At 60.4% G+C, this 115,343-nt stretch carries 96 protein-coding genes and 3 pseudogenes (1 of these 99 running past the window's edge); 55 read left to right on the top strand and 44 right to left on the bottom strand.

The features are described 5' to 3' along the window. Positions 1-484, top strand: partial view of a hypothetical protein gene (locus HU806_RS00485; protein WP_186609002.1) — the 3' end only. 2,612 nt of this gene lie to the left of the window's left edge; 484 of the gene's 3,096 nt are visible here — the last part of the coding sequence; its start codon lies beyond the left edge, outside the window; the stop codon is at positions 482-484. A gap of 32 nt (positions 485-516) precedes the next feature. Beyond that, positions 517-2,664 (top strand): TonB-dependent receptor, encoded by a 2,148-nt coding sequence (locus HU806_RS00480; RefSeq protein WP_186609000.1) that lies wholly within the window; start codon positions 517-519, stop codon positions 2,662-2,664. A gap of 24 nt (positions 2,665-2,688) precedes the next feature. Here the strand turns inward: HU806_RS00480 and HU806_RS00475 are convergent, their stop codons facing one another. After that, a complete protein-coding gene (locus HU806_RS00475) occupies positions 2,689-4,659 on the bottom strand; it encodes a TonB-dependent receptor (protein WP_238350087.1) in 1,971 nt (656 codons plus the stop codon). Between the two features lie 310 nt (positions 4,660-4,969). On the opposite strand from HU806_RS00475, the gene HU806_RS00470 reads away from it, so the two are divergent. The 3 genes from HU806_RS00470 to HU806_RS00460 all read left to right on the top strand — a co-directional run bounded on the left by HU806_RS00470 (position 4,970) and on the right by HU806_RS00460 (position 7,905). After that, positions 4,970-5,956, top strand: a complete 987-nt coding sequence (locus HU806_RS00470) for a helix-turn-helix transcriptional regulator (RefSeq protein WP_238350086.1) — start codon at positions 4,970-4,972, stop codon at positions 5,954-5,956. A gap of 287 nt (positions 5,957-6,243) precedes the next feature. Then, positions 6,244-7,353: a serine hydrolase domain-containing protein gene (locus HU806_RS00465; protein ID WP_346657136.1), complete on the top strand. Its 1,110-nt coding sequence runs from the start codon at positions 6,244-6,246 to the stop codon at positions 7,351-7,353. A 48-nt stretch (positions 7,354-7,401) separates the two neighbouring features. Further along, positions 7,402-7,905, top strand: coding sequence for a MarR family winged helix-turn-helix transcriptional regulator (locus HU806_RS00460; RefSeq protein ID WP_202884423.1), 504 nt, complete (start codon positions 7,402-7,404; stop codon positions 7,903-7,905). Positions 7,906-7,955: 50 nt separating this feature from the next. Here the strand turns inward: HU806_RS00460 and HU806_RS00455 are convergent, their stop codons facing one another. Continuing rightward, a complete protein-coding gene (locus tag HU806_RS00455) occupies positions 7,956-8,474 on the bottom strand; it encodes a YkgB family protein (protein WP_186608994.1) in 519 nt (172 codons plus the stop codon). 220 nt (positions 8,475-8,694) lie between these two features. On the opposite strand from HU806_RS00455, the gene HU806_RS00450 reads away from it, so the two are divergent. Both HU806_RS00450 and HU806_RS00445 read left to right on the top strand, forming a co-directional pair. Then, the gene (locus HU806_RS00450; RefSeq protein WP_186608992.1) at positions 8,695-9,684 is read left to right on the top strand and encodes an MBL fold metallo-hydrolase; all 990 of its coding nucleotides are present in this window, start codon (positions 8,695-8,697) and stop codon (positions 9,682-9,684) included. Between the two features lie 201 nt (positions 9,685-9,885). Next, a complete protein-coding gene (locus HU806_RS00445; protein ID WP_186608990.1) occupies positions 9,886-11,526 on the top strand; it encodes a RopAA-2 in 1,641 nt (546 codons plus the stop codon). Positions 11,527-11,641: 115 nt separating this feature from the next. On the opposite strand, the gene HU806_RS00440 is transcribed toward HU806_RS00445, so the two are convergent. Further along, positions 11,642-12,493, bottom strand: a complete 852-nt coding sequence (locus HU806_RS00440) for an AraC family transcriptional regulator (RefSeq protein WP_186608988.1) — start codon at positions 12,491-12,493, stop codon at positions 11,642-11,644. Positions 12,494-12,610: 117 nt separating this feature from the next. Between HU806_RS00440 and HU806_RS00435 the strand changes: the two genes are divergently transcribed. Both HU806_RS00435 and HU806_RS00430 read left to right on the top strand, forming a co-directional pair. Next, entirely contained in the window at positions 12,611-13,414 is an 804-nt protein-coding gene (locus HU806_RS00435) for an alpha/beta fold hydrolase (RefSeq protein WP_186608986.1), read from the top strand. A gap of 289 nt (positions 13,415-13,703) precedes the next feature. After that, positions 13,704-15,026 (top strand): APC family permease, encoded by a 1,323-nt coding sequence (locus HU806_RS00430; protein WP_238350085.1) that lies wholly within the window; start codon positions 13,704-13,706, stop codon positions 15,024-15,026. Here the strand turns inward: HU806_RS00430 and HU806_RS00425 are convergent. The 3 genes from HU806_RS00425 to HU806_RS00415 form a co-directional block, all read right to left on the bottom strand. Then, positions 15,023-16,063, bottom strand: coding sequence for a DUF2955 domain-containing protein (locus HU806_RS00425; protein WP_186608985.1), 1,041 nt, complete (start codon positions 16,061-16,063; stop codon positions 15,023-15,025). The genes HU806_RS00430 and HU806_RS00425 overlap by 4 nt on opposite strands. Further along, complete coding sequence (locus HU806_RS00420) at positions 16,053-17,174, bottom strand: HlyD family secretion protein (RefSeq protein ID WP_186608983.1); 1,122 nt, start codon at positions 17,172-17,174, stop codon at positions 16,053-16,055. The genes HU806_RS00425 and HU806_RS00420 overlap by 11 nt, the downstream gene beginning before the upstream one ends. Before the next feature lie 70 nt (positions 17,175-17,244). Next, positions 17,245-17,769: a transporter suffix domain-containing protein gene (locus HU806_RS00415; RefSeq protein ID WP_186608981.1), complete on the bottom strand. Its 525-nt coding sequence runs from the start codon at positions 17,767-17,769 to the stop codon at positions 17,245-17,247. A gap of 222 nt (positions 17,770-17,991) precedes the next feature. Between HU806_RS00415 and HU806_RS00410 the strand changes: the two genes are divergently transcribed. The 3 genes from HU806_RS00410 (at position 17,992) to HU806_RS00400 (ending at position 24,006) form a co-directional block, all read left to right on the top strand. Further along, positions 17,992-19,068: an ABC transporter substrate-binding protein gene (locus tag HU806_RS00410; protein ID WP_186608980.1), complete on the top strand. Its 1,077-nt coding sequence runs from the start codon at positions 17,992-17,994 to the stop codon at positions 19,066-19,068. A 23-nt stretch (positions 19,069-19,091) separates the two neighbouring features. After that, a complete protein-coding gene (locus tag HU806_RS00405) occupies positions 19,092-22,811 on the top strand; it encodes an ATP-binding protein (protein ID WP_186608978.1) in 3,720 nt (1,239 codons plus the stop codon). 184 nt (positions 22,812-22,995) lie between these two features. Next, positions 22,996-24,006, top strand: a complete 1,011-nt coding sequence (locus tag HU806_RS00400) for a chemotaxis protein CheB (protein WP_186608976.1) — start codon at positions 22,996-22,998, stop codon at positions 24,004-24,006. A 17-nt stretch (positions 24,007-24,023) separates the two neighbouring features. Here HU806_RS00400 and HU806_RS00395 read toward each other — a convergent pair whose 3' ends face one another. The 3 genes from HU806_RS00395 to HU806_RS00385 all read right to left on the bottom strand — a co-directional run bounded on the left by HU806_RS00395 (position 24,024) and on the right by HU806_RS00385 (position 27,257). Then, positions 24,024-25,412: a tripartite tricarboxylate transporter permease gene (locus HU806_RS00395; RefSeq protein WP_186608974.1), complete on the bottom strand. Its 1,389-nt coding sequence runs from the start codon at positions 25,410-25,412 to the stop codon at positions 24,024-24,026. Beyond that, complete coding sequence (locus HU806_RS00390; protein ID WP_186608964.1) at positions 25,409-25,879, bottom strand: hypothetical protein; 471 nt, start codon at positions 25,877-25,879, stop codon at positions 25,409-25,411. The genes HU806_RS00395 and HU806_RS00390 overlap by 4 nt, the downstream gene beginning before the upstream one ends. A gap of 88 nt (positions 25,880-25,967) precedes the next feature. Then, complete coding sequence (locus HU806_RS00385; RefSeq protein WP_186608962.1) at positions 25,968-27,257, bottom strand: hydroxymethylglutaryl-CoA reductase; 1,290 nt, start codon at positions 27,255-27,257, stop codon at positions 25,968-25,970. Between the two features lie 137 nt (positions 27,258-27,394). Between HU806_RS00385 and HU806_RS00380 the strand changes: the two genes are divergently transcribed. Then, positions 27,395-28,771 carry an aminotransferase-like domain-containing protein gene (locus HU806_RS00380; protein WP_186608960.1) on the top strand — a complete coding sequence of 459 codons (1,377 nt, stop codon included), beginning with the start codon at positions 27,395-27,397 and terminating at the stop codon, positions 28,769-28,771. A gap of 117 nt (positions 28,772-28,888) precedes the next feature. Here HU806_RS00380 and HU806_RS00375 read toward each other — a convergent pair whose 3' ends face one another. The 3 genes and pseudogenes from HU806_RS00375 to HU806_RS00365 form a co-directional block, all read right to left on the bottom strand. Beyond that, positions 28,889-29,821, bottom strand: a complete 933-nt coding sequence (locus tag HU806_RS00375) for an AraC family transcriptional regulator (protein ID WP_238350084.1) — start codon at positions 29,819-29,821, stop codon at positions 28,889-28,891. Beyond that, a pseudogene (locus HU806_RS00370) lies at positions 29,808-30,032 on the bottom strand (LysR substrate-binding domain-containing protein); the annotation flags it as partial. The gene HU806_RS00375 and the pseudogene HU806_RS00370, both read right to left, overlap by 14 nt. A 100-nt stretch (positions 30,033-30,132) precedes the next feature. After that, positions 30,133-30,984: a LysR substrate-binding domain-containing protein gene (locus tag HU806_RS00365; protein WP_527251126.1), complete on the bottom strand. Its 852-nt coding sequence runs from the start codon at positions 30,982-30,984 to the stop codon at positions 30,133-30,135. A 241-nt stretch (positions 30,985-31,225) separates the two neighbouring features. Between HU806_RS00365 and HU806_RS00360 the strand changes: the two genes are divergently transcribed. Genes HU806_RS00360 through metC form a run of 9 tightly spaced genes read left to right on the top strand, consistent with a single transcriptional unit; the run spans position 31,226 to position 41,347 of the window. Beyond that, a complete protein-coding gene (locus tag HU806_RS00360) occupies positions 31,226-32,068 on the top strand; it encodes a transporter substrate-binding domain-containing protein (protein WP_186608951.1) in 843 nt (280 codons plus the stop codon). Positions 32,069-32,121: 53 nt separating this feature from the next. After that, positions 32,122-32,973, top strand: a complete 852-nt coding sequence (locus HU806_RS00355; protein ID WP_186608949.1) for a transporter substrate-binding domain-containing protein — start codon at positions 32,122-32,124, stop codon at positions 32,971-32,973. Next, positions 32,970-34,394 carry an FAD-binding oxidoreductase gene (locus HU806_RS00350; protein WP_186608947.1) on the top strand — a complete coding sequence of 475 codons (1,425 nt, stop codon included), beginning with the start codon at positions 32,970-32,972 and terminating at the stop codon, positions 34,392-34,394. Before HU806_RS00355 ends, HU806_RS00350 begins: the two co-directional genes overlap by 4 nt. Further along, complete coding sequence (locus tag HU806_RS00345) at positions 34,391-35,602, top strand: aminotransferase class I/II-fold pyridoxal phosphate-dependent enzyme (RefSeq protein WP_186608945.1); 1,212 nt, start codon at positions 34,391-34,393, stop codon at positions 35,600-35,602. Before HU806_RS00350 ends, HU806_RS00345 begins: the two co-directional genes overlap by 4 nt. Beyond that, a complete protein-coding gene (locus HU806_RS00340) occupies positions 35,599-36,333 on the top strand; it encodes an amino acid ABC transporter permease (RefSeq protein ID WP_186608944.1) in 735 nt (244 codons plus the stop codon). The genes HU806_RS00345 and HU806_RS00340 overlap by 4 nt, the downstream gene beginning before the upstream one ends. Further along, complete coding sequence (locus HU806_RS00335; protein WP_186608943.1) at positions 36,323-37,111, top strand: amino acid ABC transporter permease; 789 nt, start codon at positions 36,323-36,325, stop codon at positions 37,109-37,111. The genes HU806_RS00340 and HU806_RS00335 overlap by 11 nt, the downstream gene beginning before the upstream one ends. Beyond that, positions 37,098-37,934, top strand: coding sequence for an amino acid ABC transporter ATP-binding protein (locus tag HU806_RS00330; protein ID WP_186608941.1), 837 nt, complete (start codon positions 37,098-37,100; stop codon positions 37,932-37,934). Before HU806_RS00335 ends, HU806_RS00330 begins: the two co-directional genes overlap by 14 nt. Positions 37,935-37,955: 21 nt before the next feature. Then, a complete protein-coding gene (locus tag HU806_RS00325) occupies positions 37,956-38,555 on the top strand; it encodes a cysteine dioxygenase family protein (protein WP_186608939.1) in 600 nt (199 codons plus the stop codon). A 44-nt stretch (positions 38,556-38,599) separates the two neighbouring features. Next, positions 38,600-41,347 carry a cystathionine beta-lyase gene (metC, locus tag HU806_RS00320; protein WP_186608937.1) on the top strand — a complete coding sequence of 916 codons (2,748 nt, stop codon included), beginning with the start codon at positions 38,600-38,602 and terminating at the stop codon, positions 41,345-41,347. Position 41,348: 1 nt separating this feature from the next. Here metC and HU806_RS00315 read toward each other — a convergent pair whose 3' ends face one another. The 10 genes from HU806_RS00315 to HU806_RS00270 form a co-directional block, all read right to left on the bottom strand. Further along, positions 41,349-42,470, bottom strand: a complete 1,122-nt coding sequence (locus tag HU806_RS00315) for a glycosyltransferase family protein (protein ID WP_238350083.1) — start codon at positions 42,468-42,470, stop codon at positions 41,349-41,351. After that, on the bottom strand, positions 42,467-43,576 hold the full coding sequence (gene wecB / locus HU806_RS00310) for a non-hydrolyzing UDP-N-acetylglucosamine 2-epimerase (protein WP_186608933.1): 1,110 nt from the start codon (positions 43,574-43,576) through the stop codon (positions 42,467-42,469). The genes HU806_RS00315 and wecB overlap by 4 nt, the downstream gene beginning before the upstream one ends. Further along, positions 43,573-45,159, bottom strand: a complete 1,587-nt coding sequence (locus HU806_RS00305; RefSeq protein ID WP_186608931.1) for an FAD-dependent oxidoreductase — start codon at positions 45,157-45,159, stop codon at positions 43,573-43,575. Before HU806_RS00305 ends, wecB begins: the two co-directional genes overlap by 4 nt. Further along, positions 45,149-46,432, bottom strand: a complete 1,284-nt coding sequence (locus HU806_RS00300) for an NAD-dependent epimerase/dehydratase family protein (protein WP_186608929.1) — start codon at positions 46,430-46,432, stop codon at positions 45,149-45,151. The genes HU806_RS00305 and HU806_RS00300 overlap by 11 nt, the downstream gene beginning before the upstream one ends. Before the next feature lie 2 nt (positions 46,433-46,434). Beyond that, a complete protein-coding gene (locus HU806_RS00295; protein WP_186608921.1) occupies positions 46,435-46,842 on the bottom strand; it encodes a GtrA family protein in 408 nt (135 codons plus the stop codon). Further along, positions 46,839-47,417, bottom strand: coding sequence for a class I SAM-dependent methyltransferase (locus tag HU806_RS00290; RefSeq protein ID WP_238350082.1), 579 nt, complete (start codon positions 47,415-47,417; stop codon positions 46,839-46,841). Before HU806_RS00290 ends, HU806_RS00295 begins: the two co-directional genes overlap by 4 nt. A 200-nt stretch (positions 47,418-47,617) precedes the next feature. Next, positions 47,618-48,640, bottom strand: coding sequence for a glycosyltransferase family 2 protein (locus tag HU806_RS00285; protein WP_186608918.1), 1,023 nt, complete (start codon positions 48,638-48,640; stop codon positions 47,618-47,620). 15 nt (positions 48,641-48,655) lie between these two features. Beyond that, positions 48,656-51,061, bottom strand: coding sequence for a phospholipid carrier-dependent glycosyltransferase (locus tag HU806_RS00280; RefSeq protein ID WP_189672330.1), 2,406 nt, complete (start codon positions 51,059-51,061; stop codon positions 48,656-48,658). A 27-nt stretch (positions 51,062-51,088) separates the two neighbouring features. Next, positions 51,089-53,530 carry a glycosyltransferase gene (locus HU806_RS00275; protein ID WP_186608916.1) on the bottom strand — a complete coding sequence of 814 codons (2,442 nt, stop codon included), beginning with the start codon at positions 53,528-53,530 and terminating at the stop codon, positions 51,089-51,091. 52 nt (positions 53,531-53,582) lie between these two features. Beyond that, complete coding sequence (locus HU806_RS00270) at positions 53,583-54,401, bottom strand: ABC transporter permease (protein ID WP_186608914.1); 819 nt, start codon at positions 54,399-54,401, stop codon at positions 53,583-53,585. 182 nt (positions 54,402-54,583) lie between these two features. Between HU806_RS00270 and HU806_RS26405 the strand changes: the two are divergent. The 4 genes and pseudogenes from HU806_RS26405 to HU806_RS00255 form a co-directional block, all read left to right on the top strand. Beyond that, positions 54,584-55,807: pseudogene (locus tag HU806_RS26405) on the top strand (ABC transporter ATP-binding protein); the annotation flags it as partial. Next, a complete protein-coding gene (locus HU806_RS26400; RefSeq protein ID WP_238350095.1) occupies positions 55,787-57,292 on the top strand; it encodes a polysaccharide pyruvyl transferase family protein in 1,506 nt (501 codons plus the stop codon). The pseudogene HU806_RS26405 and the gene HU806_RS26400, both read left to right, overlap by 21 nt. Continuing rightward, a complete protein-coding gene (locus tag HU806_RS00260; RefSeq protein WP_186608905.1) occupies positions 57,286-57,972 on the top strand; it encodes a 2OG-Fe(II) oxygenase in 687 nt (228 codons plus the stop codon). The genes HU806_RS26400 and HU806_RS00260 overlap by 7 nt, the downstream gene beginning before the upstream one ends. Beyond that, positions 57,965-60,124, top strand: coding sequence for a glycosyltransferase (locus HU806_RS00255; RefSeq protein ID WP_186608903.1), 2,160 nt, complete (start codon positions 57,965-57,967; stop codon positions 60,122-60,124). The genes HU806_RS00260 and HU806_RS00255 overlap by 8 nt, the downstream gene beginning before the upstream one ends. A gap of 24 nt (positions 60,125-60,148) precedes the next feature. Here the strand turns inward: HU806_RS00255 and HU806_RS00250 are convergent, their stop codons facing one another. From HU806_RS00250 to HU806_RS00240, 3 genes are all read right to left on the bottom strand, one after another. Next, positions 60,149-61,051: an NAD-dependent epimerase/dehydratase family protein gene (locus HU806_RS00250; protein ID WP_186608901.1), complete on the bottom strand. Its 903-nt coding sequence runs from the start codon at positions 61,049-61,051 to the stop codon at positions 60,149-60,151. Beyond that, on the bottom strand, positions 61,011-61,946 hold the full coding sequence (locus HU806_RS00245; RefSeq protein ID WP_346657139.1) for a glycosyltransferase family 2 protein: 936 nt from the start codon (positions 61,944-61,946) through the stop codon (positions 61,011-61,013). Before HU806_RS00245 ends, HU806_RS00250 begins: the two co-directional genes overlap by 41 nt. Positions 61,947-62,091: 145 nt before the next feature. Further along, a complete protein-coding gene (locus tag HU806_RS00240) occupies positions 62,092-63,198 on the bottom strand; it encodes an FAD-dependent oxidoreductase (protein WP_186608897.1) in 1,107 nt (368 codons plus the stop codon). 179 nt (positions 63,199-63,377) lie between these two features. On the opposite strand from HU806_RS00240, the gene HU806_RS00235 reads away from it, so the two are divergent. Then, complete coding sequence (locus HU806_RS00235; RefSeq protein ID WP_186608895.1) at positions 63,378-63,803, top strand: VOC family protein; 426 nt, start codon at positions 63,378-63,380, stop codon at positions 63,801-63,803. A gap of 48 nt (positions 63,804-63,851) precedes the next feature. Here the strand turns inward: HU806_RS00235 and HU806_RS00230 are convergent, their stop codons facing one another. The 6 genes from HU806_RS00230 to HU806_RS00205 form a co-directional block, all read right to left on the bottom strand. Beyond that, the gene (locus HU806_RS00230) at positions 63,852-64,727 is read right to left on the bottom strand and encodes a LysR family transcriptional regulator (RefSeq protein ID WP_186608886.1); all 876 of its coding nucleotides are present in this window, start codon (positions 64,725-64,727) and stop codon (positions 63,852-63,854) included. 97 nt (positions 64,728-64,824) lie between these two features. Next, positions 64,825-65,463 carry a TetR/AcrR family transcriptional regulator gene (locus tag HU806_RS00225; RefSeq protein ID WP_186608884.1) on the bottom strand — a complete coding sequence of 213 codons (639 nt, stop codon included), beginning with the start codon at positions 65,461-65,463 and terminating at the stop codon, positions 64,825-64,827. Between the two features lie 303 nt (positions 65,464-65,766). Then, a complete protein-coding gene (locus HU806_RS00220; RefSeq protein WP_186608882.1) occupies positions 65,767-66,870 on the bottom strand; it encodes an alkene reductase in 1,104 nt (367 codons plus the stop codon). Between the two features lie 124 nt (positions 66,871-66,994). Continuing rightward, complete coding sequence (locus HU806_RS00215) at positions 66,995-67,378, bottom strand: nuclear transport factor 2 family protein (protein WP_186608880.1); 384 nt, start codon at positions 67,376-67,378, stop codon at positions 66,995-66,997. 259 nt (positions 67,379-67,637) lie between these two features. Then, on the bottom strand, positions 67,638-68,945 hold the full coding sequence (locus HU806_RS00210) for a C4-dicarboxylate transporter DctA (protein ID WP_186608878.1): 1,308 nt from the start codon (positions 68,943-68,945) through the stop codon (positions 67,638-67,640). A gap of 102 nt (positions 68,946-69,047) precedes the next feature. Then, the gene (locus HU806_RS00205) at positions 69,048-70,217 is read right to left on the bottom strand and encodes a mandelate racemase/muconate lactonizing enzyme family protein (RefSeq protein WP_186608873.1); all 1,170 of its coding nucleotides are present in this window, start codon (positions 70,215-70,217) and stop codon (positions 69,048-69,050) included. A gap of 99 nt (positions 70,218-70,316) precedes the next feature. On the opposite strand from HU806_RS00205, the gene HU806_RS00200 reads away from it, so the two are divergent. Further along, entirely contained in the window at positions 70,317-71,192 is an 876-nt protein-coding gene (locus HU806_RS00200) for a LysR family transcriptional regulator (RefSeq protein WP_186608872.1), read from the top strand. A gap of 9 nt (positions 71,193-71,201) precedes the next feature. Here HU806_RS00200 and HU806_RS00195 read toward each other — a convergent pair whose 3' ends face one another. The 3 genes from HU806_RS00195 to HU806_RS00185 form a co-directional block, all read right to left on the bottom strand. Then, positions 71,202-72,128: a sugar ABC transporter substrate-binding protein gene (locus HU806_RS00195; RefSeq protein WP_186608871.1), complete on the bottom strand. Its 927-nt coding sequence runs from the start codon at positions 72,126-72,128 to the stop codon at positions 71,202-71,204. 80 nt (positions 72,129-72,208) lie between these two features. Next, positions 72,209-73,000: a TIM barrel protein gene (locus tag HU806_RS00190; RefSeq protein ID WP_186608869.1), complete on the bottom strand. Its 792-nt coding sequence runs from the start codon at positions 72,998-73,000 to the stop codon at positions 72,209-72,211. Further along, on the bottom strand, positions 72,997-74,019 hold the full coding sequence (locus tag HU806_RS00185; RefSeq protein WP_186608867.1) for a Gfo/Idh/MocA family oxidoreductase: 1,023 nt from the start codon (positions 74,017-74,019) through the stop codon (positions 72,997-72,999). The genes HU806_RS00190 and HU806_RS00185 overlap by 4 nt, the downstream gene beginning before the upstream one ends. 195 nt (positions 74,020-74,214) lie before the next feature. Between HU806_RS00185 and HU806_RS00180 the strand changes: the two are divergent. Next, positions 74,215-76,207 (top strand): annotated as a pseudogene (locus HU806_RS00180) (sigma-54 interaction domain-containing protein). A 51-nt stretch (positions 76,208-76,258) separates the two neighbouring features. On the opposite strand, the gene HU806_RS00175 reads toward HU806_RS00180, so the two are convergent. Beyond that, on the bottom strand, positions 76,259-77,155 hold the full coding sequence (locus HU806_RS00175) for an alpha/beta fold hydrolase (RefSeq protein WP_186608865.1): 897 nt from the start codon (positions 77,153-77,155) through the stop codon (positions 76,259-76,261). Between the two features lie 319 nt (positions 77,156-77,474). Here HU806_RS00175 and HU806_RS00170 point away from each other — a divergent pair, with 319 nt between their 5' ends. Continuing rightward, entirely contained in the window at positions 77,475-79,652 is a 2,178-nt protein-coding gene (locus HU806_RS00170; protein ID WP_186608863.1) for a PQQ-dependent dehydrogenase, methanol/ethanol family, read from the top strand. A gap of 65 nt (positions 79,653-79,717) precedes the next feature. Next, complete coding sequence (aldA, locus tag HU806_RS00165; protein WP_186608861.1) at positions 79,718-81,154, top strand: aldehyde dehydrogenase; 1,437 nt, start codon at positions 79,718-79,720, stop codon at positions 81,152-81,154. A gap of 225 nt (positions 81,155-81,379) precedes the next feature. Here aldA and HU806_RS00160 read toward each other — a convergent pair whose 3' ends face one another. Together HU806_RS00160 and HU806_RS00155 are read right to left on the bottom strand one after the other, a co-directional pair. Next, a complete protein-coding gene (locus HU806_RS00160) occupies positions 81,380-83,323 on the bottom strand; it encodes a sigma-54-dependent Fis family transcriptional regulator (RefSeq protein WP_186608859.1) in 1,944 nt (647 codons plus the stop codon). Between the two features lie 200 nt (positions 83,324-83,523). Next, complete coding sequence (locus HU806_RS00155) at positions 83,524-84,426, bottom strand: LysR substrate-binding domain-containing protein (protein ID WP_186608858.1); 903 nt, start codon at positions 84,424-84,426, stop codon at positions 83,524-83,526. A gap of 241 nt (positions 84,427-84,667) precedes the next feature. Between HU806_RS00155 and HU806_RS00150 the strand changes: the two genes are divergently transcribed. From HU806_RS00150 to HU806_RS26635, 6 genes are read left to right on the top strand one after another with little or no spacing between them, the layout of a single operon-like run. Further along, a complete protein-coding gene (locus HU806_RS00150; RefSeq protein WP_186608857.1) occupies positions 84,668-85,513 on the top strand; it encodes a transporter substrate-binding domain-containing protein in 846 nt (281 codons plus the stop codon). Between the two features lie 13 nt (positions 85,514-85,526). Further along, positions 85,527-86,189, top strand: a complete 663-nt coding sequence (locus tag HU806_RS00145; RefSeq protein WP_186608855.1) for an amino acid ABC transporter permease — start codon at positions 85,527-85,529, stop codon at positions 86,187-86,189. Between the two features lie 7 nt (positions 86,190-86,196). Continuing rightward, positions 86,197-86,916: an amino acid ABC transporter permease gene (locus HU806_RS00140; RefSeq protein WP_186608853.1), complete on the top strand. Its 720-nt coding sequence runs from the start codon at positions 86,197-86,199 to the stop codon at positions 86,914-86,916. Then, entirely contained in the window at positions 86,886-88,388 is a 1,503-nt protein-coding gene (gene argH / locus HU806_RS00135; RefSeq protein ID WP_186608851.1) for an argininosuccinate lyase, read from the top strand. Before HU806_RS00140 ends, argH begins: the two co-directional genes overlap by 31 nt. Next, entirely contained in the window at positions 88,385-89,125 is a 741-nt protein-coding gene (locus tag HU806_RS00130; protein ID WP_273018380.1) for an amino acid ABC transporter ATP-binding protein, read from the top strand. Before argH ends, HU806_RS00130 begins: the two co-directional genes overlap by 4 nt. A 6-nt stretch (positions 89,126-89,131) precedes the next feature. Beyond that, positions 89,132-89,260, top strand: coding sequence for a hypothetical protein (locus HU806_RS26635; RefSeq protein WP_273018379.1), 129 nt, complete (start codon positions 89,132-89,134; stop codon positions 89,258-89,260). Here the strand turns inward: HU806_RS26635 and HU806_RS00125 are convergent. After that, positions 89,242-89,634: an ester cyclase gene (locus tag HU806_RS00125; protein WP_186608848.1), complete on the bottom strand. Its 393-nt coding sequence runs from the start codon at positions 89,632-89,634 to the stop codon at positions 89,242-89,244. The two genes, HU806_RS26635 and HU806_RS00125, sit on opposite strands and share 19 nt — an antisense overlap. A gap of 399 nt (positions 89,635-90,033) precedes the next feature. Here HU806_RS00125 and HU806_RS00120 point away from each other — a divergent pair, with 399 nt between their 5' ends. The 4 genes from HU806_RS00120 (at position 90,034) to HU806_RS00105 (ending at position 93,069) form a co-directional block, all read left to right on the top strand. Next, entirely contained in the window at positions 90,034-91,035 is a 1,002-nt protein-coding gene (locus HU806_RS00120; protein ID WP_189672337.1) for a substrate-binding domain-containing protein, read from the top strand. A 165-nt stretch (positions 91,036-91,200) separates the two neighbouring features. Further along, positions 91,201-91,626 (top strand): YciI family protein, encoded by a 426-nt coding sequence (locus HU806_RS00115; RefSeq protein WP_186608847.1) that lies wholly within the window; start codon positions 91,201-91,203, stop codon positions 91,624-91,626. A gap of 23 nt (positions 91,627-91,649) precedes the next feature. Next, positions 91,650-92,057, top strand: coding sequence for a VOC family protein (locus HU806_RS00110; protein WP_186608845.1), 408 nt, complete (start codon positions 91,650-91,652; stop codon positions 92,055-92,057). A 91-nt stretch (positions 92,058-92,148) separates the two neighbouring features. After that, on the top strand, positions 92,149-93,069 hold the full coding sequence (locus tag HU806_RS00105; RefSeq protein WP_186609592.1) for a LysR substrate-binding domain-containing protein: 921 nt from the start codon (positions 92,149-92,151) through the stop codon (positions 93,067-93,069). Positions 93,070-93,083: 14 nt separating this feature from the next. Here HU806_RS00105 and HU806_RS00100 read toward each other — a convergent pair whose 3' ends face one another. Then, complete coding sequence (locus HU806_RS00100; RefSeq protein ID WP_186608843.1) at positions 93,084-93,950, bottom strand: SDR family oxidoreductase; 867 nt, start codon at positions 93,948-93,950, stop codon at positions 93,084-93,086. Positions 93,951-94,068: 118 nt separating this feature from the next. Here HU806_RS00100 and HU806_RS00095 point away from each other — a divergent pair, with 118 nt between their 5' ends. Beyond that, positions 94,069-94,944 carry a LysR family transcriptional regulator gene (locus HU806_RS00095; protein WP_186608839.1) on the top strand — a complete coding sequence of 292 codons (876 nt, stop codon included), beginning with the start codon at positions 94,069-94,071 and terminating at the stop codon, positions 94,942-94,944. Between the two features lie 22 nt (positions 94,945-94,966). Here the strand turns inward: HU806_RS00095 and HU806_RS00090 are convergent, their stop codons facing one another. Continuing rightward, the gene (locus tag HU806_RS00090) at positions 94,967-95,209 is read right to left on the bottom strand and encodes a hypothetical protein (protein WP_186608838.1); all 243 of its coding nucleotides are present in this window, start codon (positions 95,207-95,209) and stop codon (positions 94,967-94,969) included. A 498-nt stretch (positions 95,210-95,707) separates the two neighbouring features. Here HU806_RS00090 and HU806_RS00085 point away from each other — a divergent pair, with 498 nt between their 5' ends. The 3 genes from HU806_RS00085 to HU806_RS00075 all read left to right on the top strand — a co-directional run bounded on the left by HU806_RS00085 (position 95,708) and on the right by HU806_RS00075 (position 98,878). Further along, positions 95,708-97,123 (top strand): acyclic terpene utilization AtuA family protein, encoded by a 1,416-nt coding sequence (locus tag HU806_RS00085; RefSeq protein WP_186608836.1) that lies wholly within the window; start codon positions 95,708-95,710, stop codon positions 97,121-97,123. Then, the gene (locus HU806_RS00080; RefSeq protein WP_186608834.1) at positions 97,120-97,428 is read left to right on the top strand and encodes a DUF4387 family protein; all 309 of its coding nucleotides are present in this window, start codon (positions 97,120-97,122) and stop codon (positions 97,426-97,428) included. The genes HU806_RS00085 and HU806_RS00080 overlap by 4 nt, the downstream gene beginning before the upstream one ends. 76 nt (positions 97,429-97,504) lie before the next feature. After that, positions 97,505-98,878 carry an MmgE/PrpD family protein gene (locus HU806_RS00075; protein WP_186608833.1) on the top strand — a complete coding sequence of 458 codons (1,374 nt, stop codon included), beginning with the start codon at positions 97,505-97,507 and terminating at the stop codon, positions 98,876-98,878. A 50-nt stretch (positions 98,879-98,928) separates the two neighbouring features. Here the strand turns inward: HU806_RS00075 and HU806_RS00070 are convergent, their stop codons facing one another. After that, entirely contained in the window at positions 98,929-100,134 is a 1,206-nt protein-coding gene (locus HU806_RS00070; RefSeq protein ID WP_186608831.1) for a citrate synthase, read from the bottom strand. A 270-nt stretch (positions 100,135-100,404) separates the two neighbouring features. On the opposite strand from HU806_RS00070, the gene HU806_RS00065 reads away from it, so the two are divergent. The 10 genes from HU806_RS00065 to HU806_RS00020 all read left to right on the top strand — a co-directional run bounded on the left by HU806_RS00065 (position 100,405) and on the right by HU806_RS00020 (position 112,087). Beyond that, complete coding sequence (locus HU806_RS00065) at positions 100,405-101,694, top strand: CitMHS family transporter (RefSeq protein WP_186609589.1); 1,290 nt, start codon at positions 100,405-100,407, stop codon at positions 101,692-101,694. Between the two features lie 85 nt (positions 101,695-101,779). Next, on the top strand, positions 101,780-103,177 hold the full coding sequence (locus HU806_RS00060; protein ID WP_238350081.1) for an OprD family outer membrane porin: 1,398 nt from the start codon (positions 101,780-101,782) through the stop codon (positions 103,175-103,177). 30 nt (positions 103,178-103,207) lie between these two features. Next, entirely contained in the window at positions 103,208-104,224 is a 1,017-nt protein-coding gene (locus HU806_RS00055) for a phosphoglycerate dehydrogenase (protein WP_186608829.1), read from the top strand. After that, positions 104,221-105,588: an acyclic terpene utilization AtuA family protein gene (locus HU806_RS00050; RefSeq protein WP_186608828.1), complete on the top strand. Its 1,368-nt coding sequence runs from the start codon at positions 104,221-104,223 to the stop codon at positions 105,586-105,588. Before HU806_RS00055 ends, HU806_RS00050 begins: the two co-directional genes overlap by 4 nt. A gap of 1 nt (position 105,589) precedes the next feature. Then, positions 105,590-105,916 (top strand): DUF4387 family protein, encoded by a 327-nt coding sequence (locus tag HU806_RS00045; RefSeq protein WP_186608827.1) that lies wholly within the window; start codon positions 105,590-105,592, stop codon positions 105,914-105,916. After that, positions 105,913-106,896, top strand: a complete 984-nt coding sequence (locus HU806_RS00040) for an alpha/beta hydrolase fold domain-containing protein (protein ID WP_186608826.1) — start codon at positions 105,913-105,915, stop codon at positions 106,894-106,896. Before HU806_RS00045 ends, HU806_RS00040 begins: the two co-directional genes overlap by 4 nt. Then, positions 106,893-108,161 (top strand): alpha/beta fold hydrolase, encoded by a 1,269-nt coding sequence (locus tag HU806_RS00035; protein ID WP_186608825.1) that lies wholly within the window; start codon positions 106,893-106,895, stop codon positions 108,159-108,161. Before HU806_RS00040 ends, HU806_RS00035 begins: the two co-directional genes overlap by 4 nt. Positions 108,162-108,291: 130 nt before the next feature. Further along, a complete protein-coding gene (treS, locus tag HU806_RS00030; RefSeq protein WP_186608824.1) occupies positions 108,292-110,358 on the top strand; it encodes a maltose alpha-D-glucosyltransferase in 2,067 nt (688 codons plus the stop codon). A 128-nt stretch (positions 110,359-110,486) separates the two neighbouring features. Beyond that, on the top strand, positions 110,487-111,182 hold the full coding sequence (locus HU806_RS00025; protein ID WP_186608823.1) for a hypothetical protein: 696 nt from the start codon (positions 110,487-110,489) through the stop codon (positions 111,180-111,182). After that, a complete protein-coding gene (locus HU806_RS00020) occupies positions 111,179-112,087 on the top strand; it encodes a hypothetical protein (RefSeq protein ID WP_186608820.1) in 909 nt (302 codons plus the stop codon). The genes HU806_RS00025 and HU806_RS00020 overlap by 4 nt, the downstream gene beginning before the upstream one ends. A gap of 39 nt (positions 112,088-112,126) precedes the next feature. On the opposite strand, the gene HU806_RS00015 is transcribed toward HU806_RS00020, so the two are convergent. Genes HU806_RS00015 through HU806_RS00005 form a run of 3 tightly spaced genes read right to left on the bottom strand, consistent with a single transcriptional unit; the run spans position 112,127 to position 115,001 of the window. Continuing rightward, positions 112,127-112,861, bottom strand: a complete 735-nt coding sequence (locus HU806_RS00015) for a substrate-binding periplasmic protein (RefSeq protein ID WP_186608819.1) — start codon at positions 112,859-112,861, stop codon at positions 112,127-112,129. 24 nt (positions 112,862-112,885) lie between these two features. Next, positions 112,886-114,229, bottom strand: coding sequence for a GGDEF domain-containing protein (locus HU806_RS00010; protein WP_186608818.1), 1,344 nt, complete (start codon positions 114,227-114,229; stop codon positions 112,886-112,888). Between the two features lies 1 nt (position 114,230). Beyond that, positions 114,231-115,001 (bottom strand): substrate-binding periplasmic protein, encoded by a 771-nt coding sequence (locus tag HU806_RS00005; protein ID WP_186608817.1) that lies wholly within the window; start codon positions 114,999-115,001, stop codon positions 114,231-114,233. Positions 115,002-115,343: the final 342 nt, after the last annotated feature.

The raw sequence follows: 115,343 nt of genomic DNA, 5'->3' as shown, positions 1-115,343 counted from the left end.
GACGCCGGATTGGGACGTAGCGCCGGCGGGCGTCGGACGCTGGACGCGTCGCGCACATATCGCCGAACTGCTCGCGCGCCGAATGCTGATCGACGCCAGCGACCTGCGGCAAGCCCCGGGCTACCTCCTGCTGAGCCAGGGCGTGGCGGGCGCGATCGGGTTGTTGTGTGTCGGTGACGTCGACGGCGCCGACGCCCGTTCGGCGTTGGTGAAGTTGATGGGCGATGACTTGACCCGCGCCTTGGGCAATGACGGCGAGCCCATCGGCACCTTGGCCAATGCCCACGAACAGAGCTGGGTCGCGACGTATGCGCCGCTGGTGAGCCTTGATTGGGTGGCCGTGCAGAGCGCCGAACAACTGACGGCATTGACCGCAAATATCCGAAAAGGCCAGGGATGGCCCGCCGCGATCCACGACCTGCTGGGCGCGCCCTCCGATCAGGCAGTTACCGCGGCGCTCAAGCGCTGGGGGCCTGCGCAATGAATTCGAACCATCCCTTTTCCCCGGAGTTTTCCATGTCAGCACCGCTGTCTATCCAACCGCTACGCCGTCCGTTGGGCTGGCGTGAGAATGTCCTGACCCAAACCCTGGCGCTGGCCTTGTCCAGCCAGATATGTACGGCCTATGCCGCCGACTATAAGCCTGCCGCCAGCTCGGAGGTCATCGAGCTGGCCCCGCTGACGGTCAGTGCCCGGTTGAACGAAGAGAGCGCCAAGGACATTCCTTTCGGGCTTACGGTGATCGACGGACAAGCCCTCGAAACCCGGCGCTTGCGCAGCCTGGAGGACGCATTGCGGACCACGCCGGGCGTGGATGTGAACTCCTGGGGTGGCGCCAACGATGCCAATGTACGCATCCGTGGTGTCGGTTCGTTGAACCAGATGAGCATGGACGACGGCTCGGTGGTACTGAATGTGGACGGGGTGCCGATGTCGGTGCGCAACTCGGCGATGGCCACCCTCGATGTCGAGCGAGTGGAGGTGCTCAAGGGGCCTCAGGGCACGTTGTTCGGGCGTAACAGCGAGGCCGGCGCGATCAACGTGACCACCCGCAAACCGACCCGCGAACTGGAAGGTTATGTGCGCGGCGAAGTGGGCAACCAGGGCCAGTTCATGACTGAAGGCGCCGTTGGCGGGCCATTGACCGAATCCCTCGCGGGACGCATTGCTGTGCGCCGCAGCGGCTTTGATAACTGGGTCGACGACCAGCAGGACGGCGACCCGTTGACCAAGCCTCGCGACCTGGCCCTGCGTGGCAGCCTACTGTGGGATAACGACCAGGGCACGACCGGGCTGTTGATCGCCGAGCGCCAGCGCGCCGATCATTATGCCGGCCTGGAAATGCTTCGCCCGTTTGGCAACCGCCCCAGCCTGGACTACACGCCCGGTACGTTCGATGACAACCAGAAGACTAACGAGCGTTATTCTTTCGAACTCAATCATGACCTGGCGCAGGCACGGATCACCTCGATCAGCGCCTACACCAGCACCGATTTCAATGCGGTAAAAGGCTACGACCGCAACATCACCGAAGCGCTCTACGGCTCACCGTTCGAATACCTGATCGAAGATACCGCCAAGGAGCGCGTGTGGAGCCAGGACCTGCGCCTGGGTTCGCTGGCGGACGCCGATGTGTTCTGGGTGACCGGGGTAAATCTGTCACGCTCCGAGCGCAGCTTCGATTCCGAGGATTTCACCAACGGCGCCCGGCAGATGCGCGATTTCACCACCAACAGTTATGCGCTGTACGGTGAGATGACCTATCTGATCGCCGAAGACTGGAAGCTCACCACCGGCCTGCGCCACACCTGGGACCGCAAGACCTATGGTGCCGACTATTCCAGCGGTGGCACTACCACCGGCGACGACCGCCGCTTGCAGGATAACTACAGCACCGGACGCGTGGCGTTGAGCTATGCGCTCACGCCACAGACGAACCTGTATGCGGTGTTGTCGCGGGGCTATAAATCAGCGGGCTTTAACGACTACGCGACATCGGTCAGGGACAGCGAACCCTACAAGGCAGCCAAGGTGAATTCCGCCGAAGTCGGTTTCAAGCATGAAAGCGCCGAGGGCGCCTTGAGCCTTGAAGGAGCATTGTTCATGACCCGTGTGCAGGACGACCACCTGCTGGGGTACGACTTCAACACCCTGGCGGTCAGCGCCGTGAACGCCGATACCCGCAGCAAGGGCGCCGAGCTGTCGAGCACGTGGCATGTCACCGATGAACTGACCCTGGGCAGCGCCGTCAGCTACACCAATGCGGTGGTGACCTCTGATGCACCGGGCGTTTCCGGCGGTGATGTCACCGCGGGAAATCGTGTGCCGGATGTGCCGCTGTGGAGCGGCAACTTCAGCATTGCCTGGCAGAGGAACCTGGGCGAGTTCATGGGATTGCCGGCGCCGCGCCTGAACACGTTGCTCAACTATCGCGTGCAGAAAAATCGCCCGGCGGACCCGCAGAATCACTACGACCTCAAGGGCTACGCCAAGCTGGACCTGCACGTGGGCCTGGAGAGTGGCGGTTCGGAAGTCTATCTGTGGGGCGACAACTTGCTCGATGCGCGATACGACTTGTATGGATCGTACTCCACCGATCAGGTGATCACCGGCATGCCGGGCCGAGGGCGCTCGGCCGGCGTGGGGTACAGCTATTCGTTCTGAGTGCCCTTTGAATCAAAGGGCAGATTAGAACTGATAGGTGTAGCCGACCCCCAAGGTGCGCCGCCGTGCCGGCGCACCGTAGGCCACCGGGTCACTGTAGAAGCCATAGGTGTCGTAGGTCTGGTTCAGCAGGTTGTCGGCGAAGGCATAGACTTCGCCAAAGCGGCTTTCCAGGCCGGCGCGCAGGTCGAGTTTTTCGTAGTTGTCCAGGTTGAAGTGGTTCTGCGGATCGGCTGCGCGCTCGCCCACCAAGCGGTAGTTCAGGCTGGTGTTCAAGGTGGTTTCGCCAAGGCTGGCGAAGGTGCCCAACGGGTGCCGCCAGCCGATGTTGAGGTTGCCACTCCAGCGCGGAACATCCGGGGTACGGTTGCCCGCCGCGACATCACCGGCCTGGATGCCCTGCACGGCGCTGGTGATCTTGGCGTCGAGGTAGGTGACGCTGGCCGCAACGGTCAGGTCATGGTCGAAGTGCCAGGTGCCCTCCAGTTCGGCGCCGCGAGTGCGGGTATCGGCATTGAACGCGTTGGTGGCGAAGGTTGCGGCGTTGTAGCCCAACAGGTGGTCGTCGTGCACGCGGGTGTAGAACAGCGCACCGTTCAAGCTGCCGCGACGATCTTCGGTCTCACTTTTGAACCCCAGTTCGACGGCGCGGCTGACAGCGGCCTTGTAGGGCTCGCTGTCGCTGACCTGCGCCGCATAGTCATTGAAGCCGCCGGATTTATAGCCTCGCGCCAATTGCACGTAGACGTTGGTTTGCGCGGTAAGCGCATAGCTCAGGGCTACGCGGCCAGTGCCGTAGTGGTCGGTCAGCTTGCGTGAATCGTCCACGGCGCTGGCGCCAGCGAAGTATTGGCCGTCGTAGGTCTTGCGATCCCAGGAATGGCGATAGCCGGTGGTGAGCTTCAGCCGCTCGGTGAGCGGGAAGGTGATTTCGCCGTAGCCGGCGTACGTGGTGGTGGTGAAGTCGCGAAACCTGGCATCGGCGGTGCCATAGGTATTGCGCGGCGTGTCGTAGCTGCGCTCGTTGCGGCTGGCGGCAAGGCCGGCGATCCAGAACGTGTCGGCGTCGGGCAGCGAGCTCAAGTGCAGGTCCTGGCTCCAGCTGCGCTCGAAGGATTTGTCCACCGCCCAGTACTCGCTCGGGGTGCCATACAGGGCGCCCATCAATTTGCTGTCGTAGGCGACCAGGCCTTCGAAATCGGCGGTGGAGGTGGCGGTTGTCGACGTCAGGCGACTGTTGGCGAAGTCATGATCGAGCTTGACGGTGTAGCGCTCGGTGGTCTTGTAATTGTCATCGAACAGACCGGGCGACAGGTCCAGGCTGGGATCGCTGCCATAAGGACGCAGCACCAACGAGTTGGTGGCGCGTTCGGTTTTCTGGCGTTCGGCGCTGAACAGCACATGGGTGTCATCGTTGAGGTCCCAGAGCAGGCTGGCGCGATAAGCCTCGTTGCGCGGCTTGGTGATGGGATCGTTGGTCCGGTCGTTGTCGATCCAGCTGTCATAGCCGGCACGGCGCACGGCCAGGCGACCACTGAGGCTGTCGCTGATCGGCCCGCCGATGGCCCCTTCGCTGAGGAACTGGCCCTCCTGACCCACCTCGCCGCGTACATAACCTTCCGGTTCGCGGGTCGGCTGGCGAGTGGTGATGTTCACCGCGCCCGCCTGGCCAATCGCACCGGACATGGTGCCCTGGGGACCCTTGAGCACCTCGATGCGATCGATATCCAGGGTGCCGAAACCGAGGCTGCGTGACGCGACCGGAACACCGTCGATGTTGAATGCCACCGAGCTGTCATCCATCGACATCTGGTACAGCGAGCCGACGCCTCGGATCAGCACGTTGAAGTCATTCGGTCCGCCGGAGGAATTGACGTTGACCCCGGCCGTATTGCGCAGGGCGCTTTCCAGCGTGTCGAGCCGCTGGGTACGCAGTTGCTCGCCGCTGATCACGCTGAGGCTGATGGGCAGGTTTCGCGGGTCTTCCTGCTCCATGCGCGCGGTCACCGTCGAGACGGGTAATTCAAAGGTCTCGTCAGTGGCGGCGAGTACCGGACTGGCCAGTGTCCAAGTTAAAACTATTGTTATAGTATTACGTCTGTAGCAAGATCCACGGATAGCCGTCGTGTTGCGTCGTGCAGACATTGTAGGTCCTTGAGCGAGGATTCTGATCGATGCGCGTTACGTTGCCTGCAACGAATTGGCGCAGCTTGGGAAACGCGCCAGATGCTAATAATTATCAATTGCATAGATCTACCCCAATGTGATCTGATTCGAGCCGTATCCGGTCAACAGGAGATTCACGATGTCAGTCGTTCAAGGAGGCGCAGGAGAGCCGATGCCGGTCTCGCGAATCATCACGGGAGAATATGGAAGTGGTCTCGGACCTGGGGCGCACTGTCGGGTCACGCGCATGAACCTGCAGGACGGCCTCGACATCGTGCGTTGGCAAAGCAAATTCGAGCAACCGATCGAATTGCCTTTGCAGGACGACAGCGAATGTATCCATTTCAGTTTCACCAACCTGCTCAAGGGCAAGGCCGCCTGCAGCTTTCGTGAGGGGCGCCGGCAACGTCGCTACGTGATCGACGAAGGCGCCGGCTGCATCAGCTACGGCCGTCGTCGCCACGGCCTCTATCACCAGCATGGGGAGATCGACAACATCACGGTAATGATCCGTCCCGAGGTGTTGGCTCAGTGGGAGTTGAAGCTCGATCCGCTGCTGAACCAGGCACTGGCTTGCGAACATTGTTTTCTTGACGGCCACCGCAGTGGGGAGATGAGCGCGACCGCGCATCTGTTATGCACGGCAATGGATCACGGCCCTGGCTCACCGACAAGCCAACCCCGAAGCGGCCTTTGGTTGTATGGTCAAAGCGTGACCCTGGTCAGCCTTTTCCTGGAGGCGCGCCACAACGTCGATTGCACCTGCCGCGTCAGCCACATTGATCGCCAACGCTTGCTTCGTGCGCGTGAACGCTTGCTCGCCGATCTTGGCAAGGCGCCAAGTCTTTCAGAACTTGCTCGCGAGTCCGGGATGAGCCAACCAAAGCTCACGCGCGGGTTTCGCCAACTGTTCTTGAACAGCGTCTACGGCGTCTTCCAGCAAGCGCGGATGATCCAGGCCCGAAGTCGATTGTTGCACGGAGAAGAGTCGGTGATGAGAATCGCGTCGGACCTCGGGTATGCCAACGCGAGCCATTTCGCCACGGCTTTCCGCAAACAGTTCGGGATCAATCCCTCGCTTCTCAAACATGGCGGCAGAAGCAAGTTATCAATCTCGGCAAAGTAACCATGACCACCACGCCACCTGGCCTCTGTGCTTAAACGAGACGCAAACAGCAGCGTCCTGCAGCTCGGGCGTGATTCCAATGAGTAGGCTATGGTTCAAGCGGGCGCGTGTCTTAACGTGCGTGAATAGCAAGACAAAGTAAGGGATAGGTTATGCACTCATCCGCTATTCTTCATGCGGCTGCGCCTGGTCGTTCGCTGCTTCTCTCGCTTGGCCTGCTCGCTGCGGGTATCACCTCGGGCGCATGGGCTGAGGATTATCCCCACGCTCAGGAACCGATTGGCACCGTGGAGCAGATCTATGACGGCGCCATTCTCCCCGATCTGGCGGTCAGTACCTACCGCAACATCGACCGGCTGTTTCCCACCCACAGGATTAAAGCCAGCGATCACCCGCATGCGCTGCCGAAATCAGACAAACAGCTGCCCAACGTTCGCTTCACTGTCGGGGACAAAAAGTACGACCTGTACGACTTCGTCGCACTGGACAGCATCACGGCGATGCTCGTGCTCAAGGACGGCAAGATCGTGTTCGAGACCTACCAGCGAGGCAATACCGAGAAAACTCGATGGATGTCGATGTCGATAGCCAAGTCCATCACCTCGACGCTGGCGGCTGCGGCGATCAAAGACGGCCTCATCAAGGGCCTTGATGCGCAAGTGGTGGATTATGTTCCCGAGCTTAAGGGCAGCGCCTACGAAGGCGTGACCGTGCGCGACGTGCTGATGATGTCTTCGGGCGTGAAGTGGAACGAGACCTACACCGATCCGGCGTCCGATCGTCGTGCGTTACTCAAGGCGCAGATATCGCAGAAACCGCGTTCGGCGATGGCCTTGATGGCTGGTTTGCCGCGAGCGGCCGAGCCCGGCACGGCCAACACTTACAGCACTGGCGAAACGCAGGTACTCGGCGAAATCGTCCGTGGCGCTGTGAAAATGCCGCTGGCCGATTATCTATCGCAGAAGATCTGGCAGCCGTTCGGTATGGAGAGTGATGCCCGGTGGTGGCTCGATTCGCCTGACGGCGTGGAAATCGGTGGCAGCGGTATCAGCGCCACGCTGCGCGATTATGGACGCTTCGGGCTGTTTTTCATGAACGGTGGCAAGATCAATGGCACGTCGATTCTGCCTGAAGGCTGGATCAAGGAAGCGACGCTGCCGACCACCCTCAAGGGCGGCAAGTCGCTGGACTACGGTTACATGTGGTGGACGGCGTGGACCGAGCCGTCGGTGAAAGACGGCGCCTATGCGGCGGTCGGTATCCAGGGCCAGAATATCTACCTCAACCCTGCCAATAACGTGGTGATTGTCACCTTCGGGGCCCAGCCCAAGCCGGTTGACAAAGAGCCGATCGATCCGATGGTATTCTTCGATGCCGTGGTAGCGGCTTTGAAGTAAATCCGCAAATTTCTTGCGTTCTATGCGCGATGCACACATATTTGATTCATGAAAGATATCAAGCTCGAAAACATGGTTGGCGCGCTGTCGCTGGCGATTTCCGACTCTATTCATCAAGGCACTCAAGACGAGGCGCCTGAAGTCGGCCCGGCAGCTGCTGCTATTGCGTTGCTCAATCATGAACCCGGCCTGTCTATAGAGCGCTTGAGGCGAGCCTTGGGGTTGTCTCATCCTGGGGCTGTGCGTCTGGTCGATAGGCTTGTCACGCAGGGCGTTGTGGAACGTCGGCAAGCAGAATCTGATCGTCGCTCCGTTGCGCTCCACCTTACTGCCGCAGGAAATACGAATTGTGCTGCGGTGTTAGCTGTTCGCCATGAACGTATAGCTCGCGCTTTGGAGGTCCTTGACCCGGATGAACGTGAAATCCTGGGTCGGATAACTGAAAAGCTACTACGCAGTCTGGTGCATGATCTCGATCAAGCCTATTGCGTTTGCAGGCTGTGTGATCCCGCGGCTTGCAAAGACTGTCCGGTTGCGGATGCGGTGGGGTAGGCTCATTGAGTCCATTCGGGCCATGCTGTTTGTAATTGGCATAGCGCATTTTATTGACTGCCTTTCTTTTCGGATTGGACAAAGCGAGCTCGCTGCAAGCCGTCCGTGAGAATCATCAAGCTCACGCCTAACAACGCAATGTCTTTTATCAGGAACGTGCCGAGGAAGTTCAGCCATGGAAAACCTCCTGATCCGGCCTCCCATATTGGCAATGCAAACATCGTGGAAACGGTCGTGAAGAAGGTCAGCGCTGCTAATAAGCCACCTGCGATAGCAGCCCGAGCCGACCACGGTGAGGCGATGAGCAGCAGTGCAGTGAAAATCTCGACTACACCCAGTAAGTACGAGGCACCGGTTTCGCCAAACGCTGGGTAAAGCCAGGCAAGCCATGGGGTGCCGCTGATCAGGGGGACGAGTGCCTGCACCTCGATCTGCGTGAACTTGAGAAGGCCAATCATCAGCAGGGGAAGGACAACGCCGGATAGGGTAATGGTCCGGCTTAGCTTCCCGAGCTTCGAAATAGTGGCAGTGGGGGTGGTCTGGCTGGTGACGCTCGTGATGTGCTGCATGACGTTCTCCGATTGCTTGTATGTGCGTGGAGCATATATCGGTAATCGGATTTTGTATGCTCCGTGCATATATTATTTTGCTATGAGGTCCACACTGTAGACCTTGTTGGCGCATGACCCTTGGCGTTGTCGATGCTGTTTTGCCAGGTGTGCAGAACGAGGTACCTGAGCTACCTTTATCCCCGCGACAACGATGGTCGCACTAGCAAAGGCACTCATCATGCGTAACCGCATACGGTTCCATCTCGCGTCCATACTGACGGCCGCTCTGCTCACCGGAGCAAGCTACTCACTGCCGTCCACCGCAGCGCAACCACCGCAAATCTCGACCGTGGATGCTGCACCTAAACCCGTGCTCGCGGGCGTCTATGCTTTCAAGGTAGGAAAATTTCGCGTCATCGCCCTTAGCGACGGGACGCTGCCGCTGGATTTGCATCCACTGCTTAGAGGCATCAGCGCCAAAGAGATAGACGCAATGCTGCGCCATGGATTTGCTCGCAACCCGTTGGAGACCTCGATCAATGCCTACCTCATCGATACGGGCTCACACGTGGTGCTGGTCGATACCGGCGCGGGTGAATTGTTCGGTAGCGTTGGCGGCAAGCTGCCCGAAAGCCTGGCTGCCGCGGGTTACCAGCCGGCTCAGATCAGCGATGTCCTGATCACCCACATCCATACCGATCACACCGGCGGCCTGACACGCGGCGGCCAGATGATGTTTCCCAATGCGACCATCCACGTCGGCCAGGCAGACGTCGACTTCTTCCTGGATCGTGCCAACCTGGACAAGGGATTGAAGGAGAGGTACCTGGAAGAAGCGTTGAAGACGGTTGGCCCCTATCAGCGTGCGGGCAAGCTGAAGCCATTCGCTGCCAAAACTGAAATCCTCCCAGGCATCACCGCCATCCCCACCCCGGGGCATACACCGGGCCACAGCTTCTTTCGGGTAGTCAGCGAAGGCGAGAGCATCGATTTCTGGGGCGATATCATGCACGTCGGTCTCATCCAGTTCGCCCGTCCAGAGGTGACTATCACCTTCGACGTCAACCAGGACGCTGCTCGTGCCCAGCGCCTGGAGCAATTCGAGACTGCCGCGAGTGAACAGCGATTGTCAGCAGTCGCTCACTTGCCATTTCCGGGTATCGGCCACATCAGGCGCGAAGCCGGCAGGTATGAGTGGGTCCCCGCCCAGTACCGCAATCGCGACTAATACCGCAGGCCTGACTGACGCTCAATCCAGGCGTCTTGCCTACAGTGGGTGGCGGTTCGGCGAATTAGCCCCGTGGTTTTCATGTTTATTTCGTCATTTGGAACGCTTTTTCCGGCACGGCCACTCAAGCGTAAGGATGTCGCCGCTCATACCGGAGTCATTTGCATTCTTCTATCTGCCGATCACTAAGAGAACAGTGCCATGGATACGCATAATGTAGGTGCAAGCCGCGAGCTGACTCGTGTACCTGATGAGATGCAGCAGGAAACAACGCAACAGACCTCTCACTCCCCGAGCCTCGGCTCTACAGGGGCGGCGATGAGAACGCGGCTTGAAAACCATTTCGAGGCTCACCTTGAAACAGAGGCTGGTTCCGATCAACCCGCTGCCGCTGCTTCAAGCGCCCGCAACGCGGAGCTGAACGCCATTCGCGATGACCGCGCTCAACGGTTGGAGGCAGGGGGCTATAACGTCCATGACATGGAGAAGGCGGAAAAAAACGCAGCCAGAGCCGACAGATTGTTTGCGTCAATAAAGTCAGGGATGGGAGGGACGCCCTTTGCGGTGCTGACCGAGGCAGGTAATTTCAAGCCATCCATCCTCCAGGTGGCGGGCAAGCATGGCAATACAGTACGCCAAGCGGCTATAGAGAACGCTATGTCATGCTTGTATGCCGGTATGGCGGATGCTGCCGGTAACAAGACGATCGCGGGCCTCAAGCCTGGTTATTACCTTAAACCCGAGAGCGATACGCTGCATCCGGCGCTTCAAGCATCAGTGGCGCAAAAGCTGCTGGCGTTGGACAAAGGTCCATTGCGTAATGCTTTCGACGAAGCCAATAAGTGGCTTACCGGGTTTGCCGTACGTAATACTGCAATGTACGCCTCAACGCTTGCCATGACGGCGGCTGGCAAAGAAGACCTGGATGCAATCCTGCAACCCGCCCTACGGCCGGTCACGGCTATCATCGTGGGTATAGCGATTGAGCATTACAATGTCAGCCGCGATCGCACGAACCATTTAGCTGACCCTGCAATGCTCTATGGTCGTCGGGATGCTGTACCGCAAGGGCAGCCTCATAAGCCTATTGATCAAGATACCGAATGGCTGGATGACTTCGAGACTTTAAAGGACCTCGATGCCACTGCCCTGGTCAAGATGGTCTCCGCGCGGCTGGGTGAAGGCGCGGCTACGGCTCTGAATGCGGTCATCAGCGGCGATGCCTTGAAAGAGATACTGGATCCGGTCAGTGTGGTGGGAAATGGTCTGCTGATTGGCGGTTTTTCTGCAATGGGCGCGGCTACAGCCGCCACAGCCAACCTGGCGAAGTCCAATGAGCTGGGAAAAATGGCGGCTACCGCAGCCTCGGAGGCGGTAAAAAACGTATTGGGTACCGTGGCTTTCGGGCTGTGGGCAGCGGGCGCTTCGTTAGGTGGATCAGTGCCGAAAAAAGCTGTTGCTGCGGTCGATGCCTATGTACCAAAAGCAGTAGAAGGGACCGCGGATGCAGCTGGCAGGGTGGCGGTCAAGGGAGGTGGGCTTGCACTCAAGGCATCGCTCACCGGCGCCAGATTTGCCAAAGAGACAGCTGTTTCAGCGACCAACCACACAAAAAGCGCAGCTCAAGCGACAGGGGATGGAGTCATGGGCGTTGCTAGCGCCATTGGCTCCACCTGGGACAAAAGCATGGGTGCCCTGAGGCAACGCGCAGCGGCAACCTCCCAAAGCCAAGCCGGTCAGGGTCAGAGCATCCCCATGCAGCCGCTTGCGGCCACGCAGGCGCAACCATCGTCCTCAGCGCCCGCGCGTCCGCCTGTTCGGGATGATGGCGATATCGTGTAGCGCACGTGGCGCCCAGGTCTTCACCCACGAAATGATGAGCGAGGGCGCCCACGATCAGAATGTTCGAAGCCTGTGTTTGCAGTTGGTCAACCTTGAGGTCGCGTGCGGCTACAGCCTAGGTCGATTCGACAATCACCCGCTCCAGCCGCTGCTGGCTAAGCCAGGCCTTGGGCGAAATTCCGCACTGTGATTTGAATGCCCGCGAAAGTGCGGGTTCTCCGCTGTAACCGGCTTCCTCGGCAATCAGCCGCAGTGGCAGGCCCTTCTTCAACCATTTTTGTACGAGCCCGATTCGCCAACGCTGGAGATAACCAGCGGGCGTCTCACCCAGCACGTCGCGGAATCGGTTGGCGAACACGCTACGGGACATCCCCGCCAGGCCCGCAAGCGATTCGACCGACCAGTTATTTTCCGGCGCTTCATGAATGGCGACGATTGCGCGCCGTAACTGTACGTGTGCGAGGCCGGCGAGCAAGCCGACGTGGGCGCCACCGCTTTCCATCAACTGCCTGAGCAGTTGGATAAGCAACACTTCGAACAACCGATTGAGCATGCCCTGACGCCCGCAGTTGGCCGCTTCTGCTTCGGCAAACAGCAGCGTCAGCACCGGCACGCTGTCGGGCATCTGCGACAACGGAAGGCAGACGCACTTGGGCAGGGAGTTCGCCAAGGGGTTGGCAGCGCCGCCTTCGAATTCAATATGGGCGCAGACAAATTCGGCGCCATGTTCCTTGTCGGTAATAAACCGGTGCGCGATCGGGCGCGGGTAAAACAACAGGGTGGGGCCATCGAGGCAATGAGTCCTGGTGCTGTCGTCCCATACCTGGGCCTTCCCGCTCTTGAGCAAGTGCAATTGCCCATAGGCAAGCGAGCCATCCAGTGCATTGATGCCGCACAGAGGGCCCGTCTGAAAGGTGCGGGCGCTGACAGAGAAGTGCCCGAGAATCGCGGCAAGTCGATCAACCATAAAAATACGATCCGTTAAGAAATTCGGATGAATTGTGATGGAACGTATTGTTGCGCGCTAGATACTGATCCCGTCAACGCAACAACACCTCTTACTGATCGACGATAGGAACCGACCATGCCTACTTTCAAGACTCTTTTGTCTACCACCCTTGTCTCAGCAATGGCTGTGATCGCACTCGGTGGAGCCGCCGCTGCACAAGCCGATACCGCCAAGCCCACCGTAGTGCTTGTGCATGGCGCATTCGCCGAATCTTCCAGCTGGAACGGTGTTGCCGCCCAGTTGCTGAACCAGGGCTACCCGGTAATTGCCGCAGCAAACCCGCTGCGTGGGGTGAAGCAAGACGCGGATTACGTCGCTGACATCGTCGATCAAACCGCCGGTTCGGTGATCCTCGTTGGCCACTCCTACGGGGGAGCGGTGATATCTAATGCAGCGCTCAGTGATCCCAAGGTCAAGGCTCTTGTCTATGTCGCAGCCTTTGCGCCGGAAAAAGGCGAAACCGCTATCGAGCTGTCCGGTCGCTATCCTGGCGGCACCCTTGGCCCGACCCTGGCAGCTCCGGTGCTGCTGGACGATGGCAACAAAGATCTCTACATCCAGCAGGACAAGTTCGGTCGCCAGTTTGCCGCCGACGTTCCGGCAGCCGAGGCCGCGCTGATGGCCGCAACGCAACGTCCGATCAGTGAGGCCGCGTTGAAGGAAGCATCGGGTGAACCAGCCTGGAAAACGGTGCCTTCGTGGTTCATCTACGGTTCGGCTGACAAGAACATTCCCGAAGCTGCGCTGAAATTTATGGCAGAACGTGCGGGCTCGAAAAAGACGGTCACCGTCCAAGGGGCATCGCATGTAGTGATGACGTCCAACCCGGAGAAAGTTGCAGCGTTGATCATTGAAGCCGCGCAAGCGACTGCTCAGTAAGCAGGGAAACCGTAACGGAGATTCCGTTCGAGCACACCGTCCTCAACCTTAAACAGGGCTGTTCGCCTAGCAGGCAACAGCCCTTTGGACAGGCTGAGAGGTTACAGCTCTAGACCAAGGCCAAACGGATAGATCAGCGATCAAGACCGATACCAAGCCACCGCTGCGTCCCACCTCCATCGGCAATTAAGTGAACTTTTACCCTGCGGATTTTTCCACTGCTCAGACGTTGTGCGAAGGCATGGCGCTCGATGTATGTGCGAAATAACATCACTCGGCAGAGCCTTCAATGAAAGTGGACACGTCTCCCTCCAAGCCCTCTTTGCGTCGCGCTGTCACGGGGCCGATGCTGTTTCTATTCATACTTGGCGATGTACTGGGTGCTGGCGTCTACGCGCTTGCGGGTACCATCGCCGGAGAGGTCGGCGGCGCGATCTGGGTGCCGTTGTTGATCGCGTTGTTCTTCGCAATGTTGACGGCAGGTTCGTATGCCGAACTGGTCTCGAAATATCCTCACGCGGGCGCAGCGTCGGTGTTTGCCGAAAAGGCTTTCAAGTCACCGCTGATATCTTTCCTGGTCGGTTTTTGCATGCTCGCCGCGGCGGTCACCAGTGCTGCTGGCCTGTCACTGGCCTTTGCAGGGGATTACCTTGCAGCGTTCATTGAAGTATCGCCCCACGTTGCGGCTCTGGTCTTCTTGTTGGCGATTGCGCTTTTGAATGCGCGAGGAATCAAGGAATCCCTGGGGGCGAATCTGGTGATGACGGTGATCGAGCTGTCAGGGTTGATGTTGGTCATCATTGCTGCGGGTTATTTTTTCAGCTCTGGCGAAGCCGAACTGGGGAGGTCGCTGGAATTCAAGCCCGGGGTCAGTCCAATGCTCGCCGTGTTGGGAGCTGCGTTGCTCGCATTCTATTCGTTCGTGGGTTTTGAGACTTCCGCCAATCTTGCGGAAGAGATCAAGGGTGTTCGCAAGGTATACCCACGGGCCTTGTTCGCGGCGCTAATGACAGCGGGCGTCGTTTACATGGCCGTCGGGGTCGCCGCTTCTTCAGTATTGCCGACGGAGAAACTGCTCGCCACCTCAGCCCCGTTACTCGAGGTGGTTCGGGCCTCCGGGCTTGATATCTCGCCTCGAATATTTGCATTTATCGCTCTCGTTGCAGTGGCCAATGGGGCGCTGCTCACCATGATCATGGCCAGTCGACTCACTTATGGAATGGCCAATCTCGGACTATTGCCTGACTTCCTGGCAAGGGTGCTGCCACATAGGCGCACTCCATGGGCGGCCATTATCGCAACGACGCTTGTAGCTATCGCACTGACGCTGACGGGAACTCTGGCGACGTTGGCGCAAACCGTGGTCTTGCTTTTATTGTTCGTTTTCCTCAGCACCAACATGGCCGTGTTGGTGCTACGCAAGGACAAGGTTGCGCAAGAGCATTTTCGAATTCCCACCTGGGTACCCTTGCTGGCTATCGTGTCTTGTCTCGTATTGCTGAGCCAGCAAGACTTGGGCACTTGGCTGCGAGGCGCGGCACTTATCCTGGTGGGTATGCTGCTGTATGTCTTTGCTCGAATGACCGCGCCTGTTGTTGTAAAACCGAACTAGCCGGGGAGGCGTTGCAGTGCGCGCGTGCTTGGCCACAGCAGCGCGGCCAGGCCGATGGCATAGACCACCGCAAACAGCACGTAGGCGATACGGGTGGAAAACAGCTGGGGCGTTTCTGTCGGCAATGGCGATACACCGAGCCCGAACAGGATGAGAAAGGTGATTAACCCACCGCCGAATATCTTGCCAGTGGCGTTGCCGATGGCGGCTTTGCCGGCAAACAGCAGGCTTACCAGCAATAGGATCAGCGCCACCAGCCAAAGGGTCGGGCGAAGTTCAAACAGCGTGAAGGCCACGGACGCCGCCACCCCGCCTAGCAGGTTGACCAACACCAAGCCGAAGGCGGTGCGGCTGCTCATGCCCAGGGAGAACTGGCTAAGCAACGAGGCCACCGTAATGGGTACGACTATCGCCGTGGCCAGCCGTGGATCGCTCAGGCACAGCGCAACCATCGCCAGCAGGATCGTCGCGCTGGCCAAGGCCTGGCGAATCACCAGCGTCAGCTCGTGCGGCTGGGCGAGTGCCTGGTTGGCATATTCACCTGCAGGGTCAGGCAGCAGCGCATGGGCGCCCCAGGTCAGCAGCAAACCCAGGCCGACCGCCTTGACCAGTACCAGCACAATGGACTCGCCCAGATCGCTCTGCGCGATATCGAGCATTGGCACCACAATGGCGATCACCAGCATCAGCGCCGGTCCCGCGCCGCCAGGTTGTCGGCCTTGTGCGGTAAAACAGCTGAGATAAAACAACCAAAGCAGCGGCAACAGTATCCACGGCCGCTCACCGAACATACCGGTCATACACACCAGCAGCGCGCCGGTCAGCGTACTTACCAGCAACGTCATCAACCCTTGGGACAGGGCTGGCGCGTGGCGGCTGGCCAAGAGGAACTGGATGGCGAACAGGGGCGCGAGAAACGGCAAGATATCGCCCAGGACCAGACCCGTGCACAAGCCCACGGTCACTGCCAGGGCGACACGCAATCCCTGGCGTTTGATCCGCAGTACTTGCAGCGTCGCCTGCCCATCAATTGACATAGTTCAGCCAGGCGCCCAGGCGTGTCATAAATGCCCCCAGCGCGTTAGTCATGGGATTGTCATCGGTATAGATCACCACGCTCACCTGTGAGCCGTAACGCGGGCCAACCGGGTGCGGTTCCTCCACTATCAGGCGTACCGGAAAACGCTGCGGGTCACGCACCCAACCACTCTGGTTGCGCACCGAGGGCAGGGCCGAGTTACTGCTGCCCTGTTGCGCGACACCCCAGCCGACGCTTTCAACACGGCCTTTGAACACACGGCCCGGCAATACATCGAAGACCAGCTCCGCCGGGTCGTCGGCCTGCACATGTTCCAGGCTGTTTTCCTTGAAGGCGGCAGATACCCATACCGTGCCTCTGTCGATGAAGGTCAGTGCCGGTTGGCCGGCGCTGACGACCTGGCCCACGGCGAGCTGGAGATGGGTGACCACGCCATCGGCGGGGGCGATGACTTCGGTACGCACCAAGTCGAGTCGGGCTTTTTCCAGCGAGGCCAGGGCTTGCTTGAATTGCGGGTTGTCGTTGCCTTTGGGTCCGAGTTGCTGGCGCGCCCGTTCCAGGTCGGCCTGGGCTTTGCTGACGGCCGCCTCGGCGGAGCCCAACGAGGCTCTCGCTTCATCCTGGCGGGCGGCGGCGAACACCCCTCGCTCGACCAGTTGGTTCACCCGTCGGGCTTGCTCGCGTATGTTGTCGCGCTGCGCTCGCGCCGACACCAGCTGCGCCTGGGCGGCATCCACCGAGGCGGTGCTGGCGCCCACTGCCTGGCCGGTTTCCTCCAGCCGCGCTTCAGCCTCGCTGATGACAAGTCTGTAGGGTAGCGGGTCGATACGAAACAGCACCTGGCCGGCCTTTACCCGGGCATTGTCGAGCACCGCTATTTCCGTCACACGGCCACCCACTTCGGCAGCCATTTCTACCACATAGGCTTGCACCACGGCTTGCGATGTCGAGGGCGTGCGGCGCTCCATGAAAATGGAGAGGGTGAACAGCACGGCGATCAACACCGCAACGCCCAGTGCAATGCGCCGTAGCGGATTGGCTGGTACAGGCTTTTCAGGAAGCGGTTCAGGGTGTAACTCAGGCTCGACGGAACTGGGCGAATCAGGCATATCGGCACCTGCAAGTCATGGCCATTGAAGAAAACTGCTAGAGCGCCGGGGTGGCGATCCGGACGTTGTCTCAAATCGCGTCGGCGGTGGTGACCCGTGCGGAGCGGATAAACAGGGCGCGCAGTTTCTCCCAGAAGTTGCCCCCCAGGACGAAGAAGCTGCCGATCAACAGTGCATCGGCAAGCAGTTGCAACGCCCAGCTATTAGGACGTAGACCGGGTGCGAAGGCATCGACATAAGGTTCAAGGAAAGAACACACCAACGGCAGGCAGAACATCACCAGGCCAATACGGTGGCGGGTGGCGCTTACCTCCTGCTCAGCGCTGGGCACAAGGCCCGACACATAGCCGAACACCTTCTGCTTTAGCTCCTGAAAACCCGCCTTGCCCATCACCGCGATTACCAGCAGCAACAGCACCTTGTTGATGATGAACAGCGCGCCGGTGATCGCCGCGATGGTGGAGCGGGGTACATCCGCAGCCGCTGCCAGCGGCACCAACAACCACAACGCGAGCATCAGGCAAAGGATGGCGATGCCCGTCTTGAAGCGCCATTTCGCGGAATGTGACGTTGCCGGGGGCTGTACCGTGGCCATGCTGCGTTACCTTCCTGGAGTTTTTATTGGTTAGGGTCTGGAGCGAAACAAAGCTTAGCAGCTGGACGACTAATGCGTTGACTGGCGGCACCCCGCATGAAGCGAGTCTGTAACGCGCCGCTGAGGGCAATCAGCCCGCTCGCTCATTACTTCGTCCAGGCCCCGGGCGAAGCGGGGACCTTGAGACTATGCTCATTGCGACTGCAGGCACGTGAGAATGGCATGAACACTAACTCGATCAACATCTTGTGGGGCATCGCCGGCTGCTTGACGGGGCTGGCGATGATCGCCGCCGGTCCGGCCCAAGCTGCCGACGCCCCTACCGCCAGCCATAGCATCGCCTTCAGCAATTCCTACGCGGGCAGCGATTTTCGCAAAGTGATGGTGCGCAATTGGCAGGAGATTGCCGCCCAGGCGCAAAAGGATGGCTTGATCCGCGAGGCTCCGGTGGTCAGCGCCAATAATTCAGCGTCGGAACAAGCGGCGCATATCCAGGAAATGATCGTCAACGGCGTCAACGCCATCGTCATCCTGGCGGCGTCCGACACGGCCCTCAACGGGGTGATCCGCGACGCTTGCAACGCCGGCATCGTAGTGGTTGTCATGGCCAGCCTGGTCACCGAACCCTGCGTCTATACCGTGGACTACAACTGGTCCGCCATGGGGCGCGTGGAAATGGACTACATCGCCGAGCGCCTCAAGGGGAACGGAACGCTGCTGGAGATCCGCGGCATTGCCGGCGATGCCACCGATAAAAACATCAGCGACGGCATTCGCAAGGCCGCCAGCGACTATCCGGGCCTGAAATTCGCCAAGACTGTTTACGGAAACTGGACGGCTTCCGTCGCACGCAAGGAAGTGGCGCTGGCGCTGCCGTCGCTGCCCAATATTGATGCCGTCGCAACTCAAGGGGGCGATGGTTATGGCGCAGCCATGGCGTTCAAGGCGGCGGGACGGCCTTTGCCGATCATTGTGATGGGCAACCGTCAGGACGAGCTCGCCCTGTGGAAACAGGAGCGCGATGCCAATGGCTACGAGACCGTCTCTGTTTCTGCCTCCCCAAGCGTCTCCCAAGTGGGGTTCTGGGTGGCCCAGCAGATTCTGGCGGGCAAGCAAGTGCCGAAGTTCGTTGAAGTGCCGTTGGTGCGTATCGATGCGAAAGACCTGGACGCCTGGCTCGCCACTATGCCGGTGGGCGGTGCCGCCAATCCTTCCTATGATCAGGCTTCCGTTGTGGCGATGATCGACGCGGCCAACAACAATACGCCGGCGTCTTTGCCGGAGGTGACGAAGCAGTAGTGGCGGGCAGGGTACGAGGCGTCATGTTGACATTCAAACCCACCACGGACAGGCCCATCGCCGTCAGGATCGGCCTGGCGGTCGCCGCGCTGGTGTTCCTGATGCTGGCGGTGTCGCTGGTGAACCTCTACGGCCTGCGCGGCATGGTACGTGCGGTGGATTCCGCCAGCCATTCCGCGGAAATCCTGGCCTCGGTCAACGGGGCTACCGGACGGGTAGAAAACTTCATTGCCACCCGCGACCAGGAAAGCCTGTCCCAGGCCGAAGGCATGGTGGCGACGGCTATCGCCGGCCTCACCGCCATTCCGGTAGCCGAGGCGCAATCGCTCAAGGGCAGTCTGGAAAGGCTCGCCGCGGCGATCGCCGCTTTGCGCGCGGCGAGCCTGACCATGGATGGCGAAACGGAGAACATGACGGCCCACTACGGCCGGATGCGAGAAGCGACGATCCTCGTCGAGCAGGGCATTGCCAATGGGCTGAAGGGGCTCCACTCCCGCGCCGATGATCACGAAGCGCGGGTGAGCAACATCGAAAGCGCCCATCGCATCCTGGATATCCTGCGTAACGGCGAACGTATCATCACCGCCAATGTGGCCAAGACGCTGGTGAGCGGTGATGAGGCATCGGCCACTGCGGCGCGCAACGGCTGCGCGGCGCTGCAGCCCGTGGTCGAACAATTGCGCGAGTCGATGGGCGCGCCGCAGGAGAGAGAGGCCCTGGAACAGTTGGCGACGGCGCTCGCTGCTGCCAGCTTGTCGGTCGAGCACCTTGGCGAGGCGCCCAAGCTTCGGGGCGGCGAGGCTCTACGGCATCTCGCTGTCGTCGGGGATATGGCCGAGCGCCTCGAGATAATGTTGGGTGACACGAATGGGCAGGTTGCCCATGACGCCAGCGACATTCAGGCAGCCACCGGTTTGCTGCAAAATGCAGCCGCGTTGTCCAAGCGTTTCGCCGAGCGTGTGGCCACCCTGGAGGCGCAGACCTTGTCGTTTCGCCTGTCTCCTTCGGCTGAGATCGCCAATTCGGTCGGCGCCATCCTGGACGAGCTTTCCCGTCTATCCCGCGTTCTTCCATCGTCAGTAGGGCTGCAAAGCAAGGCTACACCCCTGACTGTCACCGATCAGATTGCCGGGTATCGGGCGGCATTCGCCAGGTTCCATCAAGCGAGCAACGCCTTGAGCGGCGCGCGTGACCAGGTTCGCAACGAGGCTCGAAGCGCCGGCCTGTTGGTGGCGCGCTTCGCGGGTGAAGCGCGCGCCGACGCCTTGGTCCACAATGATCGCGGCATGCTCGCGACGATAGTTGCCGGTACCGTCGCCATCCTCCTGGCGGGCGCCATCGCCTGGAGCACGTCGCGATTCGTCGCGCAGCCGATCGTGGCCCTGGCCTCGGTCATGCGCCGGCTTGCGGCTGGCGACCTGAACGCCGAGATCGCCAGGGCCGAACGCGGCGACGAAATTGGAATCATGACTCGCGCCGTACGGGTGTTCCAGGAAAACGCCCTGCGCATCCGGGTGCTGGAGGCTGAGGCTGAGGCCGAACGACAGCAAGTCCAGGCCTCCTTGGAAAGGATGGTCGCCGAACGGACCGACACGCTGCACCACCAGACCGAAGTGCTGGAGGCGCAGGCCATCGAACTCATTCAAGCGCGCAACCAGGCCGAGACGGCCAACCAGGCAAAAAGCGATTTCGTGGCCACGGTCAGCCATGAACTGCGTACCCCCTTGACCCTCATTCTTGCACCCTTGGAGCAACTCTCGGCGGCGCCCACCCCGCCGGCGGACTGGCGTGTGCAAATCGACCGCGCCCAACGCAACGCGCTGCGCTTGATGAACCGGGTGAACGACATCCTCGATTTCTCCAAGGCCGAAGCGGGCAAGTTTGAGTTGTGTCCGGCGCCAATCGACTTGAACAAGATGGTGGGTGTGCTGGCCGAGGACGCCGCCATGGTGGCCGAGGGTAAAGGCTGCTCCTTGACCTGCAACATCGATCCCGCGCTGGGCACGGTGTTCCTGGATCCCCGGCATTTCGAGAAAATTCTCCTCAACCTTGTGAGCAATGCCATCAAGTTCACGCCCGCTGGCGGCACCGTGCACCTGGCAGTGGCGCCACTGGATGGCGAGCGATTTGAACTCGCGGTGCAGGACTCGGGCATTGGTATTGCGCCTGACCAACTGCCGCTGCTGTTCCAACGTTTTTCCCAGATCGACAACTCCGCCACGCGTCACTACAGCGGCACAGGCATCGGTCTCGCCCTGGTCAAGGATCTGGTCGAACTGATGGGCGGCGAAGTCGGCGTCAGCAGCGAGCCCGGACTGGGTTCGTGCTTCTTTGTCCGGCTTGCGCTGGGGGTTGAGCAAAACATCCTGCCGGCCGAAGCCAGTGCGATGCATGAGCGATCGTCATCGAGCACAGCGAGTACAGCCGAGCAGCGCCACCTGCGTTTCGATGACGGTCGTCATGGCAGTGGCGATGACCGAGCCTCAATGGAAACCCCGGATGGGCAGCACCCGGAACGCGCTTCGCACTCCAGAGTGCTGGTGGTGGACGACAGCCCGGAAATGCTCAGCTATCTCAGCGAGCTTCTGCAAAACGATTACATCGTCGCCACCGCAACGGATGGAGAGCAGGCCTGGGCACTCCTGCAGCGTCGCGCCATCGATGTGGTGGTTTCGGATGTGATGATGCCGAAGCTCGACGGCTTCGGCCTGACCGCCAGGATCAAAGCCAGCGCCGGTTTCGCCCATCTGCCGGTGATCCTATTGACCGCTCGCGGCGGCAGCGAGGCCTGCGTCACCGGCCTGGAGAGTGGCGCCGATGACTATATCGCCAAGCCTTTCTCGCCACTGGAGCTCAAGGCGCGCATACGCGCGGCGCTACGCATGAGCCAGGTGCAAGCCGAACTGCACGCAAAATCCCGCCAGGCGGGCATGGCCGAAATCGCCACCACTGTGCTGCACAACGTCGGCAACGTTCTGAACAGCGTGAACGTCTCGGCAGAACTGGTCAGCAGCCTGATGCGCACCTCCAAGGCCCAGGGGCTGGGCAAGGTGGCCCAACTGATGAACGAACACATCCATGACCTGAGCGACTTTCTCACCAAAGACCACAAAGGAAAAATGCTACCTGACTATCTGCGCAAGCTGGCTGAGGTGGTGGCGGCAGAGCAGCAGGGCATCATCGAAGAGCTCGGACAGCTCACCAAGGGCATTGATCACGTCAAAACCATTGTCGCTGCGCAGCAGTCCTATGCCGTTGCTGTCAGGGTGGTCGAGACCGTGCCGGTCGCAGAGTTGATCGATGATGCCTTGCGCATGAGTACCGGATCACTGGAGCGCCAGGGGGTGGCGGTGGTCAAGGAAATTGCCGACTTGCCCCTGCTGTCGCTGGACCGGCACCGGATGTTGCTGATTCTGGTGAACCTGATCCGTAATGCCAAACAGGCATTGGGCGGTTTGATCGATCGCAACCCATGCATAACGTTCAGCGCCGCTCTCACTGACGGGCCAGCGTTGCGTATCACAGTGGCCGACAACGGCAATGGGATCGCGCCTGAGCACCTGACGCGGATCTTTTCCCATGGTTTCACTACGCGCAAAGACGGTCACGGCTTCGGCCTGCACAGCTGCGCGCTCGCTGCGCAGGAAATGGGTGGCAGCTTGAGCGTGCACAGCGACGGGGCCGGGCAGGGCGCGACCTTTACCCTGGATATTCCTCTTGATGCGCCGCTGGGTAAGTCATGAGCACCGAATTGACGACGACATTTTCCGAACCTTCGGGTGCTAAAACGTATCAGAAGAGACAGGACAGGCGCTGAATGTAATCCCTGGGGCACGTGAGGCCCAGGAAGAACTTCCCAGGAAAATTCAGAGTAAGCCGCGGTTTGAAACGTGAACATGCGACCAGATCGGTAGTCAGGAAGTATCTATGGCGCAACAAAGCCGTGCTGACAAAATCATCGTAATTGGCGCTTCCAGCGGTGGACTCGCGGCGTTACGCGAACTGCTTGCCCATCTTCCGAACGACTTGCGCGCTGCGATCATCATTACGATGCACATAGGCGATCGACAGAGTCTGCTGCCACGCCTTCTGACGGAGGCAAGTTCCATGGACATTGATTTTGCAATGTCCGAAGAACAGATAAAGAGCGGTCGTATCTATGTCGCGCCACCGGACAGGCATCTACTGATCAAACGGGGAACGTTGCAGTTGTCCCGGAGCGCCAAGGAAAACCACTCCCGCCCGGCGATTGATCCGATGTTTAGATCCGCTGCCATCAGCTATGGGAACAGGACGATTGGTGTCGTGCTGACCGGTGAGCTCGATGACGGTGTCGTCGGCCTTCAGGCGATCAAGGCGTACGGTGGCATGGCATTCGTTCAAGATCCACAGACGGCCGAAGCGCCCTCCATGCCGATGAATGCGCTTCGGCATGTTGAGATCGACGGATGCTTGCCGCTCGATGAACTGGGAAAGACCCTGGGGCAGACCATCCAGCAATGGGGAACCGAAGCTGCCTCGCCTTGGCAGCCGAGGCGTGTCGAGCCTTTTGCCACGGAAAACGAGCTCACTGAGGATCTGAGCTCAGGCGGCGCCTATGCCTTGGAGGCGGTAGGTGAGAAGGCTGGGATGTCGTGCCCTGAATGCGGAGGCGCGCTTTGGGAGCTGGGGTCCACACCGCTGCGTTTCCGTTGCCACACCGGCCACAGCTATACCCATACCGTTTTGTCCAAAGCCCAGAATGAAACGGTGGAAGAAGCGCTCTGGGTCGCGATTCGAGCGTTGCATGAAAAGCAATTGCTCGTGGGCCGGCTGATTCAGAACAGTAAGGATTCCGGACGAAACGCCGCTGTCCAGGAGTATGAACTGACCAACGAAGAGCTCGAGAGCCATAAGACGACTCTGCGAGCATTGCTGGCGAAGCTACGCCCCATTTGAGCGATGTCTGCCGGGAGTCAGGCGCGCATCAGGGCAACGAGTGCAGGGACAGTGAGTACCGCGGTGTAATAGCCCATGAACTGCACCCCAATGTTGAACCCCAGGAAGCGTGAAAGAAATCCGCCCAGCAGCCCGATGGTGATGATGACCAGCAACCCCAAGAGGCCGCCTTCCCAGATACCAATCACCAGGATCAGGCCAACGAACGTCGAGATCACGGCTTCGTGGCTGATTTTGCGCGACACGTAGGAGGCCGCCCTGTGCGCGTAATTCATGGTGAAGGGGTAAGCAATCAGGATGGCAATGACGACTGCCAACATGCCATATCCCAGGAACTCCCAAGTGCTGAGCAGTGAGTGCAAGTTGTGCACCTGACCGGTCGCTGTGTCGACGCTAAAGCGCGGGGGCGCATTGAAGAGCGGCGCTGCCGGGCCCGCTGCAACAGGGCTGAGAGGCAGACCGAAAGCGATCAGCGGGATCAATGCTTCTGCGATGTAGGTTGATTCGGTGACCCCGTTTCGCGCGGTTATGACGGTGGTCATGCGATGGTAGACGTGCTTGACCCTGGAACCGACGACCTCGCCCATGATGACGGTCATGGCAACCGGGCTGAACACAAAGGTGGCGCTGGAGACTACGGCGGTGATGGCGGTCCACAGGCTTTGTTTGCTGTCCAACACTCGGAGCGGGTTTGGAAAAAATCCGCCCCAGCTTTTTACATCGGGCGATAGGGAAAAAGTGCGCACCTCCTGGCGTCGCATGGTTGCTCGCTCGGCAGGTGCGAGCATGCAGAACAGCGCGGCGATCAGCGGACCGATGGCAATGCCGAGGAAGTAGCTGACACTGAGCTTGACCCCATACTGCCCGGTGATGCTTTGCAGGCCGACGATCACCATGACGAAGGGGATCAGCGTCAACACAGCCGCCAGACGGCCTTTGGAGAACCATGCAATGGCGATCGCCGCCGCCAGGAAAACCCAAGGTGCCGCGCGCTTGATCGTGTCACCGAACGGCGCGAGCATCACGGCGAACAGCACGGCCATCGGCACAGCGATCAACGCAGCAATGACCGCACCGGAGATCATCTTGCGCAGCGCAATGTGGGGGACGCCCAGGTTGCGCAGGAAATTGGCTTCGCGCATGAGTGGCGTTGCCATGGTGTCGCCCGGAATACCCAGGAGGGCCGTTGGTACGGCGTGGGTCATGTGTTTGGCCACGGCCCCCGCCAGGAAGAATGTCAGCACCCCTGCGGCAGGCACGCCCAGCAGGACGACCAGTAAAGTCAGCGGCGCCAGCGTGGTGGTTTCGTCGCTACCTGAAATGAGTCCGATCCCGGCGAACACAATGGCCCCCAGGATACCCATGCCCAACGCTATCAGGAGCTGATCCAGCAGCGGTTCGATCATGACCGACCCCCATTGATGCTCATCGTGCTGACAGCGGCGGGAGCATCGAAGCCTTCCGCGGAGGTCTGCAGACCTTTCTCGTAGTCAGCGAACAGATCATGAAGGTCCAACTCACATAGCTCCGCGAGCGTGGCGGGCGGCAGGTCGCTCAGACGGCCAAGGGGGCCGTATTCATTCTGCAACTCGATCAGGATCTTTGAGCGCCATGCCGGATCGGCCACAAGCTCTACGACATGACGCTTGGGTTTGAACAGCGCGGCGCTGATGGCTCCGCCTGCCAGGCAACCGACAATACCCACCAGCATCGCGTACGCGCGGGCCATCTGCTCAGACTCGACCCAGCCGACAAGCAGGTGCCGCGCCAAGAAGAAAGCACCCAGGCTGACGACTGCGCCGATGCCAATGGAGTACAGCAGGTGGCGAGCGTCTACCGTGTCGCCCCATACTTCAAACAGTTCGGCTTTCATAAAGGTTCTCCCACCGCCCCTGCGGGCTTTTATTGTTATGAACGTGAAGAGAGATGTGGCTTGGTTCGTTCCTACAAGACGGTCCTGATCATGGCTGTGCACGCTTTTGCTTGAGCAGTTCAGCCGCTTTGTCTGAGCGCACGTCACCAGCCTCGACCATTTGCTTGGCCAGCCAGTTGACCTCTTCACCTCTGGCGCCAGCGCAAAGGGCAATGTTGCGCGCGTGCAACGCCATGTGACCGCGTTGGATTCCCTCAGTCGACAGTGCGCGCAACGCGCCCAGGTTCTGTGCCAGACCGACGGCCACAGCGATTTCGGCGAGTTCCTGCGCGGTCTTCACGCCGAGGATGCGCAGCGACAATTGTGCCAGTGGGTGAGTCTTGGTGGCACCGCCGACCAGGCCGACAGGCATGGGCATTTCCAGGGTGCCGACGAGATGCCCTTTGGCATCTTTTTCCCAGGTGGTCAGCGAACCGTAGTGGCCGTTGCGGCAGGCATAGGCGTGTGCACCCGCTTCGACCGCGCGCCAGTCATTGCCCGTGGCGACGATCAGAGGGTCAATACCGTTCATGATCCCTTTGTTGTGAGTGGCTGCACGATAAGGATCGACGACGGCGAAGTTGTAGGCATCGAGAATCCCTTCGATAACGTCCTCGCCTTTGAAGGCTGCAGTCGCAAGCAGCCCAGGCGCAATGCGGATTTGCGCTCGGGCAAGGCGCAGGTCGGCCAGGTTGGACAGAATCCGCAGTCGTACCTTACCGCCGGTTATTTCTTCCATCAGCGGCGCCACCGCTTCAGCCATTGTGTTCACGGTATTGGCGCCCATGGCGTCGCGCACATCGACGATAAGGTGGGCAACCAGCATCGGCCCACGAGGGCTCTGGGCGAAGGTGTGCACTTCGATGTCGCGGCAACCACCGCCCAGCTTGTTCAGCAGTTGGTCCTTGCGGTTCGCCAGTTCGATGATTTCGTCTTTACGGCGCAAGAGACTCAGGCGTGCATTGAACGGATCTTCGATGTCGACAATCTGCACCTGGGCGCGCATCAGCGGCAAGGAGCTGGACGTCTGGAAACCACCGGCCTCGCGCGCCAACTTAGCCATGAACGAGGCTGCCGCGACGACCGAAGGCTCCTCAACCACCAGCGGCACGATGACGTCGCGGCCATTGATCTGGAAGTTGCTCGCGACGGCGTAGGGTAATTCGAATTTGCCGATGACGTTTTCGATCATGCCGTCGGCTATTTCCAGGGGCAGGGCGCCGGCATCGCGTAGCAGGGCAATATCGGCTTCTGGCAGCTCGAGCAGCTCTTGCAAGTGACCCAGGCGCTCGGCGGGCGACATGCTGCGGAACATGGGGAGGCGGGAGTCGATACTCATTTGACGAGTCCTGATGCGGTTATTGTTGTCGAGTGGCTGTCACCCTATGCGCATGTGTCTTGGCGAAAAAGGTACAGTTTGGACAGACAGTACCTAAGCTGTACCCTCTGCGATTCATTCACTCAGGATTCCTTTCGATGTCACGGCTGACACTTGCCCAGCAACTGGCGGCGTCATTAGTCGAGCAAATCGGCAATGGTACTTACCGAGTCGGTGACCGCTTGCCATCGCTGCGCGAGTGCATGCGCTTGTTTGGCCATTCGAAAAACACCGTGATCAACGCTTATGAATCGCTGGCCTCGCAAGGGCTAGTCGAAGCGCGCCATGGGCAGGGCTTCTTCGTCAAACAGGGCGCACCGAGCAACAACGAACCGGAAGAGCCGCTGCCGTTCACCCGGGCGATGGACACCATCTGGCTCATGCGCCAGCAATTTGTCCGTGAGCCCAGCCAATCGCCACTCGGTGAGGGTTTTCCGCCCGTCGAGTGGCTGATGGATTTGCGGCTGGACAAGTTCACCCGGCAGATCATGCGCATCGGGGTCACGACACTTTTTCGCTACGGAAATCGGCTAGGGAACGCCGCTCTTCGCCAACACCTCGTGCAAAAACTCGCGACCTATTCAATTGCCGCCAGCCCTCGCCAGATCGTTACCACCCATGGGGCGAACCACGCATTGGATCTGATCATCCGCCGTTTTATTGCCCCGGGGGATTACGTGTTGGTCGAGGACCCCGGCTATTACCCGCTGTTCGGCAAGTTGCAATTACAAGGAGCGCTGATGCTGTCTGTGCCGAGATTGGCGGATGGGCCGGACATGGAGGTGCTGGAACAGCATCTGCTTGTGCATAAGCCAAAATTGTTTTTCATGCAGTCGGTCGGGCACAACCCGACGGGCTCCGACATTTCACCCGGCAAAGCCCATCGGTTGGTTCAGTTGGCGCAAGCGCACAACTTCATCCTGGTGGACGACGACGCGTTGGCGGATTTCAAACCGGCATCGGCCATCAAGGTGTCTGCGCTGGACCAGTTGAGCCGCTCCCTGTACGTGGGCAGCTTTTCCAAATCGGTCTCTGCGGCATTAAGGGTTGGGTTTATCGCCGGCAGTAAAGATGTCATCGATGAGTTGGGTGACCTGAAAATGTTGCTGCATACCAGCACATCCGAGCTTTGTGAGCGAACCGTGGATGCGATTCTGATGGAGGGGCATTTCCTGCGACATCTGATCCGTCTTCAAGAACGGCTGAAGACTGCTACCACGCAAGGCTTGCAGATTCTGGACGAAATAGGCGCCGAGGTATTTGTTCGTCCTGGGCAAAGTCTTTATCTGTGGGTCAGGTTTGCTCACATTGACGATGCCAGGGAGCTGACGCGACAACTGCTTCCAAAGGGTTTCATGATCGCCCCTGGACATATTTTTTCACCGGAGCAATCGCGTATCAATCCATGGACGAGATTGAATGTTGCGTATCTGAATGATCCGTTGTTCAAAGCTGTCTTGAGCGTTCGGCCATAGGCGGTCCCAAGTCTTTTTCACCTCGTCAGATCCAGATATGAGACTTTGCACAGCTATTCGATTTTATCGAACATGAGCTTCTAAATCAGACGTCACGCCGGGTGTCGAGGTGGCTGGTCATGCCTGGCGATAGGCGCTGGGCGTGACGCCCACTTCACGGCGGAACACCTGGGAAAAATGGCTTGGGCTCGAATAACCGACTTCAAGACCTATATCGATGATGCTGCGGTCCGTCTCGAGCAGCAGGTGCCGAGCGCGGCTCATGCGCAGGCGGATAAAGTATTGCGAAGGCGACAGGCCCGTGGCGCGCTTGAACATTCGGCTGAAGTGGTACCCGCTCAGGTCAGCGATCCCGGCGAGATACGCAAGGCTGAAGTCGTTATCCAAGTGGTGGTCCATCGCGTCGATGACCCGGCGCAGCTTGTACGCCTGAAGCGCGTTGCTGCGCCGGTTTCCATTGTGCGCATGGCGATAGCGGCGCACCAGATGCACAGCCAGCGCCTGGGCCAGGCCGTGGGCAAACAATGGGCTGGGCTGGCGCTCGTCGATGAGCTCGCCGCGCAGTTGATCCATCATGAAGCTCACCCGCTCATCCCGGTCGCCGGAAATATCGAGGAAAGTGACGGGGCCAGCCTGCTCACCCAGGACTTCACGCGCGGCCTGATCGATCAGTGACAAACCAAGGTACAAGTGCATGACCTTGAAGGTGTCGCAGCCTTGTGTTTGCCAGCGCATTTCGTAGGGTTCGCCGGTATTGGTGAGGTAAAAATCGCCGACGCGGACGTCGACGGCTTCCCATTCACCCCCCAACGGCCGCTCCTCGACCCGGGCGGCGCCCGCCAGAACCAATACCAGTAGAGGTTCCGCCACGGCGGGAACCAGTATTGGCTCGGTAATCGTATGGTGATTGAACAACTGCACCAGCACTTCCTGAACCTGCGGATGCGGCGGCATTACCTGCGGCTGGCCCGGCATGTAGTGCCGCATCGATTCGGCCGTGACGCGGTGGTGGTTGTGAAGGGGCGGTATATCCGGTTCAGTCTTGCGCATCCCATGCTCCGTCGGCAACGCCCTGCGCCGCCTGTGCCTTGAATCGCTCGATCAGCCAATTGGCCGCAGGTCCTGGCGGGGTGTCGGTGCGGTAGATGATATCGAAGGTGTAGTCGCCACGGGTGCAGTCCGGCAATTGAAGCTGCGCCAGCCGTCCACCGGCCAAGTCTTCACGCACTCGATCGATCGGCATGTTGCCCCAGCCAATACCCGTTGCGCCACGGCGCCGAGGGTTTCCATGTGCAGGTGCTCCGCGTTCCGCTGATAAGCCAGCGCAGGAAGGCTGTCCGCCGCCCGATCCTGCTGTGTTCTTAATGCCCTTGATTGTTCCTGATCAGGTCATAAGCCCGGCGCACCAGCGGGTTGACGGTGTTCGGCCGGATCCACAGGTGATAAGTCACATCCGGCAATCGCGGCAATCCATCGTTTTCCCCCAATACCCGCATGTCCGGGCCGAGCATTTCCATGCTGCGGGGCGTGACGCCCAGGCCGGCGCGGGTGGCCGCCTTGATGCCGATCAGGTTCGACGCCAGGTAGGCTTGGCGCCAAGGGATATTGGCACGCTCAAGGGCTTCGAGGGCATAACGCCGATAGATGCTCGGTTCATCCACCAGAATCAGTGGCAGGGCTTCGCTGGGGTTGTGGATGTACTGCGCCGAACAGATCCACCACACCGGTGAAGTGCGCAAGGCGAAACCTTCCAGATTCGGATCCTGACGCGTGGAAATGACCATGTCGACCTTACCCCGATGCAGGTCGTCCATCAGGAACGGGCTGCGTCCGACATCGATTTCCAGGCGCAGGCGCGGCGCAGAGCGGGCTATGTAGCTGAGGATTGGCGGCAGGATAGTGTCGGCGATGTCGTGGGGCGAGCCGATGCGCAACACACCGCTCAGGCTGCTTTCGCGCAGGGAACTGAGCGCATCGTCGTTGAGCGACAGCATCTGTCGCGCATGCCTGAGTAACTGCTGGCCTGCTTCGGTGAGCTGCTTGTGTCGCCCGCGTTTTTCGAACAGCGATACCCCGACCTGTTGTTCCAGGCGTTGCATGTGCTGGGTCACCGACGATTGCGTACGAGACAGTCGGGCGCCTGCCTCGGCAAAGCTGTGGTGATCGACTACGGCGATGAACGTGCGCAGTAATTCGAGATCGAGGGTCGACATGGCCATCGCTTCATATCAGGGCTGAAAACAGAAACATTACAGTTTTTTATGTGTTCGTGCCGACGTTCTCCCCCGATATACCCTTTGGCCCAATAAAACCGCAGTTATATTATTTTCGCCTGGAAACCAAACCTGCCGAGTTATAACGATATTAGATATCTGCATTTCCGTTGGCGCCAAGCGGTACCTAGGATGCCACTCATCAGGTCGGGGTACGCCGATCATCCATGAGGGGAAATCCATGCGGTTCGAGCGCTCACCTGCAAAACATTTTCTGCCTGTCCTGTTGGGCGCCATGATCTCTTTGGCGACCGCCAACATTGCCCAGGCCGATGCCACCCTCGAGAAGATCGAACAGCGCCATGAACTGGTGGTCGGTGTATTGCTGTCAGGTGGTCCGTTCGGCGGCATAGACCCCGTCACCCAGAAACCTCGCGGCTTGAACGTCGACCTTGCCCAGGAACTGGGCCGGCAGCTTGGCGCCGAGGTGCAGCTGGTGCCGGTATTGCCCGCCAACCGCGTGCAGTTCTTGCAGCAGGGCAAAGTCGATCTGCTGATTGCCAATATGGAATGGACCGCCGAGCGCGGGGAAATCCTCGGGTTCGTGCCCACGCCGTTCTATCGCGTCGGCGGCACTGCGGCGGTACTCAAGGACAGCACCATCAGCCGCTGGGAAGACCTGAAGAATCAACCGGTCTGCACCTCCCAGGGCAGCAGCTACATCAAGCCGCTCACCGAACTGGGGGTCCAGATCAAGGCGTTCAAGAGCTCGTCGGAATCGCTCCTGGCCCTGCGCGGCAATAACTGCGTCGCCGCAGTGCACGACGCCACGCTGATCAATCCGCTGATTGCCGCCAACGCCGAATGGCAGGGTTACCGCGCCTTGAGCCCGGAGCTGAATCCGGCGCCCTCGGTGATCTGGACGCGCAAGGGTGAACGCGATACCCAGGCCAGGCTCGACCCGATCATCCAGCAATTGCACCGCAGCGGCTGGCTGATCGAGGCCCAGACCCGTAACCGCATCACCCCAGCGTCACCGGCCCTGGTGGAATTGCAGAAACAGTTCCAAGCCAACGGCGCCTGAGCGTCGTCGCGCCTGGCATTCCTCTCTACGACTGACGCCCAAGGTAATCGCCCATGCCTACATTTTTCTCGCCGCGAACGCTGGTCAGCCTGTGCCTGGCGTGGTTCTTCGGCTGCTCCGCCGGTTTGGCCCAGGCCGATGCCACCCTGGACAGGATCGGCCAACGCCACGCCATCAGCGTTGGGGTGATGCTCAGTGGTGCGCCATTCGGCACCATCGATCCCAAGACCGGCGAGCACCTGGGCTACAACGTCGAGTTGGCCCAAGGTATCGGCAAGGCGTTGGGCGTGGACACCCAGACCGTGTCGGTCTTGGCGCCAAACCGCGTGCAATTCCTGCAACAGGGCAAGGTCGACATCCTGATCGCCAACATGCAATTCACCCAGGAGCGCGGCGAGATTCTCGATTACGTGCCGACGCCTTATGAAGAGGTGGGTGGCGCGGCGTTGATTCGCAAGGGCTCCGGCATCAGCCAGTGGGCCGATCTCAAAGGCAAACCGGTGTGCGTGTCCCAGGGCAGCAACTTCATCAAGCCGTTGCAGGAAATCTACGGCGCGCAAATCAAGGCTTTTCGCAGCCAGTCCGAATCGCTGTTGTCGTTGCGCGGCAATGGCTGCGTGGCAGCGGTTCATGTGAGCCCGACCCTGCTCGCGCTGTTGAGCGAAGCCGAATGGGCCGGCTTTGAAATTCCGCTGCCGGGGGATTTGATCCCATCGAATTCAGTGATCTGGCTGCGCAAGGGTGAACACGATACCCAGGCGAAACTCGACGCCATCGTGCGCGACTGGCACCGCAGCGGCTGGTTGATCGAGTTGGGCGAACGCACCGGCATGGCACCGTCCCAAGCCCTGCGTGACCTGCATGCCAAGTACAGCAATGCCGCTCCCTTGGCCGCGCAACCATGAGCCAGTCGTTGTTTGTGACGTTGCAGGACTTGGTCGGCGCCAGCCATGTGCAGAGTAGCGAAGACGCCGCGCCGTACCTGACCGACAAGCAGGGCCGTTACGTCGGCCAGGTGATCGCCGCGGTCCACCCGGCCAGTACCGAAGAGGTCGCGGCGGTGGTCCGGGCCTGCGCCGCGACCGAGACACCCGTGGTAGTGCAGGGCGGCAACACCGGATTAATGGGCGGCGCCACTCCGGACGCGAGCGGCCGCGCCGTGTTGCTGTTGCTCGACCGCATGAACCGTATCCGTGTGGTCGACACCGATAACGACACCCTGACCGTCGAGGCCGGTTGCATCCTGCAAACCGTCCAGGACGTTGCCCGCGAGGCCGGTCGCTTGTTCTCCCTGAGCCTCGGCGCCGAAGGCAGTTGCACCCTCGGCGGCAACCTGGGGACCAATGCCGGCGGCACCGCGGTGCTGCGCTACGGCAATACCCGCGAACTGACCCTCGGCCTGGAAGTGGTGACCGCCCAGGGCGAAATCTGGAACGGCCTGCGCGGCTTGCGCAAGGACAATACCGGCTACGATCTGAGGGACTTGTTCATCGGCAGCGAAGGCACGCTCGGCATTATCACCGCCGCGACCCTGAAGCTGTTTCCGTTGCCTAAGGCCCAGGCCACCGCGCTGCTGGCGTTCGACTCCCTGGAACAGGCGGTGGCCTTGTTGTCCCACGCCCGCGCCGGTTTTGGTGCGAGCCTGACGGCCTTCGAGTTGCTCAGCGCCGAGTGCCTTGCGCTCTTGCGCGAGCAGTTCCCCGACGGTCCGCGACCCTTTTGCAATGCTCGCCAGCCTTGGTTTGCGCTGTTGGAACTGTCCGATAACCACAGCGAAAGCCATGCGCGGGAAGTCTTCGAGCAGGTGCTCGGTGAAGCCTTCGAGCAACACCTGCTGGCCGATGCGCTGATTGCTGAAAATCTTGTCCAGAGCCAGGCGTTCTGGCAGCTGCGCGAAAACATCAGCGATGCGCAAAAGCGCGCCGGTCGCAATATGAAGCACGACATCTCGGTGCCGATTTCCCAGGTCGTGGCGTTCGTCACCCATACCGATGCGCTGCTGCAAGAGCATTTTCCCGGAGTTCGGCACTACACCTTTGGGCACCTGGGCGATGGCAACTTGCATTACAACGTTGCCCATCCGCTGGACTCCACGGTTGACGCGCACATGGCCCATTACGCCGCGCTCAGCCAACGGGTCCACGACAGCGCCCACGCCCATGGCGGCTCGATCAGTGCCGAACATGGGATCGGCCAGCGCAAGGTGGATGAGCTCGGGCGCTACAAAAGTGCGGTGGAACTGGACCTGATGCGCCGGATCAAGCAGGCGCTGGATCCGCGCAATCTGCTCAACCCGGGCAAGGTCCTGGAGGCATCGCGGCCATGACGCTTTATCTGTCCAAGCGCGTGCAGCGTGTCTCGCTGTCGGCCAATGCCGCCGCCAAATCCCGGGCCACGGCCCTGCGCGAGGCCGGTCGCGACATCCTCGACCTGACCACCGGTGAGCCGGATTTCGATACGCCGGTGCACATCAAGCAGGCTGCCGGTGCAGCCATTGCGGCGGGCGCCACCAAGTACACACCAACGCCGGGTGTGAAGGCTTTGCGTGTCGCCGTGCAGGGCAAGCTGCGCAGGGAAAACCAACTGGACTATCCGCTGTCATCCATCGTGATCGGCAACGGCGCGAAACAGATCATTTTCAATGCCTTCGCGGCGACCCTCGATGACGGCGACGAAGTGCTGGTACCGACGCCGTACTGGCCGTCCTTCCCGGACAGCGTGCGCTTCAACGGCGGCGAGCCGGTGTTCATCGAATGCGGGCTGGACCAGGGCTGCAAGCTCATGCCGCGACAGCTGGAGCAACACATTGGCGAGCGCACGCGCTGGTTGATCCTCAACAGCCCCGGCAACCCCAGCGGCGCGGTATACAGCGAGGCTGAACTGCAAGGCTTGGCCCAGGTGCTGCGACGGCATCCCCACGTGCTGATTCTGCTGGATGAACTCTACGAACATATTCGTTTCGACGGGCGTCCATCCCTGAACCTGCTCAACGTCGCACCGGATTTGCAGTCGCGCTGCCTGTTGGTGGGTGGGGTGTCAAAAACCTATGCCATGACCGGTTGGCGCATCGGTTTCGCTGCCGGGCCGCAAGCGTTGACCGAGGCGATGACCGTGGTGCAATCGCAATCCACTTCTGGAGCGTCCTCGGTCGGCCAGGCGGCGGCGTTGGCGGCGTTCGAAGGCGGGCTGGATTTCTTGCCGGAACAGGTCGCGGCCTATCGTCAGCGCCGTGACGTGCTGGTGAGCACGTTGCGTAATGTCGAGGGCCTTGATGTCCTCGAGCCTCAGGGTGGGTTTTTCGTCTTCGTGTGCTGCGCCGGGTTGTTGGGGCGCTATCGCCCGGACGGTCAGCGGCTGGAAGACGATGCCGATGTCGTGGCGTACCTGCTGGAGGAAGGTGTCGCGGGTGTCGCGGGCAGTGCTTATGGCTTGTCGCCGTGGTTTCGCCTGTCCATCGCCACGGCGACCGAAACCGTCGCCGAAGCGGGCCGCCGCATTGTCCACGCGTGCGGCCAGTTGAGGGACGAGCCATGACTCTTTGGCTGGAGCAATTCGTTCATTGGAGCGCCGGGCTTGGCCTCAACTACAACTTTTTGCTCGATGCCTATCAGCGCGGCACATTGGAGCAGGGCGCCTTGACCACAGTCTCGTTGTGCCTGTTGACCATCGTCGGCAGCCTGCTGGCGGGCGTCGGTCTGGCGGCGCTGTTGACTTCGGGCAAATCCTGGCTGGCAAAGCCTGCGCGGGTGTTTGTCGAAGTCACCCGCAACACGCCGACCCTGGTGCAGCTGTACTGCGCGTTCCTGGTGCTGAACATGCTACTGACCGAGGCTGTCGGCGCGGCGAACCCGCTGACGCCGTTCGCCTGGGTGGTGATCGTGATTTCGCTGCACAAAGGCGCGTTCCATGCCGAGGCACTGCGGGCCGGTATCGAAGCCGTGCCCACCGTGACCCTGGAGGCGGCCAGTTCGCTGGCTTTCAACCACCGTCAGTTGTTATGGAACGTGCAACTGCCCCTGGCCCTGCGCTTTGCCTTGCCCTCGCTGATCAACAACCTGATCGACCTGGTGAAGATGACTGCCGTGGCCTCGGCCATCGCCGTGGGCGACATCACCTACGCGGCGATCATGATCTGGACCCAAAGCGACAACGTGCTGGAGCTGATGATCCTGATCCTGGGCTTTTTCGGCCTGCTGAGTTTTACCGTCAATTGCATGGGACGCTACCTCGAAGCGCGCCTGAGGATGCCCGGCTATGGCCATTGATTCGTCCGTCATCGCGCCACTCGGTTGGCCGCGCCGGCATGTCGGCAAAGTGCTGCTGGGGTTGGCGGCGTTGTCCTGGCTGGTGTATTTCGCCCCGCACAGCCCGGTGTTCAAGGCCTTGCTGCAATGGTCGCCGGCGCTGGCCGCCGGGTTCGGCCAGAACATTCTGATCAGCCTGTTGGCCATTGGGCTCGGTTCCGTGGCGGGATTGCTGGTCGGCGCCATGGTCCTGTCGCCCCTGGGCTTGCTGCGCTGGCCGGCACGGATCTGGGTGCAGGTCTTTCGCAATGCGCCCTGGCTGGTGCTGATCTATTTCACTACGTATGTGTTCCCCTTCGAGATTCGTATCGGCAATGGCTATATCGCCTTCCCGGACTGGGTCAAGGTCACCCTTGGCCTGGCCCTGCCGGCCAGCGCAAACGTTGCGGAAATATTCCGTGGCGCCATCGCCTCGATCCCCAGCACCCAATGGGAAGCCGCGCGTTCCCTGGCGTTTACCCGTGGGCAGATTTTCCGCTCGATCATCCTGCCCCAGTGTTTCAAGCGCATGTTGCCGCCGTGGATGAACCTCTACGCGGTCATCACCATGGGAACCGCGCTGGCCTCGCTGGTGGGCGTGCATGACGTGATCGACACCGCGCAGATTGCCAGCAACACCGTGAACCTGACGGGCTTCACCGTGGTGATCTACCTGAGCCTACTGGTGCTGTTCTTTGCCTACTGCTACCCGATTTCCCGTCTCACCCAATACTTGGAGCGACGTTATGCCTTCTACTGAAACCGTCGCCGAGCCCCTGGTCAGCTTGCGCGACCTGCACCTGTCGTTCGGCAGCAACCCGGTGCTAAAGGGTATCGACCTGGACGTGCGCCGTGGCGAGGCGGTGTCGATCATCGGCCCGTCCGGCTCGGGCAAGTCGACGATCCTGCGTTGCATCACCGGCTTGTTGCAGCCCCAGCGGGGCAGCATCCGCGTCGGCACCACCGAGGTCCATACGCTGGCCCAGGAGACCCAGCGCATCGAGCTGCGCAAGCGCGTCGGGTTCGTGTTCCAGCAGTACAACCTGTTCCCGCATCTGTCGGTACTGGAAAACCTGGTGATTGCACCGCGCAAGGTGCTCGGCCGCAATCGGGCCGACGCCGAGAAAGACGCCCGGGCCTTGCTCGCCAAGGTGCGCATGGAACACAAGGCCGATGCCTATCCCGGTCAGCTTTCGGGCGGCCAGCAACAACGGGTGGCGATTGCCCGCGCGCTGGCGATGCGTCCGGAGCTGATTCTGTTCGATGAAGTGACTTCGGCGCTGGATCCGGAAACGGTCGGTGAGGTGCTGACGGTGATTCGTGAGCTGACCGAGGAGGGCATGACGTGTGTGCTGGTGACCCACGAGATGCGCTTCGCCGAGGAAATCAGCGACGTCGTCTATTTCACCGAGAACGGCGTGATCGTCGAACACGGTAGCGCCGCGCAGATTTTCCAGCACCCCACCAGCGAGCGCACCCGGGAATTTCTGCGCCACGCGTTGGGCGACCCGGGGCGACGGCCGCCTATCGCTGATGATCCGTACCTGTTGACCAACCTGGGTCGCTATAGCCTGTCTGTCTGACTTTGAAATGGAGCCTGCCCCATGAGCGTGTTTAGCCGTCCCGATGTCATCGAAGCCTTCCTGCAAAAAGTCCGCGTCATCCACCGGCGCGGGGTTGACCGCGCTGCGCTGACGGAAATCGTCGGCCTGCTCGAAGCCCTGGCCGAGCGTCGCGACCTGTTCAACTTCGAAGCCTTCCCCGCGCCGGTGCCGGGGCAGGGCAGCACCGCGTTTCGCTATCGCCTCAACGATGACGGCGACACCCCGACGCTGTACCTGAACTCGCTGTTGCCGGGCAAAAGCACCATCCCCCACAACCACGAAACCTGGGCGATCATCAGTGCCGTCGAAGGCCAGGAAATCAACTACGTCTACAAGCGCAACGACGAAGGTCGCGAACCGGGCTACACCACCTTGCACCTGGAAAAAGAGGTGATCGTGCAGCCCGGCACCTCCATCGCCTTCCTCGGTGAAGACCTGCATGGCATCCGGGTCGCAGGCGAGCAACCGACCCTGCATTTCCACCTCTACGGCTTGCCGCTGGAATCGCTCAACGGCCGTTACGGCGTCGAGGCTGACGGGCGGATCCTCAATTACAACGCCTCGCAAATGGCGCCGTCGATCAAGGCCTATGCCCACTGACGGCACCTCGTGTTCCTGTCATTCATTTTTCCAGCGGGATCCCCATGAGCCAGACCCTAACTCCACAGCACCTGCAACAGTGGTTGTTCGACGGGCAGGAAATTGCCCTGTTTGATGTGCGCGAGCACGGCCAGTATGGCGAAGCCCATTTGTTTTTCGGGGTGAACCTACCCTATAGCCGTCTGGAACTGGACGCGCGGCGGCTGGCGCCGAATCTTCAGGTGCGACTGGTGATTTACGATCAGGACGGCGGCGATCTGGCTGACCGTGCGGCCCGGCGCCTGGCAGCGCTAGGGTATGCCCACGTACACATCCTGGAGGGGGGCGCCGACGCCTGGCAGGCCGCCGGGTATCAACTGTTTGCCGGCGTGCACGTGCCGTCCAAGGCTTTTGGCGAGCAGGTGGAAGCGGTCCGGCACACGCCGCACGTCAGCGCCCGTCAGCTGGCGCAGTGGCAAGCCCGGGGCGAATCGCTGGTGATACTCGACGGCCGGCCGTTGGAGGAGTATCGCAAAATGACCATTCCCGGTTCGATCTGCTGTCCGAATGGCGAACTGGGTTACCGCGTGCACGACCTGGTGCCAGACGAGCAGACCCCCATCGTGATCAACTGCGCCGGCCGGACCCGCAGCATCATCGGCGCCCAGACGTTGATCGACCTGGGCTTGAAAAACCCGATCTATGCCTTGGAAAACGGTACCCAAGGCTGGGACCTGGAAGATTTTCAACTGGAGCACGGCAGCGAGCGCCGGTACGCCGATGAGGTGTCAGCCGATACCTTACCGGCGCAGCGCGTGGCGGCGGCCCAACTGGCCAAGCGGGCCGGCGCGCCGGCCGTCGATGCTGCCCGGGTCGAGCAGTGGGCAGCGGATGCCGGGCGCAGTCTGTTCCTCTGCGACGTGCGCACCCCCGAGGAGTTTGCCGCCGGCACGTTGTCGGGCGCGCAACACGCGCCAGGCGGTCAGTTGATTCAATCCACCGATCTGTACGTGGGCGTGCGCCAGGCGCGGGTGGTGCTGTTCGACAACGACGGCGTACGCGCACCGATCGTCGCCAGTTGGCTGCGGCAACTGGGGCATGAGGCCTTTGTATTGTCGGGTGGGTTGAGCAGTGGCCTGGCACTGCCGGCGCTCGCTGTCGTCACGCCTGAAAAGCTGCCGTCGATCACCGTGCAGTCCCTCGCTGATGCGCTGAAGGACGACGCGGTGGCAGTGATTGACTTGCGTTCGAGCAGGGCGTATCGCCAAGGTCATATTGCCGGGGCGCGTTGGTCGATCCGGCCGTTATTGGCCCATGCGTTGGCCGATGAACGGCGGCCGCTGGTGTTGGTGGCCGATGATCCGCGCCTTGCGGCCCTCGCGGCGCTGGAGCTGCCCCAGGCTGAAGTCCATTTGCTGGAGGGTGGTCCTGATGCGTGGCGTTCGGCGGGCCTTGCGCTGCGCGAAGGCGCTGACACCTTGCCAGATGAACAGTGCATCGATTTCCTGTTTTTCACTCACGACCGCCACGCTGGAAACAAGGACGCGGCGCGCCAGTACCTGGCTTGGGAAATCGGCCTGCTGGCACACATGAGCGCAGAAGAAATCGCCAGCCTCAAGCCTCTGCAAGGACAGCCGCAAAGCGCTGCCGGCGACCGGCTCCGCACCCGTCTGGTCCATGGCGCGCGTACCGAGAAGGGCGCGGGTGCAAGGGCTATCAATGTCCCGGTCAGTCGCCTGAGTACGGTGCTGTTCGACAACTTGGCACAGATGCGTGACGCTCGCTCCCGGCGCGATAGCGAGCGCGTCCTGACCTATGGCGCGCGGGGTAATCCGACCGCCTTCGCCTTGGAAGACCTCGTCACTGAGTTGGAGGGCGGCTACCGCACCCGGCTGTTCGGCACCGGGTTGGCTGCCGTGGCGCAAACTTTCCTGGCTTACCTGCGGCCTGGAGATCATCTACTGATCACCGATGCGGTGTATGCACCGGTACGCCGTGTGGCCAGGGATTTTCTCGAAGCCTTCGGCATTGAAGTCGGTTACTTCGCCCCCGACGGCAGCGACCTGGCTGGACGGCTGCAAGCCAACACCAAGATGGTCTACACCGAAGTGCCCGGCTCATTGCTGTACGAACTCTGCGACTTGCCGGCCATCGCCGCGCTTTGCAATCCGCGCGGCATCCTGCTCGCAGTGGACAATACCTGGGGTTCGGCGGTGCTGTACCGCCCACTGACATTGGGCGCGGACATCTCGATCATGGCCCTGACCAAGTACTTGAGCGGCCACAGCGACGTGGTCATGGGCAGCGTGAGCACACGGCAGGAAGCTTGGCCGGCGCTGGCGGCCATGAGCGACACGTTCGGCAACACGGTGAGTCCCGACGACGCCTATCTGGTCCTGCGCGGCGCACGCACCCTCGTGCAACGCCTGGAGACGCATGAGCGCCAGGCATTGGAAATCGCCCGTTGGCTACAGGCGCAACCGCAGGTGAAACGAGTCTTCCATCCAGCACTGCCCGAGCATCCCGGGCATCGGCTATGGCGGCGGGATTTCAAGGGCAGCAACGGGTTGCTGTCCTTTGAGTTGCGCGAAAACGACGACGCTTACCTGCAGCGATTCATCGATGCGCTGCAGGTGTTTGGCTTGGGGGCCTCCTGGGGCGGGTTCGAAAGCCTGGTGACCGTTGCCGATACCGAGGATCGGCAAAGCGCCGATGATCGGGCGTTGAACCCCGTGGTGCGACTGCATGTGGGGCTGGAGGATGTCGAGGTGTTGATCGAGGACTTGCAGCGCGGGTTTGCGGTTGCCGGGTGATTTACCACGCTTCTGGTTTTTCCAGTTCGGCAGGCATGAGGCTAATGGTCGAAAAACGCTGAGCCCAAAGATGCGTTTCACGAAATTGCTGGACAGTCGGCTGGTCGCTTTGGCTGGCGAGCGCTGCAACGACGGTGTTATGCAGATCAGTACCTTCATCCACGATCCAGACGCCCGGTTCCCGGTCTCGCAGGGCCATTTCACCAAAGCGGGTGGAGATGACGGGCAGGCCGAGGGCGCGGTACTCGTAGTATTTGATCGGATCGACCGAGGCGGTCAGGCGGTTGAGCTTGAACGGGATCAATCCCACCGAAAAGGTTGCCATGGCTGTAATTGCATCAGCGTAGGAGCACTCGGGGAGCAGCCCGATGTTGGCAGGCAGTACGCAAGGCGCCGGCGTGGCGAGGGGCCCGATCAGCTGGATGCGGTTTCCCGGATTGGCCTGCGCCAGGGCGATGACCAGGTCCCAGTCGAACCAGCGACCCAGCGTGCCGACGTAACCGAGTACCTGGTGTTTGGCACCCAGGTCCAGGCTTTCGACCGGCGCCAGTTGGTCAATGTCACAAGCATTGAGGGCCAGTTCCACGTGTCCGGTCATCCCCAGCAATTTGTCGCGAAGGGGCGTTGAGGATGCCAGTACTTGGGATGCCCGACGCATGAGCTGAGCCTGGCGACGTTCCATGGACCGGCGTGGCAGGCCCTGATAAAAGGCCGGGAAATCATCCATGGCATCGTAGAGGGCATGGCTTTGCGGAAACCGCGCTAGCAGTTGCAAGGCCAGTTCGGAAGGTTTTCCCACGCAGATCATGCTGGGCCCTGCCGCAGAAAATGCCGCGACCGTTTTGAACACGTTGCGCCACAGCCACTTGAGCATCATCGCCGTGCCAGGGATGGGCTCGATGGGTAAGCTCCAAGGTTTGCAGACCTGCAACCAGGGGGGAATGCTGACGTTTGGCGGGTCGGCCACGGGCGGCTTGAGCCTGAAGTCGTTCAATGTGGGTAAGCGCGTCGGGTACGGATCGATCCACAGTACCGAGGCCCCGGTCTGGTGGTGATACCAGTCGACGAAATGATGGGGACGCTGGCTGAAGCTCGCCCATGGCACCGGGGACAGATAGATCATGCGCATGCCTGGAAGTACTGCCTGAGCACATCGACGATGCGCGCTGCGGCCTTGCCATCGCCATAGGGGGAGACTCCGCGTGCCATGGCCTGATAAGCCTGTGGGTCATCGAGCAGGCGCTGCGCCTGTTCGACGATGATGTCCCGGCTGGCGCCGACCAGCTTGACCACGCCGAGGTCGACCGCCTCCGGACGTTCGGTTGCTTCGCGCAGCACCAGCACGGGTTTGCCCAAGGCCGGGGCCTCTTCCTGCACGCCCCCCGAGTCGCTGATGATCAGGTACGAACGCTTCATTGCGGCGATAAAAGGTGCGTAGTCCAGCGGTGCGCAGAGGATGATGTTGCGAGTCTGGCCGAGCAATCTGTGGGCGATATCCTTGACGTTCGGATTGGGATGGACCGGATAGAGAATCTGGACGCCCGGGTTCCGCTCGGCCAGGCGCTTGAGAGCCTGGCAGATATTCTGCAACGGTTCACCGAAGTTTTCCCGGCGATGGGAGGTCACCAGCACCAGGCGTTTGCCGGGGTCCAGTGGGATAGCCAACGCTGAGTCCTGGGCCGCGGTCATCAGCAAAGCATCGATCACGGTATTGCCGGTCAGGGCGATATCGCTGGCGGCGACACCTTCGCGCAACAGGTTGTCGACGGCGCGCTGGGTGGGCGCGAAATGCCAGCGGGTCAGCTTGCCGGTTATCACCCGGTTGGCTTCTTCGGGGAACGGATTGCGCAGGTCCCCGGTACGCAGGCCTGCTTCGACATGGCCAAAGGGAATTTGCAGGTAAAAACACGCCAATGCGGCACTCATGACCGTGGTCGTGTCGCCTTGAGCCAATACGACATCCGGTTTTTCCGATTGGAGCACGCCGTCAAGTCCGAGCAGCAGGCGTGAGGTCAGTGCTGCCAATGACTGGTTCGGGCGCATGGTGTCCAGGTCCAGGTCGGCGGTGATGGCGAATCCCTGAAGTATCTGGTCCAGCAGGCCTCGGTGCTGGGCGGTGACGAGCACCCGGCAATTGATATTCTTTTCAGCCTGGAGCGCCTTGATTACCGGGGCCATCTTGATGGCCTCCGGGCGCGTACCGACGATGCAGAGTACCTTTGGAGTCATGCTTTTCGATTCCCTATCGTTAATGCGAGTGAGCGTGCTATTCGGTCCGCGTTGGCCATGAGGGTCAGCGTGTGGGATTTCTCGGTAAGGCTGGGCAGGCAGGCTCCGTCGACGATATGCACACCACGAAGGCCCACCACTTCGCCAAGGCAATCGGTCTGGCCGATCCTGGGCGCCGAGTGCATGGGCAGGGTGCCTGCGTAATGGATATCCGCTCCTGGCCTGCCGACGGTGAAGCTCATGGGCATCAACAACGCGCCCATCTTCCAATAGATCCGGCGCAGCTTTGCCTCGGCTACCTTCATGAGGGCGGGGAGCTCGGAATGCACATCGCCGTTGATGCTCAACCAGCCGTCCGGGCGCAAGGTCGCTGTGTTGTTCGACAGCTGGCCGGGAAGGAAGATATTCCCGACCACACAGGCGCTGAGCAGGTTTTTCAGCAGTTCGATGCTGTAGCGTTTGCCCAGGGGAATCCGGCTGACAAACTCGCTCATTGGCAAGCCGGTGGTACTGAACGTCGAACCGAACGCCGTGGCACTGGACGTCAGCGCAAGAGCGAACGACAGCTGGCCCAGGCCAAATGTCGGCGCCCGAGGGCTTCCGAGCATTTTCGGCAACCACAGCAGGAAGGCCGCCGTGGGCGCTGACAACAGCGGTATCGGGGCCAAATGGTTCAGGCGCTTGAGGGCGATCCGGGTCGAGGCCAGGGTGCCCGCCGCCAGCAACAATCGCGTACCGCCGAAGCGCCGGGCCGAGCGCCGGTCAGTGATTGTCCATGCACCGTCCTGGTTTAGCAGGTCGTCCACCAGAAAATCCTGCACGTGCCGGAATCCGGGGTATTGCTTGAGCCTTTGCAACTCTTGCGACGCGCTGTACAAGGCCTGGTTGTGGCAGCCCCACAAGCAGGTCCCGGACAGGTCACACGCCTTGCGCTCGTCCAGAGGCTGGCTCAAGACGGCGACCCGGGAGCGGCCAAGGCGAAATCCCAGCTCGGGAAACAAAGGTCGGCGCCGGGAGTAGTCATCGAGCAGGCGTTGATGCAGGGTGTCCAGCGGCAGGGGTGGCTGCGACCACTGATCGAGGCCGAAATAGCTTGAGAGGTCGTCGTCGGTCCGGCCACTGATCCCGATCCGGCGAGCGACCGTTTCGTAGGACGCCAGCATCTCGGAATAATCAATGGGCAGCCCGGCAAAATCGCTGGCGCCGAGCGCTGCCACACCGCAGCCCCAGGCATTGGACAGGCCTCCGGTTGCCAATGAGCCGATGCCGATAAAGTTGTCGGTCGCGATGCGATTGCCGGCGCTGAACCCCTCGAAGACGTGGGCGTGGGTCGGCGTCTTCAACTTGGGCGATAACGCGTCCAGTCGGTTCAATGCGTGGAAGTTTTCGCCGATCATCCATTTCCATTGATGCTCGTCGTTGGCCCTGGCGTGGAGAAAAGAGCGGGTTGGCAGCATCGCCGAACCGGCACCGGCCTGGGCATCGACCATGAGCACTCGCAGGCCAGCCTTGACCAGCGGATAGGCGGCTGACGTCCCGGCCGGGCCGCTGCCGACAATGATCACATCGAATTCAGGCTTCACAGTGGGCTTCACGTTCAAGCAACAGCCGGCGGGCAAAGGGACGGCACGCCAGCGCCGCAAGCTCCCACGCCAGCGCCTTGACCGAGGTGAGTCCCAACGCAACCAGCGTGACGATCAGGCTGCGCCGTTGTTGGGAGCCTAGAAAGACCTGGGCGCCTTGGGGGCTGGCTTCGGCGATTGCCAGTGCAACCTGCAGGCGCCAGGCCAGCTCCTGGCCGTCGGGCTTTTGCAGGACGCCGGGGTTGTCCAGGAGCGCGAGGAGTATCGGCCAGCCCATCAGCAAGCGAGAGTGGATGATGGGGCGGGTTTTAGCCGCACGTTCCAACGCCCTGGCGTAGCGCCTGACCAGGCTTTTTTGCGGCGGGTGTTTGAGCAGGTAGTGCAAGAGAACCGTGGCTTCCTGGACCAGTCCTCGTCGTTGTCCGTGTCCGGAGCGGTGCATGCCGTGGGCAAGGGGGCGCAGTTGGATACCGAGTGTGCGCAGCGAGCGCTCGCTGTCCATGGGCGGCAAGTGAATGAGGGAAAAAATCCGCTCCAGGCCCAGTTTCCCGCTCAAGGACTGCCCGAGTAATCGGCGCAACAGCCTGAGCAAGGCCACCGGCACGGGGATCGGCAGGCGCGGGGCTCGGACCCGGTGTACCGCAATCAACCTCAGGAAGTGGCCGAAGGCAACCGGCTGCACGGCGCCGAGATGGAGGACCTCGGCAGGCACGTCGTCTCCCTCGACGACGGCCAGGATCGAGGCGGCGAGGTCGTCGACGTGGATGGGTTGCACGCGAGGCGCGGGCAACAGAATCGGAATGAACGGGCTTCGGCGAACCAGCCCTGAGAGCAGTCCAAAGAGCCCACGTTCGGGGCCGCCATACACTTGGCCGGGACGAATCACAGCGCCTCCGGCGGCCAGCACGTGTTGTTCGATGCGCCATTTTGTCCGGCCATAAACGCTCGATGCGGTGGCTTCGGCGGTTTGACTGGAAATGAAAATGAACCTGGCCGAGCCTTGTTGGGCGCAACGGATCAGCGCCTGGGCCGCCTCGACTTCTTCGTCTTCGCCAATGTCGGTACTTGTCGATGTATCAGCCGCCAGATGAATCAATGCCTGGACGCCCTCCGGGCAGTTCGGAGCCGGGCCCCGCAAATCATAGGCAAGCCAGGCATAGGGAGCGGGGCACGGCTGGCGCGTGGCGCAAATGGCCTCGTGTCCGCTTGCCACCGCGAGGGCTGACAAGCGCTGTCCGATGTAGCCTGTCGCGCCGGTAATCAGTAGCTTCATCGTCATGCGCCTTCGACGCGGTCGGCGGGAAGCGGCGGCTGCGTATCGGCATGAAACACGAACAACTTGCTGATCCAGTAGGTCAGGGCCACGCAGACCACGTCGCAGGAAAATTTAATCGGGACAGGGTTGTCGACGAAATACAGTCCAAGGCTGAACAGCGCCGAAGCGATCGGGATATTGATGGCGAGTAACGAGAAATAGCGCACCGCTTGCGCCTTGCTGCTGCCATGGATTGACTGGAAGGTGAAGTGCCGATGCACAAAGAACGCAAACACCCCGGCGGCACCTTTGGCGGCGATGTTGGCCAGGACGGGTTGGTCCTCGAACAATGCGATCAACAGCAAAAACGTCCCCATGTCCAACGCATAGGCTACGACCTGGACGGCGCCGTACCGGATAAAGGTCAAGAGATCCTCCTGATGACCACGATGTGATGCAGCGCCAACACCCGCCGCAACGGATAGAGCATTTTTTCAACGACTTTGAGCACGGGGATCAGCGCGTCAGGTAACAGCTGGCGAAAGTTCAGGCCGCCGGAAACCAGGTAGCGCGGATAATTGCCACACACTTCTTGGTGGACGATTTGCAGGCTTGGGTACTTGCGCTCGAATGCTTGCCTGTCGCGCACGAAGACGATGTAGCTAAGGGCCTGGTTGGCGCCGTTCATGGGGCCGCTCGACGGTGTTTCCCAGGAAGGAAAGTGCATGTCGAAGCCTTCGGACTTGAACAGGCGCTTATAGAGAAAAGCGGCAAACGGGCCGTGATAAGGCTCGATCAAAATGGCGCCTCCGCCGATCTTGAGCGTTCTTTGCAACTCCGTGAAAAACTGCTCGGGGTGAGGGAAGTGGTGAAAGCAGTTCTGGCCATAAAAGGCCCTGACCGAATGATCGGCCAGGCTCATCGCCTCGGCATTGAGCGCCATGTCCAGTTGTTCGGTGGCGACAATGTCGGTGGCCAATACTTCAGGGTACGAATTACGCATGGGCGCAATGCCCGCCCCCAATTCCACCTCAAGGCCCTCGACCTCGAAACAGCGGTCTGCCAGGCGACGAAACGCGTGGTGGAACTCTACGAAGACTTCCCGGAGCATGCGCTTGCGTTCAAGCACTTTGCCGTGAAGTTCGAAGCGTTCGCTGCCATCGACATCGAATGCCTTGAGCGACGGGTCCGATAAAAAATCTCTCAGCGTTTTAATGAGTTTTCTTCCCGCAATGACGTTGCCTTGCCACGCCTGGATTGTCGTGGCCTGCTGGGCACCGAGGCGATGTCGTAACCGAGGAACGCCATGATCAGTTGCAACCCCATGAGCATGGGCAGCGCGCTGAGCATCACGGTTCCGGCTGGCGTCGCGATGCCCTGCTGCGCCGACTCATACCAGTGATAACTGCCGAAGATGATGCCGAACAAAAACATGAGGATCCCGATCGGTAATTCGATCGACGCCAGGGACATATCGCGCAAGTAGTAGTTGTAGAGCACGCGCTTGGTGAAATTTCGCAGGTGCTTGAACAGGAATTCACCGATGATTTTCGAGATCTTGAGGTGACTGACTTCGTCGCCGTAGCGGGCTTCCATCGGAATATCCACCACCACGGCGCGCACGGTGTTCAGGCGGAACAGAATGTCGGTCTCGAAAAAATAGCGCTGGCTGACCTTGTCCAGGGGCAGCAGCCTGGCGACGTCACGGTGAATCGCCGTGTAGCCGTTGGTGGGGTCGAACAGATCCCAATAACCCGTCGAAAGCTTGGCCATCAGCGACAACACGGCGTTGCCCAACAGGCGCAGCCGCGGCATCGATTGGACTTCTTCCAGGTTGAAAAACCGATTGCCCTTGGTGTAGTCGGCTTCTCCCGCCAGGATCGGCTCGATGAACAGCGGGATCAGGGTCGGGTCCATCTGACCGTCCCCATCGATTTTGACGATGATGCTCGCACCGTCGGCGAGGGCCGCGCGATAGCCGGTCATGACCGCACCGCCCACGCCTTTGTTGACGTCATGGGGCAGCACCTTGACCCGGTGATCGTTACAGCAGGCCTGGACGTGCCCGCCCGAACCGTCCGGGCAGGCATCGTCGATGACGTAGATTCGCCATACCTCCGACCCGATGGCGTCTATGACGCCCGCGATGTGTGCGGTGACCCGGTAGCTGGGGATGACGACGGCGACGCGTTGTTCGTCCGTGAAAAGCGCTGTTTTTGAGTTCATCGATATCGCCCGCTATTACCGGAATGAAAGTGACCTGAACGCCACCGGAGTGTCGGTATGACCGGACGCATAAATGATCACGGACGTGGCATTGGCAGGGGCAACGACGTTCATCTCATGGGTCTCCCATTGCGTGGTGCAGTCAAACGTTTCGATGCTGGCAGTAATGAATTCGCCTTGGTCGTCCATCCAATTGGCTTGGACTCTGCCGACAGTAGGTGTCGCTGCGCAGCGTGCGGACACGCTGTTGATATAGCTGAGTCCCGGTGTGACTTCGACCCGTTGTGTGGCCGGTGTCTTGACGTTGACGGTGAGGATCTTGCGCGATGCGTCATAGGACGAGGGGGACGTCAGGCTCCAGCCCTCGAGGCTGGATAATTCCGGGTTGAGCAGAAGTTCGTAACGGGTGACATCGAGTTTGCGCAGGTCCAGGTCGTCCAATCTGGCATACGACGTGGACACAGCGAGCAGCCGCTCGAGTGGCGCCTGGGGAAGGGATTTGAGGTCGATCAGCAGCCAGTTCACCTGGCGCTGGCGCAGGCGCTGGGTCAGCGCCGCGGGTGTGCGCGCTCCATCGAACTGGTTTTTCCACTTCAGGTTGTACCACGATGCGTAAAGGGCATCGCCGTGTAAACCCGCCATCAACGGCGACGCAAAGACCGCCACGGGCTGATAGCCGCGGTTCAAGGCGTTGACCGTGTCGACCATCTTTCGGACGGGCAGGCGTTCCAGCAGATAGGCCTCCCGACCTGCCTGGCTCAACAGTGCCGAAGGGTTGATGTCGCCATAGTAAGTCGCGGCCTGAATGAAACGGGTATTGGTCAGGATCAACAAGGCCCCGGCGGCGATGGCGAGGTTGCGTGGGAAGATCCTGGCATCGGAAAAGGGCAGGGCCAGGATCACTGAAAAGAGCGCGAAGGAGGGAAAGACATAACGCAGATACGCCGTTGAGTGAAACGTCACGAACATCGCACCGACGCCGACCAGGAGAATGCCCAAGGCTTTTTTATTGCCGCTCAACAGCACGGCGACGGCAGACGTGGGCAGCAACAGCCACTGAAAGCCGGCCGCGCCGACTCGCCCCTCAATGAACTGGGGCGAATTGAAGACCATCCGATAAAGGGTGTCCCAGGTCATCCCGGTACCGAACGCGGCCGGCGGTTCGAAATTGATGTTCGGCCAGAGCGGCGAGTGGAAAATGGCATTGAAAAACGGGAACACCGGGTTACCGGTCAAGTACCCGGCAGAGACGTACGGGGTGGCACCGGCCAATAGCAAGCCGGCGCTGCCGAGCAGGAGCGTCTTGCCGAGCCCTTGGATCGCCCAGGCTCTGTACTGCAACAGGAGAATCGCCAGCAGGACCGGCAGGACGCTCAGGGTCACGGCTTTGGTCGCCATGGCGAAGCCGAGCAGGACGCCGGCCAGGAGCAGTTGCGACAGGCGCTCACTGGGATCCGGCGTGAAGCTTGAAACCTTGAGGATCGCCAGGGTTGCGGCCAGCATGAACGCGGTCCACGCTGACTCTACGTGCAGGCTGCTGCTTTCGGCGAAGGCGAGGGGTGTCGATAGAAAAATCAGGCTTGCCCAGCGGGCACTTGTCGCAGAGCCCCCGGCCCAAAGGGTCACGTTGCGGACCTGCCACGCCAGCAGCAAGGTGAAGGCGCTGTTGCTCAGGCGCGCTGCCGTTTCGCCGGCCAGCATATAGACGATGCTGTAGATCCAGTCGGCCAGCATGGGCATGACGGCCCACACATAGTTGCTTGCATCGAACGACCACTGATGCCGCTGGGCCAAGTGTGAGGGGACGAAGAGATGCATGGCCAGCGCGTCATGCCCAACCTCCGGCATGAAGGCTACCAGCACATAAAGGCAGGCGAAGCTGCAGATCAGGACGTCGAGCCCGGTCTGCAAGGGTGTTTGCGCTGAGCGGGTGGCCTGGATGTGCCTCAGCAGTTCACGACCTATCGAGCTGACCTGTCTGTGCCCCAACAAAAGCGGCAACGACAGCAGCGTGCCATACAGCCAGGGGTAGTTGATCGGCAGGTACGCTGCCAGGCCTGCCAGCGTACCGAACGTACCGGCGCCCACCAGTAGATGGACGCTCCAGTCGGCCGAGACTGGTTGCCTGAGCATCCACCTGCCGAGTACGGTGGCAGACAGTGCGAACACGGCGACGACGATCACAGGCCATGTCTGCCCGCAGGCGATGGACAGGCACGCCAGCAACCCCAGGCAAAGAATGACCGGTGGCTTGCGCGTGAGAACGGTGAGGGCGGCCAGGCCCGCCAATGCCAGCAATATCGTCCGGGTGCTGCTGTTCAAGGACGCCAGCTCGAGCGTCGAAAAACCGTACGCGCCGACCACCGCACTCGCCAGTAACACCGACAACACCACTGCGTATTTCAGGCTGAATCTGGGCAAAATATCATCTCGGTTGCAAAAGGGGGCTTATGCGTCACGGTACGTGTGCGGGACCCACAGTCCCCATTTGCTTTCGTAGATCGCCCGGTTTTTTTCGAAAAGTGCCTGTTTTTTTCGGGCCCCCAAAGTGTTGAACGAGGCGGACAGGTGGTGGTGAATGAAGACGTCTTCGGCACAGGCCGCGCGCATGCCAAGACGCTGCACCCGCCGGCAGTAATCGTCATCCTCGAAGAACCCCAGGCCGTACTCTTCGCACAGGCCACCGATTTGTTCGTAGGTCGAGCGCGGGAGCATCACGCAGAAGAACGCCAGGGTGTTGATCTCGAACCACTCGCCCATGCGGGCGCGGGTCATCTGCGCGGCTTCGGCGGGCATGTCTTCCATGCGGCCATAGCGGGTGCTCACTTTGGCCTCATTGCCGATGTTGTTGGTGATCGGGCCGATGATGCCGATCTCCTTATGATCCCGCAGGTGGCGGATCAAGCCCTTGACCCAACCGGCGGTGACGACCGTGTCGTTGTTCAGGATCACCAGGTAATCGCCGCTGGCCGCTGCGAGGCCCAGGTTGTTGCCGGCGGCGAATCCTTTATTGTCCGGGTTGAGGATCACGATCCGGTCTGGATGTCCGTCGGCCCAGTCAGTGAGAAAGGCTGGAGTCTGGTCGCTGGAATGATTGTCGACGACGATGATTTCAAGGTTCGGGTACTGGCTCTGGGTCAGCAGGCTGTCGAGGCAGGCCTTGGTCATTTCGAGATTGTTGTAGGTCAACACCACGACGCTGACCTTGGGCTGGGGCAATGTCGCGATGGCCTCGCGCAGGCTGGCGGCCCGATGCTGCCAGGTCTGGCCCCGGGCGAACGATTGACGAGCCTCCAGCGTAGCGCTGGCCTCTGGCAATGCGCCGAGGACGCCGCGTAGGGCCGAGATGAACTCAGTCGGCTCTTCAACCGCCCAGACCAGTTTGCCGAACTGGCTCAACTCCGGCAGCTTCACTGACACCACCGGTTTTCCCGCGCTCAGGTATTCATAGACCTTGACCGGGTTGGTGGCGAGGGTCAAAGGCATGACTTTGAATGGAAGCAGGCAAACGTCCATGGCGTGAAGGTAATAGGGCAGGGAGGCATACGGGACTTCGCCCTCCAGAACCACGTTCGGGTAGGCCTTGAAGTGTTTTTTCGCCTGGACGATATCACTGCCGATCAACAGTATCAGGTGCTGCGGGAAGGATTGGGCGACCCGCTTGACCAGGTCCAGATCGAACCATTCGGCTATGACGCCGTAGTAGCCGATGATCTTCCTGTTGCCATCGGGCCGGTAGACCTTGTCGGGGCGTCGGCTGAAGAAACTGAATTCGCAGGCGTTGCGGATCACCTCTACATTGCGGTTTTCCCGCTTGCCGTGTTGTTCGATCCAGTCGGAGGTCGCTACCAGCAGATCGGCCCTGCGCATCAAGGCAATCTCAAGGTCGAGCAATTCCTGGGCAACGTTGCCGAAGCCTGCGTGATGATCCATGCAGTCATAGACCAGCGTGGAGTTGGGGACACGCCTTGCCAGCGGGAACCAGTAGGCGTGCTGGACGATGCAATCCACGGCTTCGACGCTCGCTGATCGCAGGAGCATGGCCAGGCCTTCGCACAACTGGCGAATCGCCGCCGCTGACGGCGGGGCATGATAGATGGCCGGTGCACCAAGCACCTTGAAACGGATCTGGAACAGTCGGTTGGAGCCCTCCAGCGGCTTTGCTTCGAAGCCAGGAGCATCGTCGTCGATGAAGTTGTTCGAGATATAAAAAGTCGTTTGTCCGGCTCGGGCCAACTCCTTGGCCAGGTTCTGTGGACGCTGGATACGAAAATGCCAGTCAATTACACCGAACATCAGGATCACGGGCTGCCCGAGGGTGGATGGCACGGCAAGGTTTACGGGCGGTTGCAGCGGGAGGAAACCAGCGGCTGCCGCTGATTCGCCTGGCGTGGCCTTGCCGGGTTTCAACCAGCTTCGAAGCCGACGCGCCAGTTGGCTTTTTTGCTGTGCGGGGAGGGGCAACCAGGCGTAGACCCAGCGCGATAATTTATACAGCTGCTTGCGTATCGAATACCGCAGCGGTGCGCGTTCAATGGCGTTGCCCCAGTCGGAAAGCTTGAACAGCTCAGCCTGATTCGCCGTCAGTTGGGCACTCAGATCCTCCGCCCGATCAGAAAGTGTGACGGCCTCGCTTTCTCTTGCCTGGAGTAATGCTTCGGCGTCCTTGAGGCGCTGTTCGGCCACCCGCAGTTGCTCGCGCAGCCGCCCGGTCTTGCCTTCCTGAAGTGACAGGCGCGTGCGAAGCGCTTTTGAACTCAGGTCCAGTTGTTTGATCAGCCGATCTCGACTCTCGATTTCCTTGACCAATTGCAAGGTTTCAAGGGTTCTGGATTGTGTCGAGCGAGTCAGTTCGTCAATGCAATCAACAAGACGGTTGATCTGGTCCATGCGGTTATCTTGTCCTTTACGGTTGCTGAACACGGCCCCTCGGCTAAGCCACTCATATGACGTCGGCAAAGCCTTTGCGTGTCCTCTGGAACCAGGCAAACCCGGAGCAGGCAATCAGCACCGAGACAGCCGAATACGTCGCCAGGTGCTCCCATTGCGGTGGCCTGCCCCAGAACAGTACATCGCGAACCATTTCCACCGGCAGCGTCAGGGGATTTGCCTGCAAGGCGGCCTGATAGCTTTGGGGAAGTATCGAAAGTGGATAGAAAATCGGCGAGAGAAACAGCATCGCCGTGATGATGATGCCGATGAACTGGCCGATATCACGCAGGTAGACGCTGATCGAGGCGAGAAACCAGGAGAGACCCAGCGTCATCAGCACCAAGGGGAAAAGCACCAGTGGCAATAGAAGGGCCGTTACCGGTGGCGTTCCGAACAGGACGATATAGAAGATTAGCCAGGCCAGGACACTGACAGCCATGTGGAACAGCGCTGTGCCGAGCGACACCAGGGGCAGGGTTTCCAGCGGGAACACGATCTTCTTGACGTAGTTGGTATTGGCCAGCACCAGGCCCGGCGCACGGCTCACGCATTCGGAAAACAGGTTGAAGACCAACAGGCCCGCGAACAGCACCAGGGCGAATTCGCTCTTGGATTCACTGCCGCCCGACCAGCGGGCCTTGAAGACGACGCTGAACACGAATGTGTAGACCACCAACATGAAAACCGGAGTGAAGAACGACCACAAGACGCCGAGCATCGACCCCTTGTAGCGCCCGATGACTTCTCTGCGGATCAATACGTAGATCAGGATTCGATTGACCAGGACACTCCTGATCATGGCGGTGGGGGTCGTGCTGAACGACTGCATTGGTGCTTGATCCTTAAGGCAATATTCGGATGCTCCCTGTGTCGCGTCCTCATTGGAGGGTAGACCACGTGCAGGTTCATTCGACGTTTTTTTCCCCATCTGTGCTTAACTCATCCGCAGTGCCCAGCGAAGGACTGAGTAGCGCCGCAATAATGGCCGTGATTCATGGAAGGGTTTTGCCGATGTCGTTTGAAGTGGCCATCCGTGCCGAAAACCTGAGCAAGTGTTATCAGATTTATGATGCGCCCAAGGACCGTCTATTGCAGATGCTGGTGCGCGGCAGGAAGCGTTTCTATCGCGAGTTCTGGGCCTTGGACGATGTCTCTCTAACCATCGCAAGGGGAGAGACCGTCGGTATCATCGGCCGTAACGGCAGCGGTAAATCCACTTTGTTGCAACTGATCTGCGGGACGTTGATGCCGACCCGGGGCAGTGTCCAGGGCAATGGTCGGATTGCCGCGTTGCTCGAACTGGGGTCTGGCTTCAATCCGGAGTTCACCGGCCGGGAAAACGTCTATGTGAACGCGGCGGTGCTGGGCTTGAGTCGCTCGGAAATCGACGCTCGCTTCGATGACATCATCGCCTTCGCCAATATCGGCGATTTCATCGACCAGCCCACCAAAATCTATTCCAGCGGCATGCTGGTACGACTGGCCTTCGCTGTTTCGGTCTGTGTGGAACCCGAAATCCTGATCGTCGACGAGGCCCTTTCCGTCGGTGACGCATCCTTTCAATTCAAATGCCTGAATCGGCTCGAAGAGTTGGCTGCCAAAGGCACGACACTGCTGTTCGTCTCCCATGACATGAGCATGGTCAAGCGCTTCTGCCACCGAGTCATCTACCTGCGCGCAGGCCGGGTCGTTGCCAGCGGCTCGCCCGATGAAATGGCCGAGCTGCACTTGCTCGACATGCGTGACGAGCAACGTCGCTGGGCCAGCGGCGGGGTCATCCCGGTTACGCGCAAGTCATTCATGGGCGGGCAGGAGGGCATTGCCTTTGGGACTGAAGAAGGGCACATCAGCGCTGCCTGCTTCACCAACACCCAGCAGCTATGCTCCAGCTACCTGTATGGCGACAACATCGAGATTCACGTCGAGGCGGTGCTGCATGAGTCGATCACGCAGCCCAATATCAGCTTCACCATTCAGGAGGCGAGGCTGCTGGTGATTGGCGGGGGCAATTTCGCACTGCAACCGGGGCACGTCGAAAACGGCTGGCGGCGTACGGCCATTACGGTGCGCTTCCCGGCCAACCTCGCGCAGGGCCGCTATCATGTCACGCTCAAGCTGTTGCACGGGGCGACGGAAGATACCTCGCAGCTGATCGAGAAGCAGGTCGCGCCCTTGTCGTTCGATATGTTGCCCAACCAGAGGAACTTCTTGGGCATGGTTGACCTGGGGTTGCAGAGGATCGATCTACCACCGGTCGAGTCGCTGCCCAAGGCCTGCGGGACTCAAGGAGCGAGGCTTTTGACGCAACAGCGGGACGAACGCACGTGGCAGGTCGCCATATTTGGCACCTTCGACGTAGAAAACTACGGCGATCTGCTGTTTCCGATCATCGCCGAGGCGGAGCTGACCCGACGCTTGGGCCCGGTCAATCTGCATCGGTTTTCCTATCACCGGAAAACCCGGCCGCAATGGCCCTATGCGGTCACCTCGTTGACGGAGCTGCCCCACGTAGCGCCCAGCCTGGATGGGGTCTTGATCGGCGGCGGCTTCCTGATCCGATTCGATAAAGTCGTTGCCCACGGCTATGGTCCGACAACCGACGAGATCCATCACCCTACCGGTTATTGGCTAACCCCTGCGCTCATCGCGCTGCAGCACGCAATCCCACTCATGTGGAACGCCCCGGGGATGCATTGCAACGCAATTCCCGACTGGGCCAGGCCGTTGTTGAAAATGGCCCTTGAGCAAAGCCAGCACGTGCGCGTCCGTGACGCACTGTCGCGCGATGCCCTCGGCGCGCTTGCCCGACAGGCCGAAATCGAAGTGCTGCCCGATACCGCGTTTGGCTTGCCATGCCTGATCGATGAGCAGCAGCCGTCGGCCGAGTTCATTCGCCTGCGCGAGCACGCCGGGTTGACCGGGCCCTACATCGTGATCCACGCCATCCATGTGGTGGAATCCTTTGTAAAACTGTTCGAAGACCATGCCGAGGCGTTCCAGGGCTATCAATTCCTGGTGATGCCGATTGGCCCCGTCCTGGGTGACGATCCGTCGGTGATTGCCGCGCGCTTGCCTGGGGCTGTCACCTTGTCGTTCTGGCCGGAACCGTTGCTGATGGCGCAAATCATCAGCCAGGCCCAAGCGGTGATCGGCCACAGCTACCACTTGGCGATCACCGCCCTGGCGTTTGGCGTCCCGGTGTTTTGCTCGGCGGACCTGACCACTGGCAAGTACACCGCGCTGGCCGGGTTCGACACACTCCATGCGTTGCCGGACGTGGCGACGGTCGATCCGCAATGGTTCCTCGCCCGCGTGGGCAAGACCCACCCATCGCCCGCGGCGCGTGCGGCGGCGGATCAGTTGGTCGAGCATTGGGACCGAGTCGCGGCGATCGTTCGCCGAGGTAAAACGGCGTCCCAGCCAGTGTTAGGGGCTTTTCTGCAACATCTGCCCAATCTGCTCGAGGCGGCGGCCGAGGGGCTTGAACCATCGCCTGCGGAGTGTCCGGCAAGCCCCGTTGTGCCGAAGCTGGACGTCATCGAACCTGCACAAAACCTCGCCCAGCAGCAACGGATCGTCCAGCTCAGCCACCAACTGGCCCTCAGTGATGCCAGGATGCTTGAGCTGCAGAACTCCCATTCATTCCGAATGACCGCACCACTGCGTTCCATCGCCCGTGGTATCAGAAACCTCACAGCGATCAAGAACAGACAATGCTAGATCTTTCGCGTCTCACGCCAGCGGCCCTAAGGACTCATCCATTCGCATGGGCTGAAATCGGCAACCTGTACTCGACCGAGGATGCCGCCGCGCTGGCGGCGTCCTTTCCCCATGATCACTTCAAGACGGTGAGTGGTTATGGCGGCGAGAAAAACTATGACTACGAGGCTCGCGCCTTGCTGGGCATGGGCACCAATACCATCGCTTTTGCGCAGGAACTGAGCGAGGCATGGTTGAGGCTGGCGCAGGACCTTGGCTCAGCCGGCTATCGCGAGGCCATGTCGGAGCTGACCGGAATCGATCTGCGTCGCGTGCCGATGGAGGTCAACGTCTTTCATTACGGCCCCGGCGCGAATTTGGGAGCGCATCCGGACCTGCCCGATAAGCTGGTCACCCATATCCTCTATTTCAATGAGTCCTGGGACCGCAACGACGGCGGTTGCCTGAACATCCTGCACCGCAACGATCCCACCGCCGTGGCGGCGGAGATCGAGCCGCTGGTGGGCAATTCGGCGATCCTGGTGCGCTCGGATAATTCCTGGCATGCCGTCACGCCCGTGGTCCACGGCTGTCATTCTTCCCGACGCAGCCTGACTGCGACGTTTTATCGACCGGGTTCTGTCAGTTCCTTGTGGCCGCCGGGCGACGGCACTGCGCTGCATGAGTATCCACGTGCTTAAGCCTGATAGCCCGCTGATCGACCGCGACGCCGCCTTGGCTCAACGAGACGCGGCCATCAACGAGCGCGACATCGCCTTGGCGAAAGTCGACTTCCTGCAAAAGACCCGTTCGTGGCGTTTTACCCGGCCACTGCGGTCGCTTTTCCGGGTGCTGCGTTATGGGTTCGCCGCCACCGAGGAATTTCCCGAAACAACCACTGCAATCGTCTACCCGGCAGCACCGGAGCCATTGCCGAACGTCGAGGTGGAAGCTGATTTCAGCACAAAAGGCCGCCTGGATATTCTCTGCTTCGCCAACATCGATTGGGCGGCACGCTTCCAGCGACCGCAGCAGTTGATGAGCCAGTTTGCGAGCAATGGCTATCGGGTGTTCTATATCGTTCCCTGCGAAGTGCCGGAACAGGGGCAGCTCTATCGATTGACACCGGTGGCGCCCAATATTTACGAAGTGGCACTGCAGCGCGATTTGCAGGAGGCGTATTACGAAAAAATAGTCACGCCTGAAAATCATCAAGCCTTGTTGCGTGCCATGGCGGCGTTGACCGCCGATCTGCAGATCAGAACCGCGCTTTCGGTGGTGCATATCGCTTATTGGAGCCCCGTGGCACTCAGCCTGCGCGCCAGGTATGGCTGGCGCATTCACTATGACTGCATGGATGACTGGGATGGGTTTCCGAACATCGGCGAGCAACTGCTGGGTGAAGAAAAGAACCTGGTTGTCCAAGCGGATCTGGTGACCGTTTCCGCCGCGTTGCTTCACCAGAAATGGTGCGGCCATAACCGACGCTGCGTGCTGGTCCGAAACGCGGTGGATTTCGCTTTTTTCCGTCAGCACTGTTTCACCAATGATTTACTGGGCGAGTTTGCCGGCCCGGTGATTGGCTACTACGGCGCCCTGGCGCAATGGCTCGATTATCCCTTGCTGGCGGCCATGGCGGACCGGCGGCCGGAATGGAATTTCATCCTGGTGGGGGATGTTTTCGTCGACGATATGGCGGGCCTGGAGCACAAGCCCAATGTTCAGTTGTTGGGTCGCAAGCCGTACTCGCAGATGCCGCTTTACCTGGATCACTTCGATGCCTGCCTGATCCCCTTCAGGCTCTACAACGTGACGCATGCGGTCGATCCGGTGAAATTCTACGAGTACATGAGCGCGGGCAAGCCGGTGATCTCCACGCCGCTGGCAGAAATGAGCATCTATAAAGACTTGCTGTACTTCGCCACCGGGGTCGATGAGTTCATCGAGCAGATCGAGCGAGCCTTGGCCGAGCGCGACCTGGCGCTCTACAAGCGCCGCGTGGAACTCGCCCGGGCCAATGATTGGAAGGATCGATTCAACAGCCTGCAACTTGCTATCGTCGGGCTGTACGAAAAAGTCTCCATCGTGCTCGTGACGTACAACAACCTCAATCTGACCATTCAGTGTGTCAACAGCATTCTGCGTAACACCACCTGGCCCGATTACCAACTGATTGTTGTCGACAATGGCTCGGACGACGGCACGGGTGACTATCTTGAACGCCTACGCCAGGAAGTACCGACCGCGAAGATCATCCTCAACCCGGACAACCGGGGCTTCGCCGCGGCAAACAACCAGGGTTTGCGCGAAGCCGACGGTGACATCCTGCTGCTGCTCAACAACGACACGGTAGTGCCTGGCGGCTGGCTGGACCCGCTGATCATGCATTTGAGGGATCCGAGTATCGGCCTGGTCGGACCGGTCACGAATGCGGTAGGCAACGAAGCGAAAATCGAGGTTTCCTACACCGATATCCAACAGATGCAGAATTTTGCCGACCGCTACACCGAAGCCCACCAGGGACAGTCGTTCGATATCTCGATGCTGGCGATGTTTTGCGTAGCCTTTCGCCGCAGCATCCTCGAAGAGGTGGGGTATCTGGATGAGGCATTCGGTATCGGGATGTTCGAAGACGACGACTACAGTCGACGCGTCCAGTCGGCCGGCTATCGGACAGTCTGCGCCGAAGATGCATTTATCCACCACTACGGGCAGGCCTCGTTCAAAAAGCTCATCGCCAGTGGCGAATATCAGGCCCTCTGGGATAAGAACCAGGCGTACTTCGAAAGCAAATGGGGCGTTTGGCAAGCCCATGTTCGGCGTGACGAGCCTGGTGTAGGAGGGAAGGGCTAAGTCGCGAAGAGGCAGGCATCCACCTCAACGCCGAGGCAGATCCTCAGCCATCAGTTGAAAAACCCTGGGAGTAAACCCGAGCCGATCCCGGGCATCCGAATGGTCAAACACCAAATCCTCATTCATTCGCCCCACCAGCGCGCTGGAAAGGTGTCGATAGCGAGGCAGCCAGCGCATGATCGAAACGCCCCGGCTCAACGCCTTGGGGGGCAGGCGCAATGTCCGTTCAGGGCGATCCAGGGCCTGGAAAATTCGTTGCACCATCGTCTGATAAGACAGAACTTCTCCCCCCGAAAGGTCGTAGCCGCCACTGGGCAGGTCAGCTGTGCCGATGGCGGACAGGCACGCCTGGATCACGTCATCGCCATGTACCGGCTGACGCAACCCGGTACCGCCTCCGATCAGCGGAAAAAAACCGAAGCGTTGAATGAACCGCGCTATCTCAGAAATATTCTTGTCGCGGCCAAAGCCATAAATCATGGTCGGTCGCAGGATCACCCATTCGATTTGCCGTTCGATCGCCCACTGTTCGAATTGCTCTTCGGCATGTATCAAGCGTTGCGCCACCTCCCGTTCGCGAACATCAGGTGATGCTTGCTTGGCAAAACGGCTCGTGGAGGACAGGACCACAACGCGTCTGACGCGGGTGTTGGCGAGGCGCCTTAAATAATCGACAAGCACCCAGATGGGCGCAAACGACAGGAAAATATCCAGCTCCAGTGCGTGCCAGTCATCAGCCTTTCGCCACGTCACGCCGCAGCAGGGCACCTTGGGTAGGCCTCGGGTGAAGGCGCTCGTTGTGTGACCGCTTTTGGCCAGCAACGGCAGGACGCGCTCGCCCAGGAGGCTGGAGCCGCCCAATATCCCTATCCGCAATTGACGTCCCTTATCGTAGATTCCATGCACCTTTGAGCCGCATAGTCGCATGGCGAAGGACCATCAGGATGAATCGAAACCAGACTCCGATCACCACGCTGATCCAGAGGACGACAGGGTATTTGCGACGGAAGAACTTGCGATAGAAACGCAAGAATCCCAGGTGCTTGTGCCATTCGACAAAATAGGGACGGTGCCGACTGCAGACCCCGAACACATGCATGACCCGGGCACTTGGCACGAACAGAACGCGCCATCCTGCCTGATGAAAGCGCATGCACCAGTCCAGGTCCTCGCAATGAAGGAAATAGTCTTCGTCCCACAACCCGACGCTCTCGATGGCTTCGCGCTTGACCAGCATGCACGCCCCCGAGATGGCTTCAACGACAATGGGCGCGCTGGGCAGCGGCTCTTTGTGCAGCAGGAAATCCGACAACACCGACGGGAAAAAAGTTGAGAGCCGAGAAAGCCCGAAAGCCCGCATGAAGGCGCGCCTTGGCGTCGGGAACACCCGTCGTCCACCGGCTTGCTCGCTGCCGTCCGGATTGCACAGGAACCCCCCGACCATGCCAACCTCCGGCGAGCTGCGCAGCGTCAGCAGCAAACGGCTTAGCGCATCAGCGGCCAGTACCGTGTCCGGGTTCAAGAAGAATAAATTGGGCGCCGCTGACAGGCGGGCACCCTGGTTGCACGCCACGGCGAAGCCGAGGTTGGCGGCATTGCGCAGGATATGAAGCGAGTCGCCAGCCGCGTGGGTTCGTTCAAGCAGCTTCAGGCTGTCATCGCGAGAGTCGTTGTCCACCACGATCACCCTGGACGCACCGGCGGCAAACGCCGACTCCACGCACTCCAGCAAGTATTCACCAGCGTTGTAATTGACGATGATCACATCACACTCGCCACGTGGCGATGATGTGGCCAATTCATCAATAGCGAGCAGTTCCACTGCTTCCAACTTCGTCACTCCCTGCACGAACCTGAATACATATGGAATCGCAACTACTCAGGCCTGTATCCACCATAGCAGGTCCTCGCCCGTCGACCAGTCCGGGCGCCGATGTGTGCTCCGTGGACCGTCACGTCTGGCCGCTTTAACGCTCGATCAGCTCGCGAACGTGCTTGGCGATGGCCAGGCACGACGTCAGCCCGGGGGACTCGATGCCGAACAAGTTGATCAGCCCCGCAACGCCATGCTCGTGCGGACTGCTGATCAGGAAATCGCAGGCAGGCTCGCCAGGCGCCGAGATCTTCGGGCGAATCCCGCTATAGCCAGGTTGCAGGCTGCCGTCCGGCAAGCCGGGCCAGTAATTGCGAATGGCTGGATAGAAGCCGTCTGCGCGAGCCGGATCGACCTGATAATCCTCGGTTTCGATCCATTCGGTGTCCGGGCCGAAGCGTGCCTGCCCGCCCAGATCGATGGTCATGTGCACCCCGAGGCCGTCGGCTTCCGGTGCCGGGTAGATCAGGTGCGTGAAGGGCACAGGCGTTGACACGCTGAAGTAACTGCCCTTGCACAAATAGTCACGTGGCACCGCGTCGGGCGCCAATCCAACGATGCGCCGCGCCAATGCCGGGGCCTGGAGGCCCGCCGCATTGATCAGTTGGCGACAGGCGAGTGCCATGGGAGCCTCCCCACCGACGTCAAGGAGAAAACCGTCGGCGGTCACTTTCGCAGCGAGCAATGGGGCATGGAACGCGATGCTGGTGCCGGCTGCCTCGCAATCCCCTTGCAGCGCCAGCATCAGCGCATGGGAATCAACGATGCCAGTCGAAGGTGAGTACAACGCAGCAATGCATTCAAGGGCCGGTTCCAGAGCGGTGGCCTGAGGACGGTCCAGCAGGCGCAGATCATCTACACCGTTTTCACTCCCTCGCTGGAGCAATACCTGGAGCTGGCCTACTTGCGCGGCAGTGTTTGCGACTATCAGTTTTCCCGTTCGACGCGTACTGACTCCGTGGCCGTCGCAATAGGCGTAGAGCGCATGCCTGCCCTGGACGCAGAGTCGGGCTTTCAAACTCCCGGGGGGGTAATAGATCCCCGCATGGATGACCTCCGAATTACGCGAGCTTGTGCCAATACCGATGGCTCCCGCGGCTTCGATCACCAGCACTTCGTTGCCGGCCCGGGCCATTTCGCGCGCGACAGCAAGCCCCACCACGCCCGCACCCACCACCACGCAATCGATATCGACACTCACGTCACAGCTCCTATGAATGCTCACGCACTTGAGTACAAATAAAAATTGTGCTTTTGAAAAATTTATATTGATTTTTTCTAGAGTGGTGCGGCTTTAGCATAAATCACCTACAAGAAAAGTTGGGCAACGCGTGCGATGCCCAATCTCACAAAACCATGAATAGCTGTATCGGAGCCCTGATGAGTCTTTCTCCTTTCCATCTTGCAATCCCGGTTTATGACCTCGCTGCAGCCCGCACCTTCTACGGAGAAGTCTTTGGCCTTTGCGAAGGGCGCTCCAGCAGCCAATGGGTCGATTTCGATTTCTACGGCCATCAATTGGTGATCCACGAACACCCGAAGACCGCTTCTCAAGAGAGTGTCCACAGTAACCCGGTGGATGGTCACGACGTACCGGTTCCGCATTTCGGGATTGTTCTCGAGTGGGCGCAATGGGAGGCCCTGGCTGAGCGTCTCAGGTCCTTTGGCACCGAGTTTGTGATTGAGCCCTACATTCGTTTCAAGGGGCAGGTCGGCGAACAAGCGACCATGTTCTTGTTCGACCCCTGCGGTAACGCGCTTGAGTTCAAGGCGTTCAAGGATATGAGTCAGCTCTTCGCGAAATAATACTGTCGATAGCGGGCTGCGCTTATCGTCTGGTTGTCGGGGGAGGCGTCAAGGTTTCTTCAGAGCCTGCTCGGTAATCAGTTGGACCAGCGCTTTTACCGGTTCGGTGAGGCTGCGGCGGGCGCGATGTACCAGGCCGATATCGCGGTGGAACGTGCGCTGTTTCAGGTCAATGGCGCGGACCTCTGCCGGCCATTCCTGAAGGGTGGCGGTTTCGGGCACCAGGGCCACGCCGACGCCGTTGGCCACCAGCTTGACGATCGCATCCAGCTCGTCGAGCTCGCACACTTCATGCAATACGACGTGGGTTTGTCGCAGGAAGCGGTCTACCTGCCGGCCGCCGAAAGAAGATCGGTCGTAACGAATGAATGGCTGGGTTGACACCAACTCCGACCAGTCGTCGCCCGGCATATCGGCCGGGACGATGAGGCGATAGGGTTCACGTGTCAACGTTGTCCAGCGCAAGTCACTTTGAAGCGAGAAGGGCGGGCGGATGATCGCTGCCATGTCGATTTCACCGGCATCCACCTGATTGACCAGATCCATGGAAAGACCCGGAATGACACGTGTCCTGCACTGCGCAAACTGCTGATGAAAGTGAGCAAGCGCTTGCGGTAGGAATGAGCGTTGCACAGAGGCAATCGCGCCAATCGTTACCAGGACGCTGGTGGGCAGCCCGACGTTTGTCGTGCCCAAATGTTGGAACTGACGCACCAGGTCCTGCCCTTGCAGCAGCACCTGTTGCCCCATTCGGTTGAGCTGGGCGGACCGTCCTGTGCGGTCAAACAGCTCGACGCCGAGCTCTGCCTCAAGGCGTTGCATTTGCGCACTGACAGCGGCCTGGGTGAGCCCTATCTTGCTGCCGGCCGCGGCGAAGGTGCCTTCTCTCGCCACGGCAATGAATGTTTTCAGTTCTTTGATCATGGTCAAAGATTAATGATGTTTCGGCCGTAAATACATTTGTTTTTTTGTTGGCGGGGAGGCCCTGAAACGGTGACCGGACGCGTGGCCATTGATGGCTTTATTGCGATTCGGCGAGGGCAGGGGTGAGCATTGCCACCGCGGTTGCGGCGATGCCCTCCAGGTCTTCCCGACTGGCGGCGTCATGGGCTTGCAACGACATGCCCTCAAGCAAAGTATTCAACGCAGAGGCGAGGATGCGGGTATCCGTCCCGGGCTTGAGTTGCCCGTCGTCGACCGCGCGATCCAAGCGTTGTTGCAGACAGTCACGACCTTCCTGGCGCAAGGCCTTGAGGGCCGCCGGGACCTCTCCGGCATCGTCCGACACGTTCACGGCTGCGAGCACCACCATGCAGCCACACGGGGCCAGAGGCTCGGTCAGGATGGACGCGGAGGTATGAAAGAAGTCGCGGATGGCACGCACCACGTCCGGTTCACTGTCCATGCGTTCCCACGTGGCGTCCCAGAATGTAGTCTCGTAGTGCTCGACGGCTTCCAGGAATAATTTGGCTTTGTTGCCAAACGCTGCGTAGAGGCTGGGCGGATTGATGCCCATCGCCGCGCATAGCTCTGTCACCGAGGCTGGCTCGTACCCGCGTTTCCAGAACACCGTCAGGGCCCGCAGCAGTGCCTGATCACGGTCGAACGTGCGCGGGCGCCCTTTGCTGCGAGGAACAGGGCGTGAGGTGGAATCGGTCATGGGGCTGACTACCTTAAGACGTGTCGGCAGACGGTTTCGCCTGGGAAGCTGTTTTTCAGCGCTGATGATACACAAAATGTCCCGTTCCCTGCGCGAGCGCCGGGCGGCACGACAGGTCGCCCAGGCGCCTACATGACTGATCACAGCCTTGATTCAGCTAAGGGATTCGAGACCTATACTTTGAAGCCGCCGATCCGGATTTGCGTAGCCTGCATTACGTCGCCGGTGGCCAGTTCCATGCCATCGGCGAAGCAATGAATGTCGAAGCAAAGGAAGGCGCATGATCGCGGTATTGCTACGTGATCAGTAGTCGCCGACGGGCCAGTCGATGTAGCCCTTGGCGCCACCGCCGTAGTACGACTCTCGCGGCGCAATGGTGAGTTCGACGCCACGGCGCAGGCGCTCGACCAGATCGGGGTTGGAAATGAACAGGCGACCAAACGCGACGGCGTCGATCCTGCCTTGTGCGCGGCGCTCGATTGCCATCTCCAGGTCGTAGTTGTTGTTGCCGATAAAGGCGCCTTTGAATTGCTCGCTCAGGGCATCCATGTCCACGCCGGCAGGCACTTCGCGGGTGGTGGCGGTAGCGCCTTCGACAAAGTGCAGGTAGGCGAGGCCGAACGCGTTGAGTTGCTGGATCAGGTAGCCGTACGTCGCCATCACGTTGCTGTCGGGCGGCGTGTTTCCGGCGTCTGGAGTGACCGGCGACAAGCGGATGCCGACACGTTCGCTGCCCCAGATTTTCACGATCGCAGCAGTCACTTCCAGCGTCAGCCGGGCCCGGTTCTCGATCGAGCCGCCATACGCGTCGGTGCGATGGTTGGTGGAATCGCGCAGGAACTGGTCCAACAGGTAGCTGTTGGCAGAGTGCACTTCAACGCCATCAAAACCGGCACGTTTGGCATTCTCGGCGGCGCGTTTGTACTGCTCGATGATCCCTGGGATTTCGTCGGTTTCCAAGGCGCGCGGCATCGATACCGGAACAAAACCGTTCATCGTGTAGGTATCGCCTTCAGCCTGGATTGCGGAAGGGGCGACCGGTGCCGCCCCCTCCGGCTGTAACTCCACGCTGGAAAAACGTCCCACATGCCAGAGTTGGCTGACGATCTTGCCGCCAGCGGCATGCACCGCATCGGTGACTTTCTTCCAGCCGGCAATCTGCTCGTTGCTCCAGATGCCCGGCGTTGCGGCATAACCGCGACCTTGAGCGGAGATATTCGTGGCTTCGGCGACGATCAGTCCCGCGGTGGCGCGCTGGGCGTAGTACTCGGCGTGCAGCTCGTTGGGAACGCCATCTTCGCCATAGCGGCTGCGGGTAACGGGCGCCATCACAATGCGGTTGGCGACTTGAATCGCGCCAAAGCGCGTCGGTTTGAACAAGTCAGTACGGTTGCTGTTATCTGTCATGCAAATGCTCATATAAATAGACCAGTCGTCCAATGAGTCCGTAAGAGCATGGCGGCGACAAGGGTCGCTTAGCCATGATCAGGGAGTCGGTGGCGTCAACGCGTCGCTGTGAAAGCGGCGTGGCTCAAGGGGCTACGTGGGTGTGGTAGATCTTGCTGACGACCGTCCACTTGCCTTCCACCTTCAGCAGGTTGAAGAAGTCGGTGAAGCAGAACCCGGAGATGTCGTTGGTATCGACGCGCGCGCTGGCGGCGGTGCCGACGATGTCGACGTTGACGATGGCGCCCAGGGCCTCAGGGGACGGACGGAACGCGCTGTCGATGATGTCGAACAGGCCTTGAATCGGGCCGCCGGTCAGTTTGCTCTCGGCGTCTACGCCAAAGATCGTCGCCTGCTCGTTGAAGGCAGGTTTCATGATGCTGCTTTTTGCCTGTTTGCCACCTTCGTTGTACTGGTTCAGCACGGCGACAATTGCGTTGTAGTCCTGGACGTAGGTCGGGTTGCTCATGGTGCGGCTCCTGTTGAGAATGGGGAAATGGCTTTGCCCCATGACGGGTAGCGGGTCGTAAAACCTGCATATCGTTATGTAGTAATCACTACATAACGCACATTCTATAGTGGTCACTACAGTTTGTGTCAACCTCTCGCGGAGCTGAAGGCAAATGCAGGTGACGGCGGTCCCTGCGGTCCAGCCTTGAACGAAACCTGAAACCCCCACCGGTCATCGCCGTGTTTGAAACGCGATGACCGGAGTGTCGTCGCGCTGGTTACTTCTGCGCCATCAATGCCTTTCGTGCCGCCTTGTCGTGTTTCATGGCAGCGATTTCACGCTCGCAGGCCTCGACGTCAAAAGAGTTGTCCCACTTGGCAATGGCGATGGTGCCGATGCCGTTACCGATCAAGTTGGTTACGGCTCGCGCTTCGTTCAGGAACCGGTCGATGCCCAGCAGCAGAACCAGGCCTACCAGAGGGATTGAGTGAATGGTTGTGAGCGTCGCAGCGAGCGTTACGAAACCCGCACCTGCAACGCCAGCCGAGCCTTTTGAGGTCAGCAGGAACACGCCCAGCAGGATCATCTGATCCACAAAGGTCAGCGGTGTATTGGTCGCCTGGGCGATAAAGATGGCGGCCATCGTCAGATAGATGCAGGTGCCGTCCGCATTGAAGGTGTACCCGGTGGGTAACACCATGCCCACCACGGATTTTTTGCAGCCGAGTTTTTCAAGCTTGACCATCATTCTCGGCAGCACGGCTTCGGTGGAGCAAGTGCCAAGGGTGATGAGAATTTCATCCTTGAAATAACGAAGAAATTGCATCAGCGGCATGCCCGACCATCGAGCAACCGTGCCCAGCACGACGACGATGAAAAACAAGGTGGTGATGTAGAGCGCGACCAGCAACTGACCGAGCGACAGCAAGGTCCCAATCCCGTATTTGCCGATGGTGAAAGCCATGCCGGCACCGGCACCAATCGGCGCCAGGCGCATGACCATTGCAACGATCTTGAACAGACCTTGCAGGAACAGATCGATGGTGTTGATCAGCGGCTTGCTGGTTTCGCCCATTTGAACCAGGGCAACCCCCATCAACACCGACAGCAGGATGACCTGAAGCATGACGCCATTGGAGAATGCGCCGACGAAGGTCTGCGGGATGATGTTGAGGAAGAACTCAACGGTGCCGCCTTGCTCACTCGCGACCTGGCTGTATTTGCTGATGGCGCTGCCATCCAGCGCGCCAGCATTGATGTTCATACCCACGCCAGGCTTCACGACATTGACCACGATAAGGCCGATGACCAGGGCGATGGTCGAAAGGATCTCGAAATAGATCAGCGCCTTTACGCCAATCCGTCCGACTTCCTTGATGCTGCCCATCTTCGCGATACCGACAACCACCGTGCCGAAAATAATCGGCGCCAACAGCATCTTGATCAGTTTGATGAAGCCGTCGGCGAAGGGCTGGAGCTTGGCGCCGATATTGGGCATGAAGTAACCGATTGCTGCACCGATCACGATACCGATCAGCACTTGCACATATAGCTGGCTGTACCAGCGGGACTGGGAGATTTTCACGCAAGCACCTCATTTTATTTTTGTGATGGGCATGTGGTTTGGCGTTGGTGGGTGGCGCCTGATGCTGCGGCCTCTTTAAAAGAGGCCGCAGATCAAGAGTGATCAGCCCTCGCCCAACTCGCGCATTACCGCGTACAAAGCGGACTTGGCTTCGAAGCCGACACCTGGAATATCCGGCAGGCCGACGTAGCCATTTTCGACGCGAATACCGTCAGCAAAGCCGCCAAAAGGCTGGAACACGTCGGGATACGATTCGTTGCCGCCCAAGTGCAGGCCCGCGGCGATGTTCAGGGACATCTGGTGACCACCGTGAGGCACGACGCGGCGCGACGACCAACCCATTTCCTCCATCACTTTAAGGGTGCGCATGTACTCCACGAGTCCGTAAGACAGCGCGCAGTCGAACTGGAGATAATCGCGATCAGGGCGCATGCCGCCGTGGCGCAGCAGGTTGCGGGCGTCCTGGTGGGAGAACAGGTTTTCCCCGGTGGCCATGGGCAATTCATAGTGATTGGCGAGCTCGGCCTGGAGCGCATAGTCCAGCGGATCACCCACTTCTTCGTACCAGAAGAGGTTGTATTTCTTGATGGCTTCGGCGTAAGCAATACCGGTTTCGAGATCGAAGCGACCGTTGGCATCGACCGCCAGTCGACGACCGTCTCCGACCACTTCGAGTACCGCTTCGATGCGCCGGATATCTTCATCCAGCGGCACCGCACCGATCTTCATCTTGACCACGTCGTAGCCACGATCCAGGTAGCTCTGCATTTCTGCCTTGAGCTTGGTCTGATCCTTGCCAGGGTAGTAGTAGCCGCCCGCCGCGTAGACCCAGACCTTGTCGTCTGCCTCGCCGTTACGGTAACGGTCCGCCAACAGGCGATAGAGCGGTTTGCCTTCGATCTTGGCGACCGCATCCCACACAGCCATGTCGATGGTGCCCACTGCGACCGAGCGCTCGCCATGACCGCCTGGCTTTTCGTTGGTCATCAGGGTTTTCCAGATGGCGAACGGATCCAGGTTGTTATTTTCGTGGTCGACCAGCGTATCCGGGTCAGCTTCGGTGATACGCGCCAGGAAGCGGTCACGCATCAGCGCGCCTTGACCGTAGCGGCCGTTGGAATTGAAGCCGTAGCCGATGACCGGCTTGCCGTCGCGAATCACATCCGTGACGACAGCGACAACCGAGCAGGTCATTTTCGAAAAATCGATATAGGCGTTGGCAATGGGCGAGGCGATGGAAACGGTTTTTTCACGAATGTCTACGATACGCATGGTGGGCTCCTCTTGTTATTTGCAGCCCCACGTTATGCGTTGAGATGTCACCCGCCCAATGCTATTAATGCCGCACCCTATGCACAGGAGGCATGGCCCTTGGAACTGGTTTGGCTTGAAGACTTTTCAGCGCTTGCGGAGTACGGCAGCTTTGTTCGGGCGGCTGAGGCGCGGCATGTTACCCAGCCGGCATTCAGTCGCAGAGTGCGCTCGCTGGAGAGTTGGATGGGCGTGCAATTGTTCGTCCGTACGCCTCAAGGCGCGATGCTGACTGACGCAGGGCGGCAAATTCTGCCCAGTGCCCAGGAGGCGGCCAGGCGCTTGTACAGAATCCGCAGCGAGGCTCAAGAGATCGCCGGAATGACCGCCAGGTCGCTGCAATTCGCGGCCACCCATTCGTTGTCGTTTACGTTTTTTCCCAAGTGGCTTCGAAGCTCGGAGAACGGTGCGCCCATTGAGGCTGTGCAGCTGCATTCAGACAGCATGGCCGTCTGCGAGCAGATGCTGATCCATGGCCAGGTGCAGTTTCTGCTCTGCCATCGCCATCCCGACGTTCCGCCTCTGCTGGCCCCTGATCAGTTCGTCGGCAAGAAGGTCGGTGAAGACGTGCTTATCCCGCTAGCGAGTGCGTCCGCCCAATTCGGCACCTCGCCCGCGGCATTGCCCTACCTGGCCTACACCCACGAGTCCGGACTGGGACGTATCGTCGCCCATAGGCTGCGAGGCAAAGAAGATTACCTTCACCTCAAGCCCCTTTTCAGCAGCCACCTGGCAGCGGTGCTGATGTCTATGGCCCTGGAAAGCAAAGGGGTGGCTTGGCTGCCCAAGAGCCTCACCGAACAAGAAATGCTCGATGGGCGCTTGGTCAGGGCGCTCGACGAAAGTTGGGATATACCGCTGGAAATTCATCTGACCCGTCCAACGGCACCGCTCAGTCAATCGGCCGAAGCATTCTGGACCCGGGTGGGTACTTGAGCTTTTTGGTTATTTGTAATGTTGTTCAAACACCGCCAATTGCTCAGGCTTGATCAACTGGAAGGGCACCCAGACGTCCGTTTCCACCGGTTCGCCCTTGATCATCTTGAGTGCTGATTGCACCGCGCTGGTCGCCTGGGCCTTGGGATCCTGGAAGACCGAGGCGACCAGCATCCCACGCTTGATCGCCGCCAGGCCGTCCGGCAAGCCGTCGATGCCGACAATCGCGACCTCGCCCTTGGCTTTGCCAGCCTGCTGCAAGGCCATGGCCGCACCAATGGCCATTTCGTCGTTGTTGGCGACGATTGCATCGAAGCGACTGCCCGCCAATAGCCAGTTACTGGTCAAGTCCATGCCTTTGTTACGTTGCCATTCGGCGCTTTGCTGCTCGACGATCTTGATGCCGGGATAATCCTTGAGCACCTGTTTGACCCCTTCGGTACGGTCGTGGGTGGCGTTTTGCGCCAGGTCACCCATGATGATTGCGAGGTTGCCCTTGCCGCCGAGCCTTTCGGCCAAGTAGCGCATTTGCAACTGCCCGGCCTCAATGTCATTGGAGGCCACGGTGACGACGCCTTTGGGCAAGGTGCGCTCGTCCGGGTGACGGTTGACGTAGACCAGAGGCGTCTTCGCTTCGACCGCGGCGCGGGTGATGTTGGCCGTGGCGGAGGTGTCCACCGGCAGGACAATAACGGCGTCGACTTTTTGATTGATAAAACCCTGGACCTGGTTGAGCTGTCGCACCACGTCGCCCTGGGCGTCCTCGAATTGGATCTGCACGTTTTCCTTTTTCGCAGCCTCATCCAGGCCGTTACGCACGTAGGTCATGAAGTTGTCGTCGACCCTGGCGATGCTGACGCCGATGCGATAGTCGGCGGCGGCCCATTGGCTGAAGAGCGATAGCAGGGTGGCGAAAAGCAGTGTGCAACGACGCATGATGGTTTTCCTTTTGTTGTTATGAGTTGAAACGTCATCAAGAGAAGAAATTGCCGTTTGTGCTGATTACATTGCGGGCCTCATCCATCCAGTGTGAAGGCCTGCCTGAAGCGCTCAAGCGCGACCTCGCTGTCACCGCTGGCCCAGCCTTCAAGGCCGACGACACCGCTGTATCCCATGCCAAACAAGGTCCTGGCAATGGCCGGGTAATGGATTTCGCCGGTGCCGGGCTCCATGCGACCCGGGACGTCGGCGACCTGGATTTCGCCGATGGCGCTGCCGGCACGCTGGATCAGTTCGATCAGGTTTCCTTCGCCGATCTGTGCGTGATAGAGGTCCAGGTTCATCTTCAGGTGCGGGCTGCCCACAGCCTCGATCAGCGCCAGGGTCTCGTCAGCGCGGGCGAACGGTGTGCCGGGGTGGTCGACTTCGGTGTTGAGGTTTTCCAGCAGGAATACCCGACCCGCGTCTTCGCCCAGGCGGGCGATTTTTTCCAGCGTCTTGCAGGCACTCAACCACATGCGACCAGTGGTCTGGATCACGGGTTTGACCGGCAGGCCTTGACCATCCAGGCCGGTACCATGCAGGTTCAGGCTTGGGCAACCCAATTGAGTGGCGACGGCCAAGGATTCCCTGGCGCTGTCGAGCAGTTGCCGGATGCCCTCGGGATCGATCGGGTTGCCCGCGATGTAGCCGGTCATGGAGGTGAAATCCGCGCCGGTCGCCACCAGGGCCTGGATGTCTTTGTTCGTCCAGTTCCATATCTCGACGCTGAAGCCCAGGCTGTGGATGCGCTTGACCCGCTCGACGAAGGGCAGGTCGAGGAAGACCATCTCGGCGCTGATCGCCAGCTTGAACGGTGTGAAACTCATGAGAGCGCTCCTTGCACACGCACCGTCTTGCCCTGTTGGAAGGACTCGATACAGGCGCGGGCAATGGCCAGCGCCGCCCGGGCATCCTCACCACTGGCCAGCGGTTTATCGCCGCTGCGCACACAGCTGACGAAGTGGTTGAGCTCGGCCACATAGGCATCCCGCAGCAAGTCGGTGTCCATGCGCTGGGTGTCGGCCTGGACGCCATTGGCCAGGTACCGCAGCAGGTCGGAGTCGTTGACGTTGCCCATGGTCAGCATGCCGGCGCTGCCGAACACTTCGCCACGAACATCGTAGCCATACACGGCCTGGAAGTTGGCCTCGGCCGTGGCGATGGCGCCATTGTCGAAACGGATCGTGACCACCGCGGTGTCGAGAAAACCTTTGTCCTTGTAGGCGGGGGCGATCAGCGCATCGGCCATCACAAAGACTTCAACCGCCTCGGCGCCCGGATTCAGGTAGCGCAGGGTGTCGAAATCGTGGATCAGGGTTTCCAGGAAGATCACCCATTGCGGTGACGCGGCCGGGTTGTTCAGCGCCGGGTCGCGGGTCAGCGAGCGCAGCAATTGTGGCGTACCGATCCGGCCGGCCACGACGTCCAGATGAGCGGTGCGAAAGCTTTTGGCGAAGCGCCGGTTGAAGCCGACTTGCAGCGTCACCCGCGCATCGGCAGCGGCGGCGATGGCGCGGTCCGCTTCGTCCAGGGTGATGGCCATCGGTTTTTCACAGAACACACTTTTGCCGGCCCGGGCCGCACTGATCACCAATTCAGCGTGGCTGCGCGCCGGAGCGGCAATCAGCACGGCGTCGATGTCCGGGTCATCAAGCAGTTGCTGTGGATCGGTATAGATCTTCTGCACACCCAACTCTGCCGCCAGGCGCGCGGCTTGGCCGGAGGTAGGGTCGGCGATGGCGGCGAGGCACGCGCCGGGAATGTGCCGGGCGGCGGTCAAACCGTGGAAACTGCCCATGCGGCCGGCACCGATGAGGCCCAGGCGAAGTGTGTTGGATGTACTCATGAACTTGACTCCCTTTATTGTTTTTACGACTCGGCGGTATGAATGTCCTCGTCTGTCCAGGCAAGGAGCAAGTGCTGTGCCAATAGTTAAATCGTTGAAATAAAAGGGGATTTTCGGTGGTTGTACTGGAGTCGATGTTCATTTCCATGACATGTCTATACTGACATGTCGAAAATATGGACATTGAGCCGGACAATGAACGAGCAGCCCGCAGCGTTGACCGACGAAGACCGCGATTACCTCACCGCGCTTGGCCCAGCGTCCTTGAACGAAGGGCCAGGTACTGCGCTGGATGAGGCCTGGCGCGCGTGCCTGGAGGGTGAGACTCATCGGCCCAGCGGGATCAGGCGAGTGGTTTGGGAGTCCTGGTTGCGCAGCCTCGGTGCCGGCCTGGATCCGGAAGACGGCGAGTATCGTTTTGTCGCGCCCGCCGCCCTGACCGCGACACTGGCCGCTGATCGCCGCGGCGGCGCAAGTCATGCGTGGCTTGCTCGCCTACAACCCCAGGGGCCATATCAACCTGACCGATGCCGAAGGCACCACCTTGTACTTCTGTGGCCTGGACCTGACTCCCATAGGCAGTCGACTGTTGGAATCAGTGCAGGGCACCAATTGCACCGGGCTGGCGATCGTCGAAGACCGTTTGGTCTACGTGCTGGCCGAGGAAAACTTCGGGCTTGGCCTGCGTCAGCGCCGCATGCATTGCGCCGCTGCGCCCATCCGCGATGCCCAGGGCCGGACGCTGGGTATGTTGACGTTGACGGCGGAGCCAGGCTGGTTTCATTTCCATACGCTGGGCACCGTCCAGGCCGCGGCCGAGGCGGTCTCCAGGCAAATGGCGCTGCAAGCCTTGCTGGAAGAACAGCAAACAGTGCTCGAGGTACTAAACGAGGGCTTGGTGGTTTTGGATGAGCAAGGCCGCATCAAGGCGCTCAATCATTACGCCCGACAGCTGTTTCGCGTGGGCCGTGACCTGCTCGGCAGCCCGTTCGAGAGTCTGGGAAAGAGTGAATTGACCGATGCAGTCCTGCTCGCAAGCGGGGACACAGTGCGAGACTTGGATTGCACCTTTGAACTGCACGACCGCAGCCATCTGTCCTGCCTGGTATCGGTCTGCCCGCTGGAGCAAGGCGGGCGGATCGTTTCGTTGCGTGAGAATCGACGCATTCGGGAGATCACCCGGCGGATCATCGGCACCCAGGCCAGCTACACCTTCGAAACCATCCTCGGCCGTTCCCAGGCAATCCAAGATGCGATGCACCTGGCGCGGATTGCCAGCCGCAGTGATTCGACCACGCTGATCCTCGGCGAGAGCGGCACGGGCAAGGAACTGTTCGCCCAGGCCATCCATAATGCCAGCGACCGTCGTGGCGGTCCTTTCGTCGCGGTGAACTGCGGCGCTATTCCCCGTGACCTGGTGCAGAGCGAACTGTTCGGGCATGTCGAAGGTGCGTTCACCGGATCGGCTCGCGGTGGGTCGGCGGGCAAATTCGAATTGGCCGATGGCGGGACGATCTTCCTCGACGAAATCGGCGACATGTCTTTTGATGCACAGGTCAGCTTGCTGCGTGTCCTGCAGGAAGGCGAGGTGACACGGGTGGGGGCGAAAAAATCGCTGCGGGTCAACGTGCGCATCATCGCCGCCACCCACCGCAACCTCAGCCAAGCGGTGGCCGAGGGCGCTTTTCGCGAGGACCTTTACTACCGCCTCAACGTACTGAACCTGACGGTGCCGCCACTGCGGATGCGCCGCGACGATGTGCCGTTGCTGGCGCGGCATTTTCTTGCCCGTTGTGCCCGGTCGCTACGCAAGTCGATGCAGGACCTCTCTGCGGAAACGCTGGAGATGCTCAGCAGCTATCACTGGCCGGGCAATGTCCGTGAGCTGGAAAACGTCATTGAGCGGGCGACCAACCTGGCGATGGGCGAACTGATCCTGCCGGGCGACCTTACGCAGGAGATCAGGCAGCAGGGGCGGCCACCGACGGCGCGGGACAGCGCCCTTGAGCCTCGGGCGGCTGCGGACCTCGGGACCCATGAAATGAACGCAATCATCGCCGCTCTGAAGGACACCCGCGGGAACATCCGCCTGGCGGCTCAACGGTTGAACGTGTCACGTGGCGGGCTGTACAACAAAATGAGTCGATTCGGATTGAACGTTGATGCGTTCCGTTCAAAGTCAGACTGAACGTCATCCAGATTGCTCGATTCCTCGCGCAACCCGTTTGACCGCAGGAACTTACCTGACGCCTAGGACCGATGGGAGCAGGAATTCAAGCGCCTCGTCAATTAACCGCTCTGGCACCTGCTCTGCAATGTAATGCCCTGACGGCAACGCTTTTCCTCGCACGTCAGTTGCCACTTTTTGCCATTCGCCGAGCGGATCGAAGCAATGGCCCACGGCGCCGTCAGCCCCCCATAACGCAAGCAATGGCGTTGAGAGTTTCTTCCCGGCTTGCAGATCGCTCTTGTCATGCTCCAAATCGATACTGGCACTGGCTCGGTAATCTTCACACACACCATGGGCGGCACCAGGAAGTGCCAGGCATCGCCGGTATTCAGCGAACGCCGAGTCGGTAAAAGGCGCCATGCCAGCGCTGCGAGCGCCCATGACGCTGCGCAGATACAGCTCTGGATCAGCCTCGATGAGCGTCTCGGGGAAGGGCGCGGGGCGAATCAGGAAAAACCAGTGCCAATAGGCTCGGGCGAAAGCTTCGTTGGTCTGTTCATACATCGCCAGCGTTGGAGCGATATCCAGGGTGACCAACCGCTTCACTGCGTCTGGATGGTCCATCGCCATGCGAAACGCCACCCGTGCACCTCTGTCGTGAGCCATTACGTCGAACTTTACGAATCCCAGTTCGCGCATGAGACCCAACCCGTCCAGGGCCATCTGCCGCTTGGAGTAGGTGAAGTGCTCGGCGTCGCTTGCCGGTTTGTCGCTATCGCCATAGCCACGAAGATCCGCCGCGACCACGGTGAAATATTTCGCCAGGGGCTCGGCGACCTTGTGCCACATGACGTGAGTCTGCGGGTGCCCGTGAAGCAGTAGCAAGCCATGGCCGCTTCCACCTTTGCGGTAGTTGACGGTAATACCGTTGACTTGGCATCGGCCCGATTCAAATGAGGCAAACATCGCTTGGCGCTCCTTCTGATTGTTGCGCCTATTTTAGAGCGAGCGATCCTTCCTGCCAGGGCGCTGCGTGTGAGCGCTTTCTTCACGAATCGTGTGCAACCGCCCTGACGTCGGTGAACCGCGCGGCGGATGTGTCAGGCGTGGCACAGCTGTCGCGGCAAATGCGACAACTGTCGCATGTCGATACAAGTCGTAACCTGGCTTGAAAGCCCCGTAAAACGGGACCTGCAACGATTTTTCAAACGGTGGCATGGGGGTTGCTCCTCTTCTGGTGCGCAGCGCAATGGCTTCGCTACTAATAAGAATCAGGAGTTCCCCCATGACACAGATTGGCCTCGCCGTGCCTACTGCTTCTCGGAGCGCGCCCCTTCGTGTTCCGCTCAAGACGCTATTTGTCGTGCTGGCGCTGACGCTCAATGCCACGCCGGGCTCGGCCCAGGACATGCCGGCGAATGTCGACGGCAAGCGCATCATCGCCGCCGATCAGGAACCCGGTAACTGGATGAGCACCGGCCGCACCTACGACGAGCAGCGCTACAGCCCATTGAAGAAAATCAGCGACCAGAACGTCGGCCAGCTGGGGCTCGCCTGGAGCTACAAGCTGGACCTGGATCGCGGCGTCGAGGCCACGCCTATCGTGGTCGACGGCGTGATGTACACCACCGGTCCGTTCTCCGTGGTCTACGCCCTGGACGCACGCGACGGCAAGTTGATCTGGAAGTACGACCCCAAGTCCGACCGCAACCGCGCCGGCGAGGCGTGCTGTGATGCGGTCAACCGCGGCGTCGCGGTGTGGAAGGGCAAGGTCTACGTGGGTGTGCTCGATGGTCGCCTGGAGGCCATCGATGCGAAGACCGGCCAGCGCGCCTGGTCGGTGGACACCCGGGCCGATCACACGCGCAGCTACACCATCACCGGTGCCCCTCGCGTGGTCAACGGCAAAGTGGTGATCGGCAACGGCGGTGCCGAGTTCGGCGTACGCGGTTATGTCACCGCCTACGACGCCGAAACCGGCAAGCAGGCCTGGCGTTTCTTCACGGTGCCGGGTGACCCCAAGTTGCCGCCGGAAGACAAGGCCATGGCCATCGCCGCCAAGACCTGGCACGGCGATGCCTACGTTGCCCAAGGCGGTGGCGGCACGGCCTGGGACTCCTTCGCGTTCGATCCGGATTTGAACCTGCTGTACATCGGCGTGGGCAATGGCTCGTTGTGGGACCCGAAATGGCGCAGCCAGGCCAAGGGCGACAACCTGTTCCTGTCCTCGATAGTCGCCGTCAACGCCGACACGGGCGAGTACGCCTGGCATTACCAGACCACGCCGGGAGACGCCTGGGACTACACCGCCACCCAGCACATGATCCTTGCGCAACTGCCGATTAACGGCAAGCCGCGCAAAGTCCTGATGCAGGCGCCGAAAAACGGTTTCTTCTACGTGATCGACCGCGCCACGGGTGAGCTGCTGTCGGCCAAGGGCATCGTGCCGCAAAGCTGGACCAAGGGCATGGACATGAAGACCGGGCGGCCCATCGTCGATGACGAGAACGCCGCGTACTGGAAGGACGGCAAGCGCAAGTTGGTCACGCCCGCGTTCTGGGGCGCCCACGACTGGCAGCCGATGTCCTACAACCCGAACACCGGCCTGGTGTACATCCCGGCGCACATCATGTCCGCCTATTACGAACACATCCCCGAGGCGCCCAAGCGCAACCCGTTCAAGAGCATGTACCAACTGGGCCTGCGCACCGGGATGATGCCCGAGGACGCCGATGGGTTGCTGGAAATGGCCAAGGGCTGGTCGGGCAAACTCATCGCCTGGGACCCGGTCAAGCAGCAACCGGCCTGGGAAGTGCCCTACGTGACGATCTTCAACGGCGGCACCTTGAGCACCGCCGGCAACCTGGTGTTCGAGGGCAGCGCCGATGGCCGGGTGATCGCCTATGCCGCCGACACCGGCAAGAAACTCTGGGAGCAGCCAGCGGCCAGTGGCGTCATGGCCGCGCCGATGACCTACAGCGTGGACGGTGAGCAATACGTCACCTTCATGGCCGGTTGGGGTGGTGCCTTCTCGACGTTCGCGGGCGCCTTGTCCTTGCGTGCCGGGGTCCGGCCATTTTCCCAGGTGTTGACCTACAAACTGGGCGGCACCACCAAGCTCAACGAGCCAGCACCGCTTGCCGACACCCCGCAACCGCCGCCATTGACCGGTGACACCGCCGCGGTGGACGCCGGCGGCAAACTTTATGACGGCTATTGCTCGCAGTGCCACGGCATCCATGCGATCAGCGGCGGCGTGCTGCCGGACCTGCGCAAGCTGACGCCGGAAAAACACCAGATGTTCCTCGGCATTCTATTCGGTGGCCGAGTGCCCGACGGCATGCCGTCCTTTGCCGACGCCTTCACGCCGGTACAGGTGGAGCAGATCCATCAATACCTGATCAAGCGCGCCCACGACCTGCAGCAGGAAGGCGGCGTCTGGAAAACCTTTAGCGCCAAATGAACGCCCGCGATGCGGGGGCGGGGCGCCTCTGCGTCGTTTTCGACACTGTCCGCGAGAGCAAGCACATGACCGAAATCATCGATTACCAGAACTTCATCGCCAACGCCTTCGTTCCCGGCGACCCCAGCATCGAAGTGCGCAACCCGGCCAATGACCGACTGTTGGCGCGGGTGCCCGACGCCAGTGGCGAGCACGTTGAAGCGGCTATTGCCGCGGCGCGCAAGGCGCAGAAAAGCTGGGCGGCCCGACCGGCCATCGAACGCGCCGGCTACCTGCGCAAGATCGCCAGCAAAGTGCGCGACAACGCCGAACGACTCGCCCACATCATCACCGCCGAGCAAGGCAAAGTGCTGGGGCTGGCGCGGGTGGAGGTCAACTTCACCGCCGATTACCTGGACTACATGGCCGAATGGGCACGGCGTCTCGAAGGTGAGGTGCTGACCAGCGACCGCGTCGGCGAAAGTATCTTCCTGCTGCGCAAACCCCTGGGTGTGGTGGCCGGTATCTTGCCGTGGAACTTTCCATTCTTCCTGATCGCTCGCAAAATGGCGCCGGCCTTGGTGACCGGCAACACCATCGTGATCAAGCCCAGTGAAGAAACCCCGATCAATTGCTTCGAGTTCGCCCGCCTGGTGGCCGAGACCGACCTGCCGGCCGGGGTGTTCAACGTGGTCAGCGGCACGGGGGCGACAGTGGGGCACCAGCTGACCAGCCACGCCGGCATCGATCTGATCAGCTTCACCGGCAGCGTCGGCACGGGCTCGCGGATCATGGCCGCGGCGGCGCCGAACATCACCAAGCTCAATCTGGAACTGGGCGGCAAGGCGCCGGCGATCGTGCTGGCGGACGCCGACCTGGCGCTGGCGGTCAAGGCCGTCACCGCGTCGCGGGTGATCAACACTGGGCAAGTCTGCAATTGCGCCGAGCGGGTGTACGTCGAACGCAAGGTCGCCGATCAGTTCATCGAGCAGATTGCCGCGTCGATGGCCGCGACCCGGTACGGCGACCCGCTGGCCGAAGACGATCTGGACATGGGGCCGCTGATCAATCAGGCCGCGCTGGACAAGGTCGCGCAGATGGTCAAGACCGCCACGGGGCAGGGCGCCGAAGTGGTGACTGGCGGCGCCGTGGCCGATAAGGGCCAGGGTTTCCATTACCAGCCAACCGTTCTGGCCGGCTGTGGCAGCGACATGGCGATCATGCGCCAGGAAATCTTCGGCCCGGTGTTGCCGATCCAGATCGTCGACGACCTGGACGAAGCCATCACCCTGGCCAACGACAGCGAATACGGCCTGACTTCATCGATCTACACCCGCAGCCTGAGCGCGGCCATGCGTGCCAGTCATGAACTGGATTTCGGCGAAACCTATATCAATCGCGAGAACTTCGAAGCGATGCAGGGCTTCCATGCGGGGGCGCGCAAGTCCGGCATTGGCGGCGCGGACGGTAAGCACGGCTTGTATGAATACACCCACACCCATGTGGTTTACATTCAAGTCTGATCATCACCTGTGCTTGGAAAAATGCCGGCTCCCCGCCTGATGCTGTCCGAGGGAAAACGGCCATCCCGTGGCGAGGGAGCTTGCTCCCGCTGGGTTGCGAAGCGACCCCAAACCTGGCGAAACGCGGAGCATCAGATGCACCGCAGCCGCTGGTTTACGACTGCTTCGCAGCCGAGCGGGAGCAAGCTCCCTCGCCACGGGGCTGTCGAAAGCCTTCGAGTAGCATCAGGGCTGATCGTTGGGCGCGATGACGCCGTGCTTTTTCATCTTGCGGTACAGCGTCGAGCGCGAGATGCCCAGGTCCGTCGCGGCGGCGCTGATGTTCCAGCGATGCCGGCGCAGCGTGCCCAGCAAGTGGCGGGACTCTTCGCCGCCCATTTGTTCTTCCAGATTGCCGGCCTGCGGCTTAGCGCCGGTAGGCAGTGGCAGCCTCTGCGGCGCGAGCAATTCGCAGGGCAGGCAGTCCAGATCGATCACGCCGTCTTCGGCCAGGGCCACCGCGTAGCGCAGGCTGTTGAGCAGCTGGCGAATGTTGCCGGGCCATGGGTAAGCGAACAGGCATCGGCGGGCATCGGCATCCAGCCGCAACCCGCGGGCGTCGGTCTGGGCTGCGAGCAGCGTGTCGATCAGCTCGGCTCGGTCACTGCGCTCGCGCAAGGCCGGCAGCGCGAGGTTCATGCCGGCGAGGCGATAAAACAAGTCTTCGCGAAAGCGCTTCTCGCCGATCATGCCGTGCAGATCCTGATGGGTGGCCGAGATCACTTGGACATCCAGCGTCACCGGCGCCTCGGCCCCCAGTGGCGAGATTTCTCGTTCTGCCAGCACGCGTAGCAAGCGGGTTTGCAGGTGGGCGGGCATGTCGCCGATCTCATCGAGAAAGAGGGTGCCGCCGTTTGCCAGCTCCAGCTTGCCTTTCATGCCCTTTCGGTTGGCGCCCGTGAAGCTGCCGGCGCGATAGCCGAACAATTCGCTCTCGATCAACGTCTCCGGGATAGCCGCGCAGTTCAACGCAACGAAAGGCCCGGCGCGACGACTGCTGGCATGGTGAATGGCACGGGCAAAGGCCTCCTTGCCGGTGCCGGTCTCGCCGGTGATCAGGATCGCAATGCCCTTGTCGATCACCTTGCGCACGCGCCGCACGTTCTGTTGCAGCCGGGCATCGCTACCGGCGAGTTGTTGCAGGTCCGGGTGGGCCTGAAGGGCGGGGCGGGCGACGGGCAACGGGCGGTGCTGTTCGGAGGGGATACGCAGGCCGACGTCCAGCAGGGCCTCATCACGCAGGCCACGCAAGCGCACTCCCTGGGCGCCGCCCTTGGTGAGCTGGAGCAGTTCGTCCACCGTGGTTGGGAGCAGGCTGTCGATGCGAGCACCGAGCAGTCTGTGATTGTCGGCCAGATCCAAGGCGACAAACGCGGCACGGTTGGCCCCGATGATGCGACCGCTTTCATCCAAAGCGAGCAGTTGCTCGTTGGCCAGGTCGGCGATTTCATCGATGGGTTTGAGGGACAGGGTCAGGCGGTCGCGGTAGCTCTGGCGAAAGTGTGCGTTCTCGATCAGGCGTGCGTACATGATCACCAATTGTAGCGTGAGGTACTGGCTTTCCCGAGGACCCTCGTTGTTCATGCAGGTCGCATTCAGGCAACCGCGCAACAACCCTTGAGCGTCGAAGATCGGCGCCACCGAGCAGCTCAGGCGGAAGTTGGACGCCAGAAAGTGCTCTTCCCGGTGAATGATCAGCGGTTGCGCCGCCGCCAGGGTCGTGCCGATGCCGTTGGTGCCGACCTCCGACTCGTCCCACCGCGCGCCCACCACCAGCCCGGATCGGGTGTAGGCATCGTGCTGGCTGGGCAGCCGGGAATCGAGGGTGATGCCGTGTTCGTCGCTCAGCAGCACGGCAAAGCCGGCGGGCACCACGCGCCGGGCCAGGCCGTTCACACCCTGGCTGGCGATGGAAAGATATTGCTGATGCTGTTCCTGGTGACGACGGATGTCCTCGGCGCCAAGAATATTCTTGCGGCTCGCCGCGCCCGGATCCAGCCGGTGCTGCACGACGCTGCGGTACCAGGACTGTGCAATGACCCCATCGGGCCTGAGGCCGCGCCCGGAAAAATGGTCGTTGACGAACGCCGCGAGTTCGCTGGGGATCGTCTGCGTGTCATGCAGGGTCATGAAAGGCTCCATCAGCGGTGAAGCCAAGAGGCTTCATTGGGATCTTGTTATTAGCTATCTACCATAGACGCTGAAGCGTGAATTTTCAGCCTCCCACGCCACCGGCTCGGTGATTCCTCGATGAGGCTCAGGCTCGCCAGGTCGCTGTGGATGATCAGCAGTTGCACGCACAGCGGGGTGCCGCGAAACACCCTCATTGCTCACTGCCAGTCTTTCGCGACGTCGGTGAGCATTTCATGAATCAATTGCCCGAACCGTTGGGTGAGCAGGCTTTGCGGCCGGTCTGCCGGCAGCAGCAGGTAGGTCGAGAAGCGTATCTGCGGGCGGAACGGGCGGGTTTCGATGCCGGTGTGCAGGTACTCCAGCGCCACGATCGGGCTGACGATACTCACGCCCAAGCCCAGTCCCACCAGTGAGCAAGCGGTGGCTGCATAAGGCGTTTCCAGGCTCAGCTTGCGGTGGCTCCGGTCCTCGGGAAACGCCCGGTCGACCCTGGCGCGAGAGCCGTCATTTTGCGACAGCGAAATGAACTCCTCACCTTTGAGATCCTCCGGCCCGATGCACGTCAGCGCGCCGAGTCGGTGGCCCTTGGGAAACACGCAAACCCCTGGCACGTCGCAAATCAACTGGGTCGTCACCCCCGGCATGTCCTCGCCGACGTACGACGCCAGCCCCAAGTCGCAGAACTGCGAGGCCGTCCAATGACCGACCATCGGCGAGTCGTTGGTGTGCAGCGATATAGCGACGTCGGGGTTCTCCTGGCGAAAGCGCTGGATCACCCGTGGCAGGACCGTCAGCGACAGTGAAGGAACCGCGGCGATGCGCAAGCGACCCGTGCCGGCGCGCCGGATGTTCTGTGCCGACTTTTCAAGGCTGTGCAGGCCGATGAACGCTCGTTCGACATCGGCGAACAGCGCGGCCCCCTCATCAGTCGGCAGCAAGCGTCCGGCGACCCGTTCGAACAGCTTGAAACCGGCGTTGCGCTCCAGCTGGGCGATCAATCGGCTGATGTTCGGCTGAGAGGTATGCAGGGACTCGGCTGCGGCGGTCATCGAGCCACTCAACATGACCGCGCGAAAGGCTTCGACTTGTTTGAAGTTCATGGCGTCCCATATCAATTCGGTATGAATGACTGATGAATTGTCATTTGTTTGCATGAGCCACAGGCTTTATAAATTCATTACATCGACGTGAACGCCAGGGCGGGAACGGCGATGCGGTTCGAGCATACGGCAGTCATAAGCATAAAAAAACGCCGCTCTTTATCTCATTTCTGCCCTTGTATTTCATGGTGTCGTCCAGCCTCTGCGCCGTTCGATACCGATATGTAAACCAGGAGGCATCATGTCGTTTTCGTTCAAGATTCTTGGCAGTGCGCTGACGTTTTCGTGCCTGGCGCTGGGTGGTCTGGCCCAGGTCCACGCGGCCGAGCTGCCTGCGGTTCCCGATGAGATCAAAGAGGCCGGCCAGCTGCGTGCCGGCGTGCGCTGCGATCAACCACCCTACGGCTTCCAGGACGGCAGCGGCCAGTTCGCCGGCGTCGAAGTGGAGATGGCTCGGCAGATCGCATTATGGTCGCTGGGTTCGAAAGACAAAGTGTCGTTCACCTGTGTCACGGCGGAAAACCGCGTTCCGCAATTGCTTGGGCGCAAAGTCGATTTCCTGATCGCGACCCTCGGCGTCACCCCTGAACGCCTGCGGGTGATCGACTTCAGCACGCCGTATCGGTGGGGCGCCAGCGATGTGGTGGTGAAAAAGGACAGCCCGATCAGGAAGATCTCCGACCTCAAGGGCAAGACCCTGGCCACCCTCAAGGGCTCGGTGCAGGCCAAGTGGTTCGAGGACCATATGCCCGAGGTCAAGACCTTGCGCATGAACAGCGCCGCCGATGCGCTGCAGACCTTCCGCCAGGGCCGTGCCGATGCCTACACCCACGATGCCGCGACGCTCGTGGTGGTGGCCGACAACGACAAGGACGCGCGGCTGCTCAACGAGCCGTTCCAGATCTCCGATGCCGCCATCGGCGTGCGCAAGAACGACGAGGCCTGGCGCGATTACCTCAGCGCCGCCGTCGCGCGCATGCACGAGGAAAAGCTGTTCCGTGGCTGGATCCAGCAGTTCGTGCCGCAGGGTATCCAGGGCTACTACATAAGCGTCTTCGAGCAGCCCAAGCCTGCCGAAGCCCTTTGAGCGGACGTCAGCCATGGATTTCGATTTCAACTACCTGCTGGCCCAGTGGCCGGCGCTGCTTGACGGCGTGCAGATGACGTTGCGGGTGTCGATGCTCGCCATCGCTTGCTCGTTGCTCATCGGTGTACTGGGCGGCGCGTCGCGGGTGATGAAGGTGCCGGTGCTGGCGCAGATCGTGGCGTTGTATGTGGAGCTGATCCGCAATACGCCGATCCTGGTGCAACTGTTCTTCATTTTCTACGGGCTGCCGGCCATTGGCATGGGCCTGTCGCTGTTCTGGTCGGGGGTGTTGTGCCTGTCGCTCTGGGCCGGGGCCTATCAGATCGAGAATGTGCGGGGCGGGCTGGCAACCGTGGAGCAGGGCATGCGTGAAGCCAGCGTTGCCCTGAGCCTCAAGCCGGCGCATTACTTCTGCCTGGTGGCCTTGCCCATCGCCTTTCGGACCAGTCTGCCGGCGATGTTGAACACCGCCATTTCACTCCTGAAGAACTCCTCCTACCTGCAGGCCATCGGCCTCGCCGAACTGACGTTTGTCGCGGTGGATCGCATCGCCACGGATTTTCGTGCGATCGAAATGTTCAGCGCCATCTGCGTGATCTACCTGGCGCTGGTGGGGATCCTGGCACTGTTGACGGGACGGCTCTCGGCCCGCTTGCAACGACCTTTCCAACACTGAGGCCGGCATGAATTTCTTGATCGAAAACTGGGCCTTCGTTTGCAAGGGCCTGTGGATGACCGTGCGCCTGGCGCTGGTGGTGTTGCTGTTCACCACGCTGATTTCCATTGTTCTCGGCGTGTTGGCGACCCTCAAGAGCCGGCTGTTGCGATGGACGATCCACGCTTACGTCGAGCTGTTTCGCTCGATCCCGCTGATCGTCAATGTGTTCTTCATCTTTTTTGGCGCGCCGATGCTGGGCCTGGACCTGAGCCCGTTCGCCGCGGTGACCACCGGCCTGACTCTGTGGGGCAGCGCCAATGGCATAGAGATCGTGCGCGGTGGCCTGGAGTCGGTGGCTCGCCATCAATGGAAAAGCGCCTGGGCGCTGGGCCTGCGGCCCTGGCAAATCTACTTGCACGTGATCGCGCCACAGTCGATGCGCGCCATTCTGCCGGCGTACACCGGTCTGCTGACCATGCTGGTACAAGCCACGTCCCTGGGCGCGCTAGTGGGTGTCGGCGAGTTTCTCAAAGTCGGCCAGATCATCATCGAGCGCGACACCGTCATGACCGGCGTCAGCCCCGCGTTCACGGTCTACGGCCTGGTGCTGCTGGTGTATTTCGTCATCTGTTCACTGCTGAGCTGGCTCAGCCGTTATCTCGAACGTCGGCTGGGTCGCCCAGTGACGCGTGCCACTCCTAAAGAGGTTTCAACATGCAAGCATCCAAAGTCAGCCGGCGCCTGAAGGAAGCCACCGCGCCGGAAGTCAACGAGTACATCTACCGGCCGCGCCTGCAGGGCTTCGCCGAGGGGTTCGACCTGCTGGGCAACATCAACAAGGCCCATATCGTGATGCTTGCCGAGCAGGGTCTGATCCGGGACGAGCATGCCGCCGTGTTGGCCAGGAGCGTTCTCGAAATGGAGGCGGCCGGACCTGGCGAGGTGACGCTCGACCCGTCCCGTGAGGATGCCTACTTCAACTACGAGGCGCACCTGATCGGGCGGATCGGCACCGACATCGGCGGTCGCCTGCACACGGGCCGCAGCCGCAACGACATCCTCGCCACGCTTGACCGGCTGCGCTGCCGTGAAGTGCTGATGGACTTGATCGATGCCTTGCTGGAAGTCCGGCAGACCGCCGTCAACAATGCCGAAGTGTTCGCCGATGTGGTGATGCCGGGCTATACCCACCTGCAACCGGCGCAACCGATTACCTACGGCTATTACCTGTCGGCGGTGGAGCAGGCGTTGAACCGCGATTGCAAGCGCCTTGTCCAGACCCTTGAATCGATGAACCAGAGCCCGCTGGGCGCGGCGGCCTTCGCCGGGACCCCGTTCAACATTGACCGGGGGCGTACCGCCGAACTGTTGGGTTTCGACGGTTACCTGGACAATGCCCTGGACGCCGTCGGCTCGCGGGATTTCATTCTCGAAAGCCTGTCGCACCTGAGCCTGCTGGCGGTGTTCTGGAGCCGCGTGGCGCAGGACTATTTTGTCTGGAGTACCCACGAATTCAGCTTGATCGATTTCCCCGACAGCGTGGCTGCGACGTCGAGCATCATGCCGCAGAAGAAAAACCCTACGGTGTTGGAATACCTCAAGGGCCGCAGCGGGCATATCGTCGGCCTGCTGATGGGGGCGAGCATCAGCATCAAGGGCAGCAACTTCTCTCACACCGGCGACGGCAACCGCGAGGGCACCCGTGGCTTTTGGGAGGCCGCCGAAGAAAGCCTGCGCTGCTTGAAACTGCTGGATCTGGTGTTGCGCACCGCAACGCCGAACATCGAGCTGGCCGTGCGTCGGGCCGGCGAGGACTTCTCCACCGCCACCGGCCTGGCCGACCTGATCGTGCAGGAGGCCGACCTGTCGTTCCGTGAGGCCCATCATGTGGTGGGCGCGGTGGTGCGCAGGGCCATGGATGCAGGCCTGTTGGCGCACCAGATCGACACCGCCATGGTTGACGCCTGCGCCTTGGAGCAACTGGGGTATGCGCTGAACTTGCCAGCGCAGAAAGTGCGCGATTGCCTCGACCCGACCGCCAACGTACAGGCACGGATTTCCGCGGGCGGCCCATCGATGGCATCACTCAAGCCGAGCCTGCTTCGCGCTAACGCCCGCATCGCCACGGAGCGTCACGCCAACCAGGCCCGGCGTGATCGCCTGGCGGCGGCCCATGAACGTTTGCAAGCGGCGACCCGGGCGCAGGCGGGGTTATGAAAACGATGCTGACGGTACGCGGGCTGCACAAGCGGTTCGGTGAGCACGAGGTGGTCAAGGGCGTTGACCTGGACGTAGCTGAAGGCGAAGTGGTGGTGATCATTGGCCCCAGCGGCTCAGGAAAATCCACGTTCATTCGTTGCCTCAACAGCCTCGAAGCGCCCTCGGCAGGCACCGTGGTCATTGGCAACGGCGAGTCGATCAAGGCCGGTGACCGCAAGGCGCTGGCGAAGCTGCGGGAGGAGGTGGGCATGGTGTTCCAGGACTACACCCTGTTCCCGCATATGTCGGTGATGGCGAACATGATCCTCGCGCCGGTCAAGCTCAAGCGAGCATCGAAGGCCCAGGCTCAAAGCGATGCGCTGGCGCTGTTGGACCGCGTCGGGCTACGGCATAAAGCTGAAGGATATCCGTCCGAGCTTTCGGGCGGCCAGCAGCAGCGGGTAGCGATTGTCCGCGCCCTGGCCATGAAGCCCAAGCTGCTGCTGTTCGATGAACCCACCTCGGCGCTGGACCCGGAAACCGTGGGCGACGTGCTGAACGTGATGAAGGGGCTCGCTGCGCAAGGCATGACCATGATCGTCGTGACCCATGAAATGGGTTTTGCCCGGGAAGTCGCGGACCGGGTGGTGTTCTTCGACGGTGGGCGGATTGTCGAGATGGGGCCGCCCGCGCAGATATTTACCGCACCCAAGGAAGCGCGGACGCGGCAGTTCCTGCAAGCGGTCGTTCACTAGAACACCATGATCGGCCTGGCCGAAGACGGTATGACCATGCTCTGCGTGACCTACGAAATGGGCTTCGCTCGCACCGTGGCCAACCGCGTGATCTTCATGGACAAGGGTGAAATCCTCTACGTTGATGGAAGCTGAGCTTCGATCGCTAGCTTGTCGATAATCGACCAGACCTCGCGGATCCTGCCGTCCTCGAATGCGTAGAAGACGTTTTCCGTGAAGGCGATCCGTGCGCCGTTGACCGCAAGCCCCAGGAACTCCCCGGCTGGCGTGCAATTGAACATGAGGCGAGCCGCCAGCTTGGGCGGGTCGACCACCAGGAATTCAATTTCAAAGCGCAAGTCGGGAATGTTCCGATAGTCCGCTTCCAGCATGCTTCGATAGCCATGCAACCCTAATCGTCTCGCGTTGTGGACCACCTCCGGGTGCACAAAAAAGCCCAGGTTCTTCCAATCCTGTGCATTCAGGCAGGCGATGTAGTCGGTATAGATATCTGCAAGATTCGAGGTCATCGGGGACTGATTCTCCGCTACGTGTCTGTTCCAGGAGCATAGTCATGCGGCAGCTTCGGGCTGCTCTTCGCGAGGACTGGGGTTGGAAGAATGTTACAACTTACTATTTCCCTTCCAGGTCGATGACAGCAGAACCGACTATCCTTCCGGACATTGAACCTGCACGCTGCCCCTTAATAAGTTGCCCCCTCAATAAAAAGAGACGCCATGACACATCAAGATCGCGCCATCGGCTCCAGACCTGGCATCACACGCGGCGATCGAACCTGTTTGATCAGGTCCCGGTTGCTTTGGATGGCTTCAATGACGGTTCTCTGTCTATTCACGGCAACGCCCGGCTACGGCCAGGACCTGCCGACCGCAACGGATGCCACGGTGACGGTGACTCAAGCACAGGACATGGTGGCCAAGGCCACCCTCGGCGCCGTTCCCTGGAGCGGTCCTGAAACCGGCCCGCGTGCCCAGCGCGGCAAGAGCATCGCCATCGTCGCGGAAGATATGCGCAACGGCGGTATCGTCGGCGTCGCCCAGGGCGCTCGCGAGGCCGCCAAGGCGATGGGCTGGACGCTGCGGGTTTTCGATGGCGCTGGAACGCCGGCCGGGCGCGCCAAGGCCTTTGCCGATGCCCTGGCGGCGAACCCTGATGGGCTCATCCTGTGCGGCGCCGATGCCCTCGAAAACAAGGCGGCGCTGGGCGTCTTCGCCGACAAGGGCGTGCCGGTGGTGGGTTGGCACGCCGGGGAGCGCCCCGGGCCGATTGACGGTACGCCGATGGCCATGAACGTCACGACCGACCCGCTCGAAGTGGCTCGCATCACGGCCATGGCGGCGGTGGCGCAGTCAAACGGCAAGGCCGGCGTGGTCATCCTGACCGATTCCAGGTACAGCATCGCCATGGCGAAAGCCAAGGCGATGGAAAAGGTCATTCGGGCCTGTCGGGAATGCACGTTGCTGGAGGTGCGCGATGTCGCGATTTCCGAGAGCCGCGAGAAGATGCCGGCGATCACCAAGGAACTGCTCCAGCGCCATGGCAAGCGCTGGACCCACGCGCTGGCCATCAACGATATCTATTTCGATTACTCGGTTGCCGCCTTGAGCAGCGCCGCGATACCCCGGGACGGTATCAGCCTGCTGTCCGCTGGTGACGGCAGCGCGTCGGCGTTCCTGCGCATACAGGAAAAAAACTACCAGACGGTCACCGTGGCCGAACCGCTCAACCTGCATGGCTGGCAGGTGATCGATGAATTGAACCGATTGATGGCAGGCCAGCCGGTAAGCGGCTTTGTCGCACCGGTTCACTTGGTCAATGCCGACAATATCGCGCTCGACGGCGGGACGAAGCTCCTGTATGACCCGGCCAATGGTTATCGAGACATCTATCGATTCCAATGGAATCGCTGAGACCTGGACGCTGCTGACGGAAGAGGAGACTGGCCGTCTCCTTTGCCGTCAACGACCTGTCGAAAATAATTTCACCCACCTGTCGATTCCGGCCGTTGCCATTCGATTAGTCCGTAGAGCCGCCACACGGGCGGCTTGATCCATCCATTCTCAGGAGATTCGAGCATGCGATTTATGGTGATCGTCAAGGCCAGTCCGGAATCCGAAGCTGGAGAAATGCCCAGCGAAGAACTGCTGGCGGCCATGGGCGCCTACAACGAAGAACTGGTCAAGGCCGGGGTGATGCTTGCCGGCGAAGGCCTGCATCCCAGCGCCGAAGGCGTGCGTGTGCAGTTTTCCGGCAAGGACCGGGCGGTGATCGATGGGCCCTTTGCTGAAACCAAGGAACTGATCGCCGGCTTCTGGATCTTCAAGGTCCAGTCATTGCAGGAGGCCATCGACTGGGTCAAGCGCTGCCCCAATCCAATGGTCAGCGACAGTGAAATCGAAATCCGCCAGATTTTCGAACTCGAAGAGTTCGGCGAGACCTTTACCCCCGAGTTGCGCGAGCAGGAAGAACGCTTGCGGGCGCAGATATCCGGTCAATCATGAAATCGGAAACAGGAGATCCCACCATGAGAATCATCCCTTACCTGACCTTCAACGGCCAATGCAAGGAAGCCTTTGCGTTGTACAAGGAGGTGCTTGGCGGCGAGTTGTTTTCCATGTCCTTTGCCGAGGCGCCGGAAGATGTCGGCATGCCCAAGGACGCAAACCTCATCATGCACACTTGCCTGACCGTGGGCCATTTCAGCCTGATGGCCTCCGACTGCCCGCCGGGCCAGCCGTATGGCAAACCGCAAGGCGTGTCGGTTTCCCTCAATGTCGACAGCGCTGAGGAGGCCGAGCGGCTGTTCAATGGCTTGAGTGCGGGTGGCAGTGTGCAGATGCCCTTGGCGAAGACGTTCTGGGCGGAGCGCTTTGCCATGTTCGAAGACCGTTTCGGGATTGCCTGGATGGTCAATTACGAGGGGAAGCAATAAACAGGAATCCTGCGTCGGGCTGTGCAATAGCCATGTTTCCCATTACGCTGAAAACCCCGTACCCGGTAAAGCACCCAACAGCGTGAAGAAAATCATTCGAGTCGATGACCTCCAGGTGTTCGTGACCACGACGGACGCCGGGAGCTTTTCGGCAGCGGCGCGGTTGTTGGACATCTCTCCGGCGTTGGCCAGCGTCGCGGTGCAGCGGCTGGAGGCGAGCCTGGGGGTGAGGTTGTTCGTGCGCTCTACGCGGCGGCTGCGTTTGTCGGACGACGGTGTGCGTTACCTGGCCCATGCCCGGCAAGCGCTGGAAGCGCTGGGGAATGGCGAGCTGGCCCTGGCACAGGGACGCGACGAAATTGCCGGGACGCTACGGCTGTCGATGCCTTCGGATATCGGGCGCAACCTGTTGCTGCCGTGGCTGGATGAATTCCAACAATTGCATCCCAATGTGCTCTTGCAGTTGCGTGTCAGCGACCAGGTGGCAGATTTGTTCACCGAGCACCTGGACGCGAGCATTCGCTATGGCCAACTGGCCGACTCGAGTCTCGTGTCCCTGGCGCTGGCGCCTTCCAACCGCAGGACTGTGTGCGCATCCCCCGGCTACATTGCACGCCATGGCCTGCCGAAGACGCCCGCGGAGTTAAGCCGGCACAATTGCCTTCGTTACGTGATGGGTGAACAGACTTTCGAGCGCTGGAGTTTCCAGACGCCCGAAGGGCTGGAAACGGTCCAGGTCATGGGTGATCGCACCAGCGACGATGCCGATATCGTCAGGCGTTGGGCGGTATCGGGGCTGGGGGTCGTCTACAAGTCCAAGCTCGATGTCATGGACGATATTCGCGGCGGCCGCCTGGTGGAAGTTTTCCCGCCGGACTACGGCCAGCCGGCGCCGCTCCAACTGGTCTGCGCTCATCGAACCTCGCTGACGCCTGCGGTCCAGGTGTTGAGGTCTTTCCTGGCCGCGCGCTTGGAGCGTTATATCAACGTTGGCAGCCCGCTCCTGACTTAGATTGCGTCGCCAATTCAGCGGCCAACGGCCTCGCGGACGAAATCATCGTAGGTGCGTAGAGGGCGTCCCAGAATGGCTTGCAACCGTTCGACCGTCCCATCTTCGGCCTGCATGCCGAATGTCTGGATGCCGGCCATCATCAGGCGCATGTCGTACGCCAGCCAACTGGGGCCGAACGATGCCATCTGTCCTTCGAAGGCGGCCACGTCGTCACCGCCATAAGCGACTTCGCGACTCAGTGCCAAGCTCCAGGCATGTGCCACGGCTGCACCGGTCAATGCTTGCGGGCCTACAAGTTCCAGCGTGACGCGGTCCAGGGCAGTGGGGGCCTGGTCCCGTCGCAGCAGCTCGGCGACGGCGATATCGGCGATGTCGCGCGCATCGATCATCGAGACGCCCTTCGAGCCGATCGGCATCGGGTAGACGCCGTAGTCACGGAGGGTCTGCTGGACCATGAGCTCGTTCTGCATGAAGTAAGCCGGACGCAGAATGGTCGCCGGAACGCCGTGACTTTCGATCATCCGCTCGACCGTATGCTTGCCGGTGAAGTGCGGTACGTTGGTGAACTTGTCGGCATGGATCACCGACAGGTAGACGATGCGCTCGATACCGGCTTCGCGCGCCAGGTTCAGCGTGATCAGCGCCTGTGTCACTTCATCGGGCGTGACGGCGTTGAGCAAGAACAACGTACGCACCGATGAAAGTGCGGCGCGCATCGACGGTACGTCGGTCAGGTCTGCGATGACTTCGGTGACGCCAGCAGGGAAGTCCCGCTTGCCAGCCTGGCGCACCAGCGCTTTAACCTCGGCGCCCGCTTCGGCGAGCCGCGCAGTGATAAGTGAACCGATGGTGCCCGTGGCGCCTGTGATCAAGATGCTCATATGAATCTCCTGTCGTGGATATACGGGAATGCGTTCCCCGATGACAGGACGATAGGTTGTTGCAGCGGTAAAACGAAGACGCCAATATGTAGACACATTGTCCCGGAAATGGAACACCATGAACCTGAACGCGCTGATCGATTTCGCCTTGGTCGCCACCAATGAAGGGCTTGGAAAGGCTAGTCGGGCGAGCGGCAGGTCGAAAGCGACCTTGTCGCGGCGCATTGCCGACTTGGAGGGGCAGTTGGGCGTCCGGCTGATCGAGCGCAGCGCCCGTGGCCTGAAGCTCACCGAAGCTGGGGAGATGCTGATTGCCCGGACCGAAGGCCCGTTGGGCGAGGTGATCGAGGCCATGGCGGCGGCGCAGGAAGGGCTGTCCACGCCGCGCGGACGCTTGCGGGTGGCTGCCCCGGTGTTGTTTTCGCAACTGGCGATGGGGCGCATTGGGGCTGAGTTCTGTGCGGCCTACCCGCAGGTTTCGCTCGATGTCGTGGCCGAGGATCGGTTGGTCGACCTGGTCGAGGAACAATACGATGTGGCCATCCGGATCAATCCCACCCCGGACAGCAGTCTGGTCGGAAGATGTTTCGCCAAGGACCGGTTGGTGGTCGTGGCCGCGCCAGGAATCGCCAAGCCGAAACCCGGTGCGGTCAGGCCGGTTCCCAGTATCGTGTTCTCGAACTTTCAACCGACCCACTGGAATCTCGATGACGGGCGCTTGATCCTCGAGCCTGTTCCCAAGCTATGGTTTTCCTCCTTCCTGATGATTCGCGACGCGGCTATCGCCGGGGGCGGGGCGGCACTCATTCCGCAATCCATCGCCGGAAGTCAACTTGCACGTGGCGAGTTGGTTCAATGGGGGACGGTATCGGAGGTTGAAGCGCAGCTCTGGGTATTGCACACGTCCAGGCGCCTGGTGGCACCGAAAGTTCGCGCATTCGTCGATTTCATGTGCGCCAGGTATCTGGACATGTCATTGGTGCTGGAAGGATAAAAGACTGCACGTCAACTTAGGGTTACGGCTGTTCCTTCACCTTGGTAGAGACGACTGCTTCGTAACTTCCCGCGGGCGCCACTTCGTTTGTGACCCACAACCGCTCACTGCGGCATTTATATTTAACGCCTTTGCGCGGGACCATTTCCCTGGCCGTGTCGATACACATTTCCCTGGAGGAATAGGTGGGTCCGGTTTTTCGCTCTTCGACACAGCCTTCCATGCCACTACAGATCGTCATGACGAGAAAATAGACAGTCATCATCCTAATGTTGCTCCATCGAGCGATGCGGTTAGTTACGTCCTGTGTCAGCGCGGGTGCGCGCCTGAACGCACAGTGATACCCGGCGGATGATGAGCTTGCCCCTGAATCTTCAGCAATGGGACGCCAGTGCCATCTGTCGGAAAAATGGCACCTTATTTAAAAATTTATATAGGTGCCATTTGTGTGACGGTTTGTTGGCGCCACGAAGGCTGCCATGAAGCGTTTTTTATACCCCTGCGAGGCGGCATGTTCGAGTCGGTAAACGCCGGTGTTTATATAAATCAACTCAGGGTTCCTAACGTGAAGGAACGGGCCTTGGCGCCTGTGTTACATGTCTCATAGTTGAAGTTGCGGACCTTCCTAAGTTATTCAATAAACCTCGAGAAGTTACAGCGCAAGAGTATTCGCGGGCGAGGCTATATGGACAAAATCTGTCCACTTGTCAACGTAGTTTCAGCCCCTATTATTGGCGCACTGAGTCGCCAAGAAGAGGGTGTTATGGGGCAGTTATTTGAAGGTTGCATAAAGGTGATCGTTCCCTGTGGTTCGTTGGGGGCGGGTGTTCGCGAAGAAGAAATTGCTTATGGATTGGCGGCGGGGGCGCAAGTCATCGCTACGGACGCCGGTTCAACCGATAGCGGTGCGGCTTATCTGGCACTTGGAAAATCCAAGAACAACCGAGGCGCGGTCAAGCGCGACCTGACAATTCTGATGAAAGCCCAGGCGCAGTCCGGCGTGCCGATAATTGTTGGCACCGCGGGGCAGGCAGGCGGAGATCTCAACTTGGATTGGACGCGAGATATTGCCCTTGAAGTTGCTGCAGAGTTGGGCGTGTCACCAAAAATTGCGCTCATCTATTGCGAGCAAGACAAGCAGACAGTTAAAAAACTGAACGCTGAAGGTCGTATCAAGCCGCTGCCGCCTCATGGAAGTCTGGAAGACGCGACGGTGGACAATTGTGAACACATTGTCGCGGCGCTTGGGGTGGAACCCTTTCTCGCCGCCCTCGATGCTGGCGCGGACATAATCCTGGCGGGTCGTTCTACCGATACTGCGGTCATCGCCTGTTATCCCATCTGGAAGGGCGCGCCGTGGGGGCCTTCCTGGCACGCCGGCAAAACCGGTGAATGCGGCGTGCAGTGCGCCGTCAACCCGACACTGGGATCGGGCATCCTGCTGAGTGTCGATGCGAACGGCTTCGAAGTCGAACCCTTGAGCCAAGACAATCAATGCACCCCTCATAGCGTATCGGCCCACATGCTCTACGAGAACAGCGATCCGTTCCGGTTGATCGAGCCAGGCGGCATCCTGAATGTTGCCCAGGCGCGTTATACCGCTCTCAATGGCCGCGCCGTTCGAGTGGAGGGCTCGCGCTGGGAAGAAATGCCCTACACCATGAAGTTGGAAGGCGCCTCGGCTGGTTTATATCAAACGATCATGCTGGTGGGCATCCAGGATCCCGATGTGCTCAATGATATCGATGGTTTTCACGATCGATTGCTTGAAGCCCTCCATACAAGAACGCGCCAGTCCATACCCGCCGAGGAATTGGGCGAATTTCATATTTCCCTGCGGATGTACGGATGGAATGGCGTTACGGGTGCAGCGCCTGCTGTTGGGACATTGCCCCCGCCTGAAGTGGGTATGTTGTTTGTCGCCACTGCCGCGACCCAGGAAATGGCCAATACAATCGCTCAAGCCTGTAATCCCTATTTTTTCCATTACCCCAGTGTCATGGGCAAGGAACTGCCTTCCTATGGGTTTGCCTTTACACCAGCCGATATACCTCGTGGGCAGATATTCGAGTTCAAGTTGAATCACGTCGTGCAACTTGAAGATCCATTGGAATTGGTACGTCTGAAATGGATTGATCTATCAGAAAAGTCGACGGCTATACAGGAGCTTGCACAGTGATCAAGTTGCGTGATGTCTGTCGGCATGTCCGATCCAAACAAGCGGGGCCGTTCTGGATTACTTTCGATATCTTCTTCGATGGGCGCGAGAATTTTGAGCGTTATTCCGATTGCGCCGCACTGTCTCCCGCGCAATTCGCAAGGCTCTACGGCACCGATCCCGAACGGGTCAAGCGCGTTGCCGTGCCCGACCTGGAAATGGTCAAGATCTCTTATCCGCGGGCAACGCCGCAGGGCGGCATGGTCGAGCGCGACATGCATGCCGGCCAGCAATACGTCCGCCTGCTCGACGTGATGGTCGAGTAAGACTCCCTACGCCAAGTGGCGCCTGGATTTGTTCGCCTCACGGACGAGGCCTGACCCACCCATACCTGAGGTAACCATGACGGACTCGACCGTTGCTATGCGGCTGGCGCAATACGCCCACGAATTCAGGAAGCAAAGGCTGCCCGCAAACATCATCCACCTGGTACGCCAGCGCTTTATCGATAGCCTGGCCTGCGTGCTGGGCGCCTACGGGGCTGACCCGGTAACGGCTGCCGTGTGTTACGCCGCCGCCAACACCGCGACATCCTCCAGCGTCTTCGGCACGGATCTGAAAACGACGCCGGAAATCGCCGCCTTCGCCAACGGCCTGATGGTCCGCTTCCTCGACTATAACGACGGCTACATGGGCAAGGAACCGGGCCACCCCAGTGACAACATTCCCGCCTGCCTCGCCGTGGCCCAGGCCGAGGGGGCAACGGGTGCCGAACTGATTTCGGCGATTGTCCTGGCCTACGAGATCCAGATGCGGTTGCAGGATGCGGCCAGCTTGAACAAGCGTGGCTGGGACCACGTCAATTACATCAATGTCTCGATGGCGGTGGCGGCTTCGAACCTGATGAAACTCGACGTGGTCCAGACTGAGCAAGCGATCAATATTGCCCTGAGCGGGCATCTGGCGATGCGCCAGGTGCGCAGTGGGTCGTTGTCCGACTGGAAGGGGTGCTCTGCAGCCAATGCCGCACGCAACGCTATTTTCGCCGCCCAACTGGCGCGCCATGGCATGACGGGGCCGTCACCGGTCTTTGAAGGTGAGATGGGCTTCTTCAAGCAGGTCTCGGGACCGTTCGAACTGGATACCGAGCGTTTTGGTACGCCTGACAATGGCGATTACGCCATATGCCGCTCTTTGACCAAGACATTTCCCACCAATGGCGAGCTGCATACGGCTGTCTGGGCTGCGCTTGATCTACGAAAACGGATCGACGGGGTGGATGAGATTGCCGCCATTACCATCGAAACCTCGGAATTCAACCGCCGGGTACTGGCCGATACGCCGGAGAAATGGTTGCCGAAAACCAGGGAAACGGCGGACCATAGCCTGCCTTACAACGTCGCCCGGGCATTGCTCGATGGCGACATCACGATAGGCTCGTATTCTGCTGAAAAAATTGCCGATCCAGCGGCGATTGCCTTGATGGGCAAAATCGTTGTCGCTGAGGATCCGGCGCTGACTGCACTGTTCCCACGGCACCTGGCCAATCGTGTCAGCGTGACCCTGGTGTCAGGCGAGCAAGTGGTGAGTGAGATGATCACCGGGCCCGGATCCGTCGAAACCCCGATGAGCGACGGTGATTTCGAGCGAAAATTCGTACGCATGGCAGCGCCGCATATCGATGCAACGGCCCAGGCCCGGGTGCTGGGGTTCGTTGCCCGGCTTGAAGAACAAAACGAGTTCGAATCGCTGTTCGCGGCGATGGCGGTCTCGTAGCGGGATTGGCGCTCCCCAACGGGGCTCGCAGGAAGCGGCCAAGCTGGGGCTCAACGGCGACCGATTCTGGTCGCCGTCGGCAAGGTCCCCGTATACCGCGCGCGGGGACGAGCGTCGTGGTGTTGGTTGTATTGCTCGCTGGCGTGGGCTATCCAACCGATCGAACGCCCGACGCCCCCCAGGGAAATTTCCTGTCCACGCAGCCCCAGTTTCCGGCCAATGAAACTCACCATGAGAATGAATTCCGGTGGATAGGCAACGAGTTCCGAGGCCACTGAAAAGGCTTTCTGCAACTTGGCAAACTCGCTGTCGCCGTCGAATACCACAGTCAACGCCGCCAGGAGATTGCTGGCACGCGGGTCATTGATTGAATGGACATTGGGGCCGAACCCGACAATATGCCCCTCCTGGCTGTAGCGCTGCAGAATGGGTTGGGCAGGGTCTGGGGCCGTGCAGATTTCCTCGATCATCCTGCTGGCGGCTTCATTTCTTCCGTAGGCGACCTTATGGCCCCGGGCCGCTGCAAGCCCGGCGATCACCGCGTAGTAAGGCGTAGCGCCGGTGGTGGCGGCGACGCGGACGCTGTGGGTGGCGTGGTCCAGTTCATGATCGATGCTGAGAATCAGCAGGCGCCGGATCAGGTCGGCATGGGCAGGCGGGGCGCCGCAGGCCTGGGTGATGAATTCATGCAAGGGTTGCGTGCTCGGTTCGGTCGCGCCCACCACCAACGCGGCAAACCATCTCACGACGTCGGCGCCCGTGCGGGCGTAACTGTCAGTGGAAAGATCGAACGCCTTCGGGTTTTCTCGCTGCACCAGGGGGAAAAGCGCGATGGCTTTCTCTTGTGCGGACATGTGCTCATAGATCTTCAACAGCTTGGCAGCATCTTTCGGTGCGCGAGGCAATGACGTGCCGAAGGCCGAAGGCACTTGCCAGATCAATTCGGCGACCTCTTCAACCGTCGCGTGATCGGCCAGTTCGAGGACGTCGTGTCCCCGGTAGAACAGCCCGTCATCGGTGATCAGCGTAATCGCACTGTCCGACGGCGACGGGCGTTTCGCAGCCTGTTTCTCGCCCGCCGGGCCTTTTACCAGACGCTGGATGTCCTCGGCCCAGTAGCGACGTTTGGGCGAACCGGCAATCTTGATCGAGCGGATGTTCTTGCGACTGACATAGGCGTACAGCGTTGGAAGGCTGACCCCAAGCAGGGCCGCGGCTTGCTCTGCCGAGAGGTAAAGGTTTTCTTGATCTGGCATGACGAATCCGATCAGGTTGATTGGGTTTTGTGCATGTTTATTAAATATACCGAGAATTCATCAATGTCTATCGGCGCGTCAGTTTCTTCGGGATCAGGGCAAAAGTTGCACGCAGGGATCGCAATTGATCCGCTGCAAAACAGCTGGATGTTGACGAAAAAAATCAAGATTTACAGCCATTCCACCCCTATGTAGATTTCGGCTGCGCAAGAGCTGTTCACATTGATTTTCGATGACATCGATAACAATAAAAACGAGAAGGTGACACGCATGGCTTGGTTAGGTTTCGCAATGGTCGTCACGTTTATGGCTTTGATCATAAGCAAGCGACTTTCTGCCGTGACGGCACTCATCCTCGTTCCAGTTGCTTTTGGACTGGCCAGTGGGGCGGGGCCGGAATTGGGTGGGATGGTGATGAACGGCGTGAAACAGGTCGCGCCCACCGCACTGATGTTGATGTTTGCAATCTTGTACTTCGCAATCATGTTCGACGCCGGGCTGTTTGAACCCGCCGTGCGAAAGATCCTCCGCTACGTAGGCAACGATCCGCTTCGCGTGGTGCTGGGTACCGCGCTGCTGGCCACGGTTATTTCTTTCGACGGGGATGGCGCAACGACGGTGTTGATCGTAACGACGGCGTTCCTGCCGCTTTACCTTCGCCTCGGCATGAACCCGCTGATTCTCGCGCTGATGCTTTTGTTGACCAATACCGTGGTCAATCTCATTCCGTGGGGAGGGCCGGTGGCGCGCGCAGCCAGTGCGCTTCATCTTGATGTCGCGGAGCTGTTCCTGGGCTTGGTGCCAGCCATGTTTGCGGGGCTGCTCTATGCGTTCGTCGTCGCCTTCTGGATCGGCCGCAAAGAGCGGCGGCGGTTGGGTTGGACGCCCGCGTCCAACGGCTCCACAGAGCAAGCCCCCGCATTACCCATCCTGCAATCGGAAACGCACAAACCGAAGCTTTTCTGGATCAACCTCGCGTTGACCGCTGGGCTCATGTACGCCATGGCGACGGGGCTGGCGCCGTTGCCGATGTTGATGATGGTCGGTTTGTCCTTGGCGCTGCTGATCAACTATCCACGCCTGGCGGAGCAGAAGGCCAGAATCGCCGCTCACTCAGAAAGTGTCCTGATGGTCATCGCCCTGATATTCGCGTCAGGTGCATTCACCGGGATCTTGTCAGGCACCGGCATGGTCGATGGCATGTCCGAGAAGATCGTGCACTTGATCCCGGAAAGCGGCGGCCAATATTTCAGCATCATCACCGCACTTGTCGCCTTGCCGCTTAATTTCCTGTTATCCAACGACGCGTTTTTCTTCGGGATCCTGCCCGTGCTCGGGGCCGCCGGCGCCGAATACGGCATCGACCCGATGCACATCGCTCGCGCATCGGTACTGGGCCAGCCGGTGCATGCATTGAGTCCATTGGTCGCGGCGGTTTATTTGATCAGCGCAATCATAAAGCGCGACATGGGTGACATGCAGCGTTATTGCCTGCTCTGGGCCATAGGCAGCAGCCTTGTGCTGATTGTTGCTGCGACTGTTACCCGGGCAATTATCTGATTCATTGATTCGCTACGCCAAAGTTTAACGGGCGCCTTGTTCGCGTCTGCTCACGTCAAAATAAAAATAATAGATGAGGTGGTCGATGAAATCGATTAACGCCGTCGCGATGACGTTCCTGTCAACATTGTTTATATCGGATCTTTGTCTGTCGGCAACGATCAGTCATCCGGACAGGTTTCAGCATGAGGGAAAGTTGAATGCCTATCTTCGCTCGATGTATATCAACACGCGGATATCCAATGACTTGATCGAGGACCGTTTTGGTGGTTTTCCGGATGGCTCGGAGCTGGGCGGAACAGGGGTCGGCGCGATACTGGACTATAACTCCGGTTATTGGGCCGGGGTCGTAGGGTTTGACGCCTCGTTGTATGGCGTGGCGATGATCGATTCAAAAGACAATGGCCGAGACTTGTTTGACGATACCGACGGCACCAACGGCGGTTTCGCAAAAGTAGGCCAGAGTTACTTCAAGTTGCGTTATGCAGGCAACGGTTGGGATGCCGACACTCAAATAGGCCGGGGCCGGTTCGATGCGGGGACATTGGTCACGCTCGATACTCGAATTGTTCCCGGTTCGTACCAGGGTGGCCGCGCCCATTTGAGTTTTACCGAGATGGGGATCGGTCCGCTGCCCGGTACGCTAGGGTTTGAAACCGCCTACATCAACCGCACATCCCCTCGGGACAGGGAAGAATTCGAACACCTGCTGAGCCAGACAGGCGAGGAAATAAAAGACCTCTACACCTATGGCGTCAAGTACGACTTGAAGGCCATCGAGCTTGGTTTTGATCAAGGTGTGTCGCGTGACTTCAATAAGAACACGCGTTATGGGCTGACGCTCAAGGCGCCGCTTGGCGATAAAGCCGGCATCGTGTTCGACACTCAATATTATGAATTCGAAAAAGCCGGGCGGATCTGGGAGCGTGATTGGCAGTCCGGCCAGGCCGCCTATGACGATGACGCGACATGGCTGAACATCAATGTCGGTCTGTTGCTCGACAAACTTCGCCTGGGTGTTTCTTTTTCCGAGACGCACGCGCAGTTGAGCAACGGACAACTCGGTTACGCCTACTTTGACCACGGCGACAACGTCGACGGGAAAATGGACGCGTGGACACGCTCGGGTAACGATTTTAATAACGATGGAGAACGAACCTGGCAACTAGGCGCTGAATATGACTTGAGCGGGCATTCATTGTTGGGTGCTTCATTGGACGGTTTCAAAGTCATGACGATCTACAAGCAAGGTGAGTTTGACGCCACCGATCCCTTTAGCGGCCGGCGCACGAACGTGACCGAGCGGCAAAATGAATACCGTCTCTATTACCGCTTCGATGAAAAAGAGTACGCGGGACTTTCGGTGGGCTTGATTTATATCGACTACCGAATCGACCAGGACTTCGTCGCACTTATCTCCGCGCAAGCCGACAACGTCGTCAGCGGCTCCGAGGCCCGCGTGTATCTGGATTACGCGTTTTGATCATTGGACACCTATATCGGGAGGCCCGAGATGTTTGAACCTCGTCATAAAGTAGTGGTGACACAGCGATTCTTCGACGCCATGGCTAGCGACTTCCTCAAGAGCCATGGCTGTGAGGTCGTCGTCGCGGAACTCGCTCCGGGGCAAGCCGACGGTGACCTGAGTGAACGCCAGCTGACGGATCTCCTGGCGGACGCTGACGGTTGGATCGTCGGGCACGCGAATATCACGTCCAGCCTGTTGGCTTCGCTCCCGCGCTTGCAGGTCATCGCCCGTCGCGGCGTGGGCTACGAACGGGTCGATACAGCAGCGGTAGCAGCGGCGGGGAAGGTGGCGACCATCGCTATCGGCGGCAACGATGCCAGCGTCGCCGACCACACCGTCGCGCTGATGCTTGCCGTCTGTCGTCAACTCAAGCAGTGTCAACTGGGGTTGGCCGCCAACGACTGGTCGATTCCCCTTGGGGGCGATTTGTACCGTAAAACCGTGGGCGTCATCGGCTTGGGCCGGATTGGCCGGGGCGTCCTGCAGCGCTTGTCCGGCTTTGAGGTCAAGCTGCTGATTTATTCTCCTCGACCGGGTAGCGCCCAAGCCGACGGTTGCTTTGTGGACTTGGAAACACTGCTCAAGGAAAGCGACTTCATCACTCTGCATGCACCGCTCAATCCTCAAACCCAGGGGCTGATCGATGGCCGTGCGTTGGCACTGATGAAGCGCTGCGCAGTGCTGATCAACACCGCGCGCGGCGGATTGGTGCGCGATGCCGATCTCCTCGATGCCCTGCGAGAAAAGCGCCTGGCAGGGGCGGGACTCGATGTTTTCGAAAGCGAGTCGGACCCCAGGCTTTCTTCGGTCACTGAACAACTGATCCAGCTCCCGAACGTCGTCGTCACGCCCCATGCCGGGGCATCGACGGTCGAGGGGCTCAATCGCACCAACTTGATTGCCGCCCAATGCGTTGCAGCCGTCCTGGAAGGCCGCAGCCCGCCCAGCCATTGCGTGATCGCTGACGGACGTCGCTGCGAAGGCTCGAAGGAGAACCCATGAACAACTCAATCAAAGTGCTGACACCCACGGGCGCAATAGGTACCGGTTTTCCGAGGGCCGCGTTTGATCTGGCGCTGCTGGAACGGCCGGATGTCATCGCCATGGATGCCGGGTCGACCGATTCCGGGCCGCACTATCTGGGCACCGGCACGACCAAGGCCTCTGCTTCGATACTGCGCGATGAACTGCGCGTGTTCATGCAGGCCCGCGCGGCGCTAGGCGTCCCGCTGATCATCGGCAGTTGCGGCACCTGCGGTTCCGACGCAGGCGTCGATCTGATGCGCGGCCTCTGCGAGGAAATCGCTGTCGAACTGGGCCAGGTGGTACGCATCGCCAGTATCTACAGCGAACAACCGGCAAGCATCGTGAAACAGGCATTGGCGCAGGAGCGCATCAGGCCCTTGCAGCTCGATCATATCGACGATGCCTTGGTCGATCGCTGTTCGCGCATCGTCGCGCTCATGGGCGTGGAACCGTTCATGCACGCGCTTGAAGACGGCGCGGACATCGTCCTTGCCGGACGCTCGACCGACACGGCGGTGATGGCTTCGCTGCCGATCATGCGGGGTGCCCACCAAGGCGCCGCCTGGCACGCTGGAAAGATCCTCGAGTGCGGCGCGTCATGCACAACGACGCCCGCCAACGCGGTGGTGATGGCGTCAATTGACGACACGGGATTCACCATCAAGGCTATCGGCGAGGGCGCCCGGCTGACGCCGCGATCCGTCATGGCCCACATGCTCTATGAAAACAGCAACCCGTACGTACTTGTTGAACCCGGTGGCGTATTGCACGTAGAAGGTGCCGTCTATACCGCCCTGGACGAACAGACCGTGCGCGTCGAAGGTTCGACCTGGCAACCAGGCGAGGACTACACCGTCAAGCTGGAAGGTGCGGCACCGTGCGGTTTCCAATCCGTGGTGATGTGCATTGTCCGCGACCCTGAATACCTTGAACGCTTCGATGAATGGCTCGCCTATCTCGACTCGGTGATGCGCCAGCGCATAGAAAAGCACCTGGGTATCGGTCCCGCCGACTATGACTTGCAGTTTCGCGCCATCGGCAAGAACGCCGCACTGGGGGATCTCGAGTCACGAACGGGCACGCCGGTGGAAATCGGTGTCATGGCGATCGCCACCTCGGCGACGGCCGAGCGCACCAAGGACATGGTCGCTTTGCTCAATCCCTACTTGCTGCACTTTCCGTTGCCCGGCGACAAAGACCTGCCTACCCACGCGTTTCCTTTCTCGCCGGCGTCGATGGACCGGGGCGTGGTGTATGAGTTCGTGCTCAGCCATGTGATGGTCGTGGCGAATCCACTGGCACCTTTTCGCTTTGATATCAGAACAGTCGAGGGCGCGTGAGATGAATACTCTGCAAGCATTGGGCTATGAAATCCGCTCGAAGAATGCCGGGCCGTTTTCCCTGACCATCGATGTGTTCTGCAAGGATGCGCACGCCTTCGCGCAACTGGCAGCGGAGCCAAAGCTACAGGCGCCGGCCATCGCCCAGTTGTTCCGCAGGCCCACGGAGTCGATCGGTGTTTTCCCCATCGAAGCGTTGAACGTGATCAAGATCAGCCTGCCGCGACCGGTGGTGCAGGGCGCCTTGCAGGACCGCGACATGCACGGCGCCCAGTGGGCGTTCGTTCTGCTCGACGCACTTCGAACCGGCGGGGACGTTCGGCCATGAGTCGCGCTGGAAGCCTGCCGGTGGACCCGCGGCCGCCGGTTCATGCTGATTTGCTCGCGGTGGCCACGGCGCTGCATGAACAAGGCTTGCTGCCGGTCGTTCAGGGGGATGTGCAGAGCGTCCGTGCGCAACTGGAACGGATCAATGCCTGGGCGGCACGCCGCAGCGTGCCGCTGTCCTACGAACGCACCTTGGGGTTTGCCGTCGATGGCCGGACGGTGCCCTGCAAGCTCTATTGGCCGGAAGGCGATGAGACGCCTTGCTTGATGTTCTACTGCCATGGCGGTGGATTCCGCCACGGGTCGCTCGCCGGCTGGGACGCGCCGCTGCGCCAGTTGGTTCGCGACAGTGGCCTGGCGGTGCTGTCCATCGACTACGCGTTGTCGCCGGAGTATCGCTTTCCGGTCGCATTCAACGAAGTGCTGGCGATCGTCAGCCGGGTCATCAAGCTGGGGACGATCACCGATTGCCCGGTACGCGGTTATGCCTTGGGCGGAGATTCGGCAGGCGCCAACCTCGCCCTGGGCGCTGCCATCGCGCTGCGTGATGCGGGAATTGATGCGCTGCGGCAGTTGTTGCTGTTCTACGGCAGCTACTCGCGGGACATGACCTCCGATTCCTGGCAGCGGCTAGGCGGATACGCTGGCCAGAACCTCTCGGTCGAGACGATGAGTGCCTATTGGGCGAGCTACCTGGCCAGTGATGAGGATGACTGGCGCGTGCAGCCGATCATCGCCGACTTGGCGGGCCTCCCACCGGTGCGATTGGTCGTTGGTGAGCTGGACCCGTTGCTGGATGAAAACCGCGAACTGGCGAATCGACTGAAAAGCGCAGGCGTGGCGACGAGCCTGCAAGTGCTCGCGAACATGACCCACGGGTTTGTCCGATTCAACGAGGTGGCCCCCGTCGTGCGCAACGTCATCGCTGCGCAGGGCAGCGTCTTGCGCAAGGCTCTTTCCGGTCAGGCGAACGTCTCATGAATATTTTCCAAATCGCGTTCCTCACACGCCTCTGCATCGGTGCGTTCGTTGGCGTGACGGCCAGTGCCATGGCGGCCGGTACGCTGCCGGTCGGCCCTGCGGCAGGGGATATGATGCTGTCGCCGTTCTATCGCTGGGCAGGGCCGATGCCCGGATTGCCCGGTGCCGTGCTGCGCAGCGAGACCCTGCCGGTGCAGCCGCAGATGCCCGCCGCCGCTCAGGCCTTGCGCCTGCTCTACAGCTCCACCGACTCACGCTGGCACTCCGGCCTCGTTCCGGTCAGCGGGGCGTTGTACCTGCCGGCGGGCAAGCCTCCCATCGACGGTTGGCCGCTACTGGCCTGGGCCCACGGTACGCTGGGGATCGCCGATGTTTGCGCACCGTCCTGGGCGGGATGGCGCGAGCGTGATTCGGCCTACATCAACCGCTGGCTGGCCCACGGGTTCGCTGTTGTCGCCACCGACTACCAAGGCTTGGGAGGTCCGGGGCCGCATCCCTATACATTCTGGCAAGCCGAGGGGCGCTCGGTGCTGGACTCGATCCGCGCCGCCCGGGCAATCAGGCCAGGGCTCATCGCCAAGCGCGTGATCCTCGCCGGACAATCCCAGGGCGCAGGGGCGGCTCTGGGCGCGGCGATCCTCGCTGGCAGCTATGCACCGGAACTCCCCATCTTCGGTGCGGTGCTTACCGCTGCGAACAGTACGTTCCCCCAAGGGCCGATTGCGCTGGCGCCACGCCAGTCCAATACGCTGTTCCTCGCGTTGGCGTCCGGCGCCCTGGGCGACGACGGGCCACGGATAGAGGAAATCCTGACAGACGATGGCCTGGAACTGCTAAGGGTCGCCCGGCAGGGTTGTACCCGGGACATCGCCGCCAAATCCAAGGAATTGCAGATCGGTTCATTTGCCGAGCTTCTGACCATCGCTCCCGAAGCGTTGACTGCGCTGCGCACACCGATGACTGATATACCCCAAGCGTCGGTTGCTTTCCCATTGTTCATTGCCACGGGCCAGGCGGATCGAACCATCACGCCAGAACGGCAATACGCAGTCGCGGCAGCCCTGTGCGCCGCCGATAACGACGTCATCTGGCGCACCTATGAGGGGCTGGGGCATGACGGCGTGCTTCATGGCTCGTTGGACGATGCCTTTGCCTTTGTCGAGGCCTGGCTCGACGGGGCAGGCCATGGCTCGAATTGCTCCACCCTGAAAAGGCCCGGTCCGCCGGGTGCGAGAAATCCGGACGCGCCGTTCAACGGTGATTGAGCGAGCAAGGCGTTGCGTAGATGGGTACACGATTGCAACGAATGTCGGTCCAAAGCCTCATATGACTAATAAGCGCCGCCCCTGAGCCCAGGGGCGGTGCGACTTTTTCATCAGGACAGGCGATTTTTTTATGACGATGGCTGAGAAAAATCATGTCGACTGGCTGGTCGAACAATCGATGCTTCACGCTGCGAGACAGCGAGCCAAGCTTTACTCGGGGCAAGGTCGCTTGTGGCAGCAGCCCTTCGCGCATACCCGTCCTCGCGATGCGTCTGCGCTTTCGTCGGTGTGGTTTACCGCGTACCCGGCATCCATCGTCACCCGTGAAAATGGCACGGTGCTCGAGGCACTGGGAGACGAAACCTTGTGGCATGCGTTGTCGAAAATCGGTATCCAGGGCATTCACAACGGGCCGTTGAAAAGGTCTGGCGGGCTTCAGGGCACCGAGTTCACGCCAACCATCGATGGCAACTTTGACCGCATCAGCTTCGACATCGACCCCGACCTGGGGACCGATGCGCAGCTCCAAGCGTTGACCCGCATGGCCGCCGCGCATAACGCGGTGGTCATCGATGACGTCATCCCGTCCCATACCGGCAAGGGCGCGGATTTCCGCCTGGCGGAGATGGCCTATGAAGACTATCCAGGGCTCTACCACATGGTCGAGATCCGTGAGGAGGACTGGCCGCTGCTGCCCGAAGTCGGGGAGGGGCGCGATGCGCAGAACCTCACCGCGCAGCAAGTGGACGCCCTTCGGGACAAGCACTACATCGTCGGCCAGTTGCAACGGGTGATCTTCTTCGAACCCGGCGTCAAGGAAACCGATTGGAGCGCGACACCGGTCGTCATGGGCGTCGATGGCAAACCGCGGCGTTGGGTCTATCTGCATTACTTCAAGGAAGGCCAGCCGTCGTTGAACTGGCTTGACCCGACGTTTGCCGCGCAGCAGATGATCATCGGCGACGCGTTGCACGCCGTAGATGTCATGGGGGCGAAGATCCTCCGTCTGGATGCCAATGGGTTCCTCGGTGTGGAGCGCAAGCTCGATGGTACTGCCTGGTCTGAAAGCCATCCACTGTCGATTACTGGCAACCAATTGCTTGGCGGTGCGATTCGCAAGGCAGGCGGTTTCAGTTTCCAGGAACTGAACCTGACCTTGGACGACATTGCTGCCATGTCCCACGGTGGGGCAGACCTGTCCTACGACTTCATCACCCGTCCGGCCTATCAGCATGCGTTGCTGATGGGCGACACGGAATTCCTGCGCTTGATGCTGCGCCAGATGCACGCCTTCGGCATCGACCCGGGATCGCTGATCCACGCGTTGCAGAATCATGACGAACTGACCCTGGAACTGGTGCATTTCTGGACACTGCACGCTCACGATACCTACCTGTATCAAGGCCAGACCTTTCCCGGCAGCATCTTGCGCGAGCACATCCGCGAACAGATGTACGAGCGCCTGTCCGGCGAGCATGCGCCGTACAACCTCAAATTCGTCACCAATGGCGTCTCTTGTACGACAGCGAGCATCATCACCGCCGCCTTGGGCATTCGTGACCTCGATGCGATCACGGCGGCCGATATCCAGCAGATCCGCCAGGTCCATCTCCTGCTGGTGATGTTCAACGCCATGCAGCCGGGGGTGTTCGCCTTGTCGGGTTGGGATCTGGTGGGCGCACTGCCGTTGCCGGCGGAACAGGTCGAGCACCTGATGCGCGACGGCGACACGCGCTGGATTCATCGCGGTGCCTACGACCTGGTGGACCTCAACCCGCAAGCACCGTTGTCGGCCGGTGAGATGCCTCGCCCGAAAACCTTGTACGGCAGCCTGCCGAGCCAGTTGAAGGACCCGGACTCGTTCGCTTCGCAACTGCGCCGGATCCTGGCCGCGCGCCGCGCCTACGACATCGCCGCCAGCCGCCAGATACTCATACCGGACGTCGAGCATCCGGGGCTGTTGATCATGGTCCATGAGTTGCCGGCCGGCAAAGGTACGCAAATCACCGCGCTGAACTTCGGCTCGACGGCCATCACCGAAACCCTGCACCTGCCCGGTATCGCACCGGGGCCGGTGGTGGACATCATCAACGAGCGGGTCGAAGGCGACCTCACGCCAGAAGGTGAATTCACCATTACGCTGGATGCATTCGAAGGCTTGGCGCTGCGGGTGGTGAGCAGTTCGCCGATGATGTAGGGCGAGGGGAAGCGAGGAAGTGTATGAGAGTTAAAGGGAATTCATAGAAAAGTATCAATGTGCCACTAATGTTATCAGCGTAGCTGCCGACACAAGCAGCATCGTTTTTAATCATAAGGACTTGATACATGTTTTCTCATACGCTTCGTACCCTGGCAGCATTGACTGTACTTGCCTGCCTGACGCTCACCGGCTGCGCCCACGTCCAACCCCCGGTACCGCTGGACAAACAGTTCTGGGATGCCAAGGAACCGACCATTGGCGTGGCCATTAATGTGATACCCGAGCCCGTCCTCGCGTTAACCGGCAACCAGGGACTGCTGGACCTGGCCATCAACAAGGGCGTCAACAGCAAGCTCAGCGATAATGTCGAGAAATGGCAGGTGCGTGACCTCAACACGTTGCCAGACGCCATTGTCACCAGGTTGCAAGCCAAGGGTTACAAGGCCAAGCGCATCAACGAGCCGGTGGATCTGAGCAAATACAAAGAAGTGAGTTTTCGCGAAGGCTACACCGCCCGCGACCTGACATCGATCAAGGCCACCTACGGTGTCGATCGCCTGCTGTTGGTCAACGTGATCGGGACCGGCGCCACCCGTAGTTATTACAGCGTCGTGCCAACCAGCGTGCCCATGGCGCAGGTGTTTGGGCAGGGCATGGTGGTCGATCTGGCCGATAACAAGTTGTTGTGGTTCAAGCCGTTTGCTGTCGTACAGGCCGCCCAGGGCGAATGGGACGAGCCTGACTATCCTAATCTGACCAACGCCTTTTATCAGGCCATGGACTCGAGCCGCCAGCAAATGATCACGCCGTTCGAACAATGAACCGTGAATTGATGGCGGTCGGCTTGCTCGCCCTGCTGATGGTGGGGGGATGCGCGCAGAAGTCGGCACCGCTGGCCGGTTTCAAATCACCGGATGCGGTGTCCTACGTCCAGGCCCATGGCGTCAAGGTGGATCTCCAACTGCCGCAGGCATTTGTCGGTGCCAGCACGGTGGTCGACGCCGAGGCCGCGCAGAAGGCCGCGTCGTCGAGCCATACCCTGGTTGCCAGTTCCGGCAACAGCGCCGGGCTCGCCGGTTTGCTGGTTGCCAGCCTGATCAATACCCAGATGGGCAGCGGCAGCTTGCAGCGCGATGCGGAAAATACCGCCGCCAAGGAGTCGCGCCCGCTGGCGGATCTGCTGGCTGGCGTGCCGTTGCAGGAGCGCCTGCAACAGCGCTTCCAGCAGGCATCGCTGGCGGCCGGCCTCAAGCAGGGGACGGGCGACATCAACGCCCGGCTGGTCATCGAACCTAAACTGATGCTCACACCTGATCGTGGCAGCTTCGTGCTGATCAATCAGGTGCAGGTCCAGGATATCGCCGGTTCGGCGCTGTATCGCATGCGCATCGAAGTCTCCAGCCAGCCGATCAGGCGCTGCGGCAAGCGTTGCATTGATGATGGCGAGCTGGATCTGGCGCAAGTGACGACAGTGCTCAACGAATGCATTGACGAGTCGATGCGGGTGCTGGCAACCGACCTGATGTTACCGGCGCCGCCGGAAGCGGCCCAGGAAACCCTGCGTTACGTGCTGGATGGACAGCGCGTGGTCGAGCGCGGTTATCAGTTGGTCAACAACGGCAGTTACTGGCGTTATCGCAACCTCTACGGCGCGGTAAAGTCGGTGCCGGTGCCGTTCGAAGACGCGCTGACCCAAGAGCAATTGAAGAAGGTTTACGGTCGTTGAGCCTGACTCATCCCAGGTTGCCGTGCCCGATGCCGCCGCTCAACGCTTCTCCTTCATGATCCGCTCGACTTCGCCCGATGCCTTGAGCGCTTCGAACGCGCGCTGGGCCCTGGCGACAGTCTCGTCCGGCGTGCTCAGGCTGAAAGCCAGGTAGACCCGGTGGGGCTGTTCCTCGAGGGCATAGACTTCCTCCAACTGATTGAAATCCATCTGCGCGTCCTGGCTCATCAGGCGTGCCGTGTTCTCCGGCATTGGCACCAATTGAACCTGGCGGTTCAACAGTTTCTGAAAGTTGTCGTGGTTGTTCGCCGACACGACCAGCCGGCTGAAACCACGGTCTTGCAGATAGATCTGCTTGGCGTCATTGCGTATCACGCCGATGCTGTACTGCTTGGCCTCTTCAAGGTTGTGGACAGTGATGGGGGCGGCGTCGCGCAGCTTGTAGAGGCGGCTGGTGGAACGATGGATTTCACCGACCCACTTGAACAGCTGCTCGCGGGCAGGGGTGCGGTCCAGTGGAAAGATCAACACGTTGGGCTCGCGCAACGCCATCTCGTAGGCCCGCGCCCAGGGATACAGCGCCATGCGAAAGTCGCTGAGGTTGGCCTGTTTCAGCGTGTCGGCGGCGATATGGATACCGGGGCCGACCAGTTTGTCATCGCGCAGATAAGCGTACAGCGAGTCCTCGGTCACGACCTCGATGGTTTCGGCCTGGCCTTTGAGGCTAATCAAGGCCAGGAGTACGCAGGAGCAGAGCATCAGAGAGTGGCGCATACAGACCTCGACGTTGACGATGATTTATAGAGAGACGCGATTGCGCCCCTGGTGCTTGGCTCGATACAACGCCTGGTCTGCGCGCTGCATCAGTTGATCGAAATGATCCATGGCCTCGGGGTCCAGTTCGGCGACGCCGATGCTCAACGTGACGAAAGGCGAGACCGATGAGCCGCTGTGGGGCAGTTCCCGCTCCGCCAGGGCGACGCGTAGCCGTTGAGCCGCGTCGCAAGCCTGTTGTGCATTGATGTTGGGCAGTACGACGACGAACTCCTCGCCACCGACGCGCGCGACCAGTTCGCCGGAGCGCCCGAACACGTCACGCAGGGTTTCGGCAATCTGCTGCAAGCACTGGTCGCCGTTCATGTGGCCGTAGGTGTCGTTGTAGATCTTGAAAAAATCCACGTCGCACATGAGCACGGCCAACGGCGTGTGGTGGCGGACCGCGCGGCGAAATTCGATTTCCTTCAGCTCGTCGAAATGGCGACGATTGGCCAGTCCCGTCAGGGCATCGTGACGCGACAAGGCTTCGAGGGCCTGGTTGGCCGCCCGGAGTTCCGCCGTGCGCGCCTCGACCAGCTCAACCAACTGATCGCGACTGGCGGCGATTGCCAGTTCGTCCGTCCGTTGGCGCTCAAGGTGGGCGTGGAGATTGTCTTGCAGCTCATTGACCTGGGATTCGAGCAGGCTCAGTTCGTCCTGGCGGTCCACCGAGCGTTGCAACTTGAGGTGATGCTTGAGGGTCTGCGGAGCGAGTTCGCCCAAATGCCGGGCGATATGCACCACGTGGATCGTCACCAGCCGGTTGAACATGGTCATGACCAGCCCGGCGAGCAGCATCGATTGGATGATCTGAGTGATGACGATGCTGCGCGCTTCGCCCCACAGGCGCTTCCAGAGCAGTTGGTTGTCGCCTTCGATGGTCAGCTCACCGACTTTTTCATGCGCTCCGAGATAGGGCTGAGCGATCAGTTGGCGCTGCAGCACCGGGGCCGCGCCCGCGTTGCCGGTGGTGTAGCGATTGCGCTCGATGATTTGCGGCGAACGGCCGGGCCGCAGGACATTCAGCACCACGCGTCCGACCGGCGCGGCATTCGCGACACTGTTGAGCTGCTTGTCGAGGGATTCGCTGTCCATTTCCCAAATGGCGTGGGCCAAGGTGTCTTGGAACACCTGGTCGATCAGGCCAAGCTCGGAATTCATCTCCGCCAAATTGCTTTCCCAGGCCAGCCAGGTGCGCCACGTCACCATCGCCAGGGTAAAAAACAGGCAGAACAACAAGGTCGCCAACACCAGGCGCCGTCCCAAGGAGCTGAGTGCCTTGGTCGGTGATCGTTGAGAGGAGCCCGGTCCGAAGTTGCTGTCCATCTCATAACCACTTGCGCGCGATGGCGTCGTAGACGCCGTTGCGACGAATGGTCTCCAGGCCGGCGCGGAATTTCTCGACAGTCTGCGCAGGTGTGTTGCGGCTGAACGCCATGTTCAAGCCGTCAGCGCTGCTGAGCTCGGGCAGTGGCAGCGACTTGATCAATACTTTTTCCGGATCTTCGCCATTCTGGCGAGTCAGGTACAAGGCATTGAGTTCGTTGGAAATCCACAACTCCACATGATCGACCTTGAGCTTGCGGTAGTTATGTTCGTATTTGCTGCTGGACTGCAACTCCTCGCCGATGCGAAAACCCTTCGAGATGAGAAATTGCTCCCCCACGTCCTGGTTGACGGTCGCGATCTGGTAACCGTGGGCATCGGCCAGGGAGTTGAGCTTCACCGGCCGTTCGGCCAGCGAGTAGATATACCATTGGGTCGGGGCGATGGCGCCGATCCACTGGAACAGGGATTCGCGCGCGGGTGTGCGGACGATCGAATAGATCAACACGTTGCTTTCATTGAGCGCCAGTTCGTAGGCGCGCGCCCAGGGCATGGGCTGGATCGAAGCCTCGACACCGATTTCCTTGAGCACGGCCTCGACCACCTCGGTGCTCATGCCCGTCACTCGACCATTCTGGGTCATGTTATAGGGCGGCAACTCCTCCGTCACAATGCGCAACGGCGGCTCTGCTGCGATGGCCGATGCCGATCCACCTGCAATCAGGAGCACCAAGGCAACCATCGTCAGTAAACGGTTAAGCTGCAGAACCATTGATCATTACCCTATGCAACCAGCAGAGCCTGGCGAGGCCGGAGGGCCGCCGTCATAAAGGTTATCGGCCAGGCCGGAGACTGCTTGAGCAGGCCTTCAAATGCAGGGGGCGGACCGCTCTAACACGTGGCCGCGAGAACGTATCGCCGGTGAACCTTGCGTCGATACAGCACTCACTTGTCAGGTGGCTGCCTTGGCTCAGCCAACTGTTTTTTGCGTGCGCCAGGCATGGCGCGTTGCGCGTAAGCGCGACCAGCTTGGCTGTGGTGGCCACGCTGGTGACTTGGAGGTGCAAGTCCTCTACACACCCGGCAAGGGGAAGTGTTAGCCAAAGGCAAGGGT

The organism is Pseudomonas sp. SWRI154, from assembly GCF_014268645.1.
In the GTDB taxonomy this organism is placed as follows: domain Bacteria; phylum Pseudomonadota; class Gammaproteobacteria; order Pseudomonadales; family Pseudomonadaceae; genus Aquipseudomonas; species Aquipseudomonas marvdashtae.
Note: the sequence above shows the minus strand (reverse complement) of the source record. Positions and strands in the feature narration are given on the sequence as shown.

What these genes read in the sequence shown, in the direction of transcription:
- HU806_RS00225 (WP_186608884.1), bottom strand. Translation starts at nt 65,463, where the DNA reads ATGACCGATTCCACCTCACGCCCTGTTCCTCGCAGCAAAGGGCGCCCG.
- HU806_RS00205 (WP_186608873.1), bottom strand. Translation starts at nt 70,217, where the DNA reads ATGCGTATCGTAGACATTCGTGAAAAAACCGTTTCCATCGCCTCGCCC.
- HU806_RS00420 (WP_186608983.1), bottom strand. Translation starts at nt 17,174, where the DNA reads ATGCCTGATTCGCCCAGTTCCGTCGAGCCTGAGTTACACCCTGAACCG.
- HU806_RS00455 (WP_186608994.1), bottom strand. Translation starts at nt 8,474, where the DNA reads ATGCAGCACATCACGAGCGTCACCAGCCAGACCACCCCCACTGCCACT.
- HU806_RS00410 (WP_186608980.1), top strand. Translation starts at nt 17,992, where the DNA reads ATGAACACTAACTCGATCAACATCTTGTGGGGCATCGCCGGCTGCTTG.
- HU806_RS26635 (WP_273018379.1), top strand. Translation starts at nt 89,132, where the DNA reads ATGATCGGCCTGGCCGAAGACGGTATGACCATGCTCTGCGTGACCTAC.
- HU806_RS00260 (WP_186608905.1), top strand. Translation starts at nt 57,286, where the DNA reads ATGCTAGATCTTTCGCGTCTCACGCCAGCGGCCCTAAGGACTCATCCA.
- HU806_RS00385 (WP_186608962.1), bottom strand. Translation starts at nt 27,257, where the DNA reads ATGAGTATCGACTCCCGCCTCCCCATGTTCCGCAGCATGTCGCCCGCC.
- HU806_RS00090 (WP_186608838.1), bottom strand. Translation starts at nt 95,209, where the DNA reads ATGATGACTGTCTATTTTCTCGTCATGACGATCTGTAGTGGCATGGAA.
- HU806_RS00095 (WP_186608839.1), top strand. Translation starts at nt 94,069, where the DNA reads ATGAACCTGAACGCGCTGATCGATTTCGCCTTGGTCGCCACCAATGAA.
- HU806_RS00035 (WP_186608825.1), top strand. Translation starts at nt 106,893, where the DNA reads ATGAATATTTTCCAAATCGCGTTCCTCACACGCCTCTGCATCGGTGCG.
- HU806_RS00185 (WP_186608867.1), bottom strand. Translation starts at nt 74,019, where the DNA reads ATGAGTACATCCAACACACTTCGCCTGGGCCTCATCGGTGCCGGCCGC.
- HU806_RS00300 (WP_186608929.1), bottom strand. Translation starts at nt 46,432, where the DNA reads ATGAAGCTACTGATTACCGGCGCGACAGGCTACATCGGACAGCGCTTG.
- HU806_RS00070 (WP_186608831.1), bottom strand. Translation starts at nt 100,134, where the DNA reads ATGCCAGATCAAGAAAACCTTTACCTCTCGGCAGAGCAAGCCGCGGCC.
- HU806_RS00055 (WP_186608829.1), top strand. Translation starts at nt 103,208, where the DNA reads ATGTTTGAACCTCGTCATAAAGTAGTGGTGACACAGCGATTCTTCGAC.
- HU806_RS00470 (WP_238350086.1), top strand. Translation starts at nt 4,970, where the DNA reads ATGTCAGTCGTTCAAGGAGGCGCAGGAGAGCCGATGCCGGTCTCGCGA.
- HU806_RS00005 (WP_186608817.1), bottom strand. Translation starts at nt 115,001, where the DNA reads ATGGTTCTGCAGCTTAACCGTTTACTGACGATGGTTGCCTTGGTGCTC.
- wecB (WP_186608933.1), bottom strand. Translation starts at nt 43,576, where the DNA reads ATGACTCCAAAGGTACTCTGCATCGTCGGTACGCGCCCGGAGGCCATC.
- HU806_RS00415 (WP_186608981.1), bottom strand. Translation starts at nt 17,769, where the DNA reads ATGGCCACGGTACAGCCCCCGGCAACGTCACATTCCGCGAAATGGCGC.
- HU806_RS00075 (WP_186608833.1), top strand. Translation starts at nt 97,505, where the DNA reads ATGACGGACTCGACCGTTGCTATGCGGCTGGCGCAATACGCCCACGAA.
- HU806_RS00380 (WP_186608960.1), top strand. Translation starts at nt 27,395, where the DNA reads ATGTCACGGCTGACACTTGCCCAGCAACTGGCGGCGTCATTAGTCGAG.
- HU806_RS00170 (WP_186608863.1), top strand. Translation starts at nt 77,475, where the DNA reads ATGACACAGATTGGCCTCGCCGTGCCTACTGCTTCTCGGAGCGCGCCC.
- HU806_RS00285 (WP_186608918.1), bottom strand. Translation starts at nt 48,640, where the DNA reads ATGAACTCAAAAACAGCGCTTTTCACGGACGAACAACGCGTCGCCGTC.
- HU806_RS00115 (WP_186608847.1), top strand. Translation starts at nt 91,201, where the DNA reads ATGCGATTTATGGTGATCGTCAAGGCCAGTCCGGAATCCGAAGCTGGA.
- HU806_RS00085 (WP_186608836.1), top strand. Translation starts at nt 95,708, where the DNA reads ATGGGGCAGTTATTTGAAGGTTGCATAAAGGTGATCGTTCCCTGTGGT.
- HU806_RS00235 (WP_186608895.1), top strand. Translation starts at nt 63,378, where the DNA reads ATGAGTCTTTCTCCTTTCCATCTTGCAATCCCGGTTTATGACCTCGCT.
- HU806_RS00430 (WP_238350085.1), top strand. Translation starts at nt 13,704, where the DNA reads ATGAAAGTGGACACGTCTCCCTCCAAGCCCTCTTTGCGTCGCGCTGTC.
- HU806_RS00270 (WP_186608914.1), bottom strand. Translation starts at nt 54,401, where the DNA reads ATGCAGTCGTTCAGCACGACCCCCACCGCCATGATCAGGAGTGTCCTG.
- HU806_RS00325 (WP_186608939.1), top strand. Translation starts at nt 37,956, where the DNA reads ATGAGCGTGTTTAGCCGTCCCGATGTCATCGAAGCCTTCCTGCAAAAA.
- HU806_RS00275 (WP_186608916.1), bottom strand. Translation starts at nt 53,530, where the DNA reads ATGGACCAGATCAACCGTCTTGTTGATTGCATTGACGAACTGACTCGC.
- HU806_RS00360 (WP_186608951.1), top strand. Translation starts at nt 31,226, where the DNA reads ATGCGGTTCGAGCGCTCACCTGCAAAACATTTTCTGCCTGTCCTGTTG.
- HU806_RS00125 (WP_186608848.1), bottom strand. Translation starts at nt 89,634, where the DNA reads ATGACCTCGAATCTTGCAGATATCTATACCGACTACATCGCCTGCCTG.
- HU806_RS00345 (WP_186608945.1), top strand. Translation starts at nt 34,391, where the DNA reads ATGACGCTTTATCTGTCCAAGCGCGTGCAGCGTGTCTCGCTGTCGGCC.
- HU806_RS00015 (WP_186608819.1), bottom strand. Translation starts at nt 112,861, where the DNA reads ATGCGCCACTCTCTGATGCTCTGCTCCTGCGTACTCCTGGCCTTGATT.
- HU806_RS00475 (WP_238350087.1), bottom strand. Translation starts at nt 4,659, where the DNA reads ATGGAGCAGGAAGACCCGCGAAACCTGCCCATCAGCCTCAGCGTGATC.
- HU806_RS00220 (WP_186608882.1), bottom strand. Translation starts at nt 66,870, where the DNA reads ATGACAGATAACAGCAACCGTACTGACTTGTTCAAACCGACGCGCTTT.
- aldA (WP_186608861.1), top strand. Translation starts at nt 79,718, where the DNA reads ATGACCGAAATCATCGATTACCAGAACTTCATCGCCAACGCCTTCGTT.
- HU806_RS00445 (WP_186608990.1), top strand. Translation starts at nt 9,886, where the DNA reads ATGGATACGCATAATGTAGGTGCAAGCCGCGAGCTGACTCGTGTACCT.
- HU806_RS00160 (WP_186608859.1), bottom strand. Translation starts at nt 83,323, where the DNA reads ATGACCCTGCATGACACGCAGACGATCCCCAGCGAACTCGCGGCGTTC.
- HU806_RS00190 (WP_186608869.1), bottom strand. Translation starts at nt 73,000, where the DNA reads ATGAGTTTCACACCGTTCAAGCTGGCGATCAGCGCCGAGATGGTCTTC.
- HU806_RS00315 (WP_238350083.1), bottom strand. Translation starts at nt 42,470, where the DNA reads ATGATCTATCTGTCCCCGGTGCCATGGGCGAGCTTCAGCCAGCGTCCC.
- HU806_RS00100 (WP_186608843.1), bottom strand. Translation starts at nt 93,950, where the DNA reads ATGAGCATCTTGATCACAGGCGCCACGGGCACCATCGGTTCACTTATC.
- HU806_RS00355 (WP_186608949.1), top strand. Translation starts at nt 32,122, where the DNA reads ATGCCTACATTTTTCTCGCCGCGAACGCTGGTCAGCCTGTGCCTGGCG.
- HU806_RS00040 (WP_186608826.1), top strand. Translation starts at nt 105,913, where the DNA reads ATGAGTCGCGCTGGAAGCCTGCCGGTGGACCCGCGGCCGCCGGTTCAT.
- HU806_RS00365 (WP_527251126.1), bottom strand. Translation starts at nt 30,984, where the DNA reads ATGTCGACCCTCGATCTCGAATTACTGCGCACGTTCATCGCCGTAGTC.
- HU806_RS00045 (WP_186608827.1), top strand. Translation starts at nt 105,590, where the DNA reads ATGAATACTCTGCAAGCATTGGGCTATGAAATCCGCTCGAAGAATGCC.
- HU806_RS00060 (WP_238350081.1), top strand. Translation starts at nt 101,780, where the DNA reads ATGAAATCGATTAACGCCGTCGCGATGACGTTCCTGTCAACATTGTTT.
- HU806_RS00375 (WP_238350084.1), bottom strand. Translation starts at nt 29,821, where the DNA reads ATGCGCAAGACTGAACCGGATATACCGCCCCTTCACAACCACCACCGC.
- metC (WP_186608937.1), top strand. Translation starts at nt 38,600, where the DNA reads ATGAGCCAGACCCTAACTCCACAGCACCTGCAACAGTGGTTGTTCGAC.
- HU806_RS00480 (WP_186609000.1), top strand. Translation starts at nt 517, where the DNA reads ATGTCAGCACCGCTGTCTATCCAACCGCTACGCCGTCCGTTGGGCTGG.
- HU806_RS00155 (WP_186608858.1), bottom strand. Translation starts at nt 84,426, where the DNA reads ATGAACTTCAAACAAGTCGAAGCCTTTCGCGCGGTCATGTTGAGTGGC.
- HU806_RS00150 (WP_186608857.1), top strand. Translation starts at nt 84,668, where the DNA reads ATGTCGTTTTCGTTCAAGATTCTTGGCAGTGCGCTGACGTTTTCGTGC.
- HU806_RS00050 (WP_186608828.1), top strand. Translation starts at nt 104,221, where the DNA reads ATGAACAACTCAATCAAAGTGCTGACACCCACGGGCGCAATAGGTACC.
- HU806_RS00460 (WP_202884423.1), top strand. Translation starts at nt 7,402, where the DNA reads ATGAAAGATATCAAGCTCGAAAACATGGTTGGCGCGCTGTCGCTGGCG.
- HU806_RS26400 (WP_238350095.1), top strand. Translation starts at nt 55,787, where the DNA reads ATGGTTGACCTGGGGTTGCAGAGGATCGATCTACCACCGGTCGAGTCG.
- HU806_RS00395 (WP_186608974.1), bottom strand. Translation starts at nt 25,412, where the DNA reads ATGATCGAACCGCTGCTGGATCAGCTCCTGATAGCGTTGGGCATGGGT.
- HU806_RS00215 (WP_186608880.1), bottom strand. Translation starts at nt 67,378, where the DNA reads ATGAGCAACCCGACCTACGTCCAGGACTACAACGCAATTGTCGCCGTG.
- HU806_RS00340 (WP_186608944.1), top strand. Translation starts at nt 35,599, where the DNA reads ATGACTCTTTGGCTGGAGCAATTCGTTCATTGGAGCGCCGGGCTTGGC.
- HU806_RS00400 (WP_186608976.1), top strand. Translation starts at nt 22,996, where the DNA reads ATGGCGCAACAAAGCCGTGCTGACAAAATCATCGTAATTGGCGCTTCC.
- HU806_RS00440 (WP_186608988.1), bottom strand. Translation starts at nt 12,493, where the DNA reads ATGGTTGATCGACTTGCCGCGATTCTCGGGCACTTCTCTGTCAGCGCC.
- HU806_RS00250 (WP_186608901.1), bottom strand. Translation starts at nt 61,051, where the DNA reads ATGCGACTATGCGGCTCAAAGGTGCATGGAATCTACGATAAGGGACGT.
- HU806_RS00020 (WP_186608820.1), top strand. Translation starts at nt 111,179, where the DNA reads ATGAACCGTGAATTGATGGCGGTCGGCTTGCTCGCCCTGCTGATGGTG.
- HU806_RS00140 (WP_186608853.1), top strand. Translation starts at nt 86,197, where the DNA reads ATGAATTTCTTGATCGAAAACTGGGCCTTCGTTTGCAAGGGCCTGTGG.
- HU806_RS00110 (WP_186608845.1), top strand. Translation starts at nt 91,650, where the DNA reads ATGAGAATCATCCCTTACCTGACCTTCAACGGCCAATGCAAGGAAGCC.
- treS (WP_186608824.1), top strand. Translation starts at nt 108,292, where the DNA reads ATGACGATGGCTGAGAAAAATCATGTCGACTGGCTGGTCGAACAATCG.
- argH (WP_186608851.1), top strand. Translation starts at nt 86,886, where the DNA reads ATGCAAGCATCCAAAGTCAGCCGGCGCCTGAAGGAAGCCACCGCGCCG.
- HU806_RS00330 (WP_186608941.1), top strand. Translation starts at nt 37,098, where the DNA reads ATGCCTTCTACTGAAACCGTCGCCGAGCCCCTGGTCAGCTTGCGCGAC.
- HU806_RS00405 (WP_186608978.1), top strand. Translation starts at nt 19,092, where the DNA reads ATGTTGACATTCAAACCCACCACGGACAGGCCCATCGCCGTCAGGATC.
- HU806_RS00230 (WP_186608886.1), bottom strand. Translation starts at nt 64,727, where the DNA reads ATGATCAAAGAACTGAAAACATTCATTGCCGTGGCGAGAGAAGGCACC.
- HU806_RS00175 (WP_186608865.1), bottom strand. Translation starts at nt 77,155, where the DNA reads ATGTTTGCCTCATTTGAATCGGGCCGATGCCAAGTCAACGGTATTACC.
- HU806_RS00390 (WP_186608964.1), bottom strand. Translation starts at nt 25,879, where the DNA reads ATGAAAGCCGAACTGTTTGAAGTATGGGGCGACACGGTAGACGCTCGC.
- HU806_RS00065 (WP_186609589.1), top strand. Translation starts at nt 100,405, where the DNA reads ATGGCTTGGTTAGGTTTCGCAATGGTCGTCACGTTTATGGCTTTGATC.
- HU806_RS00145 (WP_186608855.1), top strand. Translation starts at nt 85,527, where the DNA reads ATGGATTTCGATTTCAACTACCTGCTGGCCCAGTGGCCGGCGCTGCTT.
- HU806_RS00425 (WP_186608985.1), bottom strand. Translation starts at nt 16,063, where the DNA reads ATGTCAATTGATGGGCAGGCGACGCTGCAAGTACTGCGGATCAAACGC.
- HU806_RS00335 (WP_186608943.1), top strand. Translation starts at nt 36,323, where the DNA reads ATGGCCATTGATTCGTCCGTCATCGCGCCACTCGGTTGGCCGCGCCGG.
- HU806_RS00120 (WP_189672337.1), top strand. Translation starts at nt 90,034, where the DNA reads ATGGTGGCCAAGGCCACCCTCGGCGCCGTTCCCTGGAGCGGTCCTGAA.
- HU806_RS00195 (WP_186608871.1), bottom strand. Translation starts at nt 72,128, where the DNA reads ATGCGTCGTTGCACACTGCTTTTCGCCACCCTGCTATCGCTCTTCAGC.
- HU806_RS00435 (WP_186608986.1), top strand. Translation starts at nt 12,611, where the DNA reads ATGCCTACTTTCAAGACTCTTTTGTCTACCACCCTTGTCTCAGCAATG.
- HU806_RS00350 (WP_186608947.1), top strand. Translation starts at nt 32,970, where the DNA reads ATGAGCCAGTCGTTGTTTGTGACGTTGCAGGACTTGGTCGGCGCCAGC.
- HU806_RS00450 (WP_186608992.1), top strand. Translation starts at nt 8,695, where the DNA reads ATGCGTAACCGCATACGGTTCCATCTCGCGTCCATACTGACGGCCGCT.
- HU806_RS00130 (WP_273018380.1), top strand. Translation starts at nt 88,385, where the DNA reads ATGAAAACGATGCTGACGGTACGCGGGCTGCACAAGCGGTTCGGTGAG.
- HU806_RS00010 (WP_186608818.1), bottom strand. Translation starts at nt 114,229, where the DNA reads ATGGACAGCAACTTCGGACCGGGCTCCTCTCAACGATCACCGACCAAG.
- HU806_RS00025 (WP_186608823.1), top strand. Translation starts at nt 110,487, where the DNA reads ATGTTTTCTCATACGCTTCGTACCCTGGCAGCATTGACTGTACTTGCC.
- HU806_RS00290 (WP_238350082.1), bottom strand. Translation starts at nt 47,417, where the DNA reads ATGCGTAATTCGTACCCTGAAGTATTGGCCACCGACATTGTCGCCACC.